Source organism: Asinibacterium sp. OR53, assembly GCF_000515315.1.
Lineage (GTDB): Bacteria > Bacteroidota > Bacteroidia > Chitinophagales > Chitinophagaceae > Sediminibacterium.
Map to the genome: position 1 here is coordinate 1,787,075 of NZ_KI911562.1, position 90,426 is coordinate 1,877,500.

65 protein-coding genes, 2 tRNA genes and 1 riboswitch (2 of these 68 only partly in view) are annotated in these 90,426 nt (G+C 45.9%); of the genes, 38 read left to right on the top strand and 29 right to left on the bottom strand.

The genetic code is table 11. The features are described from left to right. The 4 genes in view from SEDOR53_RS0108040 to mqnB are tightly spaced (at most 34 nt apart) and all read right to left on the bottom strand, a layout consistent with a single transcriptional unit that may run on beyond the window. Positions 1-307 carry the beginning of an alpha/beta fold hydrolase gene (locus tag SEDOR53_RS0108040; protein ID WP_026769268.1) on the bottom strand. The gene continues 494 nt to the left of window position 1, outside the view, so only the first 307 of its 801 coding nucleotides appear in the window; the start codon lies at positions 305-307; its stop codon lies off the left edge, out of view. A gap of 2 nt (positions 308-309) precedes the next feature. Next, entirely contained in the window at positions 310-1,881 is a 1,572-nt protein-coding gene (gene lnt / locus SEDOR53_RS0108045; RefSeq protein ID WP_026769269.1) for an apolipoprotein N-acyltransferase, read from the bottom strand. Between the two features lie 34 nt (positions 1,882-1,915). After that, positions 1,916-2,743: a 1,4-dihydroxy-6-naphthoate synthase gene (locus SEDOR53_RS0108050; protein ID WP_026769270.1), complete on the bottom strand. Its 828-nt coding sequence runs from the start codon at positions 2,741-2,743 to the stop codon at positions 1,916-1,918. Position 2,744: 1 nt separating this feature from the next. Continuing rightward, positions 2,745-3,413, bottom strand: coding sequence for a futalosine hydrolase (gene mqnB, locus SEDOR53_RS0108055; protein ID WP_026769271.1), 669 nt, complete (start codon positions 3,411-3,413; stop codon positions 2,745-2,747). A 78-nt stretch (positions 3,414-3,491) separates the two neighbouring features. Between mqnB and SEDOR53_RS0108060 the strand changes: the two genes are divergently transcribed. Genes SEDOR53_RS0108060 through fabD form a run of 4 tightly spaced genes read left to right on the top strand, consistent with a single transcriptional unit; the run spans position 3,492 to position 5,861 of the window. After that, positions 3,492-3,902 carry a 6-carboxytetrahydropterin synthase gene (locus SEDOR53_RS0108060; RefSeq protein WP_026769272.1) on the top strand — a complete coding sequence of 137 codons (411 nt, stop codon included), beginning with the start codon at positions 3,492-3,494 and terminating at the stop codon, positions 3,900-3,902. A gap of 15 nt (positions 3,903-3,917) precedes the next feature. Further along, positions 3,918-4,331: a 6-carboxytetrahydropterin synthase gene (locus SEDOR53_RS0108065; RefSeq protein WP_026769273.1), complete on the top strand. Its 414-nt coding sequence runs from the start codon at positions 3,918-3,920 to the stop codon at positions 4,329-4,331. Positions 4,332-4,348: 17 nt separating this feature from the next. Next, the gene (folE, locus tag SEDOR53_RS0108070) at positions 4,349-4,945 is read left to right on the top strand and encodes a GTP cyclohydrolase I FolE (RefSeq protein WP_026769274.1); all 597 of its coding nucleotides are present in this window, start codon (positions 4,349-4,351) and stop codon (positions 4,943-4,945) included. A gap of 25 nt (positions 4,946-4,970) precedes the next feature. Further along, positions 4,971-5,861, top strand: coding sequence for an ACP S-malonyltransferase (fabD, locus tag SEDOR53_RS0108075; RefSeq protein WP_026769275.1), 891 nt, complete (start codon positions 4,971-4,973; stop codon positions 5,859-5,861). Here fabD and SEDOR53_RS0108080 read toward each other — a convergent pair. Genes SEDOR53_RS0108080 through SEDOR53_RS0108090 form a run of 3 tightly spaced genes read right to left on the bottom strand, consistent with a single transcriptional unit; the run spans position 5,858 to position 8,551 of the window. Beyond that, positions 5,858-6,310: a GNAT family N-acetyltransferase gene (locus tag SEDOR53_RS0108080; RefSeq protein WP_026769276.1), complete on the bottom strand. Its 453-nt coding sequence runs from the start codon at positions 6,308-6,310 to the stop codon at positions 5,858-5,860. The two genes, fabD and SEDOR53_RS0108080, sit on opposite strands and share 4 nt — an antisense overlap. Before the next feature lies 1 nt (position 6,311). Continuing rightward, positions 6,312-7,541, bottom strand: a complete 1,230-nt coding sequence (locus tag SEDOR53_RS0108085) for a PLP-dependent aspartate aminotransferase family protein (RefSeq protein WP_026769277.1) — start codon at positions 7,539-7,541, stop codon at positions 6,312-6,314. Positions 7,542-7,552: 11 nt separating this feature from the next. Next, complete coding sequence (locus SEDOR53_RS0108090) at positions 7,553-8,551, bottom strand: beta-ketoacyl-ACP synthase III (protein WP_037360812.1); 999 nt, start codon at positions 8,549-8,551, stop codon at positions 7,553-7,555. Between the two features lie 119 nt (positions 8,552-8,670). Here SEDOR53_RS0108090 and ruvA point away from each other — a divergent pair, with 119 nt between their 5' ends. Further along, a complete protein-coding gene (ruvA, locus tag SEDOR53_RS0108095; protein WP_026769279.1) occupies positions 8,671-9,255 on the top strand; it encodes a Holliday junction branch migration protein RuvA in 585 nt (194 codons plus the stop codon). Between the two features lie 124 nt (positions 9,256-9,379). Further along, the gene (gene sprA / locus SEDOR53_RS17470; protein WP_232214737.1) at positions 9,380-16,570 is read left to right on the top strand and encodes a cell surface protein SprA; all 7,191 of its coding nucleotides are present in this window, start codon (positions 9,380-9,382) and stop codon (positions 16,568-16,570) included. A 1-nt stretch (position 16,571) separates the two neighbouring features. On the opposite strand, the gene SEDOR53_RS0108105 is transcribed toward sprA, so the two are convergent. After that, positions 16,572-17,909 carry an ABC transporter permease gene (locus SEDOR53_RS0108105; RefSeq protein ID WP_026769280.1) on the bottom strand — a complete coding sequence of 446 codons (1,338 nt, stop codon included), beginning with the start codon at positions 17,907-17,909 and terminating at the stop codon, positions 16,572-16,574. A gap of 100 nt (positions 17,910-18,009) precedes the next feature. Beyond that, positions 18,010-18,975 (bottom strand): ABC transporter ATP-binding protein, encoded by a 966-nt coding sequence (locus SEDOR53_RS0108110; RefSeq protein WP_232214738.1) that lies wholly within the window; start codon positions 18,973-18,975, stop codon positions 18,010-18,012. Positions 18,976-19,096: 121 nt separating this feature from the next. Between SEDOR53_RS0108110 and SEDOR53_RS0108115 the strand changes: the two genes are divergently transcribed. The 5 genes from SEDOR53_RS0108115 (at position 19,097) to SEDOR53_RS0108135 (ending at position 22,384) form a co-directional block, all read left to right on the top strand. Beyond that, positions 19,097-19,540 (top strand): hypothetical protein, encoded by a 444-nt coding sequence (locus SEDOR53_RS0108115; protein WP_026769282.1) that lies wholly within the window; start codon positions 19,097-19,099, stop codon positions 19,538-19,540. 83 nt (positions 19,541-19,623) lie between these two features. Next, positions 19,624-20,313: a hypothetical protein gene (locus tag SEDOR53_RS0108120; RefSeq protein WP_026769283.1), complete on the top strand. Its 690-nt coding sequence runs from the start codon at positions 19,624-19,626 to the stop codon at positions 20,311-20,313. Positions 20,314-20,326: 13 nt separating this feature from the next. Then, positions 20,327-20,989, top strand: coding sequence for a hypothetical protein (locus SEDOR53_RS0108125; protein WP_037360816.1), 663 nt, complete (start codon positions 20,327-20,329; stop codon positions 20,987-20,989). Next, complete coding sequence (locus SEDOR53_RS0108130; protein ID WP_026769285.1) at positions 20,965-21,753, top strand: sensor histidine kinase; 789 nt, start codon at positions 20,965-20,967, stop codon at positions 21,751-21,753. The genes SEDOR53_RS0108125 and SEDOR53_RS0108130 overlap by 25 nt, the downstream gene beginning before the upstream one ends. After that, complete coding sequence (locus SEDOR53_RS0108135) at positions 21,746-22,384, top strand: response regulator transcription factor (protein ID WP_026769286.1); 639 nt, start codon at positions 21,746-21,748, stop codon at positions 22,382-22,384. Before SEDOR53_RS0108130 ends, SEDOR53_RS0108135 begins: the two co-directional genes overlap by 8 nt. A 268-nt stretch (positions 22,385-22,652) precedes the next feature. On the opposite strand, the gene SEDOR53_RS0108140 is transcribed toward SEDOR53_RS0108135, so the two are convergent. Together SEDOR53_RS0108140 and SEDOR53_RS0108145 are read right to left on the bottom strand one after the other, a co-directional pair. Continuing rightward, positions 22,653-24,236 (bottom strand): NAD(P)/FAD-dependent oxidoreductase, encoded by a 1,584-nt coding sequence (locus SEDOR53_RS0108140; protein WP_026769287.1) that lies wholly within the window; start codon positions 24,234-24,236, stop codon positions 22,653-22,655. A 2-nt stretch (positions 24,237-24,238) separates the two neighbouring features. Further along, the gene (locus SEDOR53_RS0108145; RefSeq protein WP_026769288.1) at positions 24,239-24,607 is read right to left on the bottom strand and encodes a DUF3127 domain-containing protein; all 369 of its coding nucleotides are present in this window, start codon (positions 24,605-24,607) and stop codon (positions 24,239-24,241) included. Between the two features lie 267 nt (positions 24,608-24,874). On the opposite strand from SEDOR53_RS0108145, the gene dnaA reads away from it, so the two are divergent. The 12 genes from dnaA to SEDOR53_RS0108205 all read left to right on the top strand — a co-directional run bounded on the left by dnaA (position 24,875) and on the right by SEDOR53_RS0108205 (position 45,815). Further along, positions 24,875-26,308: a chromosomal replication initiator protein DnaA gene (gene dnaA, locus SEDOR53_RS0108150; protein WP_026769289.1), complete on the top strand. Its 1,434-nt coding sequence runs from the start codon at positions 24,875-24,877 to the stop codon at positions 26,306-26,308. An 84-nt stretch (positions 26,309-26,392) separates the two neighbouring features. Further along, positions 26,393-26,481: transfer RNA gene (locus SEDOR53_RS0108155), tRNA-Ser, on the top strand. Between the two features lie 16 nt (positions 26,482-26,497). After that, positions 26,498-26,571, top strand: a tRNA-Pro gene (locus SEDOR53_RS0108160). Positions 26,572-26,928: 357 nt separating this feature from the next. Next, on the top strand, positions 26,929-29,646 hold the full coding sequence (locus tag SEDOR53_RS17475; protein WP_051416550.1) for a TonB-dependent receptor domain-containing protein: 2,718 nt from the start codon (positions 26,929-26,931) through the stop codon (positions 29,644-29,646). A gap of 2 nt (positions 29,647-29,648) precedes the next feature. Continuing rightward, on the top strand, positions 29,649-31,175 hold the full coding sequence (locus SEDOR53_RS0108170) for a CehA/McbA family metallohydrolase (protein ID WP_051416551.1): 1,527 nt from the start codon (positions 29,649-29,651) through the stop codon (positions 31,173-31,175). 93 nt (positions 31,176-31,268) lie between these two features. After that, positions 31,269-34,529: a carboxypeptidase regulatory-like domain-containing protein gene (locus tag SEDOR53_RS0108175; RefSeq protein ID WP_026769291.1), complete on the top strand. Its 3,261-nt coding sequence runs from the start codon at positions 31,269-31,271 to the stop codon at positions 34,527-34,529. 252 nt (positions 34,530-34,781) lie between these two features. After that, positions 34,782-36,779: an alpha-L-arabinofuranosidase C-terminal domain-containing protein gene (locus SEDOR53_RS0108180; RefSeq protein WP_232214740.1), complete on the top strand. Its 1,998-nt coding sequence runs from the start codon at positions 34,782-34,784 to the stop codon at positions 36,777-36,779. Positions 36,780-36,944: 165 nt separating this feature from the next. Then, on the top strand, positions 36,945-38,483 hold the full coding sequence (locus SEDOR53_RS17480; RefSeq protein WP_051416552.1) for a glycoside hydrolase: 1,539 nt from the start codon (positions 36,945-36,947) through the stop codon (positions 38,481-38,483). Between the two features lie 60 nt (positions 38,484-38,543). Continuing rightward, positions 38,544-38,906, top strand: coding sequence for a SnoaL-like domain-containing protein (locus SEDOR53_RS0108190; protein WP_026769293.1), 363 nt, complete (start codon positions 38,544-38,546; stop codon positions 38,904-38,906). Positions 38,907-39,097: 191 nt separating this feature from the next. After that, the gene (locus SEDOR53_RS0108195) at positions 39,098-42,340 is read left to right on the top strand and encodes a SusC/RagA family TonB-linked outer membrane protein (protein ID WP_051416553.1); all 3,243 of its coding nucleotides are present in this window, start codon (positions 39,098-39,100) and stop codon (positions 42,338-42,340) included. Between the two features lie 21 nt (positions 42,341-42,361). Next, the gene (locus SEDOR53_RS0108200; protein WP_026769295.1) at positions 42,362-44,200 is read left to right on the top strand and encodes a RagB/SusD family nutrient uptake outer membrane protein; all 1,839 of its coding nucleotides are present in this window, start codon (positions 42,362-42,364) and stop codon (positions 44,198-44,200) included. Positions 44,201-44,306: 106 nt separating this feature from the next. Beyond that, the gene (locus tag SEDOR53_RS0108205; RefSeq protein ID WP_026769296.1) at positions 44,307-45,815 is read left to right on the top strand and encodes an alpha-L-fucosidase; all 1,509 of its coding nucleotides are present in this window, start codon (positions 44,307-44,309) and stop codon (positions 45,813-45,815) included. Here SEDOR53_RS0108205 and SEDOR53_RS0108210 read toward each other — a convergent pair. Next, positions 45,812-46,852, bottom strand: coding sequence for a sensor histidine kinase (locus tag SEDOR53_RS0108210; protein WP_026769297.1), 1,041 nt, complete (start codon positions 46,850-46,852; stop codon positions 45,812-45,814). The genes SEDOR53_RS0108205 and SEDOR53_RS0108210 overlap by 4 nt on opposite strands. Before the next feature lie 185 nt (positions 46,853-47,037). Here SEDOR53_RS0108210 and SEDOR53_RS0108215 point away from each other — a divergent pair, with 185 nt between their 5' ends. Continuing rightward, positions 47,038-48,507, top strand: a complete 1,470-nt coding sequence (locus tag SEDOR53_RS0108215) for a M28 family peptidase (RefSeq protein WP_026769298.1) — start codon at positions 47,038-47,040, stop codon at positions 48,505-48,507. Here SEDOR53_RS0108215 and SEDOR53_RS18540 read toward each other — a convergent pair. The 3 genes from SEDOR53_RS18540 to SEDOR53_RS0108230 are packed head-to-tail and all read right to left on the bottom strand — an operon-like array spanning position 48,504 to position 51,568. Further along, positions 48,504-49,115, bottom strand: a complete 612-nt coding sequence (locus SEDOR53_RS18540; protein ID WP_051416554.1) for a phosphatase PAP2 family protein — start codon at positions 49,113-49,115, stop codon at positions 48,504-48,506. The genes SEDOR53_RS0108215 and SEDOR53_RS18540 overlap by 4 nt on opposite strands. Before the next feature lie 9 nt (positions 49,116-49,124). Beyond that, complete coding sequence (locus tag SEDOR53_RS0108225; protein ID WP_026769299.1) at positions 49,125-50,381, bottom strand: homoserine dehydrogenase; 1,257 nt, start codon at positions 50,379-50,381, stop codon at positions 49,125-49,127. A 5-nt stretch (positions 50,382-50,386) separates the two neighbouring features. After that, positions 50,387-51,568, bottom strand: coding sequence for a PLP-dependent aspartate aminotransferase family protein (locus SEDOR53_RS0108230; protein WP_026769300.1), 1,182 nt, complete (start codon positions 51,566-51,568; stop codon positions 50,387-50,389). A 133-nt stretch (positions 51,569-51,701) separates the two neighbouring features. Next, a riboswitch (SAM riboswitch) is annotated at positions 51,702-51,813 on the bottom strand. Positions 51,814-51,899: 86 nt separating this feature from the next. On the opposite strand from SEDOR53_RS0108230, the gene uvrA reads away from it, so the two are divergent. Continuing rightward, positions 51,900-54,761: an excinuclease ABC subunit UvrA gene (gene uvrA / locus SEDOR53_RS0108235; protein WP_026769301.1), complete on the top strand. Its 2,862-nt coding sequence runs from the start codon at positions 51,900-51,902 to the stop codon at positions 54,759-54,761. 4 nt (positions 54,762-54,765) lie between these two features. Here uvrA and SEDOR53_RS0108240 read toward each other — a convergent pair whose 3' ends face one another. After that, on the bottom strand, positions 54,766-55,218 hold the full coding sequence (locus SEDOR53_RS0108240; RefSeq protein ID WP_026769302.1) for a GNAT family N-acetyltransferase: 453 nt from the start codon (positions 55,216-55,218) through the stop codon (positions 54,766-54,768). 66 nt (positions 55,219-55,284) lie between these two features. On the opposite strand from SEDOR53_RS0108240, the gene SEDOR53_RS0108245 reads away from it, so the two are divergent. Then, complete coding sequence (locus SEDOR53_RS0108245) at positions 55,285-56,766, top strand: NAD(P)/FAD-dependent oxidoreductase (RefSeq protein WP_037360819.1); 1,482 nt, start codon at positions 55,285-55,287, stop codon at positions 56,764-56,766. A 6-nt stretch (positions 56,767-56,772) separates the two neighbouring features. Here the strand turns inward: SEDOR53_RS0108245 and SEDOR53_RS0108250 are convergent, their stop codons facing one another. The 5 genes from SEDOR53_RS0108250 to aspS all read right to left on the bottom strand — a co-directional run bounded on the left by SEDOR53_RS0108250 (position 56,773) and on the right by aspS (position 62,461). After that, positions 56,773-57,135: a hypothetical protein gene (locus SEDOR53_RS0108250; RefSeq protein WP_026769304.1), complete on the bottom strand. Its 363-nt coding sequence runs from the start codon at positions 57,133-57,135 to the stop codon at positions 56,773-56,775. 97 nt (positions 57,136-57,232) lie between these two features. Next, positions 57,233-58,585, bottom strand: coding sequence for a M28 family metallopeptidase (locus SEDOR53_RS0108255; RefSeq protein WP_026769305.1), 1,353 nt, complete (start codon positions 58,583-58,585; stop codon positions 57,233-57,235). Positions 58,586-58,754: 169 nt separating this feature from the next. After that, entirely contained in the window at positions 58,755-60,026 is a 1,272-nt protein-coding gene (locus SEDOR53_RS0108260) for a replication-associated recombination protein A (RefSeq protein WP_026769306.1), read from the bottom strand. Between the two features lie 50 nt (positions 60,027-60,076). Continuing rightward, entirely contained in the window at positions 60,077-60,595 is a 519-nt protein-coding gene (locus SEDOR53_RS0108265) for a hypothetical protein (RefSeq protein ID WP_037360822.1), read from the bottom strand. A gap of 33 nt (positions 60,596-60,628) precedes the next feature. After that, entirely contained in the window at positions 60,629-62,461 is a 1,833-nt protein-coding gene (gene aspS, locus SEDOR53_RS0108270) for an aspartate--tRNA ligase (RefSeq protein ID WP_026769308.1), read from the bottom strand. Between the two features lie 94 nt (positions 62,462-62,555). On the opposite strand from aspS, the gene SEDOR53_RS0108275 reads away from it, so the two are divergent. Both SEDOR53_RS0108275 and SEDOR53_RS0108280 read left to right on the top strand, forming a co-directional pair. Beyond that, the gene (locus tag SEDOR53_RS0108275; protein ID WP_037361830.1) at positions 62,556-63,698 is read left to right on the top strand and encodes an MFS transporter; all 1,143 of its coding nucleotides are present in this window, start codon (positions 62,556-62,558) and stop codon (positions 63,696-63,698) included. Positions 63,699-63,823: 125 nt separating this feature from the next. Next, positions 63,824-64,282 (top strand): hypothetical protein, encoded by a 459-nt coding sequence (locus SEDOR53_RS0108280; protein WP_157576735.1) that lies wholly within the window; start codon positions 63,824-63,826, stop codon positions 64,280-64,282. A gap of 12 nt (positions 64,283-64,294) precedes the next feature. Here the strand turns inward: SEDOR53_RS0108280 and SEDOR53_RS0108285 are convergent, their stop codons facing one another. The 4 genes from SEDOR53_RS0108285 to sucD all read right to left on the bottom strand — a co-directional run bounded on the left by SEDOR53_RS0108285 (position 64,295) and on the right by sucD (position 72,918). Then, a complete protein-coding gene (locus SEDOR53_RS0108285) occupies positions 64,295-64,708 on the bottom strand; it encodes a hypothetical protein (protein WP_232214741.1) in 414 nt (137 codons plus the stop codon). 36 nt (positions 64,709-64,744) lie between these two features. Next, a complete protein-coding gene (locus SEDOR53_RS0108290) occupies positions 64,745-65,815 on the bottom strand; it encodes an FAD-binding oxidoreductase (protein ID WP_026769312.1) in 1,071 nt (356 codons plus the stop codon). A 1-nt stretch (position 65,816) separates the two neighbouring features. Then, positions 65,817-71,906, bottom strand: a complete 6,090-nt coding sequence (locus tag SEDOR53_RS0108295; RefSeq protein ID WP_026769313.1) for an alpha-2-macroglobulin — start codon at positions 71,904-71,906, stop codon at positions 65,817-65,819. Between the two features lie 139 nt (positions 71,907-72,045). Beyond that, on the bottom strand, positions 72,046-72,918 hold the full coding sequence (gene sucD, locus SEDOR53_RS0108300; protein WP_026769314.1) for a succinate--CoA ligase subunit alpha: 873 nt from the start codon (positions 72,916-72,918) through the stop codon (positions 72,046-72,048). Between the two features lie 136 nt (positions 72,919-73,054). Between sucD and efp the strand changes: the two genes are divergently transcribed. The 3 genes from efp (at position 73,055) to accC (ending at position 75,686) form a co-directional block, all read left to right on the top strand. Then, positions 73,055-73,621: an elongation factor P gene (gene efp / locus SEDOR53_RS0108305; protein WP_026769315.1), complete on the top strand. Its 567-nt coding sequence runs from the start codon at positions 73,055-73,057 to the stop codon at positions 73,619-73,621. A gap of 140 nt (positions 73,622-73,761) precedes the next feature. Continuing rightward, a complete protein-coding gene (accB, locus tag SEDOR53_RS0108310) occupies positions 73,762-74,238 on the top strand; it encodes an acetyl-CoA carboxylase biotin carboxyl carrier protein (RefSeq protein WP_026769316.1) in 477 nt (158 codons plus the stop codon). 110 nt (positions 74,239-74,348) lie between these two features. Next, positions 74,349-75,686, top strand: a complete 1,338-nt coding sequence (gene accC, locus SEDOR53_RS0108315; protein WP_026769317.1) for an acetyl-CoA carboxylase biotin carboxylase subunit — start codon at positions 74,349-74,351, stop codon at positions 75,684-75,686. Positions 75,687-75,815: 129 nt separating this feature from the next. Here the strand turns inward: accC and SEDOR53_RS0108320 are convergent, their stop codons facing one another. Both SEDOR53_RS0108320 and SEDOR53_RS0108325 read right to left on the bottom strand, forming a co-directional pair. Continuing rightward, the gene (locus tag SEDOR53_RS0108320; protein WP_157576737.1) at positions 75,816-76,217 is read right to left on the bottom strand and encodes a hypothetical protein; all 402 of its coding nucleotides are present in this window, start codon (positions 76,215-76,217) and stop codon (positions 75,816-75,818) included. A gap of 155 nt (positions 76,218-76,372) precedes the next feature. Next, a complete protein-coding gene (locus SEDOR53_RS0108325) occupies positions 76,373-78,562 on the bottom strand; it encodes a glutamine synthetase III (RefSeq protein ID WP_026769319.1) in 2,190 nt (729 codons plus the stop codon). A 407-nt stretch (positions 78,563-78,969) separates the two neighbouring features. On the opposite strand from SEDOR53_RS0108325, the gene purL reads away from it, so the two are divergent. The 4 genes from purL to SEDOR53_RS0108345 are packed head-to-tail and all read left to right on the top strand — an operon-like array spanning position 78,970 to position 83,983. Continuing rightward, positions 78,970-81,198: a phosphoribosylformylglycinamidine synthase subunit PurL gene (gene purL, locus SEDOR53_RS0108330; protein WP_232214742.1), complete on the top strand. Its 2,229-nt coding sequence runs from the start codon at positions 78,970-78,972 to the stop codon at positions 81,196-81,198. A 6-nt stretch (positions 81,199-81,204) separates the two neighbouring features. Further along, positions 81,205-82,206: an ADP-glyceromanno-heptose 6-epimerase gene (gene rfaD / locus SEDOR53_RS0108335; protein WP_026769321.1), complete on the top strand. Its 1,002-nt coding sequence runs from the start codon at positions 81,205-81,207 to the stop codon at positions 82,204-82,206. A gap of 49 nt (positions 82,207-82,255) precedes the next feature. Next, positions 82,256-83,056 carry a pyrroline-5-carboxylate reductase gene (gene proC / locus SEDOR53_RS0108340; protein WP_037360825.1) on the top strand — a complete coding sequence of 267 codons (801 nt, stop codon included), beginning with the start codon at positions 82,256-82,258 and terminating at the stop codon, positions 83,054-83,056. Positions 83,057-83,059: 3 nt separating this feature from the next. After that, a complete protein-coding gene (locus tag SEDOR53_RS0108345) occupies positions 83,060-83,983 on the top strand; it encodes a CHAD domain-containing protein (protein ID WP_026769323.1) in 924 nt (307 codons plus the stop codon). Position 83,984: 1 nt separating this feature from the next. Here the strand turns inward: SEDOR53_RS0108345 and SEDOR53_RS0108350 are convergent, their stop codons facing one another. After that, positions 83,985-84,866, bottom strand: coding sequence for a dienelactone hydrolase family protein (locus tag SEDOR53_RS0108350; RefSeq protein ID WP_026769324.1), 882 nt, complete (start codon positions 84,864-84,866; stop codon positions 83,985-83,987). Between the two features lie 254 nt (positions 84,867-85,120). Between SEDOR53_RS0108350 and SEDOR53_RS0108355 the strand changes: the two genes are divergently transcribed. Beyond that, positions 85,121-86,770, top strand: a complete 1,650-nt coding sequence (locus SEDOR53_RS0108355; protein WP_026769325.1) for a CTP synthase — start codon at positions 85,121-85,123, stop codon at positions 86,768-86,770. Positions 86,771-86,860: 90 nt separating this feature from the next. Here SEDOR53_RS0108355 and SEDOR53_RS0108360 read toward each other — a convergent pair whose 3' ends face one another. Beyond that, positions 86,861-89,338 carry a M1 family metallopeptidase gene (locus tag SEDOR53_RS0108360; protein WP_026769326.1) on the bottom strand — a complete coding sequence of 826 codons (2,478 nt, stop codon included), beginning with the start codon at positions 89,336-89,338 and terminating at the stop codon, positions 86,861-86,863. A gap of 146 nt (positions 89,339-89,484) precedes the next feature. Here SEDOR53_RS0108360 and SEDOR53_RS0108365 point away from each other — a divergent pair, with 146 nt between their 5' ends. Beyond that, positions 89,485-90,159, top strand: a complete 675-nt coding sequence (locus SEDOR53_RS0108365; RefSeq protein WP_157576739.1) for a hypothetical protein — start codon at positions 89,485-89,487, stop codon at positions 90,157-90,159. Between the two features lie 5 nt (positions 90,160-90,164). Beyond that, positions 90,165-90,426: the 5' portion of a tRNA pseudouridine(38-40) synthase TruA gene (truA, locus tag SEDOR53_RS0108370; RefSeq protein WP_026769328.1), read on the top strand. 482 nt of this gene lie beyond the right edge of the window; 262 of the gene's 744 nt are visible here — the first part of the coding sequence; its start codon is at positions 90,165-90,167; its stop codon lies off the right edge, out of view.

The following is a 90,426-nucleotide window of genomic DNA, read 5'->3' on the forward strand; positions in this document are numbered from 1 at the left end:
TGATATATCCTCCCATGCTGTGTCCCAGCATGATGCAGGAAGTTATTTTTTCATGTTCCAGTAGCGCATGGATACAATCGGCATAATCTTCAATGGAAATGGCAGATGATGTTGAAGTGAGTATTTGCGAAGAACCGCTTCCGGGAAGGTCGGGAACAATGAGCTGGCAATATGCTTTCAGGTAAGCAATTTGCCGGTCCCAGATATGACCGTCTTCCCCGAAGCCATGCAGCAATATTACTGGTTTGCCTTCGCCTTCGATGCGATAGGAGATGCTTTGGTGCCGGTATGAGAAAAAACGTTGCATGATTATTTGCTCCACTTTCTTTTGACCCACATCAATAAGTGCCAGGCAAGCAATAACAAAGCAAGCAGTGATATGGTTTTGTAGATATAATCGCCATAGCGCACATAAAAGGTCAGTGTATTGCTTGTGGGGATATTGTATTTAATAACAGCCGCCCGGTCCCACGGTTGTGTTTCATGAATATTCCCCGAAGGATCGATCACAGCCGAGATGCCGGTATTGGCGCTGCGGGCTACCCACCTGCGTGTTTCAATAGCGCGTAAGCGTGCATATTGCAGGTGTTGCCGGTGCCCGGGCGTATTGCCCCACCATCCGTCGTTGGTCATGATGGTTAACAGGTTGGCGCCTTTCTGTACATAGGTGCCTACATATTCACCATAAACACTTTCGTAGCATATAATAGGAGCAGTGATGTAAGGGTTACCTTTTACCCGGAATGCCGATGATTCAGCGGAACGTCCGTAACCACCGGTGGTGCCGCCGAATTTTTCAAAGAGCGGCGCCATGAAATGCAGGAAGTCAGGTAGTGATTCCACCCCTGGAACCAGTTTGCTTTTATCATAGAATTGAAGTGGTTCTCCGTCTTTGATTACCACTGCGGCATTCATCGCATCATAATAAGTGCCATCGGGTGCTTGCCGCGCGGTGAGGGTTGATGAAGTAGTCCCATAACTTTTATAACTGTCGATACCCGAAAGAATAGTGAGTTGAGGATGACGGGCTGCTAATGCAAAAACGGGTTGATAAAAGGGATTATCCTTGATACGGTGTTGCCATTCCTGTGCGCTCATGGCTGTCTCGGGCCAGAGCAGTAATCGTGTAGCCGTATCGATGGCAGATTCGGATAGCTGCACCAGTTGTGCTACTTGCGCCGCTTCATTGCCCTCTGCATATTTACCGTAAGGATCTACATTGGGCTGAACAATGACAACATTGCCGGGAGCAGCGGTTTTATTTTCTGCAGGCTGCAACAGCCAGGATGCATTCAGTGAAATAGTGAATAAAGTAATAAGAAGCACGGAAAGCCTGATGGTTTTTCGCCTGTTATTGCGTAACGAAAGAAATAACTCGTACCACCAAATATTGCCGATCAATACCCACAAAGTTCCTCCTGCCACGCCGGTATATTCATACCATTGTATCCATCCCGGATGCAATGCAAATGCATTGCCTAATGTTAACCATGGCCAGCTCAATTGCCAGTTGAAATGAATGTATTCAAACAGCATCCAAAAACAAACCAATGCTGTATAACCCAAGCGGCGACCGTATTTTTTCTTGAAAATGTGATAACCCCACCAGGGCAAACACATGAGCAAGGTATTGGTAAGGATAGCGGCGATGGTACCCACATCCGTGGAATTCCATATCCACCAGGTGGTGCCGGTATTCCATAAAAGAACAGTGAGAAAAGTATAGCCGAAGAAAGGATTGCGTTTGATATCCTGGTCAGCAATACCCAACAAGGGCGCCCAGGCAATAAAGATCAGCGGTGTTAAGGGGGATACCGGCCAGGCAGCTATCAGCAGCATGCCTGACAACAGCGCCAGCGAGAGCAAACGGAGTCTTTTCAAAACAACAGATTTAAAGGCAATTTCGGTAAAACACTCAAGAAATAAAAACGGCCTTGTTTGCCGGAGTAACGGTATTGTTCATCCGGGTATATACATCCAGTAATGTTTGTACCGCTTGCTTGCCATCGGTACCCAGGTAGAGAGAATAGTTGTTCACATAGAGATCGATATGCTGCCGCATCACTTTCTCGCTCATCTCCTGCGCATGTTGTTTGATATAATCAGATAAATGCGGATAATGTGCAAAGGCATAATCAATACTCTTGCGAATGAGCGTGTCGATTTTTTCAGCGAGCGCTGTTTCCATATTGCGCTTTACTACGATACCTCCCAACGGTATGGGCACTTTTGTTTGCCGTTCCCAATATTCACCCAGGTCCATCAATTTATGCAATCCCTTTTGCTGGTAAGTAAACCTGTTCTCGTGGATGATCACACCCAGGTCAACCGTTTCGTCGAGCACCAGCTGCTCGATTTCATGGAATACGCGGAATGATTTGTTTTGGGCTTTGGGGAATGCCTGTGAGAATAAAATATGTGCAGTGGTATTGATGCCTGGTATAGCTACAGTCAGTTGGTCAATATTGGCCATATCAATGGCTTTTTTGGCAATCAGTAATGGTCCTACGCCTACGCCCAATGCGCCACCGCTGTTCAGCACCACATATTGTTCCAGCACCAGGGGCAGTACGCCGTAACTGATCTTGGAAATATCCAGCTTTCCCTGTAAAGCCCATTCGTTGAGGGTTTGCACGTCTTCCAGCACTACTTCAAAATCGAGTCCTTCGGTGTCGATCTTGTGATTGACCAGGGCATCGAAAATAAAAGTGTCATTGGGGCAGGGAGAAAAACCGAGTGTCATTTTATTTTATTTTGTATACCTTATCTATGTACTTCAACAAATGTTCGTTGAGGTTATCGATGGCTTCCTTGATCTTCCAGTGCTCTTTGTTACGCTCGCCTACATAATTGGAAATAGCCCTAACCTGTATGAACGGAATATTCGCTTCCCTGCATACATAATGCAGTGCGGCGCCTTCCATGCTTTCGGTATGCGGGTTGTATTTTTTTGCTAACTGCTCCATCCTGTCGGCACATGTGGTAACCTCATTCACTGTAATGGCGCTGACCTCCGGTAATTTCAGCAGGTTGAACTGTGGCAGCCAGGGATTGGGCAGCCTTCTTTTTTCAAAAGGGTGATAGCTGCTTTTTTCGAGCCTGAGATCGAAAATATCTTTCCATCGGCCATCTTCTTGCACACCCATATCACCCAGTGTTTCGTCTTTTACAACCACCAGTTTGCCCAACGGGGTTTTAGTATCGAAAGTGCCGGCAATACCTGCCTGTATGATCAGATCGGGTTTTTCTTCCGCGATCAGTCGCGATAAGGATACCGCTGTTGCCAGCATACCCACACCACATTGATGAAAACTGAGTTTCAGCCGGTGGCTTTGCCCGGTATAAAGGGGATTGACCTGGAGAAAGGAGGGCATCCATTCCCCAACGGTAGCGGAAGTGATGGTGATGCGCATGTATGCAAAGGTTAGGAAAACCGGCCAACTTTCCGACTTCGCGAGTTTTCTTAACTTTGCCCAAATTTTTAGCGAAGAATGGTGTACTTAACAAGGCTGGAACATTTTAATGCGGCCCATAAACTCTTTAATCCGGCCTGGAGCAGAGAAAAGAACGAAGCGGTATTCGGTGTTTGTGCCAACGAGAACTGGCATGGGCATAATTATGAATTATTTGTTACCATCAAGGGCCATCCCGACCCTGATACCGGTTTTTTGTATGATGTAAAAAAGCTGAGTGTGATCATCAAGGAGCATGTGATTGATCAACTGGATCACAAAAACCTGAACATGGATGTAGATTTCATGGCCGGCCAGTTGTGCAGTACTGAAAACCTGGCCATCGGCATCTGGAAACAGTTGCAACCACATTTACCGGCGCAGGTAAAGCTGCATTGTATTAAATTGTATGAAACTTCACGTATTTACGTGGAATATTTTGGCGAATAACCCAAACAACAGGTGATGAACCAGAAAGTAGCCGTTTTCAGGAAAGAGCATTTCAACGCAGCGCACCGGTTGCATAACCCTGCCTGGAGTAAGGAAAAGAACGATGCGGAGTTCGGACTCTGCAACAATGAGCATTACCACGGGCATAATTATGAACTGGTGGTAAAACTGGTAGGTGTACCTGATCCGGCAACGGGTTATGTCATGAACCTGAAAGACCTCAGTGAGATCATACGTGAAGAAGTGCATACCCGGTTTGATCACAAAAACCTCAACCTTGATGCAGTGGAATTTACCAACCTGAATCCCACAGCAGAGAATATTGCAGTGGTGATCTACCAACTTTTGCGCAAGCGAATACCTGAACACCTGGAACTAACAGTCAGGTTGTATGAAACCAAAAGAAATTTCGTGGAATATCCCGCCTGAAGCCTTAATCTTACCATATGGCCTACTCAAAAAAAGAGCATTACGACGAACATACTACAGAGAAACTGATCAAACATTATCATGGCGTGCTGGAGAACCTGGGTGAAGATCCCGAGCGGGAAGGATTGTTGAAAACTCCTGAGCGTGTAGCCAAAGCCATGCAGTTCCTTACCCAGGGCTACCACCTTGATGCCAAGAGCATCATTCATTCTGCCCGTTTCAAAGAAGAAGTGAATGAAATGATTATTGTAAAAGATATTGAGCTCTATTCCATGTGTGAGCACCACATGCTGCCCTTTTTCGGTAAAGCGCATATTGCTTATATCCCCAATGGATGGATCACTGGCTTAAGCAAGCTGGCCAGGGTAGTAGATGTATATTCGCGCCGTTTGCAAGTACAGGAGCGGCTTACCACGCAGATACTCGAAGCGATCAAAGAATCATTGAACCCGTTGGGCGTGGCAGTTGTAATTGAAGCCAAACATTTGTGTATGATGATGCGCGGCGTGCAGAAACAGAACTCGGTAACCACTACTTCCGCTTTCGATGGAGAATTCATGAAGAACCCCACAAGAAGTGAGTTCCTGAAACTCATCAGCACAAAGCTGGATTAATCAATAAAAATCAAAAAGTAAGGATATGAAGCATGCTTATGTTTTTCCAGGTCAGGGTTCCCAATTTTCCGGAATGGGAAAAAATTTATACGAGAGCAATGCTGTTGCAAAAGATTTGTTTGAACAGGCGAATGCCATTCTGGGCTTTCGCATCAGTGATATCATGTTCACCGGCACCGATGAAGCATTGAAGCAAACCAATGTTACACAGCCGGCGGTATTCCTGCATTCAGTGATAGCCTACCGCGCTATTGAAAATGCGCGTCCCGATATGGTAGCGGGTCATTCATTGGGAGAATTTTCTGCATTAGTGGCCAATGGTGTACTGCAGTTTGAAGATGCATTGAAGCTGGTAAGTATCCGTGCGCAAGCCATGCAGAAAGCCTGCGCGTTAACACCTTCTACGATGGCGGCTGTGCTGGCGCTCGATGACGCCAAAGTAGAAGAGATCTGCGCCGCTGTGCAGACAGAAACCGGTGAAGTAGTGGTGGCTGCGAATTACAACTGCCCCGGCCAGTTGGTCATCAGCGGTTCCATAAAAGGTATCGACATTGCCTGTGAGCGTATGAAAGCTGCAGGCGCTAAGCGTGCACTGGTATTGCCGGTAGGCGGCGCTTTCCATAGTCCGTTGATGCTCCCCGCCAAAGAAGAGCTGGCTGCTGCCATTGAATCAACGGTTTTCCATACAGCTAACTGTCCGGTTTACCAGAATGTGGTAGCCAGGGCTGTAACTGATACGGCTGAGATCAAAAAGAACCTGATTGATCAATTAACAGGCGCCGTTCGCTGGACACAAAGTGTACAGTCCATGCTAGCCGATGGAGCTGTGCGTTTTACAGAAGTTGGTCCGGGAAAAGTGTTGCAGGGATTGGTACAAAAAATACACAAAGATGCGCAGGTAGACGGGATCAGTTAAAAATCGAGGATCCCGTTCATCCATTCTCCATCCAACTGTGCATTGTATTTCTTATAAAAATTGATGGCAGGTTGATTCCATTCCAGTACTTGCCATACCATCCTGCTGAAACCTTTTTCTTTGGCTTCGGCAATGACACGATCGAACAGCAGGGTGCCTGCGCCGAGTCCGCGCAGTTTTTCTGTCACTAAAAAATCTTCGAGGTAAAGGCATTGCCCTTTCCAGGTGCTGAAGCGTATATAATAGAGTGCGAATCCTTCCACTTTGCCGTTGATCTCGGCTACAAAGGCCCACCATACGGGCTTTTCACCAAAACCACTTTCTTCGAAATGTTCCAGTGTAACCGTTACTTCCTGTGGCGCTTTCTCGTACACTGCAAGCTCGCTCACCAGTTCTAATAATCTTTTACAATCCGATCTTACTGCTCTTCTGATATGAATGGCTACCATGTTAGTGAAGTTTTAAAGCCTGGTCGAGGTCGTTGAGGATATCCGCTATATTTTCAATACCCACGCTCATGCGTATCAATCCATCGGTAATACCATATTTAAGCCGTTCTTCTCTTGCAACACCTACATGGCTCATGCTGGCAGGGTGAGATATTAATGTATCAACAGTTCCCAATGAAACGGCGCGCACGCACATTTGTAAACGGTCGATGAATTGTTTGCCGGCTTCGATGCCGCCCTTCAATTCATAACTCATGAGGGCGCCGGGATGTTTCATTTGTTTTTGAGAAACGGCATGATCGGGATGTGAAGTAAGTCCTGTGTAGTTCACATGGGCCACCGCCGGGTGAGCAGCCAGAAAACCTGCTACTTCCATAGCATTGGCACAATGCCTTTCCATGCGTAACTCCAGGGTCTTGAGTCCCTGGCTTAGCAGGAATGCATCGAATGGGTTGCTGTTGCCGCCCAACAGTACATGCCATTTCCATACGTTTGTTTTCATCTTTTCCAGGTCCTTCCCCAACAAAACCCCGCCAATAGCAGTGCCATGGCCATTGAGGAATTTGGTGGTGGAATGAAATACAAAATCTACTCCGTATTTGAAAGGTTGCTGAAGATAAGGGGACGCAAAAGTATTGTCAACCGAAACCAGCAGGTGCTTTTCTTTGGCGATGCGTGTTACGGCTTCTATATCCACGCACTGTATGGTTGGGTTGGCAGGTGTTTCGATATGCACCAGCCTGATGGTATTATCTCTTTTGATTGCATCGGCCACTTCGTTGAGATCGCGCATGTCTACGATGCGGATGTTGACACCGGTTTGTCCCAATACCTTATGCATCAACTCATAAGTGCCGCCATATAAAGAGTAATGCGATAAAACAGTGTCGCCTGCTTTGAGATTGCTTAGGAACAGGGTAGCCATAGCAGCTTGTCCGCTCGCATGCAGCAATGCTTTCAATTGCAAGGGATTCCCTTGTTCATCCTTCAATCCGAATGCTTCCAGGGCTGCAATGGTTTCTTCTGCTGCCGTAAACGTGGGGTTACCCCAACGGCTGTAGATCCTGGTCTTATCACTGCCCAGGAAACGTTCCATCCCTTCCTGCGCCGTATCGAAAGTAAAAGTAGAAGTGGCGTAGATAGGAGTAAGGTGGGCATGCTCCGCATTGTTGTGCCCGGCAGTGTGCATGGCAACGGAACTGATGCCTGTGAGGTTAAATGGTTCACTCATGACGCAATTCTTTAAGAGGGTGTATTATAAGCCCATTTTATGAGGGTGGCTCCCCAGGTAAATCCACCACCAAATGCTGCTAATACAACATTGTCGCCTTTTTTGAGGCGGCTTTCCCATTCCCATAAACAGAGCGGGATAGTGGCAGCGGTAGTATTACCATAGCGCTGGATATTGATCATTACTTTTTCCTTTGGTAGTCCCATGCGGTTGGCCGTTGCATCGATGATGCGCAGGTTGGCCTGGTGAGGCACCAGCCAGGCAACATCGTCGCCGGTCAGTTGGTTACGTTCCATCAGTTCGGCGCTCACGTCGGCCATGCCTTTAACAGCGAATTTGAAAACGGCTTGTCCTTCCTGGTAAGCGAAATGTTCTTTGGCCAGCACGGTTTCTACGGTGGCTGGTTTTACCGATCCGCCTGCTTTCATGTGCAGGTGATGACGACCGCTGCCATCACTTCTGAGGATGCTGTCCTTGACACCGTTCTCATCTGTGGCAGGCTCCAGCAATACAGCGCCGGCGCCATCGCCAAAAATAATGCAGGTGGCACGATCGGTATAATCGATGATGGCACTCATTTTGTCTACCCCCACCACGATCACTTTCTTAAAACGACCACTTTCTATGTACATGGCACCGGTGGTAAGGGCATAGATGAACCCGCTGCAGGCGGCGCTCATATCGTAGCCCCAGGCATTGGTGGCACCGATCTTGTCGCAGATAATATTTGCAGTAGCCGGGAATACCATATCGGGCGTTACGGTGGCACAGATCACACAATCGATCTCTTTGGGGTCGAGGTTCTTTTTACGCAATATCTCTTCAATGGCGGGAACGGCCATATCACTGCTGCCTTTGCCGGGCTCTTTTAAAATCCTTCTTTCTTCAATACCGGTACGGGTACGGATCCATTCATCATTGGTTTCCACCATTTTCTCCAGGTCGAAATTGGTGAGCTTGTCTTTGGGAACATAACCGCCTACTGCGGTAATAGCTGCTGTAGTCTTCATCTTAATCTTACGCTAATAATCAAAGAATTAATAATCTGAACGACTGCAAATATCCATAAATCATTTTATACCCCCTTTTTAATTAAGTCTGAATCCTATATTTTTGGTTGGAATAATATATGATAGCTTTTGTAAGAGGACAGTTTGTGGTAAAAACACCTGCCAGGATAGTGGTGGATGTGAATGGCGTAGGATACGACCTGCAGGTGAGCCTTAATACTTATGCGGCCATCAGCAATAAGGAGAGCGGCCTGCTGTTTACTTACCTGCATATTACCGAAAATGCCCATACCTTGTATGGTTTCGCCGAACTGGCAGAGAAGGAATTGTTCCTGCAACTCATCAGTGTGTCGGGCGTGGGGGCCACTACGGCCAGGATGATGTTATCGGGCATGAAGCCCGAGGAGATCACCCGGGCCATTATACTAGGCAACACCCGGCAGTTGGAAAGTATCAAAGGGATAGGAAAGAAGTCGGCAGAAAGGCTGATCGTGGAGTTGAAAGATAAATTGGGCAAGCAGGCGCTGCAAGGGCCTGCTATGGCAGGTATGCCTCATTCCGTTGATGCGGATGCGGTGCACGCACTGGTAGCCCTGGGTATCGGAAGACCGATGGCGGAACAGGCAGTTAAAAAAACAATGGGTTCTCTGGCGGCTGATGCATCCCTGGAAACCATCATCAAAGAAGCACTCAAAAACCTATAGATATCGCAAACATTTCTACTTAACCAAGCAACCAGCTTTGAGGCAAATCAGCTGCTTTCATATCTGCGTCATCCTTATCCTGTTAGCCGGCCCCCTTATTACAAAGGCCCAGCGAACGGATTCTTTGCGCTATCCTATCACAGACCGTCGCGGTGACGCGTTTTCTGCCCAGAGCCGGAACCCTTTTGATCTACGCGATACCTCACTCATTAAACGGCGGATTGAATACGATCCCAAAACAAAACAGTATTATATCATTGAAAAAATAGGCAAGGATTATTACCGAACGCCTACCGCTCTCAGCTTTGATGAATACTGGCGTCTCAGCGGACAACAAGCTGAAACTGATTATTTCAAACAAAGGGCCGATGCGCTGACCTTGCTGAACAAGAAAGCGCAGCGACCGAAAATGCGCGTATACAATAAATTGTTCGACCGGATATTCGGTATCAATAACCTGGTGGGCGGGTCCGATAATAAATTGAAAGTAGATATTCGTCCCAGTGGAGAAGTGAACATCATGGCCGGCTACCAGGGACAAAAAATAGAAAACCCCACGCTTCCGGAAAGGGCTAGAAAGAACGGCGGGTTCGATTTCGATATGAATGCGAACCTGAACGTGAACGCCAACATTGGCGACAAACTGAAATTCCCTATCAATTACAATACCCTCTCGAACCTCAGCTTCGATAACCTTCTGAAACTCGATTACCGGGGCATGGATGATGAGCTCATTAAAAGTATCGAAGCGGGCAATATTTCTTTCCAGTCCAAAGGAACCCTGATTCCCAGTGTGCAGAACCTGTTTGGTCTCAAAACCAAACTGCAGTTCGGTAAACTTTTTGTTACAGCTGCGGTTGCCAATCAGCGTTCATCGCGGCAATCGGTGATGTTACAGGGCGGTACGGCTACGCAGAGCTTCCAGAAAACGCTGGATAATTATGAAGAGAACAGGCACTTCTTACTCGGACAATATTTCCGCAAGCAATACAATACGGTGATGAAGAACCTGCCGGTGGTGAATTCACAGGTGCAGATACAACGGATGGAAGTATGGGTGACCAACCGTACCGGCGCTACTACCGATGCAAGGGATATCGTGGGGTTGATGGACCTGGGTGAGCAGACGCCGTATAACCCGTCAATTATTTCGCAAAGCGGCAGCCCACTTCCTTTTAATGGCGCCAACAACCTGTACAGTTCGCTGGTCAGTAATCCCAGTGCACGCAACCCCGCCATCATCAATAGCTTGTTGCAGGCAAGAGGGTTGCATGCAGTGGACGATTACGAAAAGACTTTTGCACGTAAGCTGAATACAACGGAATATTATTTCAACCCACAAGTAGGTTTTCTCTCACTGAACCTTCAATTGCAGCCCGATGAAGTGCTGGCAGTGGCATACCAATATACTTATAATGGAAGGGTATACCAGGTGGGAGAATTTTCGCAGGATGTGGCGCTGGATTCTTCCAAAGGTGTGCAGAAAGTATTATTCCTGAAATTGCTGAAAGCCACCTCGCAAAGAACACAGTTACCTATCTGGGGATGGATGATGAAGAACGTGTACTCGCTGGATGTGTTCGGCGGTATCCAGCGTGAAGACTTTAAGTTGAATGTACTTTACCAGGAGCCCAGCGGAGGGCTCAAAAGATACCTTCCTGAAACCTCAAAAGCGGTAGACGGGCAACCTTTATTGCGTATCCTGAACCTCGACCGGCTCAACAGCCGCAACGACCCGCAGCCGGATGGTGTGTTCGACTATGTAGAAGGGTTTACAGTATTGCCGCAGTCGGGCCGCATTGTTTTTCCTGTACTGGAACCATTTGGCCGTGACCTCGACACACTTGCGTTTGCAGGCATGTCTCCCGCCATCAAGAAAAAATATGTGTACTATCAGTTGTATGATTCCATCAAAGCCATTGCACAAACCTATGCCAACCTGAATCGTTTTGTGATGCAGGGACATGTAAGGGGTAGTGGCAGTGGCGGTTCCGATATTTTGCTGAATGCATTCAATATTCCGCCGGGGTCGGTGTCGGTAACGGCAGGGGGACAAAAACTGCGTGAAGGAGCGGATTTTACGGTGGACTATAACCTGGGCTCGGTGAAGATCCTTAACCAGGCCATCATCAATTCTAATGTGCCGGTGAATGTATCGTTCGAGAACAATGCTACGTTCGGTATGCAACAGCGGGGATTTTCTGCATTGCGACTGGATTATATCGCCAATAAAAAATTGGCGGTAGGCGCTATGGTGGAGCACCTGGGTGAAAGGCCTTTCTTTACCAAGATGGATTATGGGAATGACCCCATCAGTAATACCATGTATGGGGTAGATTTCAGCTACCAGTCGGAATGGCCGGGACTTACACGTTTCCTGAACAAACTGCCTTTTTATTCTACGAAAGCAAAGTCAGCCATCAGTGCTTACGGTGAAGCGGCAGTGCTTAAGCCCGGGCATCCGCAACAGATAGGCAAGGGAAGCCAGGGGTTGATCTATATTGATGACTTTGAAGGAACACGTACCAACATTGATCTGCGTTTCCCCTTTGTATCCTGGGCATTGGCTTCAACGCCTGCAGGCAATCCCAAATTTCCTGAAGCTACTTTAACCGATTCAATTGATTACAATTTTAACAGGGCCAAACTCGCCTGGTATAATATTGAACCCAACCTGCAGGACAAAAATAGTCCCAATAATCCTTTGCGCAGGAACCTCGATGAACTGAGCGACCCCAGGGTACGTCAGGTATTCACCAAAGAACTTTTCCCACAGCGCACCACTAATATTACGGATGTACAAACGCCTACGTTTGACCTGGCTTTTTATCCTACTGAAAAAGGGCCGTATAATTTCGAAACACGCTCAACAGAACTAACGGCTGCGGGCAAACTTACCAGACCCTCGAGCCGCTGGGGAGGCCTGATGCGTGCGCTGGACCAGACCGATTTTGAAACGGGTAATATTGAATTTGTAGAAGCCTGGGTGCAGGACCCTTTCATCAAAAATCCCGGCAGCAAAGGGGGTAAACTGTTTTTGAACTTTGGTGATGTGAGCGAAGATATCCTGAAAGACGGCAAACGTTTTTATGAGAACGGGATGAATACGCCTAATATTCCTGCAGCGGTGGACAGCAGCAATACCTGGGGAAAAACACCAGTGAATCCCATACAGGTTACGCAGGCTTTCAGCAATAATCCGGATGACAGGCCTTACCAGGATGTGGGTTTCGACGGGTTGGATGATGCAGGAGAGCGAAGGAAGAAATCGTATGTGCTGGACAGGCTTGCCAATAATTTTGGTACGGGTTCTGAAGTGTATAAGAAGACTTATGATGACCCTGCAAGCGATAATTACAAATGGTATCGCGATGCTGCGTTCGACCAGGCCGGTACAGGTATTTTGGGCAGGTACAAGAACTATAACAACCCGCAGGGTAATTCACCAGTGGCTACAACAAACGGACAATTCACTTCTGCCGCCACTTTGTACCCCGATAATGAAGACCTTAACCGCGATAATACGCTGAACGAAAATGAATCGTATTACGAATACGAGATACCGATAGCTCCAGGTATGGATGTAGGCACTTCTCCTTATATCACCGATAAAAGACGGGTAACCGTGAACGCTGCCGATGGTTCCACGCACGTGGAGAACTGGTTTTTATTCCGCATACCCATCAGATCATACACGAGGAAAATAGGGAATATACCCGATTTTAAATCGATCCGTTTCATGCGCATATACCTGACGGGCTTTGATGATTCTGTGGTGTTGCGTTTTGCAAAGCTCGACCTGGTACGTAATGTGTGGAGGCAGTTCGCTTTCCAGATAGATACTACCGGCTCTTATGTACCTGTGAATAACAATTCAGGTACCAGTTTTAATACACTGGCTGTTAACCTGGAAGAGAACAGCAGCCGCCAGCCGGTGAATTACATCATGCCACCCGATGTACAACGGATTCAGATACTCAGCAATAATGGTGTGAACCTGCAACAGAACGAACAGGCGATGAGCTTGCGCATCGGCAACCTGGCGAGCGGAGATTCCAGGGGCGTATTCAAAACGCTGAACATGGATATCAGGCAATACGGCAAGCTGTCTATGTATATCCACGCAGAATCTGTAACAGGACAACGCGTGGTGAAAGACGGCGAACTGAATGCCATCATACGTATTGGCCAGGATTTCCTGAACAACTATTACGAGATCAAGATACCATTGAGGATCACGCCACCGGGTAATTACCCGGTGGGACAGGAAGAAAAAGTATGGCCCACCGATAACAACCTCGATTTCAGCCTGCGGGAACTGATTGATATGAAAATGCGCAGGAATAGCAAAGGCGCCTCGCCCGCTACCATTTACCGCGAAACAGTGGGTAATAAAACCTTTTCTATTTTAGGTAACCCCAACCTGGGAGAATTAAGGGGTATGCTGGTGGGGGTTGAGAATCCATATAAAGTAGATGGCCCCATGCTGAGCACCGAAGTGTGGGTGAATGAGCTTCGTTTATCGGAGTTGGACGAACATGGCGGATGGGCCGCACTGGGCAGGGTAGATGTGCAGATGGCAGACCTGGGTACTTTGTCGGTATCAGCCAATACGCATACACAAGGCTTTGGTTCTATTGAACAGCGGGTGAACGAAAGAGCGCGGGATAACCTGGTGCAATTTGATGTGGCCACCAATATCGATGCAGGTAAACTGGTTCCCAAAGAAGCACGGTTATCGGTACCGGTGTATGCAAGCATTAACCGAACGGTGTATACACCTGAGTACGATCCTTATGATATGGATATCCGTTACAAGGATAAACTCAATGCGGCTAAGACACAAGCGCAACGGGATTCCATACGTAATGTGGCGATTGACCAGACCACCATCAAAACATTGAACTTTACCAATGTGCGGATGTTGCCGGGCAAAAAACCGGGCCTGTTGAAGCTGAGCAATTTTGATTTCAGTTATTCTTATACAGAGATGCAACAAAGCAGCCCCATTGTGCAACAGAACACGGTTGTGAGGCACCGTGGAGGGTTGGGTTATACTTATAACAGATCGAGCCGTTTTGTGGAGCCTTTCAAAAAGCTGGTGCGCAGCCGTTCGCCCTGGCTGTCGCTCCTGCGGGATTTCAACTTCAGCCCCATGCCTTCCTACCTCAGTTTCAGGGCCGATGTGAACCGGCAGTTTGGAGAGTTCATCCCGCGGATTGTGAATACGATCGATAGTAAGGTAGATCGTGTGGACACTACCTACGATAAATATTTTACGTTCGATCGTTATTATAATATGCGTTGGGATCTTACCCATTCGCTCAACTTTGATTTTTCTGCTACCAATAATGCGCGTGTAGATGAGCCTTATGGCCGGATCGATACCAAAGCGAAGAAAGATTCGGTGAGGAATAATTTCTTTAAAGGCGGAAGAAATACGCTTTACCAGCAAAAAGCCATCCTGAATTATAATATTCCATTGAATAAGATTCCGGCATTTGATTGGATCCAGACACGTTACAGTTATGGCACTTCATACAACTGGATTGGGGGGAGCCTGTTGGCACCCGGCCTGGGAAACACTATTGAAAACTCGCAGGAAAATAATGTGAACGCCCAATTTAATTTTGATAACCTGTATAAAAAATCAAGATGGTTGCGGGCATTGGATAATATACCACCGCCCAGGCCTAAAACGGGAGGCCCGGCTAAACCAAATAATAATCTGTTGGGTTCTACGCTTCCCACCAAAGAAGAAGCGTTGCGGGGTCTTACTGGAAAGCCGCGGGCAGATGCATTGCGTAAATGGCGTGAACGGAAGCGCGATGAACGGATTGCACAACGTTTACTGAAAGCCAGTCAGCTACCGGAATTGAATGGACTGGAAAGGACTGCGGGCGGGTTACTCACTATGATCAAAAGTGTTAACATCAACTATGCAGAGAATTATCACAGCCGTGTACCCGGTTATATGGATAAGACCAAGCTCCTGGGGCAGGACTGGAATACGATGGCGCCTGGATTAGATTATGTTTTCGGTCGGCAACCGGATACCAGCTGGTTAAATGAAAAAGCAGCGAAAGGATTGTTGAGCAGGGATAGTACTTTTAACTTCCTGTACAGACAAAATTTTGAACAACGACTCAACATCACCGCGCAGATAATACCTATCCGTGACCTTGTGATTGACCTCACCCTTGGCAAAAGCTTTAGTAAGGAATATTCAGAATTGTTCAAAGATACACTGGGCAATGGTACTATGAGCCATCTCAATCCGCTGGCTACCGGTGGCTTCAGCGTATCTTACATTGCACTCAATACTTTGTTCCAGAAGGAAAACCCGAATGAAATATCTGATCTGTTCAAAACATTCGAGAGCAATCGTATCATCGTGTCTCGCCGTGTGGCTGCCGCCAACCCTTATTGGCAGGCATTGCCCGGAACACAAAAATTCGGAGCCGATGGATTTGCGACGGGTTACGGGCGTTATTCGCAGGATGTGCTGGTGCCAGCATTCCTGGCCGCGTATACCGGTAAAGACCCTAACAGTATTGCTTTGATTAATCAGTCGAATGGAAAGATATCTTCTAATCCATTCGGGGGCATCCTGCCTAAGCCGAACTGGCATGTCACATACACGGGCTTGAGTAGGATACCTGCTTTGGCTTCGATATTCAGTGGCATTACGCTTACGCATAATTACAGCGGCGAGTTGAGCATGAACAGTTTCAACAGTGCTTTGCTTTATCGTGATCCTTTCCGTTTCAACGCGCCCGGGTTCATCGATACGGTGAGTGGTAACTATATTCCTTTCTTCCTGGTACCCAATATCACTATGATAGAAAAGTTCGATCCGTTGATTAAAGTAGATGTAACCACGATCAAACAACTCAACCTCTCATTTGAATACAAGAAGAGCCGGCAATTAAGCCTTAGCCTGATAGACTATCAGCTGACCGAAAGCCGTGCTACGGAATGGGTCTTTGGATTCAGTTGGCGCAAACGCGGCGTGAACCTGCCTTTTAAGATACCTGGCGCCAACAGCAAGAAACTGGTGAATGATTTGAACCTGAAACTTGATTTTTCGATGCGTGACGTATCTAACAGCAACAGCAGGCTCGACCAGAGTAATGCTTATGGTACAGGCGGACAAAAAGAAATTACGATTTCTCCTGCTGTTGATTATGTGTTGAACAGCAGGATCAACATCAAATTCTTCTACGACCAACGAAGAACGATCCCTTATATTTCCACTTCGGCGCCCAGTACCCAAACGCGTGCAGGTGTCAGTGTGCGGATCGCTCTGCAATAAGTTAATTCTTCCGGAACGCCCATTTCCACATTTCTTTCCAGGTAACTTTTTTGCCGTACATGAGAATACCGGTGCGATAGATTTTGCCCGCCAGCCAGGTAGTGCAGAGAAAACCTGCCACCAGCAATGCCATGCTCACAAGCAACTGGATCAATGTAACGCCATCGGGAATGCCGTGCGCGATACGTGCCATCATTACGATGGGAGACGTGAAGGGGAAGAGGCTGCCAAATACGGCCAGGCTGCTGTTGGGGTCGTTGACGGCTTTGGTCATGATCACCAGCGCAAATATCACCGGCATCATAATGGGCAGTAGCAGACTTTGTGCATCCTGCGGGTCTTCGTTCACCGCGCTGCCAACCGCAGCAAAAAGTGATGAATAGAGGAAATATCCTCCCATGAAATAAAAAATAAAACAGCCAATGATCAGCGGGAAATTGATGTCGCTGAGTCCGCTCATGAGGCCACCCATCGCCCCGCTGGCTTTCATTGCTTGTGCAGCACCCACCGCACCGGGTTGTATTGGCTGTGCCTGCATTTGCGTTGCAAGATCGGGGAAGATCATAGGAAGGATCAGTTGAAGGCCAAATACCAGCACTATCCAGATAACGAATTGAACCAATCCAACAGAGCCGATGCCCAGTATTTTACCCATCATCAGTTGAAAAGGCCTGACGCTGCTCACAATTACTTCGGCAATGCGGTTAACTTTTTCTTCCATCACCCCACGCATCACCATGGTGCCATAGAGGAACAGGATGATGTAAATGAGGAAACCTGAAATCATTCCTACGGCATAACTAACACCCACTTTGGAATCGTTGTTTGTTTTACCGGCAGCATTGGAGAAACGGATATAATCTTTTTCGGCCCTGGCGCTGTCGAGCTGCTGCTTGGAAATATTCATCGACAAAAGCCTTTTCTCTTCCAGCGCGCCACTGATGCGTTTCTGGATGGTTTCACGGGTCAGCAGGCCGATGGCTTTGCCGGAGCGCAATTGGAGTGAATCGGAAGGCGAGTCTATTGAAAAGTCTGCAGGCACATACAGGTAGGCATCATAAGTGTGGTTATCGAGTTTCTTTTGGACAGACGCGGTATCATCACTTACAAAATTAAAGATGAGCTCGGTTGTTTTTTTGTCATCGATACTGCCATTGAAAAGATGGGCTTTATCGATCACCGCTACTTTGAAATGATCGGTTGACTTGACAGAAAAATAGATCATGCCAGCATAGAGGCTGAAAATGAGCAGGGGGAGACCGATGGTGGAAAGCAGGAAAGTTTTTTTCTGCACCCTTGTCAGGAATTCACGTTGGGCAACGAGGAATATTTTGTTCATTGGTTGTATTTATTTTTACGTCATTCCGAGCGAGCAAAGCGAGTCGAGGGATCTTGCTCAAGACTTGATGAGATCTCTCGGCTGCGCTCGGGATGACGCGTTATGCGTTTTCAAATTGTCTGGTTTTTGCCTTACTTCCTTCCACTAAGCGAATGAAAATATCATTGAGTGAAGGAAGTATCTCATGAAAGGCTTCGATGGTACATTGTTGCTGCAGAAAAAATTGCAGCACGTCGTTGCTTCTATGACCTTCGTTGATCTTTACGGTGAAAGCATTCGCTTGCTGGTCAATCACATTGAAAGCCGGACTACTGGTGTGTGCAGGTAACTCTTGTAGTTTGATGCTGAATTTATTTTCTTTGAATTGTTGTTTCACATCGGCAACTGTTCCATCCAGTATTTTTTTGCCCAGGTTCATCAATACAATATGATCGCAGATCTCTTCTACCTGCTCCATGCGATGGGTGCTGAAGATGATCGTACTGCCGCGCTGGGCGAGGCCATATATTTCGTCTTTGATGAGGTTGGCATTGAGCGGGTCGAGGCCGCTGAAAGGTTCATCCAGTATGATGAGTTGCGGTTCGTGGAGTACAGTAGTAACAAATTGCAGTTTCTGGCTCATGCCCTTGCTCAGGTCTTCTACTTTCTTGGTCCACCAGCTTTCCATTTCCAGTCTTTTGAACCAGTATTTGATTTGCTTTAACGCATCTTGCCGGCTCAGCCCCTTCAACTGTGCCAGGTACATGACCTGGTCGCCAATTTTCATTTTTTTATACAGTCCTCTTTCTTCCGGCATATACCCGATCTTGCGTACGTCTTCAACAGGATTGAAAGTTTTACCGTCGAATTGTATTTGCCCGCTGTCGGGATAGAAAATACCCGTGATCATGCGCAGCAGCGTGGTTTTGCCGGCGCCATTGGGACCGAGGAGTCCGAATATGCTGCCTTTTTCGATGGAGAAACTGATATCGTCTACCGCTTTCTGGGTAGCATAATATTTCCTGAGGTTGGTTAGTTCCAGTATGTTCTGCATGGTAGAAAGATGATTGAAATCAAATGTAATCATTCAGCGTACTGATCGGTGAAATATTTACACCAGCGGAAACATTCCTGAAAAATGGGTGAAAAAACGGTTGCCGGATCTCTACCGTTGTTTATTTTTACCGATCAACCAAAAACCATCTAACATGAATAAAGCTAAAGGCAAACATGTACCAGCTTCCGAAGCGAGGCAAGGTATTGATGCATACCGCAAACAGTTTGCAGGAACTCCTTATTACCGGGAATCGATCAGTTATACCATTGCAGAACTCAGGGCTTTTCTGGATATTGCGGAAAAGGAGTTGGTGGGCATGAATGTCACCGACCCTGATGACCGGTGTATCAGTTTCCTGCCTTATATAAACCAGGGAGACCACAAACTAAGTGTATTAATGACGCCTAGTGTGTACAAAGCGGATTCCACTGCAAGTAACGGAAAGCACAAGCATCAATTTAATAAGCATATTGAGGAAAGCTATGGCAGGGAAGGGGCTAAAACGGATGCAACACCTGCTCCGGACCCAACGAATCCTTATATTGGTGTAACTACACCAACGGACCCTTATAATAGTGGCCAGAGTCAGCCTTGATGTAGTATGTGGCTTTCAATATTGAACGGATAAGATAGAATGAATTGTTTTTTGCCGGAGGTTCTCCGGACCTGATTATAATTATGCGAGTAGAATTGAATCATATTACTGAATTGATCTGCCTCCTGGCGGCATTGTGGAACTATAAGTATCTGAAAGGGACGATCTATTTCTATTTTATCTACTACCTGGCATTTGTCCTTTATGGAGAATTGGGAGCTAGTTACTTTAAATATGTTTTGTCACTTACATTGAAGCCGGAAGACCGGAACAACATGCATATTTATTTATGGGTATGGGCTGTGATGGGCGCATTCCTGAGTTATTTCCTTTATACAGAGATTCGAAATGTGGTTGTCAGGAAACTAATCACCGTATTCACCTCTTTGCTGGTCTGTTACTTCTTATTCCTGTTTTTCTTTTTCAGACGTTATGTAGAACCATGCTATTATGGGTTTGTGGTAGAAACATTCTATCTCACTTTTTTATGTTGTATTTATTTTTATGAGTTATTTCTGTATTCAGAGGAAGCAGATTCGATATGGAAATTGCCTGCATTTTGGGTGATAACAGGCATATTCATTTTCTTTACCGGTACTGCTATTTCTTCAGTGATGCATGGAGTATTAAAAAATTTCAGTATCAGGATAATGGGATTGCCACTTTATAGTTTTATTGCGCAAATATTGTGCGTGTTTTTATACGGTTGCCCTATAGTTGCATTTATATTAATCAGAAAGAAACAAACAAGGCTATCCAACGCAGATAGCTAAAAGGCCCAGTTAAATGCCAATATCTTTAAGCGTCATATCTGAATTCACCAGCCTGTTAGTAGCTATTTTTAGTTATAAAAAGCTAAGGGGTACCTGGTATGTGTATGCTATTCCCTTTTTGTTTTTTGTGTTATATGCGGAAGCAGGGGCTATTTATCACATCGTTGCATTTTCCGGGACCTACAACCCAAGGGGCAACACGCATATTTATTTGTGGGTAAGTATCATCGAGACTATTTTTTATAGTCGGTTTTTCTGGGAGGCTTTTAAAAGCAAGGTGTTAAAAAAGACAACGGAGAGCATGGCGATCGTTATCATCGCCAGCTACCTGTTCCTGTTCTTTTTTTCGTACGTGTTCGTAGAGCCCTATTTTTATTTGATGGCATTGAACGGCTTTTGTTTTACAATTCTTTCCTGCATTTATTTTTATAGGTTATTTATCAATGCGGAAGAGGAGAATGCGCTTTCTTTACCTGATTTCTGGATGGCAGTAGGCATATTTACTTTCTTTTCGGGAATCGGTTTGTCGTTCGTATTGCATAAAACACTGGAGCATGCGAACATCAAGTTGATGGGTTTGTATCTTTATAATATCATTCCCCAGGTATTAAGTATAATTTTATATGGCTGTTTCATAACGGCTTTCATATTATGCAGGAAGAGAAAAACAATCTGATCATAGCGGTACTCACCGGTAGTTTTTTTGTGCTGCTGTTTGGTTTCATGATGCTGTTGGTGGTGCTTAATTTTTTGAGGAGTAAAAAGAAAATGTTGCTGGAGAAAAAAGTCAGAGAGGCGCAGGTACAACAGGAGTTGTTGCAGGCGCAGCTGGAAATGCAGGAACAGACCTTCAAGACAGTGAGCCAGGAAATACACGATAATGTAGGGCAGATACTGAGCCTGGCCAAAGTGAACCTGAGTATTCTGGCCATGGAAGTGGGCGGCAATGAAAAGCTGAATGATATTTCCGAACTGGTGGGAAAAGCCATCCGTGAACTGAGGGCTTTGAGTGCCGGGTATTACGCCGACAGATTATTGGAGGAAGGTCTGATCATAGCCATCAGGCATGAATTGGAACAGTTGGAAAAAACAGGATTGTTCACTACCACTTTCAGTACGCAGGTAGAGCCGTTGGTAGTAGATAAAAACAAAACCATTTTCCTGTTCCGTATGATACAGGAGGCGTTGAACAATATGGTGAAACATTCGGGCGCCACCCATGTAAGTATCAATATTTTTAAACAGGAAGAGGATATCCAGATCATGATTAAAGACAATGGCAAAGGGTTTGATCGGAAAAAAGAAGGGTTCAAACCCGGTATCGGATTGCTCAGTATTGAACAGCGGGCAAAAATAATAGGCGCCCAGGCTACCGTTCATAGTGAAGAGGACAGAGGTACCATCGTTAACCTTTTATTTAAAGCACATAATTATGATTAAGATTGCATTGGTAGATGATCATGTGGTACTACGCAAAAGCCTGGCCGTACTGATCAATATGTTACAGGATTTTAAGGTAACCATAGAGGCAGGCAATGGCGAGGAGTTCATCGAACAGCTTAAAGAAAAGGGATTGCCAGATATTGCCCTGCTGGATATTACGATGCCGGTAATGGATGGCGTTGAAACGGCCCGCTGGGTCAAACAGCATCACCCCCAGGTTAAGGTAGTGGCGTTGAGTATGATCAAGAACGACCTGGTGGTCATCCGTATGCTGAAAAATGGCGCAAGGGGTTATATTCTCAAAGACTGTGAACCAGAAGAACTGCGCGATGCGCTGCACCAGGTACAGGAAAAGGGGTATTATTATAATGAACTGCTCACGCCTCGTATGAAGGCGAATGATAAATATATCAGCGAAGAAGGCTTGCGTTCTATGATGAATGAAAAAGAACTGGCTTTTCTCCGCTGGACCTGCACCGATAAGACCTATAAAGAAATTGCCGATGAAATGGGGGTGAGCGTACGTACGGTAGACGGCTACCGGGATGCTCTTTTCCAGAAACTCAATGTAACTACCAGGGTAGGTCTGGCTATCTACGCTATCAGAAACGGCATTGTAGTGCTGTAAAAAAGGGTGATTTTCCCCTGAAAAATGGGTGTTTTTCACGTATGCTGGATCTTTCCGCTCATTTAAGTTTGCTTTATGAAAGGGAGTTGAGGGTAACTTAAAAAGTACCTGATCATAAGAGATAGCGGTCATATCCGGGGGGAAGATGGCTTGCTATCTCTGACTCTCTGACTTTTCCACCTTGTTGGTCAGGATAACAATCACTGTAATTTTTCTCAGACGTTGATTTATATTGGGGGCAGGAGAGGTTTCCACCTCTCCTTTATTTTTAAGCTTGTAGTCTTAAAATCAGCTGTTCGGCCACCCGCTCTCCATCCATCGCTGCACTAACAATTCCTCCGGCATAGCCGGCGCCTTCACCACAAGGATACAGTTTTTTGATCTGGGGATGTTCCAGGCTTTGGTTGTGCCGGGGGATGCGTACGGGAGAAGAGGTCCTGCTTTCTGTTGCTACCACCACCGCATCGTTCGTGTAATATCCACGCATTCTATTGCCAAATGCTTTCAATGCGGCCTGAAGACTTTGATATACGAAGCCAGGCAGTACGGTGCCAAGATTTGCAGGCGTGATACCGGGCAGGTAACTACAGTCAGGCAGGTTGGCAGATGTGTTGCCCATACAAAAATCAACCACCCGTTGAGCCGGTGCCACCAATGCACCGCCCCCTGCCTGGTATGCGGCTTGTTCAACGGCTTGTTGAAAATGCATCAGCAGTAGCGGTGAGGATAATAATTGAGGTTTTGTGTGCGCAAAATGTTTTTGTGCATCTTCCAATGTTATTTGCACTACCATGCCGCTGTTAGCATGCGCATTGTTGCGTTTACTGGGGCTCCAGCCGTTCACCACCAGTTCGCCGGGATGGGTGGCAGCAGGAGCAATGATGCCACCTGGGCACATGCAAAAGCTGAAAACCCCTCTGTCGTTAACTTGTTCTACTACGCCGTAAGACGCAGGAGGCAGGAACGGATCGCGAATGGAGTTATGGTATTGTATGGAATCGATCAACGACTGAGGATGCTCAATCCGGACACCAAGTGCAAAAGGTTTGGCCTCTATGAGGATATTTTTCCTGTGCAGCAGTTCGAATACATCGCGGGCAGAATGGCCGGTTGCCAATACAACAGCATCGGCTTTCAATGTCTCTCCATCGGCTGTTACAACGCCCTGGATTTCCTGCCGGCTGATGACCAGGTCGGTCAGTTTTTTTTCAAAAAGAAAAACACCGCCGGCATCGATAACCTGTTGCCGCATGGCAGTGATGATATGCGGCAATTTATTGGTACCTATATGCGGATGCGCTTCGTATAAAATATTTTCTTCCGCACCGAACTGGTGAAAAAGCTGCAAGACGCGATTGATGTTGCCACGCTTACTACTGCGGGTATACAATTTACCGTCGCTGTAAGTGCCTGCCCCACCTTCGCCAAAACAATAATTGCTTTCCGGGTTCACGATGCCTGCCTTGTTCAGTGCGGCGAGGTCGCGGCGGCGGTCCCGCACATTTTTACCTCTTTCCAGGATCACAGGTTTGATGCCGGCTTCCAGCAGGCGCAATGCTGCAAATAAACCGGCGGGACCTGCACCCACAATGATCACACTGTAGGGTGACCGGCTCACATCCCTGAAAGATACGCGACTATTTTCCCGCAGGTGAAAAGGCTCGTCAATGAACGCCTGTACCGTGAGGTTGATCCATACCTGCCTGCCACGTGCATCGATGGATTGTTTGAGGATATGATAGCCTGTAACGGCCGCATCTGTTTTGCCGGCCGAACGCGCGATATAATTGCGTACGATTGCAGCATCGGCCGCTTCAGCGGGACTGAGTTTAAGCGTGATCTGTGATTGCATACCTAAAAGGGCAGGTCGTCTACCATCTCGGCAGGAGGTGGCATGTCATTGTAATCGGATTGTCCCGATTCCTGCGACAGTTTCACCGTTTCCATTCTCCAGGCGTCCAGGTTGGTAATATAATTTTCGCGTCCGTCTTTCACCCACTTGGTTCCTTTGATGTTGAACTGCACTTTTACATCATCACCGATGTTGAAGCGGTCGGGCATGGCGGTTTTATCCTGCACGCATTGGAACTTAACATAATTGGTAATAACTCTTCCACCAATATCTTCTGATTTTTCAATCACGAACTCCCTTGTCTTGAATGTTTCGGTGCGCTGCACAATATCAAACCGGGCTACCAGTTTGCCTGTAATCTCGTACGACATACTATGTTTTTTTGAAAGGGACAAAACTAATATTAAAATTCACTGTAGGCTTAAAAAATCTTCGTTTACTGTCATTTAAAGTGTATCTTAACGCTGCGGGCTGTAGACTGTTTTCCTAATGAAAAAAACAAGGGAATAAAAAATTTTTTTTTCAACATAAAGTCTACATATTCGCAGACTCGTATGTATTTTGGGTACCTTAATGGGGAGTGTAAGAAAGGGGACATACTACTATAACTCATTATATAAACTCGTTCGTTTTCACCTATGGTTAAGAGCGCTGAATTAGTATGGAGCAATTGTTTGAAGATCATCAAAGACATTGTAGAATGGCAACATTTCAAAACATGGTTTGAGCCCATCAACCCGGTAGAACTGAAAGAGAACGTACTCATGATCCAGGTGCCCAGTCAGTTCTTTTATGAATACCTCGAAGAGCATTATGTAAACCTCCTGGCCAAGACCCTTAAGCGTGAACTGGGCAAAGAAGCCCGGCTGGAATACCGTATTATGGTGGACAGCGGCAATACCAATGGCCGCAATGGTTCTATGGACGTGCCTGCCAGCGGCATGAAGACCTATAATAACAATGAAATGAATTTCCCGCTGGTGATCGACAACCCGGTGAAGAATCCTTTTGTCATTCCCGGTCTGAAGAAAATGCAGATCGATCCCCAGCTCAACCAGATGTATACTTTCGACTCTTTCATTGAGGGCGATTGCAATCGTGTGGCCAGGCGTGCGGGCAAAACGGTAGCTGAGAAACCTGGTGCCAACTCATTCAATCCCCTGGTAATTTACGGTGGTGTTGGATTGGGTAAAACGCACCTTGCCCAGGCTATTGGAAACGACGTTAAAAGGATGCATCCCGGTAAAGTGGTATTGTATGTGAGCAGTGAGAAATTCATCAACCAGTTCCAGGACCACAGCCGTAATAATGCCATCAACGACTTCATACATTTTTACCAGTTGATCGATGTGCTGATCATCGACGATGTGCAGTTCTTCAGCCGCGCAGAAAAAAGCCAGGATGCTTTTTTCGCCATCTTTAACCACCTGCACCAGAGTGGCAAACAGTTGGTACTCACTTCAGATAAAGCGCCGAAAGACCTGGATGGTATGCAGGAGCGGTTGCTGAGCCGTTTTCGTTGGGGATTGAGTGCAGACCTGCAGGTGCCTGATTATGAGACGAGGATCGAGATACTGGAGCGCAAGATGAAGAACGATGGGTTGGATATGCCCAAAGAAGTGGTCAAATATGTGGCGTACAATATCAACACAAATGTGCGCGAACTGGAAGGGGCGCTGATTTCCCTGCTGGCACAGTCGTCTTTGAATAAAAAAGACATCGACGTAGAACTGGCCAAAAAAGTATTGCGCAATTTTGTCAAGACCAGCAGCAAAGAAATTACCATCGATGCCATTCAGAAAATGGTGTGTGAATATTTTGATGTTCCTTATGATAAATTATTGCAGAAAACGCGTAAGCGTGAGATCGTGCAGGCCCGCCAGATTACCATGTACCTGGCTAAAGCTTTTACCAAGAACTCCCTGAAAACGATCGGAGAGCATTTCGGAGGCCGTGATCATACCACGGTAATCCATTCCTGCCAGACGGTGAAAGACCTGATGGATACCGATTCTATTTTCCGTGAAAACGTAATGGAGCTGACGCAGAAAGTGCAGTTGGCAGCCATGTAAATTCCCTGAATTTATTTTAGGTATTTAAGTTCCCTATCCCTATTTTTGCAGCCCTTTCCAAAAGGGAAAAGGCTTTATCAGCCCGGTGAGGTGGATGAGTGGCTGAAATCAGTAGTTTGCTAAACTGCCGTACGGGTCAAACTGTACCGCGGGTTCGAATCCCGCCCTCACCGCTTTCTTTTAATGGCCCGGGAAGTAGCGCAGGCCGGTAGCGCACCTGGTTTGGGACCAGGGGGTCGCAGGTTCGAATCCTGTCTTCCCGACTTAACAGGACAAGTCAAATTTATTTTTGGCTTGTCCTGTTTTATTTCCGCCTAAATTGATGTCTATCATGTAAATAAATTTGACAGCTTCATTTACCCTGACAGTTCGAAGTGAACTATTTTCAAAATGCAATTTATCAGGGAACATCGAACTTCGACTCTGGTTTTAGAACATATTAGTTTACAATCTTTCCTTCCACGATCCCGATTCCGCTTTATTACAATTACGGCTTAACAATTAGATAATTCAATATTATTTTCACTGCTTCTAATTTTGCGGCTAAGAAACCTTCACACTTATAAGCCTTGAACGGCTGTCACGTTGTGCAATATTTTCGCTTATTAAAATTTAATTAAATGAAGAGCAATTTCATTTTTTGGGGGAAACTTTTTTTCGTATTGACTATTACGATTTTGTGGTTCAGAGGCACTGCTCAGGTGAAAAACTCTCAATCCGATTTAAGTAAAGATTCCATCATTCGGGTAACAGGGCATGTATCGAATGCACAAGGTAATCCTGTACCATATGTAAATGTAATGGTTGCGAAAACTATGATAAAAATTTCTTCTGATAAAGAAGGTTCCTATCTTGTTGAAGTGCCTTTCAATGGAAACTTGATTTTTAGTGCTGACGGATACAAAATGTATCATATTAATGTAGCAGGGAAAAACGAGATCAATGTTGTACTGGAAGACTCGACTTACAAGCTTGGTCACAACCTAAATGAAGTGGTTGTAACAGCTCGTGCAGGAGCAGGCAGTCGCAATAAACTTACCACCAGCTATTCTGTTACCAATATCGGATACAACGCACTGAGTTTACAGGCGCCTACCAGCGTAACGGAGAGTTTGAAATCTGTACCTGGTTTTTGGGTAGAAGCCTCCGGCGGCGAAGCCAGCGGTAATGTAAGAGCAAGAGGTGTTCCGGTCGATGGTTATGGTTCTATTCAATTGCTGGAAGACGGAATTCCCGTACAACATGATCCGGCATTGGGTTATCTGAATGGGGATCAGGTATTTCGTTTCGATGAGAGTATCCAGTCTATCGAAGTTGTAAGGGGCGGTCCGTCCAGCATCTTTTATTCCAATGCACCAGCCGGAGCTGTGAACTATATCCCAAGGGCTGTTGGCAACAAAACGGAAGGTATTTTCAAATTAACCGTGGGTGATGGCAATCTTTTCAGGCAAGATATTTGGGTAGGCGCTCCGATTAACGATTGGAAACTTTCGGTAGGCGGATTTTACCGTACAGGAAACGGGGTGCGTAACCCCGGCTTTACGGGAAATCATGGAGGACAGTTCCGTATTTCGCTCGGGCGCAAATGGGATAAATCGTCTTTCAACCTCGATTTTAAACGGCTGGACGACAATGTAATGCTGTATTTGGGACTTCCCATGGTATATAAAAACGGCAAGATCGTGGCAGTGCCCGGAGTAGACGGGAACTATGGAACCATCGCAGGACCGGAGACACAAAAAGTAGAGATGATACAGGGAGATGGCAGCCTGTACAATTTCGATAATACAGTTGGTACGCAGGTCAAAAGAAACCAGCTGACCGCAAAATTTAATACGGAAATATTCGATAAGTGGGTCTTGAAAAATACATTCCGCTACAGCAATACAACGACACAGCGAAACGGTGTTTTCCCCAATTCTTTACTAAGCGCTAAGTCCTTCTTAAAAAGCCAATCCAATCTTTTGGCAACTGTTCCCAACGCGCAGAGTTTGGGTTTACAATATGTAACCTCCGGAGCATCTTTCGATACAATTAATCAAAACGGTAATGGTTTGATGATATTGGGAGGTATGAGGGGCCTGACTTTGCCGGTGACCGAAACCAACAACGATCTTCACATTTCTCATTTTTTCATGACGGGAGAATCAAAACATGATTTCAACTTCGGGTATTATTATTCCCATTTTGAAGAAAACTTCACCCGCTATTCATCTGTTGGATTACTGGACGTGCAGAACAATGCGAAATTGCTGAACCTGGTGGCATTAGATGGCAGTGGAAATGTGTTGTCGACTTTCACCAATAATGGAATATACCGTTATGGATATGAATATGCAAATGCACACGGCGAACAGACCACTAATGCTCTGTATTTAAGTGACGAATGGGAGATCACACGTGCTTTGCGCATTGATGGAGGAATACGTTGGGAAACCGTCCAGACACAGGGTGTTGTGGAACAGACAAAGAACGTGAATCTCGGAACTTTTGCTACTTCTAATATAATGACCGGCAACAGGTTATTCCCGGGATACAATCAAACATTCAATTACACGACATGGACATTGGGTGTGAACTATCAGTTTTCCAACAATATGGGTGCTTTTGCCCGATATACTGCTGCGGCACGTATTCCAGGCCTGGGAACCTATGTTACCAATGTCAAGGCAGTTCCTTTGACGCAGACAATGAACCTGGGTGAAATAGGGTATAAGTATGGTTCTGATAAAGTTTCTCTTTACGCAACGGGATTCTATACGAAATACAACGATGTAGGCTTTACCAACTATGTATTTAACCCGAACGGTACTAACAATCCCCAGACTTTATATGCGAATACCCAAACATTTGGCTTGGAATTAGAAGGTGCTTATTATCCTTATAAATGGTTTGATATTTCTGCGACATCCACTTTGCAAAGTGCGAAATACAAAGGGCTGGTCTATACAGACCAATCCGGCAATCTGAAGAACTATAACGGAAACCAGCTTATCAGGATACCGGCTGTTTCTTTCAGGGTAGTACCAGGGTTCAATGTTTTCGGTGATCGTGTGCGGCTGCAGGCCCCTATTGAGTATGAAGGAAAGCGTTATGTAGATGTTGCCAACTCCGTTGTGCTTCCCAGTTATGTAAAAATAGATATAAATGCTCAGGTAAAGGTAACCGACAAAATATCCCTTTTCGGAGTGATAGACAATCTCAACAATTCTTTGGGACTCACGGAAGGAAACCCGCGTCAGGGTGAGGTGCAAAACGCGGATTATGGTGCAACCTCTTTCATTGCCCGTCCGCTCATCGGCAGGAGTTACAAAATTTCCCTCCGTTACAAATTCTGATGATGAGGAGACATTCCGGTGTGGTGGGTTTAATGGGGGTTGTTATAGTCGCTGCCTTTTCCGGTAGTGTGAATGGACAAAGCAAACCTAATGATCGAATTACAACACAACCGTATAAGATATTAAAGGGAACGATCAGCAGGAAAGACTATCAACGATATATCGAAGCGCCTTTTGTATTGCCTAAAGGTGTAAAAAGGCTGACAGTGGAATTTTCATACAACAAAAAAGAGGATCGTACCACTGTTGACCTGGGTTTGCTGGACCCTCAGGGTTTCCGCGGATGGAGTGGCGGGGCGAGGAAAGGATTTACAATCAGCAGGGAAGAAGCGACCCCAGGATATTTTTCCGGACCGCTTCCTTCCGGAACATGGAAGCTATTATTGGGAATTCCCAATATACGTACCGGCGTTATTGCGGAATATGAAGCAAAGGTGTTCATCGATACCATCACTAAGATCACGGAATTTTATGATAGGCCTATCTGTGCTCAGCCCGGATGGTATCGTGGAGATCTCCACATGCATAGCGGAAACAGTGATGGCAAATGCGTTTCGCAAGAGGGTGATGAAGTTCCCACTCCCGTTTATCGGGTAGCAGCCGCAGCTGTAAATAAAGGGTTGGATTTTATAGCCCTGACAGACCACAATACGAGAGCGCAATCCGAAGCTTTACGCGAACTGGAACCTGCTTTCAATAAAATATTGTTTGTGCCGGGGCAGGAAATTACTACATTCTTTGGCCATGCCAACGTATTTGGATTGATAGATTTCCTTGACTTTCGGATGACGCAACCTTCGTATGCGCAAGCGAAGAAATGGATGGATGTGGCCAATCGCTCCGGTGGTATCATATCCATCAACCATCCAGGTGTTCCTTCCGGGGAGAACTGCATGGGCTGTGGTTGGCAGATAGATCATATTCCTAATAAAGTGATCACGGCTGTTGAACTCATCAATGGCGGTTCACTGACTTATGGGGCAGAATCGTTTATCCAGGGTTGGAATTTATGGCACAAGATGTTGAAAGAGGGGCAACAGGTAACTGCCATAGGAGGTAGTGACGATCACCATGCGGGAGAAAAAAAAGGAGCTCCCGGCACTATTGGAAACCCCACTACGGTCGTATATATGAAAGAACTATCCGTAAAAGGGATGTTGGACGGCATACGCAGTGGCCGGGTCTTTATCGATATCGACGGTAAGAAAGATCATTTTCTGGACTTATCAGCGAGGACTAATGCTAATGAAGCGTATATGGGAAACATCCTGGAAATAAAGCCTTTTGATAGCGTATACCTGACAGCTGAAGTTGCGGGTGTTCCGAATGGCAAGGTCGAATTCATCTTAGATGGAGAATTGAATCCAGATCTTGCGCGAACGATACCTTCCGATCAGAAAAGAATATCCGTTTCATGGAAAGCAGGTAAAGGAAACCATTTCATCTATGCAAAAGTCAGTGAAGCAAACGGGAAACTGGTTATGGTAAGTAATCCTGTTTATATCAAAGCTGTATCGTTGCAGCAATAGTGTTGTTTACAATTAATTTCTGTATCGTAATCTTCGCTTAACATTCATTTTTGTTTGCGGGTATAATTTTGCGCTCATCTAAAACACGCTGCAATGAATAACTATGCCCTGAAAGCGAGACTGCTTTTTATTTTTTCTATTGGATGGTTGCTGGTAAATGCACAAACGAATACCTCTATCAACGGTTTTATAAGAGCTTCCAAAGGCAGCTTTTTGCCTGGCGCTGTCATTAGTATTAAGAACGAATCAACCGGCTTTGTATACAAAGGTATCTCCAACCTGAAAGGATTTTACCAGGTCATCGACCTGCCGCTGGGTGGTCCCTACACCATTACCGCGTCTTATACCGGATATGGGACGATGCAAAAATCTGGTTATACCATAGCGATCGGTGAGAACCTAAAAGCCGATTTTGAACTGTCAGACCAGGTAACCGAACTGAAAGAAGTAGTGATTACATCCAGAAAAGATATTTACAGCAAAGTGTCACCGGTAGGAACGGCCAAAAAACTGGGTACCCAGGAGATCAAAGTGATACCGGCGAATAGTCGCAATTTCCAGGACCTTGCCAACATATCACCGCTGACAGGAGTGTCACCGGCTAATAATCCCAGTCTGAGTATCGGCGGTACCCGGGAAAGTTCTACAGGCATTACATTGGATGGTATGAACCAACGCTTCATGATGAATGGCGGGTTGCTGCCCATTTTCACCATATCTATTGAAGCCATCAAAGAATACGAAGTATCTACCAACAACTATGATGTGTTGCAGGGGCGTCAGGGTGGCGGCGCCATCAACGTGATCAGTAAATCGGGTACCAATAACTTTACCGGTTCTGCCTTCTTTTACAACCGAAGCAATAGACTTACCGCCGCCAATGATTACCTGGGCAGAACACTGAAAGATTTTAATATCAACCAGTATGGTTTTTCACTGGGTGGCCCCATCATCAAAAATAAGTTGCATTTTTTCACTGCTTTCGATTTCGAGAGCAAGAGTCAGCCTATTTCAGTGCTGGATGTGCATGACCTGACAACAGAAAAAGCAGAAGGCATTTCTGCTGCCAATCTTCAACGATTCCTGAATATTCTGAATACCAAATATGGTCTCCCCAATCCTGCTGACCAGGTTGGATTGTATTTATTCAAGCCCATCAGCCGGACTTTTTTTGGCCGCCTGGATTATAAACTGAATGACCGCAATACATTAACGCTGAGAACAAACTATTCGTCGCAGGAGAGTGAGTTCTCGCCTTATGCCTATCCTGATAATACGGCAGTGAAAGAATCATATGGTTCACACCTGATCAAATTGTTTTCTACACAATTATCATTGAAAACAAAATTGACTGATAAGCTGACCAATGATTTCAAAATACAATACCTGAAAGCGCAGCGGGATTTTATTCCTTATTCCAATTTGCCAAGAGGCTTTGTAAATATCGCTTCCACACTACAGGACGGTACCAAGGTAACCAAGGCTTTCCAATTCGGGGGAAACCGGATTGCACCGGAAAAGCAGGGTGAACAGCAATTGCAGTTTGTAGAGAACCTGAACCTGCAAACCGGCAAGTTTCATTTTACTTTCGGAACGGATAACCTGATCACTTTCACTCATACGCTGAATACCAATGAGCAGGGAGGCCTGTTCCAGTTTTCCAGCCTTGACGATCTGGACAACCTCAAACCCAACGCTTATACCCGACTGGTTCCCTTGAATCCTTCCAACGGATATGCGCAATACCTGAACCAGACGGCCCTTGATTTAGCTGCATACGGACAGATTGATTACCGGATGAATTCCAGGATGAATATCACAGGTGGCCTTCGCTGGGATGCCACTGTGTTTACTTCGAAGCCCGGATATAACCCGCTTGTGTTTCAGGTATTGGGTAAACGGACGGATAAAGTAGCGCAGGACTTTACCAATATCCAGCCACGCATACAATTCACGTATGACCTGAAAGGCGACCAGACCTCAGTGCTCCAGGTCGGATCGGGGCTCTTTTCTGCCAATATTGTGCACTGGGCACAGTTGAGCAATATCCTGCAATCCGGTTTGAACCTGTCCAATGTGGTGTATCCTGCCAATAATCTTCCTGTACCTAATTACCCTTCTTACAGGAATGACATCAATACAGTTCCGGGTGTGCCTGCCAACAGCGGTCCCATCCCCGCTTATATTAATTTGATCGGCGATGATTTCCATGCTCCCATGACCTGGAAGAACAACATATCTTTCAAACAGTTTTTCAATAAAACTTTTTATGCGGGCATCAATCTTTATCATGCTTATACCTATCACAATTACCGGTATGTTGACCTGAACCTGCGCGCTGCTCCTGATTTCAGACTGGCCAATGAAGGAAACAGAGGTGTGTTTGCAACAGCCGATAAAGTAGCCGTGGCGAATCCTGCTAACCCGAAGGTGATCAGTTACCCGATCGCCTATAAAGATGTGGTCGCACATCCTGAGTTTGGCCGCGTGCTCGAATTGAATGGCGATTCCCATATCTGGCAAATGGGTGCCGTACTGGAAGCAGGCGTTATACTGCCTTCCAATGGTATGATCAGCGCATCTTATACCCTCAACAAAACGGAAGATGATAATTCTTATAACTGTTGTATTGCTCGTACTACTTACAGCAGTGGTAACATCGCAGATGATCCGAGAAGCCTGGCCGTGAATCGCGGTGGAGCTAATACTGACTTCAGGAATAAAGTAGTGGTTACAGGTATTTCTCCGGAAGTGTTTGGCTTCCAGTTGGGATTGAAATATGTAGGAATTTCCGGTAATCCCTGGACACCTGTGATATTGGGAGATATTACAGGCGATGCTTCCAGTCTTACCATCAACAACAATAAAAGAGCATTTATTTTTGACCCGGCTGTGATCAATGCCAACCCCAACGCCACTCCTTTTGAAAAGCAGTTGGCTACGGATTTGCTAACCCTCATGAATAACCCGGCGAATACAGCCGGTAAATACCTGAAAGATCATCTTGGACAAATGGCGTCACGAAATGAAATGCATAACCCGTTCTGGAGTAATATTGATATCAGTTTGTCCTATACATTGAGTAAGAAACTGATTCCCGCCCTGAAAAACAACAAGCTGATTTTTCAGGCACAGGTATTCAATTTTGCCAACCTGCTGGATAAAAATGCCGGAAAAAGAAATATAGTATCAGGCACCAACCAGCAGTTGTTCAGGACATTAGGTCTGGACCCGGTTGCCAAGGCACAGGGAAGAATACAATACGCCTACCAGGTAAACCCCAGTTTTGGACAGTTAATACCCGCGAACGACCGTTACCAGGTGCAATTGGGTATACGCTATGAATTCCGGTAATAGTATTTAATAAGCATCTGACATCCAGGGACAGAGGTATCAAAACCGAGGCCCTTACGAATGAATGACTTGAAGGACAATCTTAAGCAAGATTGTCCTTTTTCATTGATAATAGCCCATGGACAAGAAAATAAGTGTACAAAATACCTTTATAGTCCCAATCCCCTATATTTGTTTTGCGATGCCTATGCTTTGGCGCACCAAAGCCATGTTTTATCTGGAACGTTCCGAAAAGTAAACCGCTCTATAGTCATGATGAAGCTTAACAAGATATTACACTTGGTATTGCCCTGCTTACTGTGCTGGACAATTGCAAGCGGACAACTGAACAAAACATGGATAGTGGATACCGATAAGCCTGTTGCAGCAATACAATCTACGATGTGGGGTGTATTCTTTGAAGACATCAACTTTGGCGCCGATGGCGGTATCTATGCAGAATTGGTTAAAAACCGTTCTTTCGAATTTTCCAGCCCATTGATGGGTTGGACAGTTAAACAAAAGAAATTCAGGGAAGGTACTGTAGTAGTACAAAACAGGCAGGATGCTCATACTGCAAACCCCAGGTATATTTCTGTGAATGTTCAACAGGCGGCCAAAGGCGATCTTGTATTGATCAACGATGGTTTCAGGGGCATGGGTGTGAAAAAAGATATGCGATATTTCTTTTCGCTTTTGTATAACCAACCTGTTACTGCACAAATCCATCTCCATGTTTCACTGATCGATTCAACGGGAAATGTTTTAGGTGATACGATCTTCATCCCCGCCCTCAAAGATGGCAACTGGCATAAGCAATCGGCAAGCTTTTTATCGCATGCTACCTGCCCTAAAGCGAAATTGAGCATTGATTTTGTGGGTGACGGCTATATAGGACTGGATATGGTTTCTCTTTTTCCTTCCGATACATGGAAGGGAAGGCCTGGAGGTATGCGCGCAGATATGGTACAAATGCTGGCAGATCTAAAACCTGGCTTTATCCGTTTTCCCGGCGGATGTATTGTAGAAGGGCGGGACCTCAACAACAGGTATCAATGGAAAAAAACAATTGGTCCGGTCGAAGAACGGCAATTGATCATGAACAGGTGGAATGTTGAGTTCGCACACAGATCCGCCCCCGATTATTTTCAAACTTTCGGGTTGGGCTTTTATGAATATTTTCAGTTGGCAGAAGATATCGGCGCTTCCCCGTTGCCCATTCTCAATTGTGGAATGGCTTGCCAGTTCAATAGTGCAGAAGTGGCCGATATGCACCAGTTAGATGCTTATGTGCAGGATGCGCTGGATTTGATCGAGTTTGCCAATGGCGATACTACCACTACCTGGGGTAAAGTGAGGGCATCCATGGGCCATCCTGCTTCCTTCCATTTAAAAATGATGGGCATTGGGAATGAAAATTGGGGACCTCAATACCTGGAGCGGTTGGATGTCTTCACAAAAGCCATCAAAAACAAATATCCATATATCAAACTGGTAAACAGTTCGGGCACGGATCCGGAAGGAGAAAGATTCGATTTCCTGAATACAGCTTTAAGAAAAAGAAATGCCGACCTGATCGATGAACATTATTATCGCCGCCCCGAATGGTTCTTCGCCAATACCGGCCGTTATGATCATTACCCGAGAAATGGAAGCAAAGTATTCGCCGGAGAATATGCGGCACATGTAAACAATGCAACGGGACCGCAAGGTAAAAGCAACTGGCTGGCTGCATTGGCAGAAGCAGCGTTCATGACTGGTATGGAACGCAATGCCGATGTGGTACAAATGGCTTCTTATGCACCGCTGTTTGCGCATGCAGAAGGCTGGCAATGGGCGCCGGACCTTATCTGGACCAACAACTTAAGCATCTATGGCACACCCAGTTATTATGTGCAAAAGTTGTTTTCAAACAACAAAGGCAGCAAGCTCCTCTCTATCAATTCCTCTATAGGAGGAACTCAAGAGTCCGATAGCTTGTATGCATCTGCTGTGATGGACACTGTTTCCGGAGAGTTGATCCTCAAAATGGTCAATGCATCTGCCCGGAAGCAGGACTGCAATTTTATTATACAGGGCATTGGAAAATGCAAAGACGGTAAATTGACCGTATTGCAAAGTGGTGATTTAAAAACAACGAATTCATTTGAACAACCATTCAACCTGTCGCCCAAAGAATCAATAATATCCTTACAAAAAAAGGGTTTACAATATACAGCGCCTCCGTATTCGCTCAGTGTGATGCGAATAAAATATACACGGGGAAGCTGACTGTTATAAACTTGTTTTATGCATTGGGTTATACATGAAACAATCGATCAACGCCAATGAAGCATTGCTGGCTTGTTGAATCATTTCGCTGATAGATAACTATATTTATTGCCTCAGAGAAGATAAGCTGAACAATATTGACCTCACCATAGAACCAGTTTCTTCATGCGCCTATTACTTGCTGCATTCATATTATGCCTGTGCTATGAGCCTGGGCAAGCCAGGCAGACAGATACACTTGTTATAAAGGTCGATCTTCAAAAGACATTTCAGACAATAGAAAATTTCGGCGCTTCAGATGCTTGGTCATGCCAGTTTGTTGGCAATTGGCCGGAGGCTGCTAAAAATAAGATGGCCGATTGGCTGTTCAGCATGGATACGCTTGATAACGGCAACCCTAAAGGAATTGGGTTAAGCTTATGGCGTTTCAATTTTGGCGCGGGCAGCAGGGAGCAGGGAGATAGTAGCGGCATACGGGACGAATGGCGTAGGGCTTCTTCTTTTCTGGGGAAAAATGGTGCGTACAACTGGCAACAGCAAAAAACACAACTATGGTTTCTGCACGCAGCGAAACAAAGGGGTGTGCAATCGTTCCTGGGCTTTTTCAATAGTCCGCCTGTTCAATTTACCCGGAATAAAAAAGCTTTTGCAGATAAAGGTGTTTGTAATATTGCTCCTGATCAATATCAAGCTTTTGCAGTGTATGCAACTGAAACGTTGAAGCATATCAAACAACAGGAAGGCATAACATTCAACTACCTGAGCCCGGTCAATGAACCACAATGGGACTGGAGCGATGGGGGACAGGAAGGCAGCCCGTATACCAATCATGAGATCGGCAACCTGGTCAAAACATTCGATACTGTTTTAAAGGAAAGCAGGTTGTCAACCAAACTGATCATCCCCGAATCGGGGCAGCTTCAATACCTGCTCAACAGCCGCGACCGCATACTGAAAAACAACCAAGTCGAAGCCTTCTTCAATGATTCGTCGGCCGGTTTTGTTGGTGGTTTGCCAGCAGTGGAACGGGTGGTGGCTTCCCACAGTTATTTTACCAGCTCCCCGTATGCAACGGCCATACACATCAGAGACAACATTTCACGGAAAGTTGCAGAAATTAAAGGTTTGCGCTATTGGCAAACAGAGTATTCCGTGTTGGGAGATAATGCAGGAGAGATCAATGGCCGGGGAAGAGACACGGGCATAACTACTGCTTTATATGTAGCGAAAGTCATTCATGCAGACCTGGTGGCTGGAAATGCCGCAGCCTGGCAATGGTGGTTGGCTATTTCACCTTATGATTACAAAGACGGGCTTATTTATATCGATAAAAACAAAGCGGCTGGTCGTTATTACGACAGCAAAACGTTGTGGGTACTTGGTAATTACAGCAGGTTTGTAAGACCCGGGATGCTGCGGGTTGCAGTAGGTATACCCGGGGCAGATAGTTTATTGGTATCTGCTTATAAAGACAGGGCAAACCATCGATTGGTATTTGTAATCATCAATACTACTGCCAAAGAACAAAAATTACGCTTTATAGACCAACACGATCGTTCAATTTTTACAAAACAGGAGTGGATAACTTATACTACCAGCACCTCCCTGCGGCTTGAAAAAAAGAGATATCCCAGTGAAAGTGTTATCCATATATTGCCAGGCAGTATTGTAACGCTTGAATCAAGCTACATGCAGACTGATTAACACCGCTCATCAAGATTAATAGCGCAGCTTTTTTTTTCACTGTAGATTTAAAGAAAAAACATGAACACTTCAAAGATCGCGGCGAAACTCGCTGAACTCTGCCGCCAGGGACAATTTGAAACCGCTCAAAAAGAATTGTATGCGAATGATGCCATCAGCATAGAGCCTCATGCCACGCCCGCATTTGAAAAGGAAACGCATGGACTGGATGCCATCATCAAAAAAGGGCACAAATTCGAATCCATGGTGGAACAAATGCATAGTCTTACCGTATCGGAACCGCTGGTTGCAGGGAATTCTTTCGCAGTGATCATGAGCATGGACATCACTATGAAAGGACATGATCGCATGAATATGAGCGAACTCTGTGTATATGAAGTCAATAAAGAAGGAAGGATTGTATCGGAAAGATTCCTTATGTAGGTTGTGTAGGATATATTAAGGCTTAAATCTTGTATTTCAAAATTTATCTATGCAAACGTTTCCGGACGTTTTTGCATTCTTTTCCTGTGCAAAATGCAATTGTTAAAGATAGGTTAGTGTAATTTGATGGTCTACATACGTAACGAAACGTATGGTGAACTGCCAATTAACCAATTCTAAAACGATTGCACATGCCAAAACAACTCAGGTCAGTCCTGACCCGGTGGCTTGACTTCAGCTACCGCAAACTGAATCTACTGCTTATTTGCTTTACCCTGACAAGCGTCCAACTCAGCGCTGATGCTGCTGATTCCCATTTACATTACCTGCCGGTCCAGATCGGAACACTGAATGGTAAGGTAACCGACAGTAAAAATCAACCCCTGGAAGGTGTGAGTGTGACCATCAGAGGCACAAAAAAAGGGGTCACTACCAATGCACAGGGGGCGTTTGTGTTGAAGAATGTAGACGAACACGCTATCCTGGTATTCAGTTATACCGGGTTCGTTAACAAGGAAATACCACTCCGTGGGAATGCAGGTAACCTGATAGTAATGATGGAGGAGCAGTCACTGCAATTAAATGATGTAGTGGTGATTGGTTATGGTACCCAAACTAAAAAAGACTTAACAGGTGCTGTAGCACAAGTGAAAGCTACACAATTAGAAAATGAAAATCCACGTTCGGTGCAGGACTTGCTCCGTGGAAATGCGCCCGGCCTGGATGTAGGATTTGATGCCAGTACTAAAGGAAGCAATGCAAGTCTTACTGTAAGAGGAAGGGGATCACTAACTGCACAGTCGCCTCCGGTAATTGTATTAGATGGAGTGATTTTCGGTGGAGGTATGGAAGATATCAATCCTAATGACATCGCTACCATCGACATCCTGAAAGATGCCAGCTCGGCTGCTGTATACGGAGCCCGCTCTGCTAATGGCGTGATTCTTATCACAACCAAAAGAGGCAGTAGCAAGAGCCATAAGCCCACCATTACTTTCAACGATAATATTGGCATCAATGTGCTGGAGCAAAAACCCCACCTGCTCGACGGTAATGAAATGATCAATTTCAGACAAGATTATGAAGCAGCCGCTAAATATTGGTTCCTGCCTGGTTTGGCACCTACTGTAGGTGGTGTCAAATTCGATACGGCTTCTACTCCTGGTATACAATATTATTATAAGGATCCACGCACCAATCCGGGTGGTTTGTCTACAGCACAATGGATGGGCCTGCGGCCGGGCAGTGCCGGAGATCCGGTGGTGGAATGGCTGAACAGGAATGAGTTCAAGCCTATAGAGATCAGTAATATCATGGCCGGTAAAATGCTTAACTGGGAAAACCTGATCTATAATAAAAACGCTTTGCAGCACGATCATACCGTGAGTATGTCGGGCAGGAAAGAAGATTTCAATTATTATCTATCGCTGGGCTATCTCAGCAACCAGGGATTGACCGTGGGAGATCAATACAAGGTTTTCAGGACCAGGGTGAACCTGGAGGGACAAGCCACTAAATTCCTGACAGTTGGATTGAACTTACAATATAGTAACAGGGATGAGAGCTCAGTACCTGTTTCCATGTCAGACGTGCAACAAACTACTCCATGGGGTTCATACTATGCAGATGATGGTGTTACACTTCGATTGAGTCCTAATGATGATCCGGGAAATAATACGCACCCATTTATGGAGCAGGCTTATACAGACCGGATGAAAAAGTTTGATAACTTTTTCGGTTCGGTATATGCAAAAGGAAAACTGCCATGGGGATTCTCTTACCAGGTGAATTTCACACCAAGACTGGAGAATTACCGGTTCTTTAATTTCCGTTCGCCGCTTAACCCTACCATTGCAGCAAGGAATGGCGTTGCTATCAGGCAAAGCCAAACAATTTATCAATGGCAGTTGGATAATGTGATCAAATGGTATCATCAATTTGGTAAACATACCTTCGATGCTACTTTCCTGATCAATGCTGAGAAATTCCAATCATGGGGCGACTCCACCAATGCAGAGAACTTTTCGCCTAACTCCAACCTGAGCTATCATAACCTGGGTGGAGCTGCTATTTTAAATACCGTTACCAAAGACGAGTATGCTACAGGTGATGCCCTGATGGGACGACTCGCGTATAATTACGATCAGCGTTATTTCTTAACGGGTACTGTTAGAAGGGATGGATATTCTGCATTTGGACAACAGAACCCAAGGGCTACTTTTTATTCATTTGGTGCATCATGGGCATTGAGTCAAGAGCGATTCATGCGCCGGTTTGATAAATGGCTGGATTACGCGAAACTGAGGGTCTCTTACGGAGAGAATGGTAACCGTGAAATAGGCCGCTATGCTTCGATAGCACAACTCAATGCCAGCAAATATGTATACATAACTCCTTCCGGAACTGTATATGATGTGGCAACGTTATCTACCGGCAATATGGCCAACTCCAATTTGAAATGGGAGCGGAACGCTTCTGTCAATCTGGGTATTGATTATTCCATTCTTCGTGGAAGGATCAGCGGTTCTTTTGATTATTACCAGCGAAACACCAAGGATTTGCTGGTAAGCCGTTCGCTGCCCAGTGTAACCGGGTTTAGCAATGTAATTTCTAACCTGGGTGAAGTACAGAACACCGGTTTTGAAATGAGTGTGAGTTCGCTCAACCTCGATCGAAGGAATTTTACCTGGAGAAGTACGTTCAGTTTCTGGCTCAACAGGAATAAGATCGTACACCTGTATGGTCCTGTTCCGGTTGTAGATGCAAGTGGTAAGACTACTTATGTAGAGAAAGACGATCTCAAAAACGGCTGGTATATCGGCAAAGACATCAATACCGTATATGATTACAGGATATTGGGTGTTTGGCAGGTAGCCGATGCGGCAACTGCTGCTTCTTATGGATACAAGCCCGGTGATTTCAGGTTGCAGGACACCAATGGTGATGGTAAGTACACTATAGACGATAAGCAATTTATTGGCTCTACAACACCTGACTTTTCATGGAACCTTCGAAACGAATTCAGGGTCTTCCGCAACTTTGATGTTTCGTTGACACTGTACTCAAAGATTGGGCAGCTTTCTCAGTTAAATGAAGCTAAGAACGTTGATAAGTTCTATAACAGGTCTAACTTCTACCTGCGTCCTTACTGGACCCCTACCAATCCTATCAACGATTATGCAGCGATCAACTCCAATGCAGCTGGTGCTGTTTCATGGAATGTGTACAGGAAGTCTTCCTTCATAAGGATCAGTAACGTGAGCGTTGCGTATAGCTTGCCATCTGAACTGGCCCACAGGTATAAAATGGAAGCCGTGAAAATGTATCTTAATGTAGTGAACCCCTATGTATACTCTTCCTGGAATTATTTTGATCCGGAAAACAAGGGCATCACTCCCATCACATTCAATTTCGGCCTAAATGTTACCCTGTAGACTCATTAAATCATTAGAAGCATGAAAACGAACAATATCAATAAACGAATACTTTACTGCCTGGCAATGGTACTGGTGATCAGCGCAGGTTGTAAAAAAGATTTCCTGGAACCGAAGCCCCTGTCTTTCTATTCACCGGATAATTCAATGGTGGATATTCCCGGCTTCAATGCAGCGCTGGCGGCATGTGCAAAGAACCTGCGCGATGAATATTATGGTGATGGTGCGCCCATCATATCTGAAAATATTTTTTCGGAAGTGGCGGTAGAAGGTACTACAGACAAAACCGGGCCGGCACAGAACATGGACATCCTTATCAAACCCGATGCGCAGTTGAACCACGTAGACTATAACCGGATTGGTTGGTACTGGACACAGGAATATATAGGTATACGCCTTGCTAATACAGTGATTTCCAGGGTTGGCGGTGTGAAAACGATACCCGATTCTGCCAAGAACATCATCCTGGGTAAAGCTTATTTCTTCCGGTCTTTTGATTATTACCGCCTGGTAAATCAGTTTGGCGATGTACCCTGTCCGATGAAAGAATTGACAGGCCCCAAGGTAGATTTCGCTACTGTAAAAAGAGAAGTGATTCTTGCAAGAATGAAGCAGGACTTGGAGTTCGCTGTTAAATATGTTCCCTGGATCACCGATAAAGGCGATGTGAACCGCGGAGCTGTTTATCACCTGCTTACCAAAGTGAATCTCGCATTAGGCTTGTTCGATGATGCGATTGCCAGTGCCAATGCGGTGATCAACAGCGGTTATTTCAGATTAATGACATCACGCTTTGGCGTTGATGCAGGAGTTGCCACCAAAAATGTAACCTGGGATCTGCACAGACCCGAAAACAAATCATTGCCCACAAATACCGAAGGCTTGTTCCTGGTAACAGACCGTTTTGGTGATGTAGGTGCTTATTCCGGTGGTATGTCAATCATGCGGCAGGCAGTACCCTGGTATGGAGGCGGACAAATCATCACCCCGGATCAGAAGAATGGAGTAGCAACAACACAAGGTGTTGAAATAGACAATTTCTCCTATTACGGAAGAGGTATCGGCCGTTGTCGCCTGACTCCTTATAGTACGGTGTACATATGGGATGATGTGAATGACCTCAGGCATGACTCTACTTCGGGTAACTGGATGTACATGGAAAACTTGCGTTACAATGATCCTGCGCTGAAAAAAGCCAACAATCCTTATTACGGACAGCGCTTACGTTTGTATAATGGCAACAGTCTGTTGGTGAAAAATGGCGATACCATTCGCTACTGGTACCCCTGGCCGCATTATAAGTTGTTTGTGGCCGACCAGGAGAACAACCCTATGAGGGGTGGCCACTCCGATTGGTATGTATTCAGGTTGGCTGAAACATATTTGCTCCGCGCCGAAGCTTATTTGTGGAAGGGCGATGCAGCCAGCGCTACAGCCGATATCAATACAATCAGAACCCGTGCCAAATGCGCCCCTTATACATCGGCGCAAGTGAACCTGGGTACCGTGCTCGATGAACGTGCACGTGAATTGTACTGGGAAGAGCCACGCAAGACAGAGCTCACCAGGATGGCTTATATTTTTGCTAAAACAGGTACGCCCTATAATGGCAAGACCTATACTTCGGCCAGTTTCTCTACAGCTAATTTCTTTTATGACCGCGTACTGGAGAAAAACGATTTCTATCGCAAGAACATCGCCACCGTTCACAGCGATATCTATAAGATGAGCCCTTATCACATATTGTGGCCCGTTCCACAGGATGCTATCAATGCCAATACCAATGGCCGCATCAACCAGAACCAGGGCTATACGGGATTTGAATTGAACGTTCCACCTCTAGACAAAATACCGGAATAAGGATCAAGCGAAATTAGGTATGCAAAGCCACACAAATTTTTGTGTGGCTTTTTTATGATCTTTGCGACCTGAATAAAAGGATAACCTTAATCCAATACATCATCACATGAAATCATTCACTGCGCTCTTGCTATGTTCTTTACCGTTCGGCTTACAAGCTCAACTCAATAAGCCGGCAACTAATTATGTGACCATCTCTTCCGGCGAATTGGAAAAAGAAATCATTTATAAGGCAGCCCATGTTACACCCAGTCCCAGGCAACTACGCTGGCAAAAACTCGAGCTGACTGCTTTCTTTCATTTTGGCGTCAACACTTTTACAGACAAGGAATGGGGTGATGGAAAAGAAGACGAGAAAGTGTTCAACCCAACCGCCCTCGATGCCAAACAATGGGTGAAAACAGTTAAAGAAGCCGGATTCAAGCAAGTGATCATCACAGCTAAACACCACGATGGTTTTTGTTTGTGGCCCAGTAAATACACAGAACATTCGGTTAAACAATCGCCCTGGAAAAACGGAAAGGGAGATGTGGTAAAAGAAGTATCCGATGCCTGCCGCGAATTGAACATGGGTTTCGGCGTTTACCTTTCTCCCTGGGACAGGAATTCGGCGCTCTATGGCACTGAAGCTTACAACGATTATTTTGTGAATCAACTGACAGAACTGTTAACGCAATATGGCCGCGTAGATGAAGTGTGGTTTGATGGCGCCAATGGAGAAGGCCCTAATGGAAAGAAACAGGTGTATGATTTCAACAAGTGGTACGAACTGATCCGCCGCCTGCAACCCACCGCTACCATTGCCATCATGGGACCCGATGTAAGATGGGTAGGCACTGAAACCGGAAGGGGACGTGAAATGGAATGGAGCGTGATACCCGCCGATCCGAATATGATGGCGAAAATTGCCGGTGACTCGCAGAAAGATGTTGCATTTGCACCAACAGGAGATAAGAGGGGAAATGACCTGGGCAGTCGCGATAAAATAAGAAATGCCCATGGATTGGTATGGTATCCTGCCGAAACAGATGTCTCTATAAGACCAGGTTGGTTTTATCATACTAAAGAAGACAGCAAAGTGAAAACCCCGCAACAGCTATTCGATATTTATTTCAGCTCGGTGGGGCGCAACGGTGTGTTATTGCTGAACATACCACCTAATAGGGAAGGACGGCTTTCGGAGTATGATGTGAAAAATTTGCAGGGATTCAAACAGTTGATGGATCGCACTTTTCAGCAGAACCTGGCTAAAAATGCAGTGATCAAATGCGCGAATGGGATGAACACCCATACCATGACAGACGGAAAATATGAAACCTATTTCACTACGAAAGGACAAGATACCACTGCTACTATCGAATTGACATTTCCATCAGCCCAAACCTTCAATATTTTGTCACTACAGGAGAATATTGCTGTAGGGCAGCGTATAGAAAGTTTTGTGTTGGAATATAAAGAAGCCAACGAGTGGAAAAAGATCACAGAAGGCAGCACGGTAGGATACAAGCGATTACTGCGTTTTAATGCGGTGAATGCAAAACAGGTGAGGCTGCGCATACTGTCATCACGGCTGAATCCAACACTCTCCGAGCTAGGATTGTATAAAGGCGATTAAATAGGAATGCTGATCTTGGCCTCGATCAGTCCTTCTCTGGTTTGTATAACACCAAAGCCGGCATCCGGACCATACATAAGATCCAGCCGGCCTTGTAATTTGGCGATACCTTCTTTTCTTTCATGAATATATTCCCTGAAAGAACCAGAACTGGTAACGCCGAATACATGGTGGTGGTTGGTATAATTAGACCATACATGCAGGCTGCCGGTGCTGCTATTCCGGTTGATGCCATAGTTGAGTGCATTTTCAATCATGGCTTGTAAGATCATGGTGGGAACAGGGTGATCAAGCGTGTCTTCATCGATGTCAAAACTCACATGCAACCTGTCTTCAAAACGGATCAGTTCCAGTGCCAGGTAATCCCTCGCTACCGACAATTCTTTTTCAAACAATATTTTCTCGGCTTTATCACCGTGCATGCTATTGCGTAAAATATTACTCAGTTGGGTAATGGCCGAACGTGCCCGCTCCGGATCTTCCACTACCAGCGCCCGTATGCTGTTGAGTGCATTGAAAATAAAATGCGGGTTGATATGCGCTTTGATGGTCCTGATCTCTAATTCTTTCAGCAGACTCTCCAGCCTTGCCTGGTCTATCTTCTGCTGTTTGTTTTTTTGTATGTAATGATAAGTGAAGTAGATCAGGTTCCACAAAAAAACAAACTGGAAATAAGAAATAGCAAAACGGGATACGATGTTGAAAAAAGAATATTTGGCAGACCGCTTATCTTGTATGTCCATGATCTTTTCGAGACCCACTGCAGTTACGCCGATCAGGAATGCAAAACAAAGTGAGAGCAGGATGACTGTGAGTAATTGTTTTTTAAAAGGATAATCCAATGCGCCCGACCGCCGGATAACCGTGCGCATGAGGTGGGTAAGGAGTAATCCCGATATGGCATGCGTAGCCAGTTGCGCATAAAAATAGTCTTCCCGCCAGGGTAAAATGGTCAGGTATAAAAAGATGTATCCCGCACAATACAACCCCCATCCCGTAAACTGCAATATCCAATATGTGGCAAGATGCTTCTTCATGCTATTGTGAAGTTATTGATTCATGTGAGTTAAAGAAAAGTTTCAAGTGATATGCGGCAAATAATATGGTTGCCCGGTCCGGCCGGGCTTTCCAGTCAATGAAAATAATGCCCAAAAGCCATCTCACATAAAATTTTATAACACTTGCACAAATAGTGATAAATTGACTGCCTAATCAATTTGACATGGCGAAACAATTTTTTGTATTGGTAATGATCGGTTTGTTTTATTCATTGACAGCATCGGCACAGGCAAAGCCCTCATGGAACACCATTTTCAAACACATCAATGATGAAGTACAGTCCCATTCCCAGGCTTACAATACATTGAAAACAGCCACAGGCACCATAGGACACCGCCTTACCGGATCGGCCAATGGCGCTAAAGCAGAAACCTATGCGTATGAACTGTTACAGTCTTATGGATTTAAAGACGTCAGGTACCAGCCTTTTGAAGTGGAGAGCTGGAGCCGCGGAACATTATCACTGACTGTTGGACCGAATAAACAACAATTGAACCCTGTTAAATCAGTAACCCTGGCTCATTCACCGGTAAAAGTAAACCTGACCGATGAGATCGTGGACATGGGAAATGGTTTGGAAGAAGATTATGCTGTGGCACCCGGTAAGGCCAAAGGCAAGATAGCGCTGGTGTACTTGGGAGTATTGGCTGGCTCAAAGGAAGGAACCAGGAGCCTGCATCGTTCAGAAAAAACTGCCATCGCCATCAGACATGGCGCCAAAGGCATCATCGTGATCAATACAGCCGAGGGAGGAATACTCCTGACAGGAACAGCTTCTGTTACAGGCAAACTGATACCCATACCGGCTGTATGCATTGGCAAGGAAGATGGTATGGCATTGAAGACTTTGTTGATGACGGGGAAACAATATGCGCATATCGACATGACCAACTTTTCAGGTATGATCAAAGCGCGGAATGTGATCGCCACCATCAAAGGCAGGAAGATACCCCATGAGAAAATAGTGGTGGGCGGGCACCTTGATAGCTGGGATCTTGCTACAGGCGCCATAGATAATGGCATCGGTTCTTTCTCCGTAATGGATATGGCGCGCACGTTCAAAGTGTTGAAATTGCACCCCGCAAGAACGGTAGAATTTGTATTATTCATGGGCGAAGAAGAAGGCTTGTTGGGATCGAAAGCGTATGTGGCAGCTGCAGTGAAAGACAGTAGCATCCAGCAATTGCGTTATATGCTCAATTACGATATGACCAATGATCCCAAAGGGTATGCTACGAGTGCAGCCGAAAGCAAAGAACTGTTTGAGTCGATCGGAGCTATTGCACATAAGCTGGACACAAGTTTTAAGAATAGCTTCTATGCAGGAGCGGGCCTGCACAGTGATCACCAGCCCTTTATGCTGGAAGGCATACCAACAGGCGGTGGTGCAGGAGGTAAATTGCCGAATAATGCTGGGCCTTGTTACCATGCCGACTGCGATAATTTCAAACTGGTAGATGAACAGGGGATGAAGAACACAGTTCGCTTCAGCAGTATGCTATTGTATGGTATCGCCGATGCCAAAACAATCAAGGCCAAACATTTTACCGATGCTGAAACCAAGACATTCCTCATTAAAAATAATCTGAAAGAACCTTTGCAGATTGCAGGGGAATGGAGATGGGAGAACTAAGCACTAACAGCTTTCTGAATTTGCAATGAAGCCCACACCGCAAGCACTGCCGCCAGCATACCACCACCGATATCTGTAGGGAAATGCTGTGCCAGGTAGACCCTCGAATAAGCTACAAGTAATGCTGCAATGAATGAAATGACCACGATGCTGCGTTGTGGAATGATTAGGCAGACCAGCAGGAAAATAGAGAATGCAGTAGTAGTATGTCCGGAAGGAAAACTATTAACAGTATGCAATTCAACGCCCGGTACTGTATGGATCAATGAGAGATCGGCGATGGCTTTAGTAGGGCGAGGCTCACCTGGGAAAATCCAGTTCTTGACACCCTGGGCAATGAGGGTAGACAAAGCAATGGTGCTGATGAGCAGGGGCAATGATTTTCTATGATATACCAGGAAGAAGAAGAACAATGGTACCCATATCCAGCCATCTCCCACATAGGTCCAGTATTTGAAGAACTGGTCAGCTACTGGCCCCATGTTGCCATTCAGCAAAAGAAAAGCTGCCTGCTTTCCCAGGCAGGCAGATCCTAACAATAATAAGATACCGGTAGAAGCAGTGAGCAAGGCTCCATTTCTGAACACCCTGTAATGGTATGTCTGCATAAAGCAAATCTATACAACTCCGGCCAACTCCAGGCTCCGTTTTTTGAGCTTGATGATGTCGAGGTTATCGATCAACGGGTCGGGCGTGAGGATCAAGGAAGTATTGTTTTCTTTCCACCAACTGCTGCCCGTTAAGTGCCTGCAATGCAGCACGCCGATCAGGTATTTTCTTTCGGCTTCTGCATGCCATTCTTCGATCCACTCGAATTTATCACGGGGAATGAATTTCCAGTCGTCGAAGCTCACGTACACTTTCAGGTAATAATCATTGGCCAACACATGCGGCCGGTGGTGATACAGTTTTTTGTATTCGTAACGGTAATGGTAACGTAATGCTGCAATATCACTGAGTACAGCAGAAGCAGTAGGAAAGCTACCGGCGCCCTTGCCATAAAAGAATTGTTTGTCGGCAAAACCACTTTCAATTACCACGCCGTTGTATTCATTTTTTACAAAAGAAAGCGGATCGTCGTGTTTTACAAACTGGGGCAGCACATAAGCAGCCACTTCGCCGTTGTTCAGTTTTTTAGCTTGTGCTACCAATTTAATATCGAGGTGCTTTTCCCTGGCTACCAGGGCATCACTCAATTGTATGTTTTGAATACCACTGAACAGGATATGATCGGGGTGTTCCACAATGCCATAAGCATGGTTGAGCAATATGCTCCATTTGTTCACGGCATCGTATCCTTCCACGTCGAGCTTGGGATTGCTTTCTGCAAAACCCAGTTGCTGCGCCAGCAGAAGGGCCGATTGAAAATCGAGCTTGTCTTCAAACATTTTGGTGAGGATGAAGTTCGTTGAACCATTCACAATAGCCCTAATGGAATGCAGGAGGTCATTATCGTAATACTCTTCCAGGTTACGGATAACAGGTATGGAAGCACAGGCCGCTGCCTCGCAAAGGAAAGGCTGGTCGGTTTCCTGCTGTAGTTTCAAAATTTCAGGTAAATGTTCGGCGATCATTTTTTTACTGGCACTTACTACAGCTTTGCCATTTTTGAGCGCTTTGGAAACGATCTCGAATGCTGCGTTGGCATCATCGATCACTTCCACGATCACATTAATGTTTTCATCATTCAATAATACATCCCTGTCGGTCGTGAATAGTTCTGCGGGCGCCTCCCTTTTTTTGCCAGGGTGCTTGATGCAGACTTTCCTGATAGATGCTTTCAGTGAAGGAGTCTGCTGTAATATTTTATACAAACCTTCGCCTACTGTACCAAATCCGAATAAACCGATTGTCAATTGTTTGTGTGCTTCCATTAGTATTATGCGTTTATTACTTGCTGTTTTTCTTTTCTGTTTTTTTCAATATGCCGGAATGTTGCTTCCAGGTCATTGATCAGGTCTTCTGTTTCTTCCAGTCCTACTGATAAACGGACCAGGCTATCGCTCACGCCGGCCGCTCTTCTTTTTTCCGCAGGAATGGATTTATGGGTCATGTTGGCCGGGTGTGCTACCAGGCTTTTGATACCACCCAGGCTTTCGGCCAGTTTGAATAATTGTGTATGGGTAACAAAAGAAACGGCCGCTTGTTCAGTATCGTCTTTCAACGTAAAAGAAACGATACCGCCGAAGCCCTTGGACTGTTTCCGGGCAATATCATGATGCGGATGAGATGCCAATCCGGGGTAAAATACTTTGTCTACTGCCGGGTGGGTTTCGAGGAATTGTGCAACGGCCAGTGCAGCGGCGCAGTGTTGTTTTACGCGCAGGAACAAGGTCTCGATGCCGCGGATGGTGAGCCAGCTGTCGAAGGGTGAGAGCACAGCGCCACAGGCATTCTGAAAGAATTTGAGCCGCTCGCCGATTTCAGGTTCCCTGGCCACTACCACGCCGGCAATCACATCACTGTGTCCGCCCAGGTATTTGGTAGCGCTATGCACTACAATATCAGCTCCCAATGAAAGAGGTTGTTGTAAGGCGGGTGAAGCAAAAGTATTATCCACGCAAAGTAAACATCGGTGCACTTTAGCCAGTTGGGCAATGGCTTTAATGTCGGCTATTTTAAGCGTAGGGTTGGTAGGTGTTTCCAGCCAGATCAGTTTGGTTTGGGGCGTGATGGCATTGAAAACCTGCTCCAGGTCGGAACAGTCTACATAATTCACTTTGATACCATACTGCTGGTACACTTTGTCGAACAGCCTGAACGCGCCGCCATAGATATCGTCTACTGCAATGATCTCATCGCCGCTGTGCAGGAGTTTGATCACGGCGTCGATAGCTGCCAGTCCGCTGGCAAATGCCAGGCCAACTGCACCATTTTCCAATTGTGCTACCAATTGCTCCAGTGCAGCCCTGGTAGGATTGCCACTACGGGTATAATCATACCCTTTGTTAACACCAGGCGCTTCCTGCACAAAAGTGGAAGTCTGGTAAATGGGAACCGATACGGCGCCGGTTAAAGGATCCACAGGGATGTTGTGGATGAGTTGTGTTGCGTTGCTCATGATGAAGATTTTTTAATTGTTAATAATCTTCTTCTTGCAATAACCTACAGATGAAAAAAGCTCATCCGTAAAGTCAGATGAGCTTGAAATATTTGAAGCGACAGGGCCGCCTTGAGGATCAAACTGTTACTCTGACTTATCTTCCCACTTTTGTGGACGGAATTGGCACCTTCGTACCGCTGAGTAAGCGGTATGGGTTGCCAAGGCATCATAGGGCCATTTCCCTCTGCCTTTCTGGATAAGTTGTTGCTTAAAGAACTGGGGCAAAGGTAGTATGCACGGGATAAACGGCAAAAAAATTCTGGGGGGGTGCTATCTTTACAATCCGGCTATGGCAAAGACTCAAAAAAAAACGGCAAAAGAAGAAGAATCCATTGATGTATTGGGTGCCAGAGAGCACAACCTCAAGAACATCGATATTACCATTCCAAAGAATAAACTGGTAGTGTTTACCGGGGTCAGCGGCAGCGGTAAATCGTCACTGGCTTTCGATACCATTTACAACGAAGGACAACGCCGGTACATGGAAAGCTTCAGCGCGTATGCCCGCCAGTTCGTTGGCGATATGGAAAGGCCAGATGTAGACAAGATCACCGGGCTTTCTCCGGTTATTTCCATCGAACAAAAAACCACCAACAAGAACCCGCGATCTACAGTGGGTACAGTTACAGAAGTATATGATTTCCTGCGTTTGTTGTTTGCCAGGATAGGAGAGGCATACAGTTATAATACGGGTAAAAAAATGGTGAAGTTCAGCGAAGAAGAGATCGTTGAAAATATCTATACCCGTTTCAAAAATAAAAAAGTGAGCCTGCTGGCGCCGATGGTGCGAGGCAGGAAAGGACATTACCGCGAACTGTTTGAAGAGATACGCAAAAAAGGATTCCTCAAAGTGCGGGTAGATGGGGAAGTGCTGGACCTCAAACCGAAAATGCAGGTGGACCGCTACAAGATACACGATATTGAAGTTGTGATAGACAGGTTACAGGTAACGGAAGACATGAAAGTGCGCCTGAGCCAGAGTGTGCAACAAGCTTTGAAAATGGGCAAGGAACTGATGTTCCTGTTGCTGAATGATAATGATAAACTGGTGCAGTACTCGCGCCAGCTCATGTGTGAAGATACCGGCATCAGCTATGAAGAACCTTCGCCCAATGCTTTCTCTTTCAACTCACCCTATGGTGCTTGTCCCACTTGCAAAGGGCTCGGCAATGTTTATTCGGTGAACCTCGAAGCGGTAATGCCCGATCATTCCATCAGCATCAAAGCCGGCGGTATTGCGCCATTGGGAGAGCAGCGCGACGCACACCTGTTCAGGCAGGTAGAAGCATTGGCTAAGAAGAATCGTATCAGCCTGGATAAACCCATCAAAGATTTGTCTCCATCAGCGCTGAATATACTCTTGTATGGCAATGCGGCAGGGGATACCGCTGATGAAGAAACGATTTCAATAGATGAACCCGTTGATGGAAAACCTTATGAAGGAGAATTTGAAGGCATCATTCCAATGCTGCGGAGATGGTTTGCCGGTAATACCAGCGATGTACTGCGCGACTGGGTGGAAAAATTCATGGAACTGAAGCCTTGTCCCACTTGCGATGGCAACCGCTTGAAAAAAGAAAGCCTGTGGTTCAAAGTCGATAGAAAAAACATCGCCGAATTGAGTAATCTCAACCTGGATAAATTCTACCATTGGTTCGATGGAATAGAAAAAAGACTGAGCAATAAACAGAATGTGATTGCCAAAGATATTTTGAAGGAGATCAGGGAGCGGACGAGCTTCCTGCTGGATGTGGGACTTACTTATCTTTCACTCAACAGACCTTCTAAAACACTGAGTGGCGGCGAATCGCAGCGCATCAGGCTTGCTACGCAGATCGGTTCTCAATTGCAAGGCATCACGTATATACTGGATGAGCCTTCTATTGGGTTGCACCAGCGCGACAACCACCAACTCATCACTGCCCTGCAGAACCTGCGCAATATTGGCAACAGCGTGTTGGTAGTAGAGCACGATAAAGACATCATGATGGCAGCCGATCACCTGGTGGATATCGGCCCCAGGGCGGGTATACATGGCGGAGAAATTGTTGCGGCAGGCACACCGGCTGAAGTATTGAAAAGTAAATCCGATACGGCGCTCTACCTGAGCGGTAAGAAAAATATTGCTATTCCCAAAGAAAGAAGAAAAGGGAATGGCAAAGTACTGGAATTGAAAGGGGCATCCGGCAATAACCTGAAGAACATCGATGTTAAATTTCCGCTTGGCAAGCTGATCGTGGTAAGCGGTGTAAGCGGCAGTGGTAAGTCAACCCTCATCAATGAAACATTATTCCCTATTTTATATAAGCATGCTTACAATAGCCGGGTAACACCTATGACATTCAAGACTGTCAAGGGTTTGGAGTATATCGACAAAGTGATTGAGATCGATCAGTCGCCCATTGGCCGTACGCCGCGCAGCAATCCCGCTACTTATTGCGGATTCTTTACAGAGATCCGGACATTGTTTGCTGCCGTGCCTGAAGCCAAAGTACGTGGATATAATGTAGGACGTTTTTCTTTCAATGTGAAAGGAGGCCGTTGTGATGTTTGCGAAGGAGGAGGCATGCGGGTGATTGAAATGAATTTCCTGCCCGATGTGTATGTGCATTGCGAGAAATGCAATGGCAAGCGCTACAACAGGGAAACCCTGGAAATACGTTATAAAGGAAAATCGATCAGCGATGTGCTGAACATGACGGTAGATGAAGCTTGCGAATTTTTCCAGGCGGTACCCTATCTATACCGCAAAATAAAAGTGCTGGAAGAAGTTGGGCTTGGCTATATCACCTTGGGCCAATCGGCTGTAACCCTTAGTGGTGGCGAGGCACAGCGCGTGAAGCTGGCAACGGAACTCAGCAAAAAAGATACAGGTAAAACGTTCTATATACTCGATGAACCTACAACGGGTTTACATTTCCAGGACATACAACATTTGCTGGATGTGTTGAACAAACTGGTAGACCGCGGCAATACCGTGCTGGTGATCGAACACAATCTCGACGTGATCAAAGTAGCCGATCATATCATTGACCTTGGCCCCGAAGGAGGAGACGGCGGCGGAAAAATATTGTTCGAAGGAACGCCGGAAGACATGATCGGCAATAAACAGAGTCATACGGCGAAATTTTTGAAAACGGAGCTTAACTAACGCGCTATCTCATCATTTCAATGTGCTCAATCCCATCTTCCAAATACATTTCACTGCATTTCACAAAGCCCAGCGATTCATAGAAGCGCTTAAGGTAGAGCTGGGCACCTATTTTGATGGGACCGGGACCGAATAATTCATGACAAAGCGCAATCGCCTGCGTCATCAACAATTTTCCGGCGCCTTTTCCACGGTATTCGGGATCGCTGACCACCCGGCCAATGGATGCTTGTTCAAAAGTCAACCCCGCCGGCAACAAACGCGCATAGGCAGCCAGTTGATCATCATCCCATACCATCAGGTGAAAACAAAAAGCATCTTTTCCATCTGTATCGGCGTAAACGCATTGTTGTTCTACGATAAAAACCCTGTTCCTCAATTGCAAAATGGCGTACAACTCAGCTACAGTAAGCGCTTCAAAAGGTTTATAATTACATTGATAGGGTGGATTGCTCATTGGGCTTTTTTTTACACCTTTGCGTATTCGCGAGTATAAGCATTTTTTAGATACGATTTGATCAGTATGCAAAAAAGAGTGGCAATTATTGGAGCCGGACCGGCTGGACTCACAGCGGCCTATTTATTGGGAAAAGGCGGACAGGACGTGACCGTTTTTGAGAAAGACCCGCAATATGTAGGAGGCATCTCCCGCACCGAATCATACAAAGGATACCATTTTGATATTGGTGGACACCGTTTCTTCTCCAAGTCGAAAGAAGTGGAAGACTTCTGGACAGAAATACTGGGAGATGAAATGCTGGAAAGACCCAGGAGTTCCCGTATTTATTACAACAAGAAATTCTTTTCTTACCCACTCGTGGCTTTTGACGCACTCCGCAAACTGGGTATCATTGAGAGTGCATTGTGTGTATTGAGCTATCTGCAGGCAAAGGCTTTCCCGGTAAAAAATCCTACCAATTTCGAAGACTGGGTAAGCAATCAGTTCGGGAAACGCTTGTTCAATATTTTCTTCAAAACCTATACAGAAAAAGTATGGGGCATTCCTTGTAAAGAGATCAGCGCCGATTGGGCCGCGCAACGTATCAAAGGATTGTCGCTGAGTAGCGCTATCTGGAATGCATTACGCCCTCAAAAGAAATCGGGCAGCGACGGTAAAGACAAATTGATTAAGACCTTGATTGATTCATTCCGTTATCCTAAGATGGGCCCCGGAATGATGTGGGAAGTATGTGTGGAGAAGAGTAAAAAACTGGGCGTGGAAGTAAAAATGAATTGCGGAGTGAAGGGGATCGACACTGCCGGTGGTAAATGGACGGTGCATGCAACAGATGGAAATGATTACGGCGGATACGATTATGTTCTTTCTTCGGCACCTATGCGCGAGTTGGTTGCATCCGTTGCACCCGCATTTCCGCAGAAAGCATTGCAATCGGCCAGGAACCTGGGTTACAGGGATTTTCTTACCGTGGTATTGATCTGCCGTGATGAAGATGCTTTTACCGATAACTGGATATACATCCATGACCCCAGCGTGAAAGTGGGACGTATTCAGAATTTCAAATCCTGGAGTCCCTATATGGTACCCGATCCGAACATGGCTTGTTACGGACTGGAATATTTTTGTTTTGAAGGCGATGGTTTATGGAACAGTAAGGATGAAGACCTCATTGAGTTGGCCAAGAAAGAAATTGCACAGATTGGATTAACCAACCCAGCAGCAGTGGTCGATGGATATGTGGTACGCCAACCCAAAGCATATCCTGTGTACGACCAGGACTACAAGCAAAATGTAGAAAACGTCAGGGAAGCGCTGAAAGATTATCCCGGTCTTTATTTAGTGGGCCGTAATGGTATGCACAAATACAACAACCAGGATCACAGTATGATGACCGCAATGCTGGCTGCCAAGAACATCCTGGCTGGTAAAGAAGTCTACGATCTCTGGGACGTAAATGAAGATGCCGAATACCACGAAGGTGGCGACAGGGGCGTTGAAGAAACCGATAAGATAGTAGGACGTATGGTACCCGAGAAACTGGCTTAACAGTCCCTACTGCGAACTCTTTAACTCTGAAAGGTCAAACTCTTTTTTGAAAATAAGATGTCTCTGCTGGTACTGGAAAGTTAGCGACGTATATGCTACCAGAGACCAGCCTTGAGAAGCCATATAATTCAATAAATCTGATTCCGTTTTTAAAGTAGTGGCAATATTTATCAGATTTGCTTGAACGGAACTGTCTTTGAATGAGAATAAAGAATCTACGTCGCCTCGCGCAAAAATAATTTCTAATTTACCTCTTGCCTTATTGCTGGGATGAGTAGCGAATACGCAATATTTTTCTATTTTCTTTTGCGCAAAAGAAGGAATGGCAATACAAATAAGGATTACTTGAATGAATAGAAATCGTTTCATACAGATACACTTTTTGTAAGTGAGAGAAGTTTTGATTCCTAAAATTATTCAGAATAACTTATTTGTTTTTGTTAAAATGTATTAACCAGCATACATTTTATCGCGCTGGCGTCGGTACTACTCCCAAGCTCTCATTACCTGTCTCGTTAACGGCTTGCACAGCAAAGAAGTAATTGTCTTTGGAGTAAGGCAGCCTGTAACTCGTTTCTGCGGTAAAGAACTTCTTCTGCCACACAGCGCTGGTGGTTTCGCGCATCATCACATAATATCCTTTCGTCTTGCCGGTCTTGGGTGTTTTCCAATTAAGATCGGTGTAATTGCCCAGGTTCTTTACTTCTACTTTTACTTCTTCCAGCATTGCTGGCGCTTTGGCTAAATTAGCCAGGTTGCTCAGGTTCATGGCGGTGTTCTTACGCAGGTATTCAAAGTCCATGAACTCGGGAAGGTCGCCGTATTGGATACCATTTTCTTTGCGGATGTCCTGGTGCTGGTGGTTGTAGTTTTCATTCATCTCCGTGATGCGTACGGCAGCGAACCCTTTTTCAACAAAGGGAGAATGGTCGCCACCGCGAAGGAAGCGGTCGTTGCGATAGATCATGACTACTTCCAGGTTTTCCACGTAGCGTTCGCCGGTTTCTTTTACATAACGCGCCAGTTGCCGGGCTTTGCCATCATTCTCCAGGCCAAACTGACGAATATTTTTGGCCGATTGCTCCGTTTCATAGGCCGGCAAGCCTTCACTGAAAACGCGGATACGGGTATTGTCGATGATCTGGGTTTCACTGCTATTGTTGCTGCCCATGATATCGTTGTTGAGCACAGCTTCAATATTCCATTCCTGTTTTTTCGCTTTTGAAGCCATAAAATCGGCGCCCAGCAAGCCTTGTTCTTCACCACTCACCGTTACAAAAATGATGGTGGCTGGAAATGCATGACTGCTCATGATGCGTGCGCATTCGATCACTGCTGCTGAACCGCTGCCATCGTCGTTAGCGCCGGGGGCATCGCCGGTTCTGTCCATCACATTACTGCGGCGGCTGTCGAGGTGACCGCTGATGAGGAAAATACGTTTATCATTCGGGTCGGTACCTTTCAAAACGGCAACAACATTGCCTAATAAAGTTGCTGTATCAACCCTTTTTTTATCAGCAGCAAGGGTGACTGTATCAATATAAGCGGTGAGTCTGCCGCCGGATTGTTGGGCAAAAGCGTTGAACTTGCTCAATACCCAATTCCTTGCAGCGCCAATACCCCGTTTGTGATCGTTCTTTGCACTGAGGGTATTGCGTGTGCCAAAGGCCACCATTTGTTTGATATACGACTGCAACGAATCAGCAGACACTTCTTTTACCATCTGTTCTATCTCAGGGTCGCGATGAATAGTAGTCTGCGTGTATGCAGTAAGTGCTAATAAAAAAGAAGAGAGGCTGATGCCAATGATTTTTCTCATAAAGGAGTTGATTGAGTACTAAAGTTAATGAGTATCCGGTTATCGTCATCCTGAGCGAGCGAAGAACGTCACCCTGAGCGAGCAAAGCGAGTCGAAGGGCGAGTCTAAGGAGCTGCCGCAGGGTTCGAGCAGATCCCTCGGCTGCACTCGGGATGACGGGGAATGTATTTTAATATCCGTACTTGTCTTTCCAGCGCTCTTTTAAAAACTTACGCAACTCGTTCTCACGGGCATTGTTGCCGGGTTCATAGAACTTGTTGCCTTTGATCTTCTCGGGCAGGTATTCCTGTTCAATGAAATTACCTTCTCCCAGGTGTGAGTACTGGTAACCCTTTCCATAATCCATGTCTTTCATGAGCCTGGTAGGCGCATTGCGAATGTGAAGGGGAACGGGCAGGTCGCCATATTGTTGTACCGCTGCTGAAGCCGCTCCGATAGCTGCATAGGCGGCATTGCTTTTTACAGAAGAAGCCAGGTAAGTAGCACATTGCGATAAAATGATGCGGCTCTCAGGGTAACCGATTTTGCTCACGGCATCGAAAGTGGCGTTGGCCAGTAACAAGGCATTGGGGTTGGCATTGCCAATGTCTTCACTGGCGAAGATGAGCATGCGTCTTGCAATGAACTTTACATCTTCTCCGCCTTCAATCATCCGGGCCAGCCAGTACACTGCAGCATTTGGATCGCTGCCACGCATACTTTTGATAAAAGCAGAAATGATATCGTAGTGCTGTTCGCCCTGCTTATCGTACAAAGCGATTTTCTTTTGCGCCACCTGCATAACCAACGCATCTGTGATCACCACCTGTTTCTTTTCTTTCACTTGTGTTTGCACTACGAGGTCCAGCAGGTTCAACAGTTTACGGGCGTCGCCACCGGAAATGTTGATCATAGCTTCCGTCTCTTTCAGTTCAACAGATTGCCGTTTTAACCAATCGTCTTTTTCCAGCGCCTGGTGTAATAAGGCGGTGAGGTCTTTTTGCTGCAAAGCCTTCAACACATATACCTGGCAACGGCTGAGTAAAGCGCTGTTCACTTCGAAAGAAGGATTTTCCGTAGTGGCGCCGATGAGGGTAATGATGCCTTTCTCAACGGCTCCCAGCAGGGCATCCTGCTGCCCTTTGTTGAACCGGTGTATCTCATCGATGAATAAGATAGCCCCACTTTGCATACGGGCCTGGTCAATCACTTCACGTACATCTTTTACACCGCTGCTGATGGCGCTGAGTTGAAAATAAGGAAGCTGCAAGGTATGTGCAATGATATTGGCAATGGTGGTCTTGCCTACACCCGGAGGCCCCCAGAGGATCATGGAAGGAATCCTTCCTTGCAAGATGGCCATCCGCAGTATACTACCCTGACCGGTAAGGTGTTCCTGTCCCACTAAATCATCCAGCGTAGCCGGACGCATTCGCTCTGCTAATGGCGTTTGATTGTTCACACCTGAAAAATACTAAAATTAATGGCACAATGTGATTGGGTATTGAACAGTTATTCAGCGTTGTCGCTGGAAGAGAAAAGGTGGTTATAACGCTTTAATAATTTGAAATTGATGAAGATATGAACCAGTAATACGACGCCGGTAAACAACATGAAACCGGATACCCCTTTGATCATTTTAAGGAAGAAATCGATGCTGTAGCCGGAAGGTAAATTGGGTTGTGCCTCTAATAACTGACTCACGGTCTGCCGGAGCGTGACCGGGTTCATCATCAGCAGGCTCACCGAATTGAGCACGAACAAAGTGGCAATGCATACACATACATAGGCATTCACTTTGATCCAGTCTTTCAGGGATGCTTTACATGTCTTTCCACCCATAATACCCTTGGTCAGGAAACTAAAACTGGTGAAAGCATAAACGGCCATGCAAAAGAACAGGAACACCACCAGCAGCAACGCAGGATTGGCCATGGCCGTGAGCAAAAAGATGGTTGACATCAGGCCAAAGAAAGCGCCGATGGGTAGTAAAATATAGCTGAGAATGCGGAATAAAGTCAGTTGATTCACGATGCGTATAATTGGTTGAGTAGTGAATGAAACTTAATCCTGACTCAGGTTTAATTGAATCTGCAATTCATCCAATTGCTTATCATCAATAGAACTGGGCGCATCCAGCATCACATCACGGCCACTGTTATTCTTGGGGAAAGCGATGAAGTCGCGAATACTTTCACTGCCACCCAGGATGGCGCAAAGACGATCGAAACCAAAAGCTATTCCCCCATGCGGCGGTGCGCCGAATTCAAAAGCACCCAACAGGAAACCGAACTTATGTAACGCTTCCTCCTGGCTCATGCCCAAAGCAGTAAACATTTTTTCCTGCAAAGCGCGCTGGTAGATACGGATCGATCCGCCACCGATTTCATTTCCATTCAGCACCATATCATAAGCATTGGCCTTGATATGGTTATAGGGATGCTCCAGGTATTTTTCTGCATTTTCAATCACCGGGTTGTTATTGATCATCACATCAATATGATCGGGTTTGGGTGAAGTGAATGGATGGTGACGCGCTACCCAGCGGTTTTCTTCTTCGGCATATTCGAACAGCGGGAAATCCATCACCCATAAAAGTTTGAACTCATCTTCTTTGCGAAGTCCCAGGCGCCTGCCCATTTCCAGTCGCAATTCACTGATGGCTTTGCGGGTGCGCTCTTCACGACCGGCCAGTATCAATACCAGGTCGCCCGCTGCGGCCCCTGCTGCATGCGCAATGGCTTTCAGTTTTTCTTCGGGATAAAATTTATCTACACTGCTCTTGTAACTGCCATCTGCATTGCATTTGATGAATACAAGTCCCTGCATGCCTATCTGCGGGCGCTTCACCCAGTCGGTCAGTTCATCGGTTTGTTTACGGGTGTACTCGCTGCAACCGGGTGCTGCAATGGCCAGTACGGTTTCTGCATTGTCGAATACGCCAAAACCGGCGCCGTTGATGAGTTCGCCAATGGCTTCTATTTTGCCATTTCGGGTGAAAGCCGATTTCAGGTTGGCGATCTTCATGCCAAAGCGGATATCGGGCTTGTCGTTACCGTACTGCCACATGGCATCTTCCCAACTCATGCGTTCTACCTTTTCGGTATAGTCTATGCTCTTTACATCTTTAAAAATGCGCTTGATCAACCCTTCGAACATGTTCAGGATGTCTTCCTGCTCTACGAATGCCATCTCACAGTCGATCTGTGTAAACTCCGGCTGCCTGTCCGCTCGCAGGTCTTCATCGCGGAAACATTTCACAATTTGATAATAGCGGTCATACCCGCTTACCATGAGCAATTGCTTGAATGTTTGCGGCGATTGCGGTAAAGCATAAAACTGACCGGGATTCATACGGGAGGGCACCACAAAATCGCGGGCGCCTTCGGGTGTGGACTTGATCAGGAAAGGCGTTTCAATGTCCATGAACTGGTTCTCATGCAGGTAGTTTCGCGCTGAGCGATTCACGGCATAGCGCAGTTCCAGGTTCTTCTTCACGGCATTGCGACGGAGGTCCAGGTAACGGTATTTCATGCGCAGATCATCGCCTCCATCGGTATCATCCTGTATGGTAAAAGGCGGAACGACCGACTTATTCAATACGGTGAATGATTGTATGTTGATTTCAATCTCACCGGTTGCAATATGAGCATTCTTGCTGCTGCGTTCCGCTACCAGGCCGGTAGCCTGTAAAACGAATTCACGCCCCAGCGGATTTTCATCCAGCACTTTATTGAGTTCTTCTCCGAACAGCAACTGGGTAATGCCATAGCGGTCGCGCAGGTCCACAAAAGTAATGGCGCCGAATTTGCGAACGGTCTGTACCCATCCGGCCAGGGTTACTTGTTTATTTACATCACCAATCCTTAATTCTCCACAGGTATGAGAGCGATACATAATCAATGTCTTTTATACGGTCCGCAAATATAGCCGAAATGGCCGTTTGCATGAAATGATGGTATTCCATGAATTTGGTTGCATCTTTGTGGGAATGACAGCAGCAACTTCTTCCAGGCGAAGCCACAGATGGGCTGTAGCCGTTTTTTTCTTCCTGGCCGGCCTCTGCTTTGCCAGTTGGGCCAGCAGGATACCCGATATCAAACAAAAATTAGAACTGAACGATGCAGGGTTGGGAGCCGTACTGGTAGCGTTGCCGGTAGGACTCATGACCAGCTTACCCATTGCAGGCTGGCTGGTATCTCGCTGGGGCAGTAAAAAAGTAGTGATCCTGGCTGCAACCGGTTACCCGCTCACCCTGGTATTCCTGGGTGCGGTACAACATTCCTGGCAACTGGCAGCCGTATTATTTGTATTCGGCTTATTCGGTAATTTGTTCAATATTTCTGTAAATACGCAGGCGGTAGGGGTAGAGGCTTTGTACAAGCGTCCCATCATGGCCTCTTTCCACGGTACCTGGAGCCTGGCAGGATTTTCCGGGGCCGCCATCGGCACCCTGGCTGTATCGGGCAGCCTGGCTCCGCTGTATCATTTTGCACTGATCTGTAGTGCGGTGATACTGACCTTACTGATTACCCGTACTTACCTGTTACCCACCGATGCGGGCAAAAGCAACCAGCCCATTTTTGCCAAGCCGGATGCGGCCATTCTCAAACTCGGACTCATCGCTTTCGGCAGCATGGTTTGTGAAGGAACCATGTTCGACTGGAGCGGCGTATATTTTCAGAAAGTGGTTATGGTGCCGGAGCAACAGATCACCATGGGTTATGTAGCTTTTATGAGTACGATGGCGGGCGGGCGTTTTATCGGCGACCGGCTCACTGCCCGGCTGGGCGCAAAGCGCATGCTGCAATGCAGTGGATTGGTCATTGCGGTTGGATTGTTTACTGCTGTTTTGTTTCCTACAATGATACCTGCAACTATAGGCTTTTTATTAGTGGGTATCGGCGTATCATCCGTAGTACCACTGGTGTATAGTTCTGCCGGTAAATCCAAAACCATGTTGCCGGGTGTTGCACTCGCAGCAGTGTCTACTATCGGCTTCTTTGGCTTTTTATTCGGTCCGCCGCTGATCGGTTTCATCGCACAGGCAGCCAGCCTGCGCGTGTCGTTCAGCGTTATTGCCTGCTTCGGACTGTGTACCGCTTTACTGGCATCCTTCATGCGATGGAATTGAGCGCATCCCTGCATAATCGTTAAAAAAAAACTAAATGCAGCGGGTTCCTTTGCCAAACCTGTTTCTGGTAAAAGAATTGAATAGGTATGAGTGAACAACATTCATTCACCTTTCAATGATTTGACATGAAAAGACTACTACTTATTTCAACGACAATACTTCTGTTATTTTCGTTCAGCTCCTGTACCAAGACGGTGGTAGTAGCAGATGGCGGTATGCCGGTTGCAGGCTCCTGGGTATTGGCAGAAGCTTCACAACACACCAGCTATGGCTGGCAATTGGTGCACACGGGACTCGAAAACGGCGTGTTTTATTTTTATAACGATGGAGGCGCCACATACAGCGATGCAGCTATCAACATGCAAGGAAGCTGGGCCATGCGGTATACCAGCGGAGGTTACTACGACCGTTATGGCGATTATTATTCCGGATCTCACTATGCATTTGAAATACATCTGCGCGACAGGTACAGCGCCGGCTCGGTAGACTTGTTTTTCGATGAAGCGATTGTGTCAGGTAATACATTGATCGCTACTTACTATAACGGTAACTATGTATCGCGTTATATATTCAACAGATATTGATGCGTGATTTTGTTAAAGGGTTTCTATTTCACCTTTATGCCTGGGTTTGTACCAGCAATAATAATAGGCCAGCATGCCGATACCTAAAAGAAACGGAATCAGCGCCAGGTGTTTGTACGTGATGTGTCCGGAGATGATGTGTTCATCGAAGTGCAGGAACTCGCTGATCATCCAGTAAGAGTTCGCAGTGATCCAGACGGTGATGGCTAGGTTGTGACATAGTTCCGATACCATCTGACGGGTTCTCCACGCGATGACGATGGAAATGACGAGGGTAGGGAAGATCATCGCAACACCCAATGGTTTCCAGATCATGCACCAGGCAATGTCTTTGAATAACCAGAATACAATGTGCAGGTTCTCCATTTTTCTATAAGCAACGGGAATGCTGTAAGTAGCTGCGGTTGCATGGGTTTGATTGCTCATCTGCTGTTGAGTTAGGTATTGAGCAGGCAAGTTAATTTATTGTGCTTTTCCTGCACTGAGGATTTTTGTAAAACGGCTGATGTCTGCCTGCGGCATGATGGGGTTGCCATTAACGAGGTAATCGGTGAATTCATGCGCAAAATAAGGCGCCAGCGAGCAACCCTTCGTACCCATCCCATTGAATACCCCTACGGAAGGAGTAACAGGATGCAGCCCCACAAAAGGCCTTCTTTCCAGGTTGGCAGGCCGTTCGGAAGCGATATGGTCTTCAATGGTAAACGGCAATTTGAGCCAATAACCCAGCTGGGCTTTTACTTTTTCGAGGAAATCGGGGGAAGGCGCCAGGTCGGTAAAATCCCATTCATAAGTAGAGCCGATCCAGAACAGGTCTTCATTACCCCAGGGTACCAGGTTGATACCCTGTTTGAAGATATGGGTACGTGGTAACCCGGGAATGTGGGCAATGATCGCCTGCCCTTTATTGGGAGCATAGGGGAGTGAGCGGAAATAAGGATTGTTGAATCCTGCGGCACCCTCACAACAGATGATCTTCGATGCTGTGATGTTTTGATAACGGACATGGTCAGGAAAAACTTCGCAATCCTGCCAGTTGAATGTTGATTCCAGCAATAGTTTTTGTTGCTTCAATTGTGAACGCCAGCGATCCAGCAAGATATGCAGGTCAATGAGCCAGCAAGGATTGATCTCTCCTACACCGAACGGATAGTTGAAATATTTTTTCCATTGATCTGCATCGTCGGGCTTGCGTAAATAATCCGTTTCCACAGGCAGGCGTTCTGCAAAAGCCAGCATCATTTGCGGAGTAGGATGAAAATCCAGGATATTGCATTGCCGGATCAGTTCAACATCGAATGCTTTTCCCCATTCTGTGTACGCATCCACCGCAAAAGGCATGAGTTTTTCTATTTCCCAGGTGCGTACAATACGGCGACCAGTAACAGGATTGATCACACCGCTGGCAACTTTGGAAGCGGTGTGCAAACGATTTTCATCAATGACTACGACACGTTGGCCGGCCTTCAATAAATTCCAACTCAGAAAGCTTCCGCAAATGCCCTGTCCGATAATGATATAGTCTGTGGTCATGTTATTTTCCTACCCTGATGTTGAATCCTTCGGAATGGCTGTTGAACTCGGGCGCGTACATACACTGGATCGTCGCTATGCCAACCGAGAAAACGCCGGTTTGGGTTACAAAGGTCGGGTATTCGAAAACATAAGTGCCTTTCCGCAGGTAACTAATGAAGAAATTCGTGCTGGCATCTCTTGTACTCTCGTAATAACCCAGTCCATCCTGCCATTTGTAAGCACTTAATACATTCACCGGCTCCATGGCAGCCGCCCGCATGTCTTTGAGGTGCAGGTATTCCATGTCGCGGTCGCTTTTCAATTCTATCCGTACCACCACTTTATCACCCAGTTTTAATTCTTCTCCTTCTTTAACCGGATCGAGCGCTTTGCCATTTTCTGTGTTTCTTTCCACAAATAATTTTCTTGATAACGATAAAGGAGTAGCTGCGGCTGTGATCTTGTCAAGGTTTTCAAAATATTGCCAGTACACACTACCCCAACTGGGAGGCTGTTCGTTATAACTGCGTGTTGAAGCGATCTGCACAGTAACAGCGCCCATTTCGGGTTTTACAGATTTGCCATCGATATGTGTATTAAAATAACCAGTACCAGCCTGCTGCTTTCCAGTATTATTATTGATGGTATAATTGCCCAGACGGATAGACAATTTGCTTTCGGTGTTGAGCCACCCGCTGCCACTTTGCAATAAGGCATAACAGGCATCAGCGGTAGCTACAGTCGTTTTCCAGTTATTGGTTTGTTTGTTCAATAACAACCAGGTTCTCGCTTTGTTGATGGCAGACAATAAAGACTTGCTTTTGTTATCCTGTTGTAATTCCTGCAGGAATGAGATCATTATACTTTGATGCTCAATAGGTGAGGTATACCAGAAACAGGTCTGCTGCGATTTCCAGTGAAGACTGCCTTGCGCAGTATTTTCAACCGTATTTTCCAGTATGGAAGGAAGGAGGGTGGTGTTCACAAATTGCACGTCATTGTTGCGGTAAAAGGCCAGCCCCAACATGGCCTGGTTATATTGATTCTGATCATTCCAATGTTGTTTGCCAGCGTTATAAAAATACCGGTAGGCTTCGGGAGCAGTTTGTGCAATATCCTTGAAAAAACTGCGCATATACAGGTATTGAATTTGTTCGGAAGACAATTGCCATTGCTTATGACCGGTAGTTTTATTTTGGTGGATGCTTTGATAGTCTTCCTGCATTTTATTATCAAGCCATTTAATAGCATTGCCAATAATAGGATTGAGGCGTGAGGCCATACCAGCGTTGAATGCACCCAGCCGTTTCAGCTTGCCAATGCCGGTAAGAATATAATTGGTCATATACCGGTCTTCATACCCTCCTTTGAACCATGCAAAGCCACCACTGGGCAATTGTAACTGCTGTAATTTTTCAATGAACTGGTCGGTTTGTTGATCAAGCTTTGCAAGGTCCAGCAGCAAAGCCAGGTTCTTTGACTGGCTCGCTTCGTTCTCAGCATCAAAAACCCAGGGCGTTTCTTCTATCAATAGTTGTTTCAGCGCCTGGTTCTTTTGCAGGTTGCTTTGTGCAGCGCTGGTATCTGTTATCCATTGATCCAATACCTGTTTGATCTTTGGATTCTTTTGCAGGATATAAGCGGCAAGCGCATTGGCATACACACGGTTGAACGTTTGCTCTGCACATTCGTAGGGATATTCGATAAGATAAGGCAAGGCTTTTACCGCATACCAGGTGGGATTGGTCGTGTATTCAACCGTTAACCCTTCATGCGTAAGCGTTTCGCTGGATGTGTACAGCAGTTTCTCAAAGCGGAACGACTGCGTAGTATCTTTCTGAAGGAACAACGGCAGACTTTCGGTAACCAATATACGGTTGGTGACAACAGGCAGGGTATTTTCTTCCCCATCACTGTAATTGCCCGCTTTTGCTACAATTCGCCAGGTGAGTGGTTTGTTGAAACTGAAAGGCACCTGTATCGGGAATTTAACAATAGTACTTTTTCCTGGCTCAGCGGTAAAATATTGAAGAGGGAAAACGTTCTGGAACCAGCCATCCACCGGCGTTCCGGTAGTAGCGTCGATCAGCTCAAGTGTTGCCTGGCCTGTTAGTTCCTGTGCCCCCAGGTTGGCGATCTTACTACTCAATTCAACCTGGTCGCCTTCGCGAAGAAAACGTGGCAGATTGGGTTGTACCATGAGTGTTTTTTGGGTTATGATTGATTGTGTAGCAGCGCCAAAAGCAAGGTCTTTCGTATGTGCGAGAGTCATCCATTTCCAGGTGGTAAGTGCCTCCGGCATGGTAAAGCTGAAACCATAATTGCCCAGTGAGTCGGCATAAAGTTGCGGGAAGAAGAAAGCGGTTTCGTTGAAATCAGTTCTTATTTTCTGCGGCTCGATCTTTTTGTTATTGACGATAGTATCGCCGTTGGCATTAACAGAGAGACTGCTGTTGTCTGTCCTTGAATAATCGGCGTAAGATATTTTATTTCTACCGGCTGCACCCACCGTTACTACTTCATTCAGCATTTCCGGACTAGGATGTAACTGAACACTTATCGAAGCCGTAGAATCATTCTCCCATTTTATGCTATACCTGCTCCAAAATTCATTGGCATTAACAGGCAAATGATCATAAGTATGTTCAATAAATTCAACATCAGGTACTGCTAGGTAATTCTGGTTGGCAGTTGCTGCGCTGAAATTAGTAGATGCAATAAAACCATTCCGCCAATAATTGGTTTCCCAAATAGCAGGTATGTTCCAGCCATGCGGTTTGAATTGGTCCAATGAAGCATCATACATACCGGTAAGCAATTCTGCGGCTTGCTGCTGGCCTTTCTCTCCCTTCACCTGTACAGTCCATTGTTCCTTGCTTCCGGGCTCGGTGTGGTTACGGAAACTGGCATAGCTCACTGTCAATTGCTTATTCGTCCAGGGAACGAGCACATTATACTGGCTGGTATAAACCCTGTTGTTGTAAACAAAGACTTCAGCAATCCCAACACCCCCGCGGTCCGCTTCAGTTGTTGTAAACGCAATGGTTTCAAATCCTTTATTGCGGGTATTAAAACTATAAGCTCTTCCGGCTTTCCCCGGACGGTCGGTTCTGCGAATTACATAAACCTGGTCGGCCATCGAAGCAGCATAAAACCTGGCTGTATCACCCGGCAGCGCCATTCCCTTAATTGTATAACTGAATTGATACGATGCAGTAGTGTATGGTCCTTTGGTGATGCTAAACAGCTGTATGTATTTAATGTCTTTCACTTCCTGTCCGTATGCATCGGTAGCAACAGATTCGATCTTGTAATAGCCACTGTGTAATATGCCCGGAGTCAATTGCCAGGTTCCGCTTTCTTTGGTATCGATGGTAGAAGATGTTACAACGGCCCCAGCTTTCCATGTCCGGTAATTCGATTCATTCTCATATTCATCATTCGGAAAATACCTGGTAAACTCATCGCGACTCATCACGAACAGATCAGGATTCTGCCAGTAACGTTTTCTCACAGGTTGTTGCGGCGCCTCCAGCGGATAGATGCTGACATGCACTTTAACCTGTTCCGGCTGCCCGTCGAGATTGGTTGCACTCAACTTGAGTTGGGCAAAACTGTCAGTGGGCAATACATCTGGTATATTGGCCTGCAGTATAATAGACGCATAACCAACTTTTACGATGGTGCTGGCCGTACGCGTTTCGCCGTTGATATCCGTTATGCTCACCGATACTTCGAAATTGAATACAGGATTGGCTTCCCTGTTCGCATGATCATCTGCCAATGCTTTGAAGGGAATATTGAATTTGCCATGATCATCGGTGGTTACTTCACCATGTGCAATTTCTATCGAAGGCGATTGCATTGGTATGTAATTGCCGCGCAGCCAGGGGTTCAGGTAACGGGTATTTCTTTTAACAGTATAGCTAACTTTAGCGCCGTTGATGCTATTGCCGGCATAGGCAGTGGCATTGCCATGCACAGTTACCGAATCATTCAGGCGATAACTGCCTTTTACTTTGTCAAAACCGGCAAAGAACCTGGGCCTTTTGTAAGCTTCAACAGAAACAGCAGCGCTTGAATAGATCTTCCAGTTTGTTTGAATGGAAAAAATACCAGTCAGTGTATTTTGTGGAACCTGGAACCGGCCGCTGAATGAACCATAGTCATTCAGTGAGAAATGAACAGAATCCACCCTTTTGCCATTAACATTGTACAGGTACACCCAGCCTGAATCTTTACGGGTAATCAACCTGCTCATCCTGGTCTGGCGATTTTTTTTAACAGCAATGCCTTTGAAATAAACGTACTGCCCCGGCCTGTAAATAGAACGGTCGGTAAAAAAGAATATCCTGCTGTTGCCGTTTTCGAAATCATCCGCTTCGGTATCCTGTACATCATCGATGGATAGATCGTTTTGGTAAGGAATGAATTCAGTTGCATCGAGTCGGAGCTCATCTTTTCCTTTGCTGAAAACATACCGGGTATTGCGGCTTCGATTGTTCGTTTCACGGTACATGAAATAACCATTCCGGTCTGTTTGCTTATTGTCAATAAGGCGTTGCTCGCTAAAGATGGCCACATTTACATTCGCTAATGGCTGGCCGTTCTCACGGTTCAGCACAAAGAAATCACGATCATTACGGACATAACTGATATTGGAAACAGAAAAGAACTGAACACTCAGTTTGTTGAGGCTGTCATTGAATAGCGGACTGTTTGAACACAACAGAGCATAACGGCCAACAGCAAGCCCGTCTATCTTGATCTCAACAGCGTGCTGCCGGTAATCATTGGTAACAGGCAGCGCCTGGGAGAAGGCCCTGTATGTTTCCAATGAAGTGATCTTCTTCCAGTAACCGTCTTCCCAATACTGGTTGGGCAGTTCTTTTGTATCAATGCGTATGATCCTTGCATAAACAGTGTCGATGTTTCGGAAACTTACCAATGCCCGGAAGGGTTTACCGGGAATATTTACTTGTTCGGTTTGAGAGCTTAACTCTTTTGCTGCGATCAGTGATAACAATGGCTGGAAATCGTTACGCCAGGGATTGTTTTTGTCAATACTGGAAAGCGCATTGTCAATGATTTTTTTTGCCTTTACATAAGCATAACGATTGCTGGTGTCTACCGATGCCTGGTAGTTACCAGCCTTTTGCAACTCCAGTTGCGCCAGGTCTATCCAGGCTTTTGCAATGGATGACACCTGTTTGTTGTTTGATATAATCGTTTCCAGTGCAGACCTGTAAGCCGATTCCTTGTTGTTGAACTGTGCATGACCATACACCCATTCAATCCGTTCGATATCGGTTTCCACCAACTCATCGGCATTCGTGGTAACAGTTAAGAGGTGCTGGTATAATTGAAGGGCAATCAGTTCAAGCTTGCTGTTATCCTTTGCAAGAAATGGATGCCTGATAAATGCATCTCTTCCTGATAAAGCAACGGGATCGCTGATCCTGGAAACATACAGCGGATCGTTTGAATAAGGGTCGCCCGATTTGAAGTACACCAATGCTTCATTGGCCAGCAAATGATATAAGGAAGAACAGTGCCTGTTGCCTTTGATCAATATGGCTTCAAAATCTTTGAGACTGGTATGAAGTAATATTTCTTTATCGGCTAAAGCTTCCAGGAAATATTGCGTGATGGCTTTGTGAAAATCAGCAATGCCCCAGGTGCTTATATCAGCTTTGGCATAATGAACAGTCGCTTTCCGGTTGTAAAAGCGCCAACGGTACCTATTGAAGTATTCATACAGTTTTTTTGCTACCAACGCTTTCAGGATGCTTTTTTGAACAGTATTGTCGGTGTTGTCGATAGAAGCCAGTAATGTTTGCACTGCCCGGCTGGGATCATTTTCCGACAACTGGTCTTGCAGCGAATATCGATAAATGAGGCATTTGATAACCTGTGCCTGTTGCTGCTGGCTCACTTTCTTCTGTAACGCATCCAGTTTAACAAGTGCCGATTTGGGAAGACTTTTGATTACTATCAGTGAATCGATCTCTTTCCATTCTTTCTGATAAGCGGTGTCCTTTTGTTGTGCATGAACAAAGCCTATGCACAACATCATCGCCATTATCATACCCATCTTCTTTAAAGCCATACTGATGATTTTATAAAGTAAAATACGTTTTGTATCTAAGGATGCAAACCTGCAGGGGATTACACAAAGATGTAGCAGATACACAAAAAAAATCCCGGTAGTGGGAATACTACCGGGATGATCTATGGATTTAACTTTTTTATTTTTTCAATACCTCGGCTATGGTCTTGCCAATATCGGCGGGACTGGCAACAACAGCAATACCACATTCAGCCATGATCTTCATCTTGGCAGCAGCAGTATCGTCTGCACCACCGATGATGGCGCCGGCATGTCCCATACGGCGGCCGGGAGGCGCTGTCTGACCGGCGATGAATCCTACTACGGGTTTTTTCTTGTTGTCTTTGATCCAACGTGCCGCTTCGGCTTCCATGCTGCCACCGATCTCACCGATCATGATGATACCATCGGTTTCGGGATCGTTCATCAGCAATTCAACGGCTTCTTTGGTAGGCGTGCCAATGATGGGGTCGCCACCGATACCGATAGCAGTGCTGATGCCGAGTCCGGCTTTCACCACCTGGTCTGCCGCTTCATAAGTAAGGGTACCGCTTTTTGAAACGATGCCAATACGGCCTGGTTTGAAAATAAAGCCAGGCATGATACCTACTTTGGCTTCGCCGGCGGTGATCACACCCGGACAGTTGGGTCCGATCAAACGGGTCTTCGTTCCCAGTAAATAGTTTTTCACTTTTACCATGTCCTGCACCGGAATGCCTTCTGTGATACATACAACCAGTGCAATACCAGCTTCGGCTGCTTCCATGATGGCATCGGCTGCAAAAGCCGGCGGAACAAATATGATACTCACATTGGCGCCGGTATTCTTTACTGCATCGGCCACAGTGTTGAAAACGGGTCTGTCGAGGTGCGTGCTGCCACCTTTACCGGGCGTAACACCACCCACTACCTGCGTGCCATATTCGATCATTTGGGTAGCATGGAAGGTACCCTCTGTTCCGGTAAAACCCTGAACAATGATCTTTGATTGTTTGTTCACTAATACTGACATGGGAACTATTTCTGGAGTTTTGTGAAATGTGGCGCAAAAATAAGGTGAAATAGGAGGATTATGTATGTTTTCTTTTCATTTCCCTGTTCAATTCCTACTTTTGCGCCTGCCTTGAGGCATATTTAAAACTAAAACTATGGCAACTACATCCGACATCAGTCGTGGTATGATTTTGAAACTAGATGGCAGCCTGTATTCCGTGGTGGAATTCGGAGAGAACAAAACAGCGCGAGCCGCGGCAAAAGTGTGGGCGAAACTGAAAGGTGTTGATAACAACCGCTCTATTGAAAAAACATGGAACAGCGGTGAAAACATTTTCCCTGTACGTGTAGAGAAAAAAGCGTTCCAGTTCCTGTACAAAGACGATTCAGGTTATAACCTGATGAACAATGAAACCTTTGAACAGATTGTGCTGGGAGAAGAAATGATCGATGCGCCCCAGTTCCTGAAAGATGGTTCTGAAGTATTTGTATTCATCAATACGGAAACCGAATTACCCATTGGTGCAGAACTTCCCGAAAAGATCGTCGTAAAGATCACTTATTGCGAACCCGGTCTGCGTGGCGATACCGCTACCCGCGCCCTGAAAGCCGCTACTGTTGAAACAGGCGCTACTGTTATGGTGCCGCTGTTCGTGGAAGATGGTGAACTGATCCGCGTTAATACCAAGACCGGCGACTACGTGGAAAGGGTGAAAGAATAACCCCATTGTTTTACTTGTTTTTTAGAAAAATGTTGGAAAGCAGATAAAAGGCGAAAAAGGCCCTTTTTTATCAAAAAAAGGCTATTTTGGCCCTCTATTTGACCAAATCTGACTGATTTTACCCCTTAAATTGCCCCAATATGGACTTAAAACAGATTCATGAATTGATCAAAATCATCAATAAGAGTAACATTGGTGAGATCAGTATAGAAGACAAAGATGGCAAGGTGACCATCAAACAAAAGGAAGAGCAGGTTGTAACGCTGGCTTCTCCTGCCCATCACCAGGTGATCACAACAGCTCCCGCCCCTCAACCCGCTGCAAACCCCGCCCCAGCCGCTCCAGCCGCTCCAGCCGCCCCCGCTAAAACAGATAACCTTATTACCATAAAAAGCCCCATGATAGGAACCTTCTATCGCAGATCATCCCCCGATAAACCGGTGCTGGCAGATGTGGGAACGGAGATCACACCCGGTAAAGTGGTGTGCATTATAGAAGCGATGAAATTGTTCAATGAAATTGAAAGTGAAATAAGCGGTACCATCGTAAAAGTGTTGGTAGATGATGCGAGCCCGGTTGAATACGATCAGCCTTTATTTCTGGTTGAGCCGGCCTAGTTTTAATAGTTGTTAGCTGTTAGTTGATAGTTGTCAGATGATTTTTTCTATTTCTAACAACTGACAACTATCAACTAACAGCTCTCTTTGTCATTAAGAAATTAAAAAGCATGTTTAAGAAGGTATTAATAGCTAACCGTGGAGAGATCGCGTTGCGTGTGATCAGGACCTGCCGGGAAATGGGAATCAAAACAGTGGCAGTGTATTCCACAGCCGATAAGGATAGTCTTCATGTACGCTTTGCAGATGAAGCGGTTTGTATCGGTAAACCCCAGAGTGCAGACTCATACCTGAATATCCCTCATATCATGGCTGCTGCCGAGATCACCAATGCCGATGCTGTGCATCCAGGCTATGGTTTCCTCGCAGAGAATGCCCGCTTTTCACAGATATGTGCCGATCATGGCATCAAGTTCATCGGGCCTACACCTGAAATGATCAATAAGATGGGTGATAAGATCACCGCTAAAGACACCATGATCAAAGCCGGTGTGCCGGTGGTGCCTGGAGGAGAAGGGTTGTTGGAGAGCCCGGAACAAGCCAAATTGCTTGCGAAGGAAGTAGGGTATCCTGTGATCCTGAAAGCTACTGCCGGTGGCGGTGGTAAAGGTATGCGCGTAGTATGGGAAGAAAAAGAACTGGAAAAAGCATATACCACGGCCAAAGTAGAAGCTGCCGCTTCTTTCAAGAACGATGGCATCTACATGGAGAAATTTGTAGAAGAACCCAGGCATATTGAAATACAGGTAGCGGGCGACCAGTATGGTACTGTTTGTCACCTCAGCGAGCGCGACTGTTCTATCCAGCGCCGGCACCAGAAACTGGTAGAAGAATCACCTTCACCATTCATGACACCTGAATTGCGCCAGCGTATGGGAGAAGCTGCCATCAAAGCGGCGGCGGCCATCAATTACGAGAGCGTGGGTACGATTGAGTTCCTGGTAGACAAGCACCGCAATTTCTACTTCATGGAAATGAATACCCGTATACAGGTAGAACACTGTGTAACGGAGGAAGTGATCAATTTCGATCTCATCAAGGAACAGATCAAAATTGCCATGGGTGAAAAAATATCCGGCCGCAATTATGAACCCCAGATGCACGCGATTGAATGCCGTATCAATGCAGAAGATCCTTATAATGATTTCAGGCCTTCGCCGGGTAAGATCACTACATTACATACACCGGGCGGACATGGCGTTCGCGTAGACAGTCATGTGTACACCGGTTATGTGATCCCGCCTTATTACGATTCAATGATTGGTAAACTGATCACGGTAGCGCAAACCAGGGAAGAAGCCATCAGCACCATGTACCGCGCTTTGAGCGAATATGTGATAGAAGGAGTGAAGACTACTATTCCATTCCACCTGCAACTGATGCAGAACGAAGATTTCCGAAGCGGAAATTTCACGACGAAGTTTTTGGAGTCTTTTAAGATGAAATAAAAAAAGAAGCGTCATCCCGAGCGAGCGAAGAACGTCATCCTGAGCGAGCGAAGCGAGTCGAAGGACCTGCTAAAGACCTTATGAGGTCCCTCGGCTACGCTCGGGATGACGTTTCTTTTAAGTAGAAGTTTATTTACCCGCACCCTGCCTGGGCCCACCACCTTGCATACGGTTTTTCCTCATTTCTTCAAAGAAAGTGTTTACTGACTTGATCTGGTCGTCGGTCAGCGGAATATCTTTCCATTTTTTCTCTTTTTCTTCGTTGATGGATTTCATCTTGGCAGCGCGCTGGTCTTCAGTAAGGTCACGCATGCCGCGCATTTCGCCCATGGCCCATACCTGGGTTTCAATTACTTTATCGGCCTGTGCGTCTGAAAGTTTCGTTTTTTCAATGAGCATGGGTTTCATTCGCTCTTTCATACGCTGAACCATAGCGGCGGGATCCATTTGTCCGCCCCCTGGAGGCTGCGCCAGTAAAGTGGTTGCCATACAGCAAAGCACAACGGATAACAATGCACATAACTTTTTCATACTTCTGAAAGTTTAGTTTAAAAATTAGCAGAAGTAAGGTACAGTGTTCAAAATATAGGCCGTTGTTAATGTCGGCAAAAACGCATAATTCATCGGCATGAAAAAGGGGCTGCCCCACTTAAGGAACAACCCCCGATTGCTCAAGTCAAAAAAACTTATCTTAAAAACAGCATCTCGCGGTATTTAGGCAATGTCCATGCATCGTCGTCAACCAGGTGCTCCAGTTTGTCAACATGGTAGCGGATCTCGTCGAAGAACGTTGCTTTCACCTGGCTCTCGTAAGCGATGGCCTTGGTGCGTGTATTGTCGATATTGTTGGCCACTTTCCTGGCTTCCACCATGGCATGTGTTTTATCGTGGATCACCTGGATGTGCTCGCTCACTTCTTTCAATACAGCCAGTTGGCTCTTGTAAGCGCTCTCGGGTAAACCTGCTGCTTTCAGTCCGTTCACGTTTGCCAGCAGTTCATTCTGGTATTTGATGGCTGAAGGCAGGATATGGTTGATGGCCAGGTCGCCCATGATACGTGCCTCGATCTGTACTTTCTTGATGTACTTCTCAAGTTCGATTTCGTGACGGGCTTCCAGTTCTGTGTGAGTATAAACGCCTGCAGATTCGAACAGCTTCTTGGCTTTATCGGTCAGGAAGGCATCCAATGCAATAGGTGTTGTTTTCAGGTTGGGCAGACCGCGGCGCTCCGCTTCGTGGTGCCACTCTTCACTGTAACCATCGCCTTCGAACAGTACATTCTTGCTTTCAACGATGTATTTCTGGATCACGTGCATGATGGCGATTTCTTTCTTATCACCTTTCTCGATCAGTGCATCAACATCGGTCTTGAACTTTTTGAGGGTATTGGCAACGATGGTGTTCAGCACGGTCATGGAGATGGCGCAGTTGGCAGAAGAACCAACGGCACGGAATTCAAATTTATTACCAGTGAAGGCGAAAGGAGAAGTCCTGTTACGATCGGTATTATCGAGCATCAGCTCAGGAATGCTCCTGTGCAGATCCAGTTTGAGGATGGCTTCGTCCTGCTCATCGAATTTGGTGTTCACCCTGCTTTCGATATCACCCAATACTTTCGCCAGGTACTGACCTACGAATACAGAGATGATGGCAGGAGGTGCTTCGTTGGCACCCAGACGGTGGTCGTTGGGAGCAGAAGCGATAGCAGCACGCAACACATCAGAATAATCATGCACTGCTTTGATGGTGTTCACGAAGAAAGTAAGGAACATGAGGTTGGTCTTGGGCGTTTTACCGGGAGCCAGCAGGTTAACGCCGGTATCGGTAGCCATGCTCCAGTTGTTGTGCTTACCGCTACCGTTGATGCCCGCAAAAGGCTTCTCGTGCAACAGTACTACCAGCTTATGACGTTTGGCCACGCGGCTCATTACGTCCATCAGCAAAGTATTGTGGTCAACAGCGATGTTCACTTCTTCGAAGATAGGAGCGCACTCAAATTGTGCGGGAGCTACTTCATTGTGACGGGTACGTAAAGGAATACCCAGTTTGTAAGCTTCCTGCTCGTAATCCCTCATGAATGCATACACACGCTCGGGGATAGAACCAAAATAATGGTCTTCCAGTTGCTGGCCTTTGGCAGGAGCAGCGCCGAATACGGTACGACCGCACTGTACTAGGTCGGGACGTGCATTCACCAGCGCTTCATCAATCACAAAGTATTCCTGTTCCCAACCGAGGGTAGGTGTTACTTTGGTTACATTTTTATCGAAATAGTTACAAACTTCTACGGCAGATTTGTTCAAAGCTTCCAGCGCTTTCAGCAGGGGAGCTTTATAGTCGAGCGATTCACCGGTATAAGAAACGAAGATAGTAGGGATACAGAGTGTTTTACCTTCTCCGATTTCAATGATGAAAGCCGGTGAAGAAGGATCCCATGCAGTATAACCGCGGGCTTCGAAAGTAGCGCGCAGACCGCCGCTGGGGAAAGAAGAAGCGTCGGGCTCCTGTTGGATCAACGCAGCGCCGTCGAATTCTTCGATGGCAGTGCCGTCGCTTTTCAGTGTAAAGAATGAGTCATGCTTTTCAGCAGTAGTACCGGTAAGGGGTTGGAACCAGTGCGTGTAGTGGGTAACGCCTTTGCTCTCTGCCCAGGCACGGATGCCGTTGGCAATCTGGTTGGCTACGTTGCGGTCGATCTTTTTACCACCACGGATGCTGGTAACAAGACTTTTATAAGCCTCATCGGCCAAATATTCGCGGGCTGTTTTCAGTGTAAATACATTAGAGCCGAAAATTCCGGTGACTTTGGCATTGGGTACCGCCGCCCCTGCTGAGTCGTTGGTGATGCTGCTGATGGCATTAAATCTCAAAGACATAATCAGTTGTTTGTTTTATTTGACTTAATTAACGGCACAAAATACGTTCAAATAATCCAAAAAATCAACAAGTAGGATATTTTTTGAAGAAAAAAATGCAAATTTTGGGTAAAAACAAAACATAGAATTATTTGTAATTCATTTTATTTTGTAATTTCTTATCTAAAAGGCTTTTTTAAAAGACAAATCAGGGAGTGTGAAAAGAGTATGGTGCCAGTTTGGTTTTAGTATGCAAGCAGTAAGAAACAAGTTTGCCGGTAGTAAGCCGACAGTTAGCTTGTAGTTACTTTCTAGTTTACTTCTAGTTAGCCACAAGTTAGCTATAAGTTAGCAGGCCATTTTTTGATGTATGCCAACAGGACAGTCTAAAACGTCATTGAGCCATCGGGCATTGAGTAATCGAGCCATTGATTCCTTACCTTTGCGCCATCATGGAAATTACCGTTAAAACCGCCCAGCAACTTCGCTTAACAGAAGATGAATTTGAGTTGATCAAACAGAAACTGGGCCGCACCCCCAATTTTACCGAATTATGCGCTTTCAGTGGTATGTGGAGTGAGCATTGCAGCTATAAAAACTCCATCAAATGGCTCAAAACCCTTCCCCGCGACGGCGGACGGATGCTGGTGGCCGCCGGTGAAGAGAATGCCGGTCTGATGGATATGGGCAACGGTTTCGGTGTTGTATTTAAAATAGAAAGTCATAACCACCCCAGCGCGATCGAGCCCTTCCAGGGAGCGGCTACCGGTGTGGGTGGCATACAACGCGATATTTTTACCATGGGCGCAAGACCCATCGCCTCCCTCAACAGCCTCCGTTTCGGTAACCTGCAGGACAGGAAAACGCAACGTTTACTGGGTGGTGTAGTGAACGGTATTGGTCATTATGGCAACTGTTTCGGCGTTCCTACCGTAGGTGGTGAAGTTTATTTTGAAGATTGTTATCATACCAACCCCCTCGTGAATGCCATGAGTGTGGGTATCATGAAGGCGGGAGATATGATCAGTGCTACGGCCAAAGGAATCGGTAACCCGGTATTCTTTGTAGGCAGCGCCACCGGCAAGGATGGCATCGGCGGCGCTTCCTTTGCATCGGCCGATATCACAGCAGAAAGTGCAGAAGAACTGCCCGCTGTTCAGGTAGGCGATCCCTTCCAGGAAAAGAAATTACTCGAAGCCTGCCTCGAACTCATTACTACCAACGCGGTGGTAGGGATGCAGGATATGGGTGCAGCCGGCATTATCTGTTCTACAGCGGAAATGAGCGCCAAAGGTGGTGTGGGAATGCGCATCGATCTCGATAAAGTGCCTACACGCCAGCAAAACATGAAAGCATGGGAATTGCTGCTGAGTGAAAGCCAGGAGCGCATGCTGATCGTAGTCGAAAAAGGAAAAGAAGAAGCCGTATTGAAAGTATTTGAGAAATGGGATCTTTCGGCCAGCAATATCGGAGAAGTAACTGATGATGGTCTGTTGAAGTTCTACATGCACGGCGTACTCGAAGCTGAAATTCCCGCACATGAATTGGTGCTGGGCGGCGGCGCCCCGCAATATACCAGGGAATACAAAGAACCCAGGTACTTCGAAAAGATCAAAGCCTTTAACATCGACAGCATCAGTGATACAACAGATCTGAAAGCAACAGCCGCACAACTGGTGCAAATTCCCAACATCGCATCCAAGCGTTGGGTGTACACGCAATACGACAGTATGGTGGGCGCTGCCAACAGTTCCACCAATGCCCCCAGCGATGCCTCCATCGTGCTGGCAAAAGGTACCGGTAAAGCATTGGCTATAACGGTTGACTGCAACAGCAAATATGTTTTTGCCGATCCTTACCAGGGTGGCATGATCGCCGTGGCAGAAGCCGCCCGCAACATTGTGTGCAGTGGTGGTGAGCCCATCGGTGTTACCAACTGCCTGAACTTCGGTAATCCTTACGATCCGGAAGTGTATTACCAGTTTGTGAAAGCAGTAACCGGTATGGGCGATGCCTGTCGCAAATTCAACACACCTGTTACCGGCGGTAACGTGAGTTTTTATAACCAGAATCCGGAAGGTCCTGTTTATCCTACTCCTACAATTGGCATGGTGGGTATTGTGGATGATTTTGATAACCGCATGACCATGGATTTCAAAGAGGCGGGTGACCTTATCTTGCTGATCGGCGAAGCCAGGAACGATATCGCTTCTTCGGAATACCTGCATAAGATCAAGGGCGTGGAATTTTCACCTGCACCTCATTTCAACCTGGATGAAGAATATAAAGTACAGCAGTTTGTGTCAGCCTCCATCAAACAAAAACTGGTGAAAAGTGCACACGATATCAGCGAAGGCGGATTGGCAATTACTTTGCTCGAGAGTGGATTCAACCGCAACCTCGGTTTCCAGGTAAATGCACAAACCAACCTGCGCAAAGACGCTTATTGGTTTGGAGAAGCACAAAGCAGGGTAGTGGTATCGTGCAGCGAAGCACAGGCGGCCACATTGATGCAACAGGCAGAAGAGGCAGGTATTGTGGTAACCATGCTGGGAACGGTAGGCGGCTCACAGGTAGTAGTGAACGGTGAGAACTGGGGCAGCATCGAAGACTGGAAACTACAATACGATACGGCCATTGAAAAACTGCTGAATTAAATTTCGATGCCAGAACAACCCTATATCATTGTAACAGGTGCGGCCGGCTTCATCGGATCCTGCATGGTGCAATACCTGAACGAATTTGGATTTCATCAACTGGTACTGGTAGATGATTTTGGCATTGAAGCGAAGAGAAAGAACTGGGAGCATAAAAAATACGCGCATATTGTTGAGCGCTACAACCTGATGGACTGGCTCAACGACCACCAGCCGGCTGTTGCCTGCGTGATACACCTCGGCGCGCGTACCGATACTACTGAATTTGATTACAGCATTCACGAAGCGCTCAATGTGCAATATTCCAAAGAGGTATGGCAATACTGCACCGCTTTGAATATCCCGCTCATTTATGCTTCGTCCGCCGCCACTTATGGTGATGGGGCATTGGGTTACAATGATGATCATGCAGTAGTAGCGCAACTGCATCCCTTGAATCCTTATGGTGTTAGTAAAAATGAATTCGATAAATGGGCTTTGGCACAGGAAGAACAGCCGCCTTGTTGGGCTGGCCTCAAGTTTTTTAATGTGTATGGTCCGAATGAATACCACAAAGGCCGCATGGCCAGCGTGATCTGGCATGCGTTCAACCAGATCCAAAAAGAGGGTGTAGTGAAATTGTTCCGCAGCCATAAAGAAGGGTTCAAAGACGGTGAGCAGTTGCGCGATTTTGTGTACGTCAAAGATGTAATAAAAGTGATGGGGTGGATGATGCACGTCATGCTCAATGGAGCCTGGTCAGCTGCGAAAAATGGCCTGTATAACCTGGGAACCGGCAAGGCCCGCAGTTTCAACGACCTGGTGAAAGCCACTTTTGCGGGGCTGGACAAAGCGCCGAATATTGTTTTCATTGACATGCCGGAAGACATTCGCGATAAGTACCAATACTTCACAGAAGCTAATATGCAGAAGCTTCATCATGCGGGTTACACCGATGATTTTTACTCACTCGAAGAGGGCGTAAACGATTATGTGCGCCATTATCTCGCCACAATGCAATATTTTTAACAGGCAATTGCAGTGGTTGGTTGCATTTTTTTCTTTTTAAAGTTGAATTATGAGCAAGAAAATAGCCATCATCGGTGGTGGCAACCTGGGAATGGCCATGGCCGAAGGATTGGTGAATAGTCATTTCATCAAACCGGAACACCTGGTGGTGACCAAAAGAAACATCAGTACCCTCAAATCGCTGGAAACGAAAGGGGTGATGGTGAGTAATGACAACAGTGAAGCTGTACGTTATGCTGAGTGGATCATACTGGCTGTAAAACCGTTTCAGATCAAAGAAGTACTTACGAGTCTGCAACCATTGCTTGATCCTCAAAAACATGTGCTCGTGAGTGTAGTTACCGGTGTGTGGATCAAAGACATCCAGAAAATCGTGGGTGACCGGTTCGCTGTTTTCCGTGCTATGCCTAATACGGCCATTGCCATACAACAGAGCATGACCTGTATCTGCGCGCACCAGGCCAGCGAAGAACAAATACAATATGTATCCGCCCTGTTCGATCAGCTGGGCAGATCGGTCTTCATTGAAGAAAAGTTAATGGATGCCGCCACTGTACTGGGTGCCTGTGGTACTGCTTACGCCATGCGTTATATCCGCGCCAATATCCAGGGCGGCATCGAGATCGGTTTCAGCGCTGCAACGGCTTCATTGATCGCCGCACAAACAGTAAAAGGCGCTGCGGAATTGCTGCTGCAAAAAAATACACACCCCGAACAGGAGATTGATAAGGTAACCACCCCCAAAGGATGCACCATTGCCGGTTTGAATGAAATGGAGCACCAGGGATTCAGCTCTTCCCTCATCAAAGGAATTGTTACGAGCTATAGGAAGATTATAGATGATATGTAGCGCATGGTGAGTATAGTGGATTATCTCAAACCCTGCAGTATTGATATTCCAGTATTAGAAATAAGGGTTGCTGTTATGGAAATAAATAATGCCTCACATATTATTCATGATTATTTTCAAAAGCTCTCTAAACATATTACTCGAATAAAGAAGCGATACGATGAAGAAGATATCCATGCCTTTCGTATAAATGTAAAAAAGCTGAGCGCTTTTTTGAGTATGCTTCAAAGTGGCGTGACAAGCAAAAAGGATTTATTAAAGCTCCCGCATCGCATCAAAAAAATATATTCTTTAATTGGCAAGATTCGAGACCGGCAATTATGTATTGAAAAGATCAAAGAATATAATACGGCCAACCTTAAACTATTTCAAAACCCAATAGCCGAACTGAAAAAAGAGATCAAGCAAATCGAAGGAAAAAGAAAAAGCTTCCTGAAAAGAAAAGAGTTATCTGAAATAGAGCATGAAATAACCCATGTAATACCCCGCAAAGCAGGAAACAGGTTAATACAAACGTTTCTTGCAGAAAAACTGTCTACTATTTTAGCTGTTATTGCTAAGGAGCAATATGCGGATGAAGAGTTGCACATCATTCGAAAGAATATGAAGGGCATGCTGTATATCAAATACCTATATAAAAATGCCAATAAAATTCCTCTCCCCTTTTCATTTTGGGATCAAAATCAATGGAAGAAAGTAGAAGACATATCCAATATACTGGGTATGTTTATAGATAGAGGCGTTGCGCTCAATTTATTAGAAACAACTGCTGGTAATAAACCTGATGCATGGGAGAAAGAGTTAAAGGCATTATGGTTCAAATGGCTGAAAGAAAAAAAAGACCTGAAAAAAGAAGCGTTGGGTCAGTTAGGTACCCTTCTTCCGTTGCAGCTTTCTAAAATACATGGGTATCAGACCATTGAGTAATTTACCGCAGGTGTTCTTTCAGAAAAGCAATCGCTTTCTGATGGGCATCTGCAGTTGCTTCTTTATTGAAGGATGGATTGCTGGGGTTGGCAAAACCATGACCGGCATCGTATTTGTAAGCCGTCAATTTTTTACCCAGGCCTTGCATATCGTGTTCAAATTGTGTGACCATTTCCGGAGAAGGACTTTTGTCTTTATTGCCAAAGAACCCGATCACATCGCAATGCAGTGCCTTCAATTTGGATAAGTCATTTTCTGGACGACCATAATACATAACGCATCCGGCTGCCTGGTTTCCGGCGAGTAAAGCTGTTTGTAAACTCCACATGCCGCCGAAACACCAACCAATCGTATAAATCTTTGCCTGCGCACCTGAATAGGTGATGGCACCTTTGATGATGCTTTCGAGCCTTTCTGTTTTAACTGCCCTCACCAGTTTCATCGCGCTGTCGGGTGTAGCGGCCACTTTTCCGTCGTACAAATCCAGGGCGAGCACATTCACATCGCCCAACTCCCTGGCCAGTGTCTCGCTTTCCCTTTTGATATAGTCGTTCAGTCCCCACCACTCCTGTATCACCAATATCCAGTTATTCGTTTTGTGTTTGCTTTTGATCTGGTATCCCATGGCCGGAGTTCCATCAGCCGCCTTGAAACTTACCGGTTCCCCGGTTGCATTTTCTAATTTATAATACAAAGGCTGCTCATGCATGGCGGCAAAAGCAGGCGTAATTGCTTCCTGGCGGTACTGTTCCCGTACATCGCCATTGAAGCAACTAGTGTAACAATCGGCACTCAACAGCCTGGGCTCTGGTGTTTTATACCGGTAGGCGAAAAAGGCTGCTGTACAAAAAGCAACGACTGCCAGGAATGCTATCTTTTTCATAATAGAGGGTTTTATAAAGATGTTCACCTCAAATTAACAATTCGCAACGGAACGAGAAAGAGTTGCCCCGCTATTTTTCAGTATCAAATTTTTTGCCGTACCTTTGTATGACCTCTGAGATATTTTATTATATCACAATCATTTCCCAGGTCAAATTTTTAATGGATTCACTGACACAGCAACAGCAACCCTGTTGATGGGTCATTTGGGTATTTTTTTGCATATAATAGATAAATTGATAAATAAAGCAGATCATGGCCAAGCACATTTTTGTTACCGGCGGGGTAACGAGTAGTTTAGGAAAAGGAATCATTGCTGCATCACTGGCGAAGTTATTGCAGGCAAGAGGGTTGAAAGTGACCATCCAGAAATTTGATCCCTATATCAATGTGGATCCCGGTACGCTCAACCCTTATGAGCACGGAGAATGTTATGTAACCGAAGATGGTGCTGAAACAGATCTCGACCTGGGGCATTATGAGCGTTTCCTGAATATTTACACTTCACAGGCGAACAACGTTACTACAGGCCGCATTTACCAAACAGTGATCAATAAAGAAAGGGCGGGAGATTTCCTGGGTAAAACCGTACAGGTGGTACCCCATATCACCGATGAGATCAAAAGAAGAATGCTCTTACTGGGTGAAGATGGCAAATATGACATCATCCTTACCGAAATAGGCGGTACGGTGGGTGACATCGAAAGTCTTCCCTTTATCGAGGCCGTACGCCAGTTGCAATGGGAACTGCCCGATGAAGACGTAATGGTGGTACACCTCACCCTCATCCCTTACCTGAAAGCGGCGAAGGAATTGAAAACTAAACCTACCCAGCATAGTGTGAAAATGCTGAGTGAAACAGGTGTGCATCCCGATATCATCGTATGTCGTACAGAAGAGCCCCTGGGTAACGATATCAAAAGAAAGATCGCATTGTTTTGTAATGTCAAACAGGAAGCAGTGATCGAAGCGATGGACGCACCCACCATCTACGAAGTGCCGCTGCTCATGTTGCGTGAAAAACTCGACCTGATCTGCCTGAAAAAACTGAACATACAGGGGTACAAAGAACCCGAACTGGAAAAATGGAAGGGCTTTCTCGATAAACTGAAATATCCTAAAAGCAAAGTCACCATTGGCTTGATCGGAAAATACATTGAACTGCAGGACGCTTATAAATCTATCCTCGAAAGTTTTGTACACGCCGGCGCCATCAACGAAGTAAAAGTGCAGGTAGTGAATGTACACAGCGAATACATCACCACAGATAATGTGGCAGAAAAACTGGAAGGACTGGATGGATTACTGGTTGCACCGGGTTTTGGCCTGAGGGGTATTGAAGGAAAGATCGTGGCGGTGCAATATGCCCGTGAAAAAGGATTGCCTTTCTTTGGTATCTGTTTGGGTATGCAGATGGCGGTGATTGAATTTGCTAGGAATGTACTCGGACTAACCAACGCACACTCAACAGAAATGGATACGTCTACCGGCAATGCGGTGATCAGCATGATGGAAGAACAGAAAAAGATCAAGATGATGGGTGGCACCATGCGATTGGGCGCTTATCCTTGTGTAATCAAAGAAGGATCACTGGCACACCGTATTTATGGTGAAACCCATATCAGTGAAAGGCACCGTCATCGTTATGAATTCAACAATGAATACCTGGAGCAGCTAGAAGCGCATGGTATGTATGCAAGTGGATATAACCCCGAAACAGGATTGGTAGAGATCATTGAAATACCCCAGCACCCATTCTTTATTGGTGTGCAATACCACCCTGAATTAAAAAGTACCGTAGAGAAACCCGCTCCGCTGTTTGTGAGTTTTGTAGAAGCGGCAAAAAAATACAATGATCAGAAAGAACAAGTGAAGAAGCCAAGCCTTGTTGGAGAAAAGATCTAAATAATATTTTGCCCTGGGCTTAAGCCCAGGGCAAAGAGGAATAAAAGAAGGGGCTGCATAAAGTTTACGCAGCCCCTTCTTTTATTCCTCTTAAGGTTTTGAGGATGTTGTTTTTGATTTGATATAATCCGCCATTTCTTTGGCGCCGGCAGTTTCTTTTTTGCTAAGGATGTTTCCCAAAATCATTCCATTAATATAAGGGTCGGTTTGTTCACGTGCCTGTGAAGGAATAGCATTTCTAAAGGCAACGATCAGGTCTACTCCGCGACGAAATTGTGCGGGATTGGTGAGCTTGCCAACAAATTCCCCGAAAGACATCAGAAAAGTGAATTTCTCCTGGCTTACAGGCATGGCAGCAAACTTTTCCGCTACTGTTTCAAAATTATTTTCACCACCATAAGAGACCAGTACATCGGTAACCGCTAATAACAACTTGCCTTTGTTCTTTTCGCCGGAAAGACGGGTGGCTTCTTTCAACGCAGTTGCAGAATCGATGCCAGCTAATGCTTTCAGTGCTTCACCAGATACAGAATACGATGAATCGCTCACGGCAGAAAGGAAGAAGTTTCTATATTGACTGAGCTTAAGCTTACCCAATTCTGCGATGGCTTCTGCTCTTGTTATGCGGCTGGAATCTTTCTTTGCAATGGCTTCTATCCTGGCAATCGTAGGCGCATCCAATGTAGCGGAACCAAAACTGCCAAGCGCTTTCAAACGAATGCGATAGAAAGGATCGCTGAGGGCTTCGTACACTAATTGGTAAGCTGCCGGGTCTTTGATTTTTTTGCTGGCAAATTCAACAGCCTCTCTTCTGTCGAGGTAATTGCCGGCATGCTTGTATTGGAAAATGAACTCTTCGAGGCCCTTATTGTCTTTTTTATCGGCCAGTACCATTTTGTCGGCGTCTACATTCACCAGGTTAGGCTTTGCGCTTACTGTAAACAGGAAGCTGTCTACTTTATTTTCCACCCACACCTGGTGTCTTTGCTTTTGTGATCCTGTATATACATCAATGGCCAGGGGCAGTTTGAATACCTTGTCGCCTGACTGCGTTTGTTTGATGATCACTTTTTGTATATGCCTTCCGGCATCGTATGCATAACTAATGTCGAGCTTAGGATGACCATTGCCAAAATACCATTGGTTGAAAAACCAGTTCAGGTCCTTACCTGTAACTTCTTCAAATGCCAATCGCAGTTTGTGGGCATTGCCGTTACCATATTTGTAAGTGGTAAGATATTTATTAAGCGATGCAAAGAAGGCGTCGTCGCCTACATAATTACGCAGCATGTGCAGGATACGGCCGCCTTTGTTGTAACTCACCCGGTCGAACATATCTTCTTTATCGCGGTAATAAAAACGAACCAGGTCACGGTCGGTATCGGTACTCCTGAGGTATTCCTGCATCTCTTTGTATTGTTCGAAACCAGCTTCGTCTTTCCCGTATTTATGTTCAAACCAGAGGTATTGGCTATAGTCGGCAAAACTTTCATTCACCGTAAGATTACTCCAGCTTTCAGCAGTTACCAGGTCGCCAAACCACTGGTGAAAAAGTTCATGGGCGATCACACTTTCCCAGGCATTGCCATCAACAAGTTCCCGCGCATCCTGCTGGGCGCTTTCCTGGTGCAGGGTAGCGGTAGTATTTTCCATGGCACCGCTTACATAGTCGCGGCCAACGATCTGACTGTATTTAGGCCAGGGATATTCAATGCCCAGTTTCTCAGAATAGAAACGGATCATTTCGGGCGTATAACCAAAAATTTTACGGGCTACTTTCTCGTATTCTTTCTCCACATAATAACTTACTTCCTTGCCTTTGTAACTGTCTTTCACAACAGCATAATCACCCACACCAATGAAGAAAAGATAAGGCGCATGCGATTGGGTCATGACCCAGGTATCGGTGCGGGTACCATCGGCGTTTTTAGCCTGTTTGGTCATTAAGCCATTGGAAAGTGAAACATATTTTGCAGGAACCGTGAGGTTGAATAATTGTGTAGACTTCTGGTTGGGCCTGTCGATCGTGGGTATCCAAACAGAAGTGCCTTCTGTTTCACCCTGTGTCCATATCTGCGTAGGCTTGTCTTTTTCTTCTCCTTTCGGATTGATAAAATACAGTCCCTTGGCATCGGTGATGGCCGCACTGCCTTCGGTCTTGAATTCGTTGGGCTTGGCGGTGTAATCGATGAATACGGTGTAAGACTCATTCTTTTTGTAGACCTTATCAAGTTTGATATCCAGGAAGAAACTGTCGTAAGCGTATTTCAGCGAAACCTGTGCACCGCTGGCTTTAACAAGGGCTACTTTGTGGATATCCATTCCTTTGGCATCGAGCCGGAGAGAATCGGTTGAATAAAAATGCGGCTTCAAAGTAAGCCATACTTTTCCGTTGAGGTAGGCATGCTCATAATCGAAGCGGGCGTCGAGACGGGTGTGTACGAGGTCGTTGACCTTGGTGGCAAATGCACGGTAGATCTTTTTCCATCCGTCGTCGGTGTTCCCGGATGGTTGAGATGATGCCATCACCGCTGAAAATAAGGTAATGGCGAGTAAGAGTTTTTTCATGAAATAGTTTTAGCTTTTCAATGTTAAAGATAACCGGGAAGATTATTGAAACGAGTATAATTTTACGAACGGAGCGCCGGAACCCTTTGCTGTATAGTGATGGCAAGTAGGGTTTTTAAGTATTTTTGTAAAAACAACAGATGTTCATGGGAGGTAAGCGTACTATTTTTTGTTTGATCTTATCGTTGCTGATGGCGTTGATCTTCGGTAGTGCAGAAGCGCAACATGCACGGTATATCTATATTCAGTCTGAAAACAACCAGCCTTATTATGTGAAGCTGAACGGCGCCAACTATAGTTCCAATACCAGCGGATATCTGCTGGTGCCACAATTGAACAGCGGTGATTACACTATTTTGCTGGGTTTTCCCAGGAGTATGAATGAATATGCATTTAAGATTCAACTGGGACAAGACGACCGTGGTTTTTCGTTGAAACAAGGAGTTGACAATAGTTGGACGCTTTTCGATATGGTCAGCTTCAACATCATCAAAGGCACGGCGGCAACGGCTAAAACAGAAGAGAAGCCTGCTGATGAGCCGGTAGCAACAGAAGAAAAGCCGGTAGTAACAGAGGAAAAACCGGTTGTGAAGCGGAAGGAACAAAAAGCTGCCGAATCTAAAAATATAGTGACTACAGAAATAAAGCAGGGGGCGCCGGTGAGTACGGCCAGTGCAGCAGAAAAAAGACCACAGGCTGGTTCGCTCATCCGGAAGATATACGAAAAAACGGGAGCAGATGGGGTAGACCTGGTTTATGTAGTACCCAATGGCAATAAGGCCGATACGGTCATTCTTTTTGTGCCGCACATTTCAAAATAACAGGCATGGCGAGGTATTTCCTGGAAGTGGCATATATGGGAACGCATTACAGCGGCTTCCAGGTGCAGGATCATCATCGCACGATACAGTCGGAACTTACAAGGTCGCTGGAAGTCTTATTCAGAGCGCCTTTTGCGCTTACCGGTTCATCGCGGACAGATGCAGGGGTACATGCTTTGCAGAATTTTTTTCATGTAGATACAGCGCTGGAATTGACGGATAAGCATGTGTATAATCTCAATGCCATCCTGCTGCCCGATGTGGCGG

What these genes read in the sequence shown, in the direction of transcription:
- SEDOR53_RS0108275 (WP_037361830.1), top strand. Translation starts at nt 62,556, where the DNA reads ATGACAGCAGCAACTTCTTCCAGGCGAAGCCACAGATGGGCTGTAGCC.
- SEDOR53_RS0108240 (WP_026769302.1), bottom strand. Translation starts at nt 55,218, where the DNA reads ATGAGCAATCCACCCTATCAATGTAATTATAAACCTTTTGAAGCGCTT.
- SEDOR53_RS0108090 (WP_037360812.1), bottom strand. Translation starts at nt 8,551, where the DNA reads ATGAAGACTACAGCAGCTATTACCGCAGTAGGCGGTTATGTTCCCAAA.
- SEDOR53_RS0108120 (WP_026769283.1), top strand. Translation starts at nt 19,624, where the DNA reads ATGCGAGTAGAATTGAATCATATTACTGAATTGATCTGCCTCCTGGCG.
- efp (WP_026769315.1), top strand. Translation starts at nt 73,055, where the DNA reads ATGGCAACTACATCCGACATCAGTCGTGGTATGATTTTGAAACTAGAT.
- SEDOR53_RS0108195 (WP_051416553.1), top strand. Translation starts at nt 39,098, where the DNA reads ATGCCAAAACAACTCAGGTCAGTCCTGACCCGGTGGCTTGACTTCAGC.
- dnaA (WP_026769289.1), top strand. Translation starts at nt 24,875, where the DNA reads ATGGTTAAGAGCGCTGAATTAGTATGGAGCAATTGTTTGAAGATCATC.
- fabD (WP_026769275.1), top strand. Translation starts at nt 4,971, where the DNA reads ATGAAGCATGCTTATGTTTTTCCAGGTCAGGGTTCCCAATTTTCCGGA.
- SEDOR53_RS0108060 (WP_026769272.1), top strand. Translation starts at nt 3,492, where the DNA reads ATGGTGTACTTAACAAGGCTGGAACATTTTAATGCGGCCCATAAACTC.
- SEDOR53_RS0108325 (WP_026769319.1), bottom strand. Translation starts at nt 78,562, where the DNA reads ATGTCTTTGAGATTTAATGCCATCAGCAGCATCACCAACGACTCAGCA.
- SEDOR53_RS0108170 (WP_051416551.1), top strand. Translation starts at nt 29,649, where the DNA reads ATGAGGAGACATTCCGGTGTGGTGGGTTTAATGGGGGTTGTTATAGTC.
- SEDOR53_RS0108285 (WP_232214741.1), bottom strand. Translation starts at nt 64,708, where the DNA reads ATGAGCAATCAAACCCATGCAACCGCAGCTACTTACAGCATTCCCGTT.
- SEDOR53_RS0108175 (WP_026769291.1), top strand. Translation starts at nt 31,269, where the DNA reads ATGAATAACTATGCCCTGAAAGCGAGACTGCTTTTTATTTTTTCTATT.
- SEDOR53_RS0108130 (WP_026769285.1), top strand. Translation starts at nt 20,965, where the DNA reads ATGCAGGAAGAGAAAAACAATCTGATCATAGCGGTACTCACCGGTAGT.
- SEDOR53_RS0108180 (WP_232214740.1), top strand. Translation starts at nt 34,782, where the DNA reads ATGATGAAGCTTAACAAGATATTACACTTGGTATTGCCCTGCTTACTG.
- SEDOR53_RS17480 (WP_051416552.1), top strand. Translation starts at nt 36,945, where the DNA reads ATGCGCCTATTACTTGCTGCATTCATATTATGCCTGTGCTATGAGCCT.
- SEDOR53_RS0108290 (WP_026769312.1), bottom strand. Translation starts at nt 65,815, where the DNA reads ATGACCACAGACTATATCATTATCGGACAGGGCATTTGCGGAAGCTTT.
- mqnB (WP_026769271.1), bottom strand. Translation starts at nt 3,413, where the DNA reads ATGCGCATCACCATCACTTCCGCTACCGTTGGGGAATGGATGCCCTCC.
- folE (WP_026769274.1), top strand. Translation starts at nt 4,349, where the DNA reads ATGGCCTACTCAAAAAAAGAGCATTACGACGAACATACTACAGAGAAA.
- SEDOR53_RS18540 (WP_051416554.1), bottom strand. Translation starts at nt 49,115, where the DNA reads ATGCAGACATACCATTACAGGGTGTTCAGAAATGGAGCCTTGCTCACT.
- SEDOR53_RS0108350 (WP_026769324.1), bottom strand. Translation starts at nt 84,866, where the DNA reads ATGAAAAAGATAGCATTCCTGGCAGTCGTTGCTTTTTGTACAGCAGCC.
- SEDOR53_RS0108190 (WP_026769293.1), top strand. Translation starts at nt 38,544, where the DNA reads ATGAACACTTCAAAGATCGCGGCGAAACTCGCTGAACTCTGCCGCCAG.
- SEDOR53_RS0108135 (WP_026769286.1), top strand. Translation starts at nt 21,746, where the DNA reads ATGATTAAGATTGCATTGGTAGATGATCATGTGGTACTACGCAAAAGC.
- accC (WP_026769317.1), top strand. Translation starts at nt 74,349, where the DNA reads ATGTTTAAGAAGGTATTAATAGCTAACCGTGGAGAGATCGCGTTGCGT.
- SEDOR53_RS0108110 (WP_232214738.1), bottom strand. Translation starts at nt 18,975, where the DNA reads ATGATTACATTTGATTTCAATCATCTTTCTACCATGCAGAACATACTG.
- SEDOR53_RS17475 (WP_051416550.1), top strand. Translation starts at nt 26,929, where the DNA reads ATGAAGAGCAATTTCATTTTTTGGGGGAAACTTTTTTTCGTATTGACT.
- aspS (WP_026769308.1), bottom strand. Translation starts at nt 62,461, where the DNA reads ATGTATCGCTCTCATACCTGTGGAGAATTAAGGATTGGTGATGTAAAT.
- SEDOR53_RS0108355 (WP_026769325.1), top strand. Translation starts at nt 85,121, where the DNA reads ATGGCCAAGCACATTTTTGTTACCGGCGGGGTAACGAGTAGTTTAGGA.
- SEDOR53_RS0108245 (WP_037360819.1), top strand. Translation starts at nt 55,285, where the DNA reads ATGCAAAAAAGAGTGGCAATTATTGGAGCCGGACCGGCTGGACTCACA.
- sucD (WP_026769314.1), bottom strand. Translation starts at nt 72,918, where the DNA reads ATGTCAGTATTAGTGAACAAACAATCAAAGATCATTGTTCAGGGTTTT.
- SEDOR53_RS0108115 (WP_026769282.1), top strand. Translation starts at nt 19,097, where the DNA reads ATGAATAAAGCTAAAGGCAAACATGTACCAGCTTCCGAAGCGAGGCAA.
- SEDOR53_RS0108080 (WP_026769276.1), bottom strand. Translation starts at nt 6,310, where the DNA reads ATGGTAGCCATTCATATCAGAAGAGCAGTAAGATCGGATTGTAAAAGA.
- SEDOR53_RS0108145 (WP_026769288.1), bottom strand. Translation starts at nt 24,607, where the DNA reads ATGTCGTACGAGATTACAGGCAAACTGGTAGCCCGGTTTGATATTGTG.
- SEDOR53_RS0108360 (WP_026769326.1), bottom strand. Translation starts at nt 89,338, where the DNA reads ATGAAAAAACTCTTACTCGCCATTACCTTATTTTCAGCGGTGATGGCA.
- SEDOR53_RS0108140 (WP_026769287.1), bottom strand. Translation starts at nt 24,236, where the DNA reads ATGCAATCACAGATCACGCTTAAACTCAGTCCCGCTGAAGCGGCCGAT.
- SEDOR53_RS0108065 (WP_026769273.1), top strand. Translation starts at nt 3,918, where the DNA reads ATGAACCAGAAAGTAGCCGTTTTCAGGAAAGAGCATTTCAACGCAGCG.
- SEDOR53_RS0108255 (WP_026769305.1), bottom strand. Translation starts at nt 58,585, where the DNA reads ATGAGAAAAATCATTGGCATCAGCCTCTCTTCTTTTTTATTAGCACTT.
- SEDOR53_RS0108280 (WP_157576735.1), top strand. Translation starts at nt 63,824, where the DNA reads ATGAAAAGACTACTACTTATTTCAACGACAATACTTCTGTTATTTTCG.
- SEDOR53_RS0108250 (WP_026769304.1), bottom strand. Translation starts at nt 57,135, where the DNA reads ATGAAACGATTTCTATTCATTCAAGTAATCCTTATTTGTATTGCCATT.
- SEDOR53_RS0108210 (WP_026769297.1), bottom strand. Translation starts at nt 46,852, where the DNA reads ATGAAGAAGCATCTTGCCACATATTGGATATTGCAGTTTACGGGATGG.
- SEDOR53_RS0108365 (WP_157576739.1), top strand. Translation starts at nt 89,485, where the DNA reads ATGGGAGGTAAGCGTACTATTTTTTGTTTGATCTTATCGTTGCTGATG.
- SEDOR53_RS0108225 (WP_026769299.1), bottom strand. Translation starts at nt 50,381, where the DNA reads ATGGAAGCACACAAACAATTGACAATCGGTTTATTCGGATTTGGTACA.
- SEDOR53_RS0108295 (WP_026769313.1), bottom strand. Translation starts at nt 71,906, where the DNA reads ATGGCTTTAAAGAAGATGGGTATGATAATGGCGATGATGTTGTGCATA.
- SEDOR53_RS0108345 (WP_026769323.1), top strand. Translation starts at nt 83,060, where the DNA reads ATGGTGAGTATAGTGGATTATCTCAAACCCTGCAGTATTGATATTCCA.
- proC (WP_037360825.1), top strand. Translation starts at nt 82,256, where the DNA reads ATGAGCAAGAAAATAGCCATCATCGGTGGTGGCAACCTGGGAATGGCC.
- ruvA (WP_026769279.1), top strand. Translation starts at nt 8,671, where the DNA reads ATGATAGCTTTTGTAAGAGGACAGTTTGTGGTAAAAACACCTGCCAGG.
- SEDOR53_RS0108085 (WP_026769277.1), bottom strand. Translation starts at nt 7,541, where the DNA reads ATGAGTGAACCATTTAACCTCACAGGCATCAGTTCCGTTGCCATGCAC.
- SEDOR53_RS0108205 (WP_026769296.1), top strand. Translation starts at nt 44,307, where the DNA reads ATGAAATCATTCACTGCGCTCTTGCTATGTTCTTTACCGTTCGGCTTA.
- rfaD (WP_026769321.1), top strand. Translation starts at nt 81,205, where the DNA reads ATGCCAGAACAACCCTATATCATTGTAACAGGTGCGGCCGGCTTCATC.
- SEDOR53_RS0108320 (WP_157576737.1), bottom strand. Translation starts at nt 76,217, where the DNA reads ATGAAAAAGTTATGTGCATTGTTATCCGTTGTGCTTTGCTGTATGGCA.
- accB (WP_026769316.1), top strand. Translation starts at nt 73,762, where the DNA reads ATGGACTTAAAACAGATTCATGAATTGATCAAAATCATCAATAAGAGT.
- SEDOR53_RS0108215 (WP_026769298.1), top strand. Translation starts at nt 47,038, where the DNA reads ATGGCGAAACAATTTTTTGTATTGGTAATGATCGGTTTGTTTTATTCA.
- uvrA (WP_026769301.1), top strand. Translation starts at nt 51,900, where the DNA reads ATGGCAAAGACTCAAAAAAAAACGGCAAAAGAAGAAGAATCCATTGAT.
- SEDOR53_RS0108105 (WP_026769280.1), bottom strand. Translation starts at nt 17,909, where the DNA reads ATGAACAAAATATTCCTCGTTGCCCAACGTGAATTCCTGACAAGGGTG.
- SEDOR53_RS0108230 (WP_026769300.1), bottom strand. Translation starts at nt 51,568, where the DNA reads ATGAGCAACGCAACACAACTCATCCACAACATCCCTGTGGATCCTTTA.
- SEDOR53_RS0108050 (WP_026769270.1), bottom strand. Translation starts at nt 2,743, where the DNA reads ATGACACTCGGTTTTTCTCCCTGCCCCAATGACACTTTTATTTTCGAT.
- SEDOR53_RS0108200 (WP_026769295.1), top strand. Translation starts at nt 42,362, where the DNA reads ATGAAAACGAACAATATCAATAAACGAATACTTTACTGCCTGGCAATG.
- SEDOR53_RS0108125 (WP_037360816.1), top strand. Translation starts at nt 20,327, where the DNA reads ATGCCAATATCTTTAAGCGTCATATCTGAATTCACCAGCCTGTTAGTA.